Raw genomic sequence first — 115,343 nt, forward strand, 5'->3', positions numbered from 1 at the left:
AACGGGTGGCAGTTCGACTGCTGGACCGCGGTCCCGGTCGACGCCCGGATGTGGGCGAAGAACAACGGGGAGCGGACGTGGTCGGCCATCTCCCGAAGGTTGCGGTTGTTCCAGGCGGGACCGACGTCCCGCAGGAGCGCCGGGGTGTGGTTGTCCTCGGAGTACCAGCCGATGCCGAACCCGTCCCCGTTCGTCGTCTCCACACCCAGCTTGGAGTGCAGGCTCTGGTCGATCAGCGAGTGGGCGGGTTTGTACAGGATGGTGTCGAGCAGCATGGGGGTTCCCGAATAGGCGAGCCATCGGCACATGAGCCATCACCTGTGTTTCAACCGTACGTACGGGCCGGCGGGATCCCGGTGGCCCCGGCTTCCGGAATCTTCGGTGAGTTCGCCCGTCGCCCGGCTGCTGCGCCCCGGCCGGCCTGTCGACTTCGCGTGGAGCGCCTGACTCCACCGCGCGGCGGGCAACGCCGCATGCTCATTCTCACCTCACTCGTCGTGTATCGCCATGCGGGTGACCGCGAAGCCCCCACCCGCGGGAGGACCGACGGGTCGGGCCCGTCACCACCCTCCTCACGGCCCGGTGATCCGGCTCGCGCGGGAATTTCCCGGCTGCGATGGTGGGGGGAGGGACCGTTCGTCGCAGCCCGCGTCCTCGGGAGGTCTCATGTCGCACGCCTTCTCGACCGCCGCGCGGCGACTGCCCGCCACGGCGCTCGCCTGCGGGGCATGCCTGGTCGCGCTGGTGCCCGGTCCGGCGCGGGCGTTCAGCGGCGGTAACCACGAGAAGATCACGCGCGCCGCCCTGAGCTGGGAGCCCGGGTCGCTGTCGGCGATGGCCGATTCCCGCCAGGGGGCGATCGTGGCCGACGACCAGGGCGACTACTTCGGCCTCGGCATCCTGCACTGCGACAACGCCGACTACCTCGCCCCGCGGTACGGGTCCGCGTACCCGCGTACCCGTGACGAGGCGACCACCGAACTGCTCGCCTGCGTCCGCGGCTCCGTCGCCCGCCAGCGGGCCGCCGTCCGCGATGCCGACGGGCTGGTCGACGCCCAGGGCCGGATCGTCCCGGGCCAGAGCGCGCTGGACCCTCCGTGCACGTGGAACGAGAGGCCGGACCGCGCCAAGTGCGACGTCCTGGAACAGCTCGGCCGCGGCTGGCACGCGATCGAGGACTTCTACTCCCACGGCAACTGGTCCGACAAGGCCGACGGCTCGGCCCCGGTCGGCCTCACCCATCCGCCCGGCCTGAACCGGACCACCGTCGCGCCGTTCTTCGACATCCGCCGCTACAGCTCCATGAACGACGCCGACTGGACGCGGGAAGCCGCCCGGCTGATCCCCGAGGACCTGGCCACCGGCTGCTACCCCGACTTCGATTCGACCGGTGTCAAGCCCGTCGACTGCTCCGGACGCATCAAGCACAACGGCACCCTCAACAAGGACACCGAGGCCTCCAGGCGTTCGGGGAACGGCAACTTCCAGCGGGCTTCCGAGCTTGCCTCCCGGGACATAGCCCGCCAGTGGAAGGACTTCACGGCAGAGCTCGTCGAGACCTACCCCGAGCACGGGCGCGGTGAGCAGATGGTCTGCGCGCTCACCCACGACGACCCCGCGTCCAGCTGCCGCTGAACGGCCCCCGGGGCAGGGCCACCGTCGCCGGCCCGGCCGGCCGCCCGCCGGCACCGCCCCTACCCGGTGCCGGCCTCCGTCCGCGACGGCGCGCCCCCGGACGGCGCGCCATCGGGCGGCGCGGTGCGCCACTTGAGTTCGATCTCCAGCTCGATCTCCCCGTCGCCGACCTCGACCTCGATCTCGGTGCGCAGTTCGTCAGGGATCCGCAGGGTCAACGTCCCCGGACCGAGATCCAGTTCGGCGTTGCCGCCGTGCCTCAGTGCCTCCGCGAGCGCGGAGAGCCGATCAGCGGCCTCGAGGCGTGACAGTGAACTCTTCTGCTCGAACGAGAGGTCCTTCACGGATGCCTCCAATCCGCCAGGAACAGCGGGCACGGCGGGAACAGCGGGTGAGGCTCATTGTGACGCCGCGCGGCAGGCCGGGCATCCCCGGGCCGGGTGCGTCCCGCGCCCCATGCGCCGTACCCCGTGAGGTCCTAGAGTGAAGTGGAGGCATGCCCGTGATCAACGCGTGGAGGGCACCGCTTCTTCACCGCTCCACTCACTCCCCGAGCTCGGGCGGGACGACACCCCGGAGGACGTGCGACATGTCCACTGCATCCGAAACCCCGGTCCTGGACACCCTCGTCGCCATGACGGGCGACTCGCTCGAACGGTGCGGGCTGGCACCGGACATGCTGCTGCTCACCCGTATCGCGGCGCTCGCCGCCTCGGACGCCCCGCCGATCTCGTACGCCGCCCACATCGACCCCGCCCTCAAGGCCGGGCTGACCGCCGAGCAGTTGCAGGACGTGCTGGTCGCCATCGCCCCCATCGTGGGCACCGCCCGCGTCATGACGGCAGCCGGCAACATCGCCACGGCCCTGGGCATCGCGATCGCCGTCGCCGAGGCCGAGATCGACTCCCGGGGCTGACGCGACGGACCGCTGGGCCCAGGGCAGGAGTGCACCGATGTCCCAGAACGCGATCACCGCGATGCGCGCGGTGCCCCACAGCACACCGGAGGAACGGGCGGCCCACGGCAAGGCGGCCCGGCGCCGCTCGCCGCGGTCGTCGCACGCCGTGTACGAACCGTCCTCGGACAGGCCGGACCCCCTGGCGATCCTGGAGGCGCAGTCCGCGGCGCGGGTGCCCGAACTGGTCCCGATCCGCTACAGCAGGATGTCCGAGTCTCCCTTCCGGTTCTACCGGGGAGCCGCCGCGATCATGGCGTCCGACCTGGCCGGCAGTCCCGACACGGGGATCACGACCCAGCTGTGCGGCGACGCGCACCTGCTGAACTTCCGGCTGCTGGCCTCGCCGGAGCGGCGGCTGATGTTCGACATCAACGACTTCGACGAGACGCTGCCCGGTCCCTGGGAGTGGGACGTCAAACGGCTGTCCACGAGTCTGGTGATCGCCGCCCGGGCGAACGGCTTCGACGACCGCGAACGCGCACGGATCGTCCAGACGGCCGTCCGCGCCTACCGTGAGGCGATGACCGGCTTCGCCGGCATGGGCGACCTCGAGGTCTGGTACGCGAAGATCGACGCGGACCGCCTGGAGGCCCTCGCCACACAGCAGCTCCACAAACGCGGCCAGAAGAAGCTGTCCAGTGCCATGGCCAGGGCCCGCTCGCACGACAGCCTGCAGGTCTTCGACAAGCTCACGGAGGTGGTGGACGGCCGGCCGAGGATCGCGCCGGACCCCCCGCTGCTGGTGCCGATGGCCGACCTGCTGCCGGACGTCGAGCGCAGCGCGTTCCTGCGCCAGTGCCGCAGCCTGCTCGAGCACTACGGCCATACGCTGAGCAGCGACCGGCGGGTCCTCCTGGAGGACTACCAACTCGCCGACGTGGCGCGCAAGGTGGTCGGCGTCGGCAGCGTCGGCACCCGCTGCTGGATCTTCCTGCTCCTCGGCCGCGACGGCCGGGACCCGCTCTTCCTCCAGGCCAAGGAGGCGGACACCTCCGTACTCGCCGAGCACGTCGGCGCGAGCATGTACCGCAACCAGGGCGAGCGCGTGGTCGCCGGACAGCGGTTGATGCAGGCCGCGAGCGACATCTTCCTCGGCTGGCAGCGGGTGGACGGGATCGACGGCAGGCGGCGCGACTTCTACATCCGCCAGCTACGCGACTGGAAGGGCATCGCCATGCCGGAGACCATGTCACCCCGACAGCTGGCGGCCTTCGGCGACGTGTGCGGCACCACCCTCGCCCGCGCGCACGCGCGTTCCGGGGACCGGATCGCGATCGCCGCGTACCTGGGCCGCGGCGAAGCCTTCGAGCGGGCGCTCACCACGTTCTCCGAGGCCTACGCCGACCAGAACGAACGCGACCACCGGGCCCTGGTCGACGCGGTGCGCGAGGGCCGGCTGCCGGCGCAGGAAGTGCCGGCGGCCTGACCGCACGCCCCGCACCTGACCGCACGCCCCGCCGGGGGCCGCAGGCCCAGGCCTTCCGGCCGCCCTGCGGCGCTCCGCGGACCCTGACCCCCGGCCCGGTCCGGACATGCGAAGCCTCCGGCCGGATGCTGCAATGGCTCTGACGCCGTGCCCCGCGGCGGCACGGCCGTCAAGACGATCAGCCCGAGGTCTTCCGACCGGCGCGCTCTTCACGGACCGGAGGGGACCGGACGCCTCGCCTGGAACGGACATGATGAACCGAGACGGGAAACATCCCATGACGGTGTCGGATCCGCGCCCCGCGGGGCCTGCCGAGGGGACACAGCCCGAAGAGGCTGACCAGCTGCGCGCACTACTGCGCAGTCCCGGTTACCTCAAGGCGCTGGCGTTCTGCGCCCTCGTCGGTGTTCCGGTGTCGCTGGTGGCGTTCTGGTTCCTGGTCTCCCTGCACGAGCTGGAGCAGCTGATGTGGTCCGCTCTGCCGCAGGCACTGGGCTGGGACGCACCGCCGTGGTGGTGGCCGCTGCCGCTGCTGCTGGTGGCCGGCGTGGCCGTCGGGCTCGTGGTCACCCACCTTCCCGGCGCCGGCGGTCACATCCCCGCCGGGGGACTGCACACGGGCGGCAGCTCGGCGAGAGCACTGCCCGGCGTGATCCTCGCCGCCCTGATCAGTCTTCCCCTCGGCGCCACGCTCGGCCCGGAGGCCCCCTTGATCGCCCTCGGTGGCGGCCTCGTCCTGCTCTTCAGGGATCTTGCGCGGGCCCCCGCGACGGCCAAGAGCACGGCGCTCCTCGGCGCGGCGGGAGCCGCGGCCGCAGTCGCGGTGATCTTCGGCAGCCCGCTGGTGGCCGGGGTCCTGCTCATCGAGGTGGCCGGGGTGGGCGGACCGCAGCTGTTCGCGGTCATGCTGCCCGCGCTGCTGTCGAGCGGGGTGGGCTCGCTCGTGTTCACCGGCCTCGGCCGCTGGACCGGTCTCGACGCGCCGAGCCTCTCCGTGAAGCTGGGCGTGCCCGAACCGCACCTCGACGCCGGGGACGTGCTCTGGGCGGTCCCGATGGCCGTGGTCATCGGTGCCCTCCTGCATCTGATCATGCGAGGAGGGCGGCTGACCGCGCGGTTCGTCGCGAAGCGTCCCGTCCCCCGTACGACCCTGTGCGCCCTGGGGGCCGGCGTCTGCTCCGCCGTGTACGCGCTCACCACCGGCCGCTCGCCCGCGAACGTGGCCTCCTCCGGCCAGACGACGCTGAGCCGGATGACCGCCGATCCGCACGCCTGGGGGGTCGGGGCCCTGATCGCCGTGGTGCTCTGCACGGCCGTCGCCTACTCCCTGTGCCTGGGCAGTCTCCGGGGCGGCCCCGTGTTCCCCTCGCTCTTCCTGGGCTGCGCCGTGGGTGTGCTGCTCGCGCCCCTGCCGGGCCTCGGGGTCGTACCGGGAATGGCCGCGGGCATGGCGGCCGCGACGACCAGCGCCCTGCGGCTGCCGGTCAGCAGCATCGTGCTCGTCGTCCTGGTGCTCGGCAGCGTCGCCATGACCCCCGTGGTGATCATCGCAGCCGTCGTGGCCTTCGTGACGACCCAGCTGCTGCCGCCCGGGCCCGCCGTTCCCGCCGTGGGCACCCCCGCGGAGCCGCCGGCCGGACCTCCCCCCTCCGGCGCGCCCGGCTCCGCCTGAGGCCACCGGCGGGCCGTGGTGGAAGCCGCCGCCCAGCAGCCGCCCAGCTCCGCACCGTACCGACAGAGGAGCCGCACATGCCCCCCACGGCATCAGGACAGCAGTGGCGGCTGAGCCACGGCACACAGGCGGCGGTGGTGGTCGAGCTGGGCGGAGCCCTGCGCCACTACGAGGTGGACGGGCGGCCGCTGCTCGACGGATTCGCCGCCGGTGAACGGATCACGGGCGGACGGGGACAGCTCCTCGTGCCCTGGCCGAACCGGGTGGGCGGCGGGCGCTACCGCTTCGGAGGCGAGGACCTGCACCTCCCGCTGACGGAACCGGAGAACGGCAACGCGATCCACGGGCTCCTGCGCTGGGTGCCGTGGCGGCTGCTCGCCCGCGGCGAGGACGCGGTCACGGTGGGCGCCGTCCTCTTCCCCCAGCCGGGATACCCGTACCAGCTGGAGGTCGCCGCCGAGTACCGGCTCGGCCCGGAGGGGCTCGAGACCACCGTCACGGCCACCAACGTGGGGGACGGGGCCGCGCCCTACGGCGTGGGCCAGCACCCCTACCTGACCGTGGGCACCGACCTGGTGGACACCGCGCTGCTGACCGTGCCGGCCCGCCACCGGCTCGGCGGCGACGAACACGGCCTGCCGACCGGTGAGGAGCCGGTCGAGGGCACGGCGTACGACTTCCGCGCTCCCCGGCCCATCGGCGGGGTACGGCTGGACACCGCCTATAGGGGGCTCGACCGGGACCCCGCCGGGCACTGTGCGGTCCGGCTGGCGCACCCGTCGGGGAGCCACGGCGTCGACGTACGGCTCATGGACGGCGTCCGGTACGTGCAGGTCTACACCGGGGACACCCTGGCGGAGCCCGGGCGGCGCCGGCGCGGCGTCGCCGTCGAGCCGATGTCGTGCCCGGCCGACGCCTTCCGCAGCGGCACGGCGCTCACCGTCCTGGAGCCGGGCGCGAGCCATGTCCTGCGATGGGGCCTGGCCCCGTGGGGGTCCTGGTGACCCCCGACACCGGGCCGTCGACGACGCCACCGCCCATGACGGGTGACGCCTTCCGGGCCCTGTACGAGGAACTGCGCGGCGCGAGTCCGCGCGCCCCGGACGACCGGCGCGGCACGCTCGGCCACCTGACGCCCGAGCGCGTGGTGGCCGCCGCCCGCGAGGTCCGCTCCGGTCGGACGGTGTCCCTGGCCGCGCCCATCGAAACCCTGCCCGGACCGGACAATCCCGACCCCGCGCAGCACCGGATGATCGCCCCCGCAGCCGGTGAGACCGCAGCCCGTGAGACCGCCGCCGGTGGGACCGCGGACGCGGGGCTGCGCTTCGCACGCGACCGGTTCGCGATGAACGTGCACGGCGACGCGGACAGTCATCTCGACGCGCTCTGCCACGTCGTGTTCGACGGGGAGCTCTACAACGGCGTGCCGGCGAGCAGCGTGACGTCCCGGGGCGCCCGGGCGCTCTCCGTCGAGGTCGTCCGGGACGGCATCGTCGGCCGTGGTGTGCTCCTGGACGTTCCGAGGCTGCGGGGCGTGCCCTGGCTGGAGCCCGGGGAGCACGTCACCGAGGCCGACCTGACCGCGGCGGAGGCGGCCCAGGGCGTCCGGGTCGGGCCGGGGGACCTGCTGTTCGTACGGGTCGGGCACCGCCCGCGGCGCGAGGAGCGCGGGGCGTGGAACGCCGCGCGGGCCCGGGCCGGCCTCCATCCCACGGCCGTACGGTTCCTGGCCGAGCGGCAGGTGGCCGCCCTGGGCTCGGACGGCAACAACGACACCGCCCCCAGCGCGGTCGCCGGGGTCGGCTTCCCCGTGCACGTGCTGGCGGTGCACGCCATGGGGCTGCCCCTGATGGACTACCTGCAGTTCGAGGAGTTGACCCGGGCGTGCGCCCGGGAGGGCCGTTGGTCCTTCCTGAGCGTGGTGGCCCCGCTCAGACTGCCGTCGGCCACCGGCTCGCCCGTGAACCCGATCGCCGTGCTGTGACGGCCGGGCAGGGGCTCCGCGTCCGGTCGCCGTACCGGGGAACGGGGGCTACGTTCGAAGAGGTGGGGTGGCTTCCGCGCCCCGGCAGCACGCGGCGAGAGGGCCCCGTGACAGGGCGGGACCCGTGAGCGCAAGGACGGTGGTCGCCGTGGGCGACTCCCCGCACTACGACGTCGTCATCATCGGTTCGGGAGCGGGCGGCGGTACGCTCGCCCACCGGCTCGCCCCGACCGGCAAACGGGTACTCATCCTCGAACGCGGTGGCTACCTCCCGCGCGAGCGGGACAACTGGGACTCCACCGCCGTGTTCGTCAAGGGCAAGTACCGCGCCCCGGAGTTCTGGCTGGACAAGCACGGCGACGCGTTCCCGCCCGAGGTCAACTACTACGTCGGGGGGAACACCAAGTTCTACGGCGCCGCCCTCTTCAGGCTGCGGCCCGAGGACTTCGGGGAGATCCGCCACCACGGCGGGCTGTCGCCGGCCTGGCCGATCCGGTACGAGGACCTGGAGCCCTACTACACCGAGGCCGAGCACCTCTACCTGGTCCACGGCCGCCACGGTGAGGACCCGTGGGAAGGCCCGTACAGCGCTCAGTACGCACACCCCCCGGTCGAGCACGAGCCGCGGATCCAGCAGTTGAGCGACGACCTGGAGAAGCGGGGCCTGCACCCCTTCCACCTGCCCATCGGCGTCGACCTGCGGCAGGACGAGAACGGTCGGGCGACCAGCTCCAGCGCCTGCATCCGCTGTGACCGCGTGGACGGCTTCCCCTGCCTGCTGCGCGCCAAGTCGGACGCCCAGGTGATCTGCGTGGAGCCGGCCCTGCGCCACCCGAACGTCGAGATGATCACCCATGCGCGGGTGGTCCGGCTGGAGACCGATCCGGCCGGACGCCGTGTCAGCGGCGTCGTGACCCGGAGCGAGGACGGGGCGGAGACCTCCTACACCGCGGACATCGTGGTCGTCGCCTGCGGGGCGGTGAACTCGGCGGCGCTCCTCCTGGCCTCGGCCGGCGACCACCACCCCCGCGGCCTGGCGAACAGCTCCGGCGTGGTCGGCCGGCACTACATGCGCCACAACAACCTGGCCCTCATGGCCCTTTCGAAGGAGCCCAACGACACGAAGTTCCAGAAGACCCTGGCCCTGCACGACTGGTACCTGGGGGCCGACGACTGGGACTACCCGCTGGGCGGCATCCAGATGCTCGGCAAGTCGGACGCCGACCAGATCCACGGTGAGGCGCCCCGCTGGGCGGGTGCCGTGGCTCCCGACATGCCCTTCGAGGTCATGGCCCACCACGCGGTCGACTTCTGGCTGTGCGGCGAGGACCTCCCCCTCCCCGACAACCGGGTCACCGTCGACGGCGACGGCACCATCCGTCTCGTGCTCGACGAGAAGAACAACATCGAGGGGCTCAAACGCCTGCGGCACAAGCTCCAGGGCATGCTCAGCCATCTGGGGATGCACGAGCACCAGCTCCTGACGCGCAGCATCTACCTCCACAAGGGCATGCCGATCGGTGCCACGGCGCACCAGGCCGGGACCGTGCGGTTCGGCGAGGACCCGGACTCCTCCGCCCTGGACGTGAACTGCAAGGCCCACGACCTGGACAACCTGTACGTGGTCGACACGAGCTTCTTCCCGAGCATCGGCGCGGTCAATCCGTCCCTCACGGCGATCGCGAACGCCCTGCGGGTCGGCGACCACCTGGCGGAACGGCTGGGCTGACCCGCGCCGTCCTCCGACCGGGCGTTGATGCTCGGCCGCGTGGCCCAAGACGGCCTCACCCGCCACCCCGATCACCGAGGGGGGTGCTTTGGTGGTGCGGACCCTGCCGGGCCGCGGTCCGGCGGACCGGACGGACCGGACCGGGCATACGAGGAGGCGGCCGATCGTGAGTTCCACCGAAGGTGTACCGCGGGGAGCGATCTCCGCTGACCTGCTCAAGGGTCAGAAGGCGCTGGTCACCGGCGCCAACAGCGGGATCGGAAAGGCCACGGCCATCGGCCTGGGCCGGGCCGGCGCCGACGTGGTCGTGAACTACGTCGCCGGCGCCGAAGAAGCCGAAAAGGTGGTGGCGGAGATCAGGTCGTTCGGCGTGCGCGCCGCCGCGTACGAGGCGGACGTGTCCCAGGAGGACCAGGTCGTGGCCATGACGGACCGGATGGTCCAGGAGTTCGGCACGATCGACATCCTGGTCGCCAACGCCGGCCTGCAGCGCGACGCCCGGTTCGAGGAGATGACGCTCGCCCAGTGGCAGAAGGTGCTGGACGTCAACCTCACGGGTCAGTTCCTCTGCGCGCGGGAAGCGACGAAGGAGTTCCTGCGGCGCGGCGTGGTCCCGGAGGTGTCCCGCGCGGCCGGGAAGATCATCTGCATGAGCTCGGTGCACCAGATCATTCCCTGGGCGGGGCACGCGAACTACGCCTCCTCCAAGGGGGGCGTGCAGATGCTGATGGCGACCCTGGCCCAGGAGCTCGGGCCCAAGAAGATCCGCGTGAACGCGATCGCTCCCGGAGCCATCAAGACACCGATCAACCGGGACGCGTGGGAGACGCCCGAGGCCCGGAAGGATCTGCTGCGGCTGATCCCGTACGAGCGCATCGGCGAACCGGAGGACATCGCCCACGCGGCGGTGGCCCTCGCCTCCGACCTCATGGACTACGTGGTGGGCACGACGCTCTACGTGGACGGCGGGATGACCCTCTTCCCCGGCTTCGCCACCGGCGGCTGATCCTCCTCCGGCCCGTCCTCCCGAGCGGCAAAGGAACGCATGCACACCACGGTCCACCTGCTGGCGGCAGACGCCCCCGCCCAACTGCTCCCGGCCCGGGAGCTCATGGCGTTCACCCTCGCCTCCCACATCATCCTGGTGCCGATGGGAGTGGCACTGCCGCTCATCACCCTCGTCATGCACTACCGCGGCCTGCGCGGGAACGACGCCACCGCCCTGCTGCTGGCCCGGCGCTGGTCGGCCGTGATGGCCGTGCAGTTCGCGATCGGCGTCGTCACCGGCACCGTACTGTCGTTCGAATTCGGCCTGCTCTGGCCCGGGCTGATGGGCAGGTGGGGCGACGTCTTCGGCATCGGGTTCGGTGTCGAGGCCTGGGCGTTCTTCCTCGAAGCGGTGCTCATCGCCATCTACCTGTACGGCTGGCGCAGGCTGAAGCCGCGCACCCACTTCCTGCTCGGGCTCCCGCTGCCGGCCACCGCGCTGCTGGGCGCCTTCGGCATCTTGGCCGCCAACTCGTGGATGAACACCCCCCAGGGGTTCTCGCTCGACTCCCAGGGCGACCCGGTCGACGTCGACGTCTGGAAGGCCGTCTTCACCCCGATGTTCGGGCCCCAGTACTGGCACTTCGTGGTGGCGATGCTGGTGACGGCGGGCTACGTCGTGGCGGGCGTCTACGCCGTCGGATGGCTGCGCGGCCGCCGGGACCACTACCACCGGCTCGGCTTCGCGGTCCCCTTCACCCTCGCCGCGGTGGCCACCCCGGTGCAGTTCGTCCTGGGGGACTCGATCGCCCGGCAGGTGTTCCAGAAGCAGCCCGTGAAGTTCGCCGCGATGGAGATCGTCTGGGAGACCGACACCCACGTTCCGGAGTACCTCTTCGGCCGGCTCCATCCGGACGGCACCGTCTCCGGCGGCATCAAGGTCCCCCAGCTCGACTCCATCCTGGCCGGGTTCAGCCCGGACACGAAGGTGACCGGCCTGACCTCCGTGCCGGCCGCTGACCGGCCGAACGCCACGCAGGCCACGATCGCCCACTGGGCCTTCGACACCATGGTCGGGCTCGGCAGCGTGCTCCTGCTCCTCGCCCTCGTCTACGGCCTGATCTGGCTGCGCCATCGCCGGCTGCCCCGCTCCAAGTGGTTCTACCGCAGCGCCGCCTGCGCCGGCGTCGGCTCCGTCGTCGCCGTCGAATGCGGCTGGATCACCACCGAGGTGGGGCGCCAGCCCTGGATCGTCTACCAGAACATGCGCGTCGCGGAGGCCGTGACCTCGACCCGCTCCACCACCCTGTGGATCATGTTCGGCCTGGTGGTCGTGATCTACCTGTTCATCTTCGGGGCGTTCCTCGTCGTCCTGCTGAAGATGCGCGACCGCTGGCGCCTGGCCGACGAGCGGGCGGACGGGCGGCCGGTGGAGGACCCGGAGGGGGTCACCCCCTACGGCCCGCGCCCACCCGTCCCGGCCGGCGACGCCCCGTCGCACGGAGACAGCGGCTCCGCCGCACCCGGGGCCGGTGAACGCTGATGGCCGACCTCGTCGCTTTCGTGATGCTGCTCGCCGTGACCGCGTACGCCTGCGCCGGCGGGACCGACTACGGGGCGGGCTTCTGGGACCTGACGGCCGGCGGAGCCGAGCGCGGCAAGCGCCCCAGATGGCTGATCGACCACGCCATGGCGCCCGTGTGGGAGGTCAACAACGTCTGGCTGGTCTTCGTCCTCATCCTCATGTGGACCGGGTTCCCCGTGCTGTTCCAGACGGTGTTCACCGCCATGTGGCTCCCCCTCGCGCTGGCCGCCCTCGGCATGGTGCTGCGCGGCGCCGGATTCGCCCTGCGCAAACCCAGCCGCCGGCTGGCCCGGCGCCGTCTCTACGGCGCCTTGTTCGCCATCGCCTCCCTGCTCACCCCGTTCTTCCTCGGGGCGGCCGTCGGCGCCGTCGCCACCGGCCGGATCGCACCGGGCACCGAAGCCTCGGCGGACGCGTGGGCCAACTCCGCGTCCCTCCTGTTCGGGCTCGTCACGGTCGCCGGGACCGCGCTCCTCGGCGCCGTGTTCCTGACCGCCGACGCCGTGCGCTTCGACGCACCCGACCTCGTCGGCTACTTCCGGCTCCGCGCCCTCGCCAGTCTCGTCGCGGTCGCCCTGACGGCTGTGGGCGTGCTCCTCGTCACCCGCGGCGACGCCCCCCACGTCTGGCACGGACTGACCCACGGTGCGGGGCTCGCCCTCGCGATCGTGTCGGCGGTGTGCTTCGCCGCCACGGGACTCCTCGTGCTGCGGGGACGGACGCACTGGGCCCGCTTCGGCGCCGTCGCCACCGTCGGCGCGGCCGTCCTGGCCTGGGGGCTCGCGCAGCGCCCCTACCTCATCCCCACGTCCCTGACCGTGGCGGACGGGGCGGGCGATTCCCAGACGCTGGTCTGGCTGTCGGTGGTCAGCTTCGTCGCCCTGCTGCTCGTCGCCCCGGCCGTCTTCCTCCTGTACTGGCTGGACACCCATGGCGAGCTGGAGCCCCTCACCGAGGGAGACCTGCGACGGACCGGCCCCGCGACGGGTGACGTGGCCGACCACGAGTGACCTCGCGGCGCCGCACCGACCCCGCGGCCGCGTTCCCGTCCACCGACGGGAACGCGGCCGCCGGAACCTCGTCGAGTCCCCCGTCGCGCCCGTGCGACGAGGAAGGAAACCGCTGTGAGCGAGGAAGACATCCTCCTCGGCATCGCCCTGGTCGTGGCCCTGGCCGCCGCCTGCCAGATCCTCGCCGGCAAACTGCGCGTCCCCGCGCTGATCCTTCTGCTTCCGGCCGGCTTCGCCGCCGGCGCCCTCACCGATGTCATCCATCCGGACCAGCTGATCGGGGAGTCCTTCTCCGCCCTGGTGTCGCTGTCCGTGGCGGTGATCCTCTACGACGCCGGTCTCGGCCTCGACCTGCGCAACCTCACCGGCCACACGCGTGCGGTCGTGGGCAGGCTGCTGCTCTTCGGCGTGGCCTTCACCTTCCTGGCGGTCTGCGCCGTCGCCCCGGCCCTGTTCAGCCGGTCGGCGGGGCTCGACGTGCAGATGTGGGCGGGACTGGGCGAGGAACGCGAACGGATCAAGGACGCCGGAATCACACTGGCCCGAGGAGACCTGCTCGCGACGGCCACCAACCCCCGGGCACGGCTGGAGGGGGTCAACGCCGTCTTCCTGCTCACCGACGACGACGACTTCAACGCCCTCGCCTCGGTGCTGGTCGAGGACAACGTCGAGGGCCCCGTCTACCGGGTGGGACCCCCCCACGAGAGCCACGGTGTCGTCGCGCCCTACACGGGCGGCGCCGTCCTGTTCGGCGGCGCACCCGTCCGGCACGTCCTGGCGGCACGGTACGAACAGGGCGCACGGTTCCGGGTACAGCCCGCCTCCGATCCGCTCCCGCCGGGACACGAAACGCTGTTCGTGATCAGCGCCGACGGCCGGCTGGTTCCGGTCGACGGGACGCAGACCCTCACCCCGCAGGAGGGCGACCGCGTCGTTCTGCTCGGCCCCGTGCCGACGCAGGGGACGTAGGGGACGTCTCGTGCATCAGGGCCGTGACCGGTTCAGGGTGTCGTCCAGCGTGATGGCCGCATCGATGAGCGCGAGGTGGGTGAAGGCCTGCGGGAAGTTGCCGAGCTGGCGGCCCGTCAGGCCGATCTCCTCCGAGAACAGGCCCAGGTGGTTGGCGTACGTCATCATCTTCTCGAGCACGAGCCTGGCCTGATCGGCGCGGCCGGCCCGCGCCAGGGCGTCCACGTACATGAAGGTGCACAGGGAGAAGGTCCCCTCGGATCCCCGGAGACCGTCGGGCGAGGCCTCCGGGTTGTACCGGTAGACCAGACTGTCGGTGACCAGTTCGCGGTCCATCGCGTCCAGTGTGGAGGTCCACATCGGGTCGTCGGGCGTGATGAACCCGACCGTCGGCATCCGCAGCAGCGAGGAGTCGAGCACATCGCTGCCGTAGTGCTGGACGAAGGCCCTGCGGCCCGGGTCCCAGCCCTTCGCCAGGACCTGCTCGTAGATGCTGTCGCGCTCGGCGGTCCAGCGGCCGCTCTCGGCCGGCCTGCCGTGGTCGACCGCCAGCCGCAGCGCGCGGTCGAACGCGACCCAGGACATCACCCGGCCGTAGGTGAAGTGCTGGCGGCCGCCGCGGGTCTCCCACAGCCCCTCACCGGCCTGGTCCCAGTGGTCCACGAGCCAGTCGAGCAGCGTGCGCAGCGATGTCCAGCCCTGGATGTCCAGGTGGATGCCGTGCTGGTGGGCGAAGGAGATGCTGTCGACCGCCTCGCCGTAGATGTCCAGCTGCAACTGGGTCGCCGCGCCGTTGCCTATGCGCACCGGGGCGGATCCCTGGTACCCCTCCCAGTGCTCCAGGGTCTCTTCGTAGAGATCGGAGGAACCGTCCACCCGGTACATGATGTTCAGCGGTCCCGTGTCCGTGTCCCGGCCGGCCTTCTCCTTCACCCGGTCGCCCAGCCAGCCGATGAACGCCTTGGCCTCGTCGGTGAACCCCAGCCCCAGCAGGGCGTACACGGAGAAGGACGCGTCGCGGATCCAGGTGAACCGGTAGTCCCAGTTGCGCTCGCCGCCCAGTTGCTCCGGGAGCCCCGCCGTGGGGGCCGCCACCAGGGCGCCGCTGGGTGCGTACGTCATCAGTTTCAGCGTCACGGCGGAGCGCTCCACCGTCTCGCGCCACCGGCCCGTGTACGTCGACTGGCGGAGCCACGACCGCCAGTACTCCCTGGTGGCGGCGAAGAGCTCCTGGAACTCGGCGACACGGATGTCGCGCGGCGGGCCCTGCGCGGCCGACTCCATGATCATGCCCCGCTGCTGTCCGGCCTCGAGCGAGAGCGAGACGCGCAGGTCGTGATCGCCGGTGATGGTGTGCACCAGCCGGTCGTCCTCGGGTTCCCGCACCACGCTGAGGGTGAGTTCCAGGTCGTCCGAGGTGAACACCGCTCCGCTCTCGGTGAGGTGCAGCGTGTGGGGCCTGCGGCCGTAGTCGAACCGGGGCGCGATGTCGACCTGGAAGGTCATGCTGCCGCGTACGCAGCGGAGCATGCGCACCAGGCGGTGGCGGTCGGTGGCCGTCGTCCCCGTCACCGGCATGAAGTCGACGACCTCGCCGGCGCCGGTCTCGGTCATGAACCGCGTCACGAGGATCGCGGTGTCCGGCAGGTACAACTGCTTCGTGGTGTAGGCGCTGTCCGTCGGCTTGACCGTGAAGTGGCCGCCCTTCTCCCAGTCGAGGAGGGCGCCGAACACACTGGGAGAATCGAACCGGGGGCAGCAGAACCAGTCGATCGTTCCGTCCGTTGTCACCAGCGCCGCGGTTTGCAGATCGCCGATCAGACCGTGATTTTCGATCAGCGGGTAGTCAGCCATGGGAGAACCCCTTCCGCCCCCTTCCGACGTACCCAGTCAGCTTAGGCACGCATGTCCCGGCGAGCCTGCCGAGCGGGCCGCACCTGCGTCCGCGGGGACTCCGCCTTACGCTGGGAAAGCGTGCACTGGACGCCCAGGCCGCATCGCACCGCCGATTCCGGAGGCCGCCCGTGCTGTCGAAACCCGCACCGGCTCCCGGGGCCCCCAGCAGCCTGCGGCCCGGACCGGGTGCGAGCCGGTGATGATGTCCTGGGCGGCGCGCTTCCGGTTGCGGCAGTACGCCAAGGCGAGCCTGTGGATCGTCCCCCTGACCGGACTCCTCCTGGGGGCGGTGCTCGCCGAATGGGCCGCCGGGGTGCACACGGCGGACTGGGTCCCGGACGACTGGCGGTACTCCGCGACGACGGCGAGCAGTGTGCTCAGTTCCGTCGTCGGAGCCATGGTCGCGCTGCTGGGATTCGTCGTGACCATCGGTGTGCTCGTCGTCCAGCAGGCCACGGGAACGCTGTCCCCGCGCTACATGCGCCTGTGGTACCGCGACCGGCTGCAGAAAGCCGTGCTGGCCACGTTCACGGGGACGTTCGCCTATGCCTATTCCCTGTTGCGCAGGATCGAGGCGGACGACGTCCCCGATGTGGGAGTGACCCTGGCCGGCGTGGCCGTCTCGGTCAGCCTCATGCTCCTGCTGATCTACCTCAACCGGTTCACCCACAACCTCCGGCCCGTGGCCATCGCCGATCTGGTGGGGCGGCTGGGTGCCAAGGTGCTCCTGCGCGCGACGGAGCACGTCCGGCGCCTCTCATCGCGCGACGAGGCCGCCGTGACGCCTGCCGGTCCGGTGACCCACATCCGGTCCGAACGGGGCGGAGTCGTCCAGGCGTTCGATGCGGCGGGCCTGATCGCCACCGCCGTCCGCCACGACTGCGTCCTCGTCCTGGCCCACCAGGTCGGCGACTTCGTGCCGCCCGGCACCACCCTCGTCGAGGCCCACGGCTCAGCGCCGGCGCCCGACCCGCGGCGGGTCACCGGGCTGGTCGCCCTCGGAACCGAGCGCACCATCGAGCAGGATCCGGCCTTCGCCCTGCGCATCCTCGTCGACATCGCCATCCGCGCCCTCTCTCCCGCCGTCAACGACCCCACGACCGCCGTGCAGGTGCTCAACCACATCGACACGTTCCTGCACGTGGTCGGGCGGGCCCGCCTGCGCGGCCGGTACGTGCTCGCCGACGCCGAGGGCCGGCCCCGGCTGGTGGTGCCGGGCCGCGGCTGGGAGGACTACGTACAGCTCGCCGTCACCGAGATCCGTGAGTACGGGGCCACGTCCTTCCAGGTGTGCAGGCGCCTCCGCGCGCTGCTGGAGGACCTGCTCGAGAACCTGCCGGCCGAGCGTCTGCCCGCGGTGCTCGCGGAGCTCGCCCTCCTCGAGGCATCCGTCCAGCGGGAGTTCACCGACCCCGCCCGCCGCGCCGTCGCGCAGACGGCCGACCGGCAGGGCATCGGCGGTGAGCGGCGTCCCGCGAGCGGGCCCTCCCGGTGACGGCGGCTGACTCCGCGCCGCGGTTCAGACCGGGAGGCCCAGGGGTTCCTTGATGCGCTTCATGATGATCTGGGAGTTGACCTCCGTGACGCCCGAGAGGGCCGTGAGCTTTTCGATCCAGAGGCGCTCGTAGGCGCGGAGGTCGGCCACCGCGATGCGCAGGAGGCAGCCGGGGCTGCCGAAGAGGCGGTAGGCCTCGATGACGTCGGGGATGTCCTGGAGGGCCGCTTCGAAGGCCTCGACGGCCGCGCGGTCGCGTCTGACCTCGACGGACACCAGGACCTCGAAGCCGCGGCCCACGGCTTCGGGGGAGATCACCGCGCGGTAGCCCTGGATGATCCCGTCCTGTTCGAGCTGGCGCACCCGGCGCATGCAGGGGGAGGGGGTCAGCCCCACGCGCTGGGCCAGCTCCTGGTTGCTGAGCCGCCCATCGGCCTGAAGCTCACGCAAGATTTCTCGATCGATGGCGTCCATGGGGCAATTATCAGCTACCGAGTGTTGCGGGAGGGGTTGAATTGGCAATCGCGTTGCGCGTAGATCCGCCTAGCATTGCCCACCTAGGGTGAGAACGTCTGTGCGGGTCGTGTGGGAGAGGGAAGGGTCGTGGGCATGGGACGCATCGTCGTCATCAGTACCGGCGGGACGATAGCCAGCCGCTGGCAGGGTTCCGGGTTCGCGGCCGACGCCGACGGGGCCGAGGTCATGGCGACCGCGCCGCTCCCCGAGGGCGTCACCGTCGACGTCGTCGACCTGTTCAGCGTGAACAGCCCGCGCCTGACCACCGCCCACCAGCTGACCCTGCTGCGGACCGTGCACGAGGTGCTCGCCGACCCCGAGGTGGAAGGCGTCGTGGTCACGCACGGCACGGACACGCTGGAGGAGTCGGCGTTCCTGGTGGACCTGCACCACCACGACGCCCGGTCGGTCGTCTTCACCGGTTCGCAGCGGCCCATGGGGGCGGCGGACGGGGACGGCCCCGGCAATCTCTACGACGCCCTGCTGACCGCCGCGACCACCCGCGGGCTCGGTGTCCTGATCGCGTTCGCGGGGCGGGTGCACGCGGCGCGCGGGACGGTCAAGACGCAGGCGGTGGCGCTGGACGCGTTCGCCGACCCGTCCAAGGAACTGCTGGGCAAGGTCGGCTTCGGCAAGGTCACCGTGCTGCGCAACCCCGTACGGCCGGACCCGCTGCCGCTGCCCGCCATGCCGGAGCTGCCGCCGCGGGTGGACGTGGTCATGCACCACGCCGACGGGGACCCCGTGCTGCTGAACGCCGCCGTCGCGGCGGGAGCGCGGGGAATCGTACTGGTCGGCACGGGCGCGGGCAACGCGACGCCCGAGATCGTGGACGCGGTGAAGGCGGCGATCGCGGGAGGCGTGCTCGTGGCGCTGACCACGCGGGTCGGCGCCGGGCCGGTGACGGAGATCTACACGCACGGCGGTGCGGTCGACCTGGTCGCCGCCGGGGCGGTACCGACCGGAACGCTGCGGGCGCCCCAGGCGAGGATCGCGGTCCTCGCGGCGCTGCTGGCCGGGGGCGGCGCGGCGGAGCAGGCGGGGGTGCTGCGACAGGCGCTGGCGGCCGGAGGGCCGGTGCTCGTCGCCGCCTGACGGCGAAGCCCGCCGCCCTGCCTCCGGCCCCCCCGATGCGCGTGAAGTGATGCGAGGACCCAAGAGGCAGGACGTGCGGCCTCGTTGGCGATCGGGCTCGGCCTCCTTGCGCCAACCCCCGCATGCCGGACGGTCCTTGCGATGGCATACGCTGCCGAGCGATGACACACCGACGAGACGCCGGACCGCCGGGAGCCGCCGGTACGGCCGATCCCCGGGCCGGCCGGCCATGGGACTCGGCACTGTCGTCCGGGGAGTTCGCGGCGGTCAGGGGTGCCGGGTTCGAACCGGTCGGGCAGGTGCTCGGCACGGCCGTCTTCACCATCGGCTACACCGGCGCATGGGGCTGCCCGGGCGCGTGGCCGGTCGAGGGCGATCCGAAGGCGTCCCCCTCGAGGTGGGCGCCGTCCCTGTCCCAGCTGGCGAGGACGATGTACGCGGCGCGCAGGCTGGCGCTGGCCCGGGCCGTGGCCGAGTGCCGCACGCTCGGCGGCGACGGGATCGTCGGGGTGCGGCTGGGCATCGGAGAGTTCCCGGCCGGAGGCGTGGAGTTCACCGTGCGCGGTACCGCGGTGCGGGCCCGTTCGCGCATCCGGCCGCGTCTGCCCTTCACGTCGCATCTCGGCGGGCAGGACTTCGCCAGGCTCCTGCACGCCGGATGGGTTCCCACCGGACTCGCCTTCGGAATCGGCCTCGCGACCCGGCACGACGACTGGCGCACCTCCCGCCGGGTCCGCTGGACCGCCGGGAACCAGGAGGTCGACGGCTACACCCGGCTGGTCGGCCGCGTCCGCCACGAGGCCCGCGAACAGCTGGCCCTCGACGCGGCGAAGAACGGCGGCGACGGGGTGGTGGTGGACGACGTGGAGCTGACGGTGGGTGAGCACGAGTGCCCCCTGTTCGGCTACGCCCGCGACCTCACCGCCGAGGCGGTCTTCGTCGGCACCTCCCTCGCCCGGTTCGGCCGGTCCGAGCGGGCCGCCGGGCCCGGGCCACTGACCATCATGAGACTGGAGCGCGAGCACTGACATGACCGAGCCGACGGGGCAAGAACCAGCCGGGAGGGCCGCGCGGCCGGCGCCGGAGGGCGTTTCCGAGGACGCGATGCGGCGGCTCGCGCAGCTCCAGCCGGGCGAGAAGGGCTCGCTCTTCACCTCCGACCTGACCGTGAACGAGTTCCTGCTGGTACGCGAGGCCGGCTTCCGCCCGCTCGGCCTGGTCCTCGGTTCCTCGGTCTACCACGTCGGCATCCAGCTCGCCCGGTGGTCGAAGAACCAGGAGCTCACCAAGCTGTCACAGGCCATGTACCACGCCCGCGACCTGGCGATGAGCCGGATGGAGGCGGAGGCGAGCGCCCTGGGGGCGGACGGGATCGTCGGGGTCCGGCTCGACATCCAGTTCAAGGAGTTCGGCTCGGACATCGCCGAGTTCATCGCGGTCGGCACGGCCGTGAAGGCGGACGGGGCGGACCCGGGGCCGGCCGGGACCTGGCTCAACAACAAGGGCAAGCCCTTCACCTCGGACCTGTCCGGCCAGGACTTCTGGACCCTGATCCGCGCCGGGTACGCGCCGCTGGACCTGGTCATGGGGTCGTGCGTCTACCACGTGGCGCACCAGCGCTTCGCGCAGGTGCTGAGCAACACGGGCCGCAACGTCGAGATCGAGCCGTTCACGCAGGCGCTCTACGATGCGCGCGAACTGGCGATGAGCCGCATGCAGGCGGAGGCCAAGGCCCTGGAGGCCGAGGGGATCGTGGCCGTCCAGCTGCGGCAGCACTCGCATTCCTGGGGGACGCACACCACCGAGTTCTTCGCGATAGGGACGGCGGTGCGCCCGCTGCGCGACGACCACGTCATCGACCGGCCGACCATGGTGCTGAGCCTCGATGTCTGACGGGGAAGTGGAACTGCTCGCCGCGGCGCTGCGCCGGGACGGCGCGGACCTGGACCTCTACGTCACCGTGCTGTCGGTGCACCTGGCGGACGCGCTGCCGCCGGGGGCCGTCCGCATCGAGCGGAGGCGTTCCGTCGCGCAGCGGCTGGCCGGGCGGGAGGGTTCGGTCGCCGCGCTGGACGTCGCGCTCGGGGAGCAGCGGCTCTCGCTGCGCAGGGACCGCGGCCGGCTGGCCGGGGAGATCTGCCACGAGGTGCGGGGCATCGTGCTCTCGCGGCGCCCCGTGGAACTGGACGAGTGGATCGATGTCCTGGCCCGGTCCCTGGCGGCCGCCGCGGCCTCCCGTGCCCGTGCCCGCGAGGCCGTCGAGCGCTTCCTGGCCTGACGGCCGCCGCACGGGCGGGGACCGTACGGGCGGGACGGCTAGGAGGCCGTGAACGCCGCCAGGAGCCGGTCCGCCGCCAGGGTGGGCGTCAGGGAGCCGGCGCGGACCGCCGCTTCCAGGGCCGGGGCCAGGTCGCGTACCGCCGGGTTGGAGCGGAGGCGTTCGAGGAGTTCGTCGCGGACCATCGACCAGGTCCACTCCACCTGCTGGGCCGCGCGCTTGGCCGTGAGGCGGCCGTCCGCCTCCAGCAGCGTGCGGTGCTGCTCCAGACGGTTCCACACCTCGTCCAGACCCTTCGACTCCCGGGCGCTGCACGTCAGGACCGGCGGGGTCCACGCCGCGTCGACCGGGTGCATCAGGCGCAGGGCGCCAGAGAGTTCGCGCGCCGCCGACTTCGCGTCGCGCTCGTGCGGGCCGTCCGCCTTGTTCACCGCCAGGACGTCGGCGAGTTCCAGGACGCCCTTCTTGATGCCCTGGAGCTGGTCGCCGGTGCGGGCCAGCGAGAGGAGCAGGAAGGAGTCGACCATGCCGGCGACCGTGGTCTCCGACTGGCCCACTCCCACCGTTTCCACCAGGACCACGTCGTAGCCCGCCGCCTCCATCACGATCATCGACTCGCGGGTGGCCTTCGCGACCCCGCCCAGCGTGCCCGCCGAGGGGGAGGGGCGGACGAAGGCGGCCGGGTCGACGGCGAGGCGTTCCATGCGGGTCTTGTCACCCAGGATGGAGCCGCCCGTACGGGTGGACGAAGGGTCGACGGCCAGGACCGCGACCTTGTGGCCCAAGCCCGTCAGCAGGGTGCCGAAGGCGTCGATGAACGTGGACTTGCCCACGCCCGGCACCCCGCTGATCCCGATCCGGCGCGCCCTCCCCGAGTGGGGGAGGAGCTCCGTCAGCAGCTGTTGTGCCAGCAGCCGGTGGGCGGGCAGGGTGGACTCGACGAGGGTCACGGCGCGCGCGATGAACGCGCGCTTCCCGTCGAGGACGCCCTTGGTGTAGGCCTCGATGTCGATCTTCGGCACCCGCGTCCGCCTACAGCTCGTGGCCCAGTTCCGCGGCCAGCCGCGTCACCAGGTCGTGCGCCGCGTCCGGGATGACCGTGCCCGGCGGGAACACCGCCGTCGCGCCCATCTCCAGGAGCGTGGGAACGTCCGCCGGCGGGATCACCCCGCCCACCACGATCATGATGTCCTCGCGGCCCTCCTCCGCCAGCTGCTCGCGCAGCGCCGGCACGAGGGTCAGGTGGCCGGCGGCCAGCGAGGAGACGCCCACGACGTGGACGTCCGCCTCGACGGCCTGGCGGGCCACCTCCGCCGGGGTCTGGAACAGCGGGCCGACGTCCACGTCGAAGCCCAGGTCGGCGAAGGCGGTCGCGATCACCTTCTGGCCGCGGTCGTGCCCGTCCTGGCCCATCTTGCAGACCAGGATGCGGGGGCGGCGGCCCTCCGCCTCCTCGAACCGGTCGATGAGCGCGCGGGTGCGCTCCAGGGACGGGGACTCGCCTGCCTCGGTGCGGTACACACCGGAGATCGTACGGATCTGGCTCGCGTGGCGCCCGTACACCTTCTCGAGGGCGTCCGAGATCTCGCCCACCGTGGCCTTGGCGCGCGCGGCGTTCACCGCCAGCTCCAGCAGGTTGCCCTCGCCGCTGCCGGCCGCGTTCGTCAGCGCCCGCAGGGTGTCCTGGGTGAGCGCCTCGTCGCGCTCCTCGCGCAGCCGCCGCAGCTTGGCGATCTGCTGGGCGCGCACCGAGGAGTTGTCGACCTTCAGGACGTCGATCTGCTCGTCCGTCGCCACCCGGTACTTGTTGACGCCGATCACCGGCTGGCGGCCCGAGTCGATACGGGCCTGCGTGCGCGCGGCGGCCTCCTCCACCCGGAGCTTGGGGATGCCCGCGTCGATGGCCTGCGCCATGCCGCCGGCCGCCTCGACCTCCTGGATGTGCTGCCAGGCCCGGCGCGCGAGGTCGTAGGTCAGCTTCTCCACGTACGCGCTGCCGCCCCACGGGTCGATGGACCGGCAGGTGCCCGACTCCTGCTGGAGCAGGAGCTGGGTGTTGCGGGCGATGCGCGCCGAGAAGTCCGTCGGCAGCGCGAGCGCCTCGTCGAGGGCGTTGGTGTGCAGCGACTGGGTGTGGCCCTGGGTCGCGGCCATCGCCTCGACGCAGGTGCGGGTGACGTTGTTGAAGACGTCCTGCGCGGTGAGCGACCAGCCCGAGGTCTGCGAATGGGTGCGCAGCGAGAGGGACTTGGCGTTCTGCGGGTCGAACTGCTTGACCAGGCGCGCCCACAGCAGGCGGGCGGCGCGCAGCTTCGCGACCTCCATGAAGAAGTTCATGCCGATCGCCCAGAAGAACGACAGGCGCGGCGCGAACGCGTCCACGTCCAGTCCGACGGCCTGGCCGGCCCGCAGGTACTCCACGCCGTCCGCGAGGGTGTACGCGAGCTCCAGGTCGGCCGTGGCCCCGGCTTCCTGGATGTGGTAGCCGGAGATGGAGATGGAGTTGTAGCGCGGCATCTTCTGCGAGGTGAAGGAGAAGATGTCGGAGATGATCCGCATCGAGGGCTTCGGCGGATAGATGTAGGTGTTGCGGACCATGAACTCTTTGAGGATGTCGTTCTGGATGGTCCCGGCGAGCTTGTCGGGGGAGACGCCCTGTTCCTCCGCCGCCACGATGTAGAGGGCGAGGACCGGCAGGACCGCGCCGTTCATCGTCATCGACACCGACATCTTGTCCAGCGGGATCCCGTCGAACAGCTGGCGCATGTCGTAGATCGAGTCGATCGCCACGCCCGCCATGCCGACGTCGCCGGTCACGCGCGGGTGGTCGCTGTCGTAGCCGCGGTGCGTCGGCAGGTCGAAGGCCACCGACAGGCCCTTCTGGCCGGACGCGAGGTTGCGCCGGTAGAAGGCGTTGGACTCCTCGGCCGTGGAGAACCCGGCGTACTGACGGATCGTCCAGGGCTGGTTGACGTACATCGTCGGGTACGGGCCGCGCAGGTACGGGGCCACGCCCGGGTACGTGCGCAGGAAGTCCAGGCCCTCCAGGTCGCGTCCCGTGTACAGCGGCTGGACGCCGATGCCCTCGGGCGTCTCCCACAGCAGGTCGCCGGCGTCGGAGCCGGTCGACTCCTTCAGGGCGGCCCGCCACTGGTCCTCGGAACCGGACGCCGCGGCTCCGCCGGTCAGCGGGAGCTCGGAGAAATCGGGGATTCCGGTGCTGCTCAAGACGGCACTCCCATCCGGTCGAGTACGGAGGACAGCACGGCGACGGCGTCGCAGCCGGCGAAGACGTACTCGTCCACGGCGGCCGCCGCCGTGCCCGGCTTGCCCGCGAGGAACACGGTCGTCGCGCCCGCCGAACGCAGGGCCGCGGCCACCGCCTCGGCCTGCTCCTCGTACAGCGCGTCGCTGGAGCACAGCACGGCCATGCCGTCCGCGCCGCTCGCGGCGTACGCCGCCGCGGCCGACTCCGGGGTCACCGACACCGGGTCGTGGACGGGGGTGACGCCGCCGGCCTGGAACAGGTTGGAGGCGAAGGTGGCGCGCCCGGTGTGGGCGGCCGCCGGACCCAGTGCGGCCAGGAAGACCGTGGGCCGGGCACCCGTCGCCGCCAGGTGCGCGTCGCTGCGGGCGCGCAGGGCCTCGAAGGCCTCGTCGCGCCGGACGCGGGGGAGTCCGCCGGTGAGGGGGGCCGGTGCGGGCTCGCGTACCACCGGCTTCTCGGAGAGCAGCGGGAACTCGCTGACTCCGGTGATCGGCTCGCGGCGCCGGGCCAGCTTCTTCGAGCGCTCGGCCCAGGTGGCGGCGAGACGTTCGGCGACCAGGCCGGAGCGCAGGGCGGCGGCCTGGCCGCCGGCCTTCTCCACCGTCTGGAAGAACTCCCAGGCGGCGTGTGCCAGTTCGTCGGTGAGGCGCTCGACGTAGTAGGAGCCGCCGGCCGGGTCGATCACGCGGGCCAGGTGGGACTCCTCCAGCAGGATGGTGGAGGTGTTGCGCGAGACGCGGCGCGCGAACGCGTCGGGCAGGCCCAGTTCCTGGTCGAACGGGAGCACGGTGACCGAGTCGGCGCCGCCCACGCCCGCCGCCATGCAGGCGACGGTGGTGCGCAGCATGTTCACCCACGGGTCGCGTCGGGTCATCATCACGGGCGAGGTCACGGCGTGCTGGCGCTGGGCGCCGGCCCGCGGGGCTCCGCAGGCTTCGGCGATCCGGGCCCACAGGCGGCGGGCGGCACGCAGCTTGGCGATGGTGAGGAACTGGTCGGCGGTGGCGGAGTAGCGGAACTCCAGCTGCCCGAAGGCGGCCTCCGCGTCGAGGCCCGCCCCGGTGAGGGCGCGCAGGTACGCGACCCCGGTGGCCAGGGAGAGCCCCAGCTCCTCGGCGGCACTGCCGCCGGCCTCGTGGTAGGGCAGGGCGTCGACCGCCAGGGCCCGTACGTGCGGCCAGGCGGCCGCCGTCTCCCGGGCGAGGGCGGCGGCTCCGGCGAGGTCCAGGGCCTCTCCGGTGCGGGCCTCGTGGCCCAGCGGGTCGGCGCCCAGGCAGGCGCGGGCGTCCTGGGGGGACACCCCGCGCTCGGTGTACAGCGCGAGCAGGGCCCGCGCCGCCTCGGCGTATTGGGCGCCGGGATCGAGGGAGACGGGGGCCAGGTCGAGGTAGACCCCGTCCAGGGCGCGGGAGAGGCCGTCCGCCGGGAGGCCGGCGTCGCCGACGGCCAGCCACAGCGAGGTGGTGCCGTTCTCCAGGTCGGCCAGGGCGGCGTCGTTCACCCGTACGGGGTCGGTGCCGGCGATCCGCTGGCGGACGTCCCAGCCCGAGGCGGCATTGCCCTCGGCCCGGCCACCCCGTACGAAGGGTGCGAAACCGGGGAAGCCGGTGTCCGGCACGGTTTCGGGCGCGGTGTACAGCGGGCGGGTGGTGAGCCCGTCCTCGAGTTTCGTGGACAACGCGTCTTCCGCTGCCTCGCCGGATACTTCCTTGCCCGACTTGCGTAGAACGCCCTCTACCAGGCGCTGCCACTGCTCATGCGTCGCGTCAGGGAACTCGGCGGCCAAGGAGAGCCCGTCATCAGGCAGGACCGTCATGGCTCGAATGGTAGGGGGGGTCATCAGGGAGCGCCTATAACCACCGGATGTGATCTCCCCCTCTCATGTGAGACGGGAGGGATCACGAAAGAGCGGACTGAGGAGTGCGGTCGCGGCGGCTACCGGGAGTAAGGCCGGTCGCGGGAGCCGGTCGCGGGAGCCGGTCGGCACGGGAGCCGACGGCGCGGGCGCGGTGGTCGACGCGGACGGGCCGGCGGGGCCGGCCGGAGGCCGGGGCCCGGCCCCCGGCCCCCGGCCCCGCGCGCAGCCCGGGCTCCGCCCCGGCCCTGTGGCTTCCGGGCGGGGCTACCAGCGGACGGGAAGCCGGGTGACGCCGCGGATGAGGGTGCCCTCGATCCATTGCGGCGGGCCGGCGGCCGGGTCGGCGGTGAGGTTCGGGAAGCGCTCGAACAGGGACCGGATGACGATCCGGGCCTCCATCCGGGCCAGCGGCGCGCCCAGGCAGAAGTGGATCCCGTGGCCGAAGGCCAGGTGCCCCTGGGCCGCGCGCCGGATGTCGAAGGTGTCGGGTTCCGGGAACCGGTGCCCGTCGCGGTCGCCGGAAGCCAGCGAGACCACGACGGGGGCGCCCGCCTCGATGGCGACGCCTCCCAGCACCAGGTCCCCGGCCGCGAAGCGGATGGTCGCGTTCTCCACCGGACCGTCGTAGCGGAGCATCTCCTCGACGGCACCGTCGAGCAGGCCGTCGAAGTCGGCCCGCAGATCGGCGAGTTGCCGGGGGTGGGCGAGCAGGGCCCGTACGCCGTTGGAGATCAGGTTGACGGTGGTTTCGTGGCCCGCCAGCAGCAGGAGGTAGGCCATGCCGATCAGCTCGTCGGAGGACAGGGAGTCGCCGTCCTCGTCCCGGGTCCGGATCAGGGCGCTGAGCAGGTCGTCGCCGGGCTTCTCGGTCTTGTCGGCCAGGAGCCCGACCAGATAGGCGGTCATCGCCTGGAACACCGGGCCGAGCAGCTCCGCGCTCCCGATGGGTGCGGAGACGATCTGGTTCGACCACGCGTGGAACTGGTCGCGGTCGAGTCCGGGGACCCCGAGCAGCTCGCAGATGACCGTCATCGGGACCGGGAGGGCCAGCGCCGCGATCAGGTCGCCGGACCGGCCGGGATCGGCCTCCATCGCGTCGAGGAGCCGGTCGGTGACCTCCTGGACGCGGGGGCGCAGTGCCTCGACGCGGCGCGGTGTGAACTCGCGCGATACCAGTTTGCGCAGCCGGGTGTGGTGGGGCGGGTCCGCTTCCAGCATGTTGGTGCTGGTCGCCCCGAGCAGGGCCTTGTCGAAGTCGCCGTAGACGTTCGGGTCCTTGCACAGCAGCGGATGTCCGAGTGCCAGCCGCGCCTCCTCGTAGCCGACGACCAGCCAGAGCGGTTGCCCGCCGGCGCCCGTGATCTTGTGTACGGGGCCGGCGGCGCGCAGTGCGGCGTACGTGGGATAGGGGTTCGCGCTGAACTCCCCCGCGGGGGCGCTGAAGTCGACGAGTGCCATGCGGGCAGCCTACGGCCGGGCTTGATCCTCGGGCCCTTCACTTCCGGCCACTCGTCGCTGCCGTGCGGCCGGGGGCGGGGTCCGTGGCGGGTGCGTTTCGGGCACATGAATTCAGGCCACGGTTTCCGGCCGTTCCAGGGGTGGCCGGTTCCGGCGAAAGCCCAGGTCATAGGCGGTGTTGCCGGGGCCCCGGAGGCGTCCGGGCGGGTGGCGGGCCGGGGTTGACCGGGGGTGGGGGCGCTGGCAGTCTCCGGGACATGTCCGCGATCGAGTTCCTCGCCCCGCGGCTCCACACCCCCGGCGCCTGTACCGCGCCGGGCGAGTGTCAGGGCCGCTGTCCGGCCCCGCGTCGTTTCTGAGCGCACTCCGGTCCTGAGCGCGCCCCTGGGGGCGTCCTCGCACCGAGGGGGCGTCACCGGCCACCGCGCCGCCGCGCTCCCCGTGCCCGCCGCCCGTGCCCGCATCCGTGCCCGCATCCGTGCCGGCGCCGGGCACCGTCCAGCCGCTGCTCGCCGCCGTTGCGCCGTACGCCCGTCGCCGTCGGGCTCGGGCTGCTGAGGGGGGCGGGAGGCGGCCGCCCGGCGGCCGTCCCCTGGTCGTCCTCCGCCCGCCCGCTCCTGCGTCCGCCACAGGCCGCTCGCCCTCTCCTGGTCCCACCGGCACGATCCGTCGCCGGCCCCCGGTCCCCGTCCCGGCTCTCGCCGGGTCCCGTCGCCCCGCCCGCACATTCTTCCGCTGCGGAAATGAACAAGGAGCCACGCCATCATGACCACCGCAACCACCGCAACCCGCACCCCCGACGCCGACACCGACGTCGTCACCGTCACCAAGATCGGCGGCCGCATAGGCGCCGAGATCGGCGGAGTCCGCCTCGGCGGCGAACTCGCCCGCGAGACCGTCGCCGGGATCCGGGCCGCGCTCCTCGCCCACAAGGTCGTCCTCTTCCGCGGGCAGGACCACCTCGACGAGGCCGGACACGAGGCCTTCGCCCGGCTGCTCGGGACACCCGTCGCGCACCCCACCGTGCCGTCCGCCGACGGGCGTTACGCGCTGGGCATCGACTCCCACCACGGAGCCCGCGCCAACCAGTGGCACACGGACGTCACCTTCGTCCCCGCCTACCCCACCTTCTCCATCCTTCGCGCCCTCACCGTCCCGCCCTACGGCGGCAACACCCTGTGGGCCAACACGGCCACCGCGTACTCCCGGCTTCCCGAGCCCCTGCGGGTCCTGGCCGACAGCCTGCGCGCCGTGCACTCCAACGAGTACGACTACGCGGCCCTGAAGCCCGACGCGCTTCCCGAGGCGCTCGCCCAGTACCGCGAGGTGTTCACCTCCACGAAGTTCCTCACGGAACACCCGGTGGTCCGCGTCCACCCCGAGACCGGCGAACGCACCCTGCTGCTCGGCAACTTCGTCCAGCGCATCAACGGCCTCACCGGCCGCGACTCGCGCATCCTCCTGGACCTCTTCCAGGCCCACATCGAGAGCCCCGAGAACACCGTCCGCTGGCAGTGGCGGGCCGGCGACGTCGCCATCTGGGACAACCGCGCCACCCAGCACTACGGCGTGGACGACTCCGACGACCACGAGCGCACCCTGCGCCGCGTGACGGTCGACGGCGATGTCCCGGTCGGCCCGGACGGGGTCCCGTCCCGGCTGATCAGCCCGGAGACGGTGCCCGACCCGTCCTTCGGCATCGCGTCCGGCGCGTCCGGTGCCTCCGGGGTGTCCATCGCCTCCGGCGCCGGCGCCTCCGACGCGGCCTGACCCCCGCTCGGCGACCGCCACCGCCACCGTCACCGCCCCAGCCGTCACCGCTCCAGCCGTCACCGCCACCGCCCCGCCCTCGAAGGAGCGCTCCGTGCCCAAGCTGCTCGCCCTCACCGGCAGCCCGTCCGTCAACTCCCGCACCGCCGTCGTCGCCGACCACGTGCTGCGCCGCCTGGACCACGCCGGCTTCGACACCGCCCACCTCGCCGTCCGTGAGCTCCCCGCCGCCGACCTGCTCTCCGCACGCCGAGGCGAACCGGAGATCCGGCGGGCGCTGGAAGCCGTCGCCGAAGCCGACGGCATCATCATCGCGACCCCGGTCTACAAGGCCGCGTACACCGGCCTGCTCAAGGCCTTCCTCGATCTGCTCCCGCAGGACGGACTGGCCGGCAAAACGGTTCTGCCGGTGGCCACCGGCGGCAGCCTCGCCCACGTCCTGACCATCGACTACGCGCTGCGCCCGGTCCTTGCCGCGCTCGGCGCCCGGCACGTCACCGCCGGCCGCTTCGTCCTCGACTCCTCGGTCGAGCGCGGCGCCGGTCCCGACCGGCTGCGGCCCGAAGCGGAGCTGGACCTCTTCCAGGCCGTCGACGAGTTCGCCGAGGCCCTGCGCGCAGCCGAGGCCGCGGTGCTCGCCACCGCGCACTGACCTGCGTACACACTGATCCGCTCATCGACAAGGAATCGTCATGCCCGCAGCCTTCACCTCGACCCCCACCTCCCGGCGCCAGTTCCTCACCCTGCTCGGCATCTCGGCGGCCGCGGTGAGCTGCGGCACGGCAACCGCCACGGGTGCCCGGGGCAGCCAGATCACCGCCCTGAAGTACCAGGGCGCCGTAGGCTCGGTGACCCTCCCCGAGCTCGCGGCCGATCTCGGCTACCTGGGGAACGTCACCCTGGACTGGGTCGGCAACACCATCAGCGGCCCGCAGGACATCCAGTCCGCCGCCACCGGCCAGACCCACTTCGGGGGCGCCTTCAACGGCGCGATCGTCAAGCTCGCGGCGAGCAAGGCGCAGATCACGGCCGTCGCCTCGTACTACGGCTCCGACAAGGACACCTACCTCGGCTACTACGTGCTGGAGGACAGCCCGATCCGCTCCGCCCGCGACCTGATCGGCAAGAAGGTCGGCATGAACACCCTGGGCGCCCACGCCCAGGCCCTGCTGGACATCTACCTGGAGCGCAACGGCGTCCCCAAGGCCGAGGCGGACAAGGTCGAGTCCCTCGTCGTGCCGCCCGTCAACACCGAACAGGCGCTGCGGCAGAAGCAGATCGAGGTCGGCGTCCTCAGCGGGGTCCTGCGGGACAAGGCCCTCGCCGCCGGCGGTATCCGCCCGCTGTTCAAGGACTTCGAACTGCTCGGAGCGTTCAGCGCCGGCTCGTACGTGATGACGCGCAAGTTCATCAAGGAGAACCCCGACACCGTGCGGACCTTCACCACCGGCGTGGCCAAGGCCATCGAGTGGTCCCGCGCCACCCCGCGCGAGGAGGTCATCGCCCGGATGACCGAGATCATCAAGAAGCGCGGCCGCACCGAGGACACCTCCACCCTGCAGTACTGGCGCTCGTACGGGGTCGCCGAGCCCGGCGGGCGGATCGCCGACAAGGAGTTCCAGCTGTGGATCGACTGGCTGGGCGGGCGCGGTGAGATCAAGAAGGGTCAGCTGAAGCCGGCCGACCTCTACACCAACGCGTTCAACGACCAGGGCAAGGGCTGAGGCGCGGCGATGGCGAAAATCGTGTTCGAGTCGGTGACGAAGACCTTCCCGACCAAGGACAAGAAGAACAAGAACGGCAACGGGGAGTTCACCGCCCTCGACGGCGTCGACCTCGAGATCGAGGCCGGGGAGTTCGTGGTCGTCGTGGGCCCCAGCGGCTGCGGCAAGTCCACCCTCCTCGACCTGCTCGGCGGCCTGACCCGCCCCACCTCCGGCCGGATCCTGCTCGACGGCGCCCCCGTCACCGGTCCGGGCCTGGACCGGGGCATCGTCTTCCAGCAGTACGCGCTGCTGCCGTGGCGCACGGCACTCGGCAACATCGAATTCGGCCTGGAGGCGACGGGCGTCCCCCGCCGTCAACGCGCGGCGAAGGCCAAGGAGTTCCTGAACCTCGTCGGCCTCACGGGCTTCGAGGACCGGCATCCGCACGAGCTGTCCGGAGGCATGCGCCAGCGGGTCGCCATCGCGCGCTCGCTCGCCTACGACCCGGACGTGCTGCTGATGGACGAACCGTTCGCCGCGCTCGACGCCCAGACCCGCGAGTCGCTCCAGGACGAACTGCGCCGCATCTGGCAGAGCACCGGCAAAACCGTCGTGTTCATCACGCACGGCATCGAGGAAGCCGTCTACCTCGGGCAGCGGGTCGCCGTGATCACCTCCCGTCCCGGCCGGGTCAAGGAGGTCGTCCCGGTGTCGTTCGGCGACCGGTCCGCCGGAGCGACCGGCGAAGACCTGCGCTCCAGCCCGGAATTCGCCCGCTACCGCCACGAGATCTGGACCCTGCTCCACGACGAGGTGGCCCGCGCCCAGCAACTGGAGAAGGAGGAGGCCACCGTATGAGCACCGTGGTGAAATCAGCAGAAGCAGAAGCAGAAGCAGGTACGCGGCCGGACGCAGCGCCGGCGCCGGCACCCGCACCCTCACCGGGTCGACCAGGAACGGCCGTACGGGGCCCTGCGCCCTCCGCGTCACCGCAGCCGGTCCGCGCCGCCGCGCCGGCGCCGACTTCGCCCCCGTCCCCGTCCCCGGCCCTGCGCGCCCTGCGGGTGCTGCGGGCCCTGGCGCTGCGCTCGGCGGCGATCGTCGCCCTGCTCGCGCTGTGGGAGACGGCGCCCCGGCTGGGCCTGGTCGACGCGACGTTCCTGCCGCCGGTCAGCGAGGTCGCCGTGGCGTGGTGGGAGCTGCTGAATGACGGCCAACTCGCCGAGCACACCCAGGCCAGCCTGGTCCGCTCCTTCGGCGGCTTCGGCATCGCGGTGCTGATCTCGGTCCCGCTCGGGCTGCTGATCGGCTGGTACCGGCCGGTGGCCGTCCTGCTCGGGCCGCTGCTGGAGGTGTTCCGCAACACGGCGGCGCTGGCGCTGCTGCCGGTGTTCGTCCTGCTGCTGGGCATAGGGGAGACCTCGAAGGTCTCGATCGTCGTGTACGCCTGCGTCTGGCCGATCCTGCTGAACACCATCAGCGCGGTGGGCAACGCCGATCCGACGCTCGTGAAACTGGCGCGCTCCATGGACCTGTCCACGCCCCGGCTGTTCCAGAAGGTGATCCTGCCGGCGTCGGTGCCCGCCATCTTCACGGGAATCCGGCTGGCCGGAGCCGTCTCCATCCTGGTCCTGGTGGCCGCGGAGATGATCGGCGCGAAGGCGGGCCTCGGCTACCTGATCAACGCCTCGCAGTTCAACTTCGCGATTCCGCAGATGTACGCGGGGATCGTCACGATCTCCGCGATCGGCCTGGCCTTCAACCAGATCCTGGTCGCGGTCGAACGCCGCCTGAGCGTCTGGCGCGTTCCCTCCTGACCCCTCCCGCGGGGCCGCGGCTCCCCGCCGCCGCGGCCCCGCGGCCGTAGCCCCGTAGCCCGACCTTTGACCGAGGACACGACATGACCAGCACCGCACCACGGACCCTCCACCTCAACGCCTTCCTCATGAACGCCGGGCACCACGACGCCGCCTGGCGGCACCCGGACAGCAGCCCCGAGCGGATCACCGACCTGGGCTACTTCCAGGAACTGGCCCGCACCGCCGAGCGCGGGCGGCTCGACTCGATCTTCTTCGCCGACGGCCTCGCCCTCTGGGGCAAGGCCCGCTACAACGCCCTCGGCGGCTTCGAGCCGCTCACGCTGCTCTCGGCCATCGCCGCCGTCACCGAGCACATCGGGCTGATCGCGACCGTTTCCACCACCTTCAACGAGCCCTACAACCTGGCCCGGAAGTTCGCGTCCCTCGACCACATCAGCAACGGCCGGGCCGGCTGGAACATCGTCACTTCCGGCACCCTCGACGAGGCCCGCAACTTCAACCGCGAAGAGCACCTGGAACACGGGTTGCGCTACGAACGCGCCCGCGAGTTCCTGGACGTGGCCACCAAGCTCTGGGACAGCTGGGAGGACGACGCGGTCGTCCTCGACAAGGACCGCGGCATCTACGCCGACACCGACAAGCTCCACCCCGCCGCCCACCGCGGCGAGTACTTCGGCGTCGCCGGACCGCTCAACGTCCCCCGCTCCCCCCAGGGACACCCGCTCCTCGTGCAGGCCGGGTCCTCCGAGGACGGCAAGGAGTTCGCCGCCCGCAACGCCGAGGCCGTGTTCACCGCCCAGCAGACCCTCGCCGACGGCCAGACCTTCTACAAGGACCTCAAGTCCCGCCTCGCCAGGTACGGCCGCGCCGAGAGCGACCTGCTCGTCCTGCCCGGCATCGCTCCCGTCATCGGTTCCACCGAGGCCGAGGCGAAGGCCCTGGAACAGCAGCTCACCGACCTGCAGGTGCCGGAGTACGGGCTCGCCCAGCTCTCCGGGATGCTCGGTACCGACCTCACCGGCCTCCCCCTCGACGGCCCGCTGCCCGAGCTCCCCGAGGAGCGGGACATCAACGGCAACAAGAGCCGTTTCACGCTCGTCGCCGAGCTCGCCCGCCGCGACGGCCTCACGCTGCGCGAACTGATCGCCCGCCTCGGCGCCGGCCGGGGCCACCGGGTCTTCGCCGGGACGCCCGAACAGATCGCCGACCAGCTTCAGGAGTGGTTCACGCAAGGCGCCGCCGACGGCTTCAACATCATGGCGCCCGTCCTGCCCACCGGACTCACCGACTTCGTCGACCAGGTCGTACCGATCCTCCAGCGGCGCGGTCTCTTCCGCACCGAGTACACCGGCCGGACCCTGCGGGAGAACTACGGGCTGGCGCGCCCCGTCAACCGCTACGCCGCCTCGCCCGCTCAGGCGTAGCCGGGGAGCAGGGGAGCCGGGGCGGTGATCCACGGGGGTCCGAGCGGCCAGGCGACCGGGCGGCCAGGCGGCCGGGCGGCCGGTACAGCTCCGACCGGCCGGACCATCTCGGCGCTCAGGGCCTCACGCGGGGAGGGTGTTGCGGTGCGAGCGGCGGCGGGCCGCGCTGAACAGGGCCTGGATCTGAGCGCCGGACTGCTCCACGTCGTCGAGCGGGGAGGGGAAGGGGAGCCGGACGTCGCGGTGGCCGCGCCGTTCCTCCAGGCGCAGGGTGATCCCGTAGCGGTCCATGGCCAGGGGCAGGGCGCGGACCACGGCCGCCTGCGGGACCTGGGGAGGGACCAGGCGCAGGAGGAGGGTGACGAGCTCGGCGTGGTCGTCGACGAGGTGGGTGAGCATGCCGGCCTCGTAGGGGGAGAGCGGGTCGGGACGTGCCGCGTCCAGTTCTTCGAGGCCGACGTGGGAACGGGTGCCGTCGGAGGCTTCGAGGACGGCCCGGCCGAACTCCATCCCTCTGATCTTCGCTGGGAATCCCGGCCTTCAGGCCGGGCGGGAATGCGGTCCTTGGCTGGGAGGCGCGATGCGCCGGAGTGTTCTGCGCCTGCGTGGTGACGGTCAGGTCGGCCGCTTCTGGTTCTCGATGTACTCCCTCACGGTGGCGAGGGGTGCGCCGCCGCAGGACCCTGCGAAGTAGGAGGGTGCCCAGAAAACTGACCCCGTTCCGATGCGGTTGATTCGGTCGGTGTATTCCGCGCGCAGGTAGCGGGAGCTGACGCCCTTCAAGCTGTTGACCAGCTTGGAGACAGCGATCTTCGGCGGGTAGTGCACCAGAAGGTGGACGTGGTCGCCTTCCCCGTTGAACTCCCGTAGCTCTGCTCCGAAGCTGACGCACACGTCCCGCATGATCTCTTCGCAGCGTGTCAGCATGGCGTCATCGAAGATGCCGCGTCGAAGCCTGGTGACGAATACCAAGTGGACGTGCAGGTTGTGGACGACGTGGTTTCCCCTGCGGATGTCGGGATCTGGTGCCCAGCGTGGTGACATACGCCAAGCGTAGTATGATCGCGTTGACTCGCCGAAGGGGGGTGGGCCGGATGATCCGTGCGTACAAGTTCCTCATGCGACCCACCACGGGTCAGGCGATCGCGCTCGGCGAGATGCTGCGCGATCACTGCTCGCTCTACAACGGCGCATTGCAAGAACGCCGCGACGCCTACCGTCACGCCTCGGCGACGAGCATCAAGTACGGGACGCAGTCCGCGCAGCTCAAGGACATCCGGGCCTTCGACCTTGAGCGTCACGGCCGGTGGTCGTTCTCCAGCCAGCAGGCCACCTTGCGCCGTCTCGACAAGGCGTTCGCCGCGTTCTTCCGCCGCGTCAAGTCCGGCGACACGCCGGGATACCCGCGCTTCCGTGGGGTGAACTGGTTCGACACCGTCGACTTCCCCAAGGACGGCGACGGCTGCCGGTGGGGCTCCCTCCCCAACCGCGCGACCCGCGTCCGCTTCCAGGGCGTGGGACACGTCAAGGTCCACCAGCACCGGCCGGTGGCCGGCAAGGTCAAGACCGTGTCGCTCAAGCGCGAGGGCAAGCGCTGGTACGTGGTTTTGACCACCGACCAGCCCCAGCCCGAGCCACTGCCCGCGACGGGCTCCGCCGTCGGGATCGACGTCGGGATCGCCAACTTCCTGGCCGACTCCAACGGCGAGTTCGTCCCCAACCCGCGCCACGGCCAGGTCAACGCCCAAGCTCTGGCGAAGGCCCAGCGGGCACTCGCCGTCTTCCCCCGCGTCCGCCGCGACAAGCGGACCAAGAAGCACCGCGCCGCCGTCGGGAAAGTCGCCGAGCTGCACGCAAAGGTACGGCGCCAGCGGCTCGACCACGCGCACAAGACCGCACTCCAGCTCGTCCGCGTCCACGACGCGATAGCGCAGGAGAGCCAACATGGTGCGGGCCCCCAAGCCGAAGCCCGACCCCGACAACACGGACAGCTTCCTGCCCAACGGGGCCACCGCCAAAGCCGCACTGAACAAGTCGATCCACGATGCGGGTTGGGGGGTGTTCCTCGCGATCCTCACCAGCAAGGCTGAAAGCACCGGCCGGAAAATCGTCGCGGTAGACCCCCGCAACACCTCCCGCGCATGTCCCCCATGCGGGCACACCACGAAGGCAAACCGTCCCACGCAGGAGAAGTTTCACTGCGTCTCGTGCGGCCACACCGCGCACGCAGACACCGTGGGCGCGATCAACGTCTTGAACCGGGCCGGGCTGGCCCGCTGCAACGCCAACACGGCGTAACAGGAAGCCCCGTCATTTATGGCGGGGAGGAGTCACGCAGGTGGAGTCCTGGCGCTCGTCGTCGTAGGGGGTCAGCAGGTGGCCGAGCAGCGTGACGCGGGCGCGCACCCGGTCCCGTACCGGGGTGGGGGCCACGTCGGTGAACTCCATCCGGATCGGCGGCCGGTGCTGGGCGGGGCCGCCCGGTTCGGCGGGGTGCAGGTGCAGCCGGCCCAGGGGATCGGTGCCGTCGAAATGACGGATCTCCGTGCGCAGCCCGTCGGTCACGACGGTCATGGAGTGGGCGGCGGTCGGGATGGACCGGACTCGCTCGGCGTCGGTGGGCAGGGACAGGGGCAGGGGCATGTGGATCTCCGGCGTCCGAAGGGCGATGCCGCTCAAGTGACTTAGGTTTGCCTAACCTAACTTATCCGTGGAGTCGGGGACAGACGGCCAGGGCCGGCAGCTGTCTCGTGTCGGTGTTGGGCTGAACGGGTGAAGCGCGAGAGGATGGGGGGATGCACATGAAGCGCAGGGCCGGGGCGGCCCGGTGAGCAGGTACGACGTCACCGACGAGCAGTGGGAAGGGCTCGCGCAAGTGGTTCCGCTGCGCAGTCGCAACGAGTGGCCCTCCCGGGTGGACCACCGCACGATCCCCGCGGTGCCGGGGGCGTCCGCGGCGGAACAGCGGCGTTTCGTGGTGATCCGGGTCCAGGTCTTCGCGGACGCGCGGGAGGTGGCCGAGTATCTGATCGCACAGATCCCGGTGCTGCTGGACCTCACGGGCGCGGACGGCGAAGTGGCGAAGCGGATCCTGGACTTCAGCAGTGGTGTGGTCTTCGGACTGGGCAGCGGGATGCACCGGGTCGACCGGAACGTCTTCCTGTTGGCGCCCGTGGGCACCGAGGTCGAGGGGATCGCGGCCGCGGTCGTCCCCCGATCGTAGGAAGGTCCCCCGGGCGGAACGGTTCGCCGGACCCGCGGGGGGTCCGGCGGCCCGTACCGTCCCGCGCATGACCCCGCCTGCCTCCTCGCCGACCTCCGCGGCCCCGGCCTTCGTCCCGGACCCGCGCATCGCCCTGTCGCTGCCCATCGCCGCGTCTGCCGTGCCCGCGTCTGCCGTGCCCGCGTCTGCCGTGCCCGCGTCTGCCGTGCCCGCGCCCGCCGCGTCCGTACGCGTGCTCGCGCCCGCCGCACTCCCCGCCCCCGCCGCTGTGCCTCCGTCCGGCGCGGGCCCTGGTGCCGGACCCGGTGCCGGTGCCGGTGTCGTCGCACGGGGCGGGGGGCCGGGGTTAGCCGTGGCCGCCGGACGGCGGGCCGCCGCGCCGCAGGCGCAGGTTCCGCATCTGAGGCCGGCGGTGACCGAGTTGCGGCTGTCCGCCTACGGGGTGCACCGCGCGGCGCGGTTCGTGCTGGAGCCCGTCACCCTCTTCGCCGGGCCGAGCGGGAGCGGCAAGTCGCAGGCGCTCGAGGCGTACGAGGCCCTGGCCACCCTGGCGGCCGGGGCGACGCTGGAAGAGGCGTTCCCCGAGCCGGCCGCCCGGATCCCGGACCTGGCGGTGCCCGACGCGGTGCGGCGACGGGGATTCCGGCTCGGCTGCACGGCCGAGGGGCCCGCGGGGCCGGTCCGGCTCGACCTCGCCGTCCAGGCGGAGCCCGCGCTGCGGATCGTCGGCGAACGGCTCTCGGTGGACGGGGAGATCCTGCTCAGCACCGCCCTGCGCGACCCCGGACGGCGCTCCGTCCAGGCGGCCTGGCTGACGGGCGGAGCCACCGGGGTCACCAAGGCCCCGCTGCCCGACGACCGGCTCGGGACCGCCCTGCTCCCGCTGCGGGTGGCCGGCGCCACCGACGGGCAGCGCCGGGTGCTGGCCGCCGCCGAGCAGATGGTGGTCGCGCTGCGCTCGGTGTTCCCCTGCGACCCCCGCCCGGAGCGGATGCGGGAGCCTGTCGCGCCGGGGGAGGGGCGGCTGCTGGGCGACTGCGCCAACCTGGCCGACGTACTGCGCCGGACCCGCCTGGAGTGCGGCACCCGCTACGGGCTGCTGACCGAGGCGGCCCGCAGGGGCTGTGCGGGAGGGGTGGCCGGGCTGGACGTACGGGCCCCCGAGGGCGGCCCGGTCACCGGCCTGCTGGACCGCGGCCCCGAGCGGCCCGCGACCGAGCTGGCCCGGCTCGGCGCGGGCGAACTCCGCTTCCTCGCCCTCGCGTTGGTCCTGCTGACCGGTCCCGGGGTGCTGGCCATGGACCCGGCCGCCGAACTGCTGTCCGCGCGGCAGGTGCTGACCGTCCTCGCGGACGGCTTCGACCGGGACCTGGACCGCGGGCAGGCCGCCGAGCTGCTGCGGCTGGCCGTACTGGCGTGCGGGCGCGGACAGGTCCGGCTGGCGGCCTCGGTGGGCGAGGCGTGCGCGGCGGCCGCCCGGGAGGTCGAGGGCGTATCGGTGGTAGACCTGATGCCGTGAACGAGGAGCGCGACACGCACGAGGACGACCGGATGCGGCCCGCCGGACGGTTCGACGGGCCGGTGGACGCCGGGCCCGGCGAACGGCCCGGCGAGGGGCCCGACGAACGGCCCGACGAGCGGCTGGGCCGGCTGCAACGGAGGCTCGCCGCGTTCGCGGCGGCCCGCGGGTGGGAGCCGTACCACACGCCCAAGAACCTGGCGGTGGCGCTGAGCGTGGAGGCCTCCGAACTGGTGGAGATCTTCCAGTGGCTGACACCGGAACAGTCGGCCAGGATCATGGGAGAGCCGGAGAGCGCACACAGAGTGGCCGATGAGGTGGCCGACGTGCTCGCCTACCTGCTGCAGTTCTGTGAGGTCCTGGGGGTGGATGTGCTGGATGCGCTCGCCGCGAAGATCGAGCGGAACGAACTGAGATTCCCGGTTCCGGGCCCCTCGGCACCGGGCCGTCACTCTTCGGAGTGATGGCGTTATCCACAACCCATATCTGTGTCCACAATTTCCGAATACCCCTGGCTTTACGCGCCCGTTGCCCTCACTCTGGGTAGTGATGGGAACGGCGGATGTCGTGCGGACGGGGGACGGCAGATGGATGCGGTACGGCTCATCGCAGCCGGCCGGCACGCGCTGGCACAGAGCGGGGCTGCGTGGGACATCGTGGGCGAGGCCTGGCAGGCACAGGCCCTCGCGCAGGGCATTGGAGGCTGGCTGGCGGTCACGGGACCGCCGGAGCTCAGATCGGAGGCACGGGGGCTGGGTGAAGCGGGAGGCAGAGGCTGCGGGGTGCTCGACCGCGCGGCCTTGCGGGGAGAGGGCTACGCGCCCGACCTTCCGCCACGGGCGGCGCAGTTGACCGTGGTGACGGATGCGAGACAGGCGCTGCTCGGTCTCCAGGCACTGCTCGGAGAAGTGGGCATAGCGCTGGTCGGGGTGGCCTGCGGGACGGACGACGAGGGTCTGTACTGGCAGTGCATAGAGTCCATAGACGCGGCCGACGAATCGAGCGACCGGGTCCGGGCGATCCTGCGCCGGCTGACCGTGCGTGAGCGGGGTTCGGCTTCCGGGGTGGCCTGAGGTTCGGGTGTGCCCCGGACCTGGACCCAGGGCTCGGGGTCCGGGCCGGGTGGCGTGGGAGCCGCGCGGGCCGGAGCCGGGTGCCGCCGGAGGCGGGTGGGGTTCCGCCGCGCGCGGCGGGACCGTGGGGGCAGTACGACCAGGAGGACGGACGCGGCTCCCTCTCCGGGGCGCCCGGTCTCACAGTCCTGTCGGCAGGTCTCCGGCGCGGGCTCCGGGGACATGGCCGCCTCCTCGGCCCTGCCCCTTTCCGCGGCGGAAGGGGGCGGTGGACGCACCGGCGCAGGGGCCCCGGCGCGCGGGCCGGGCGTTCCGGCTCCGTCCGGGCAGCGAGCCCCGTCCCGGGCCGGTCACTGCCGGGGGCGACGGCGGACCGCCGGCTCGGCGCGGATTCACCCGGCCGGGGTCGAAGGGGCAGGATGGAGACATGGATCTCCGTATCTTCACCGAGCCCCAGCAGGGCGCGAGCTACGACACCCTCCTGAGCGTCGCCAAGGCCACCGAGGACCTCGGCTTCGACGCGTTCTTCCGTTCCGACCACTATCTGCGCATGGGATCGGCCGACGGCCTGCCCGGCCCCACCGATGCCTGGATCACCCTCGCGGGCCTGGCCCGCGAGACGAAGCGGATCCGGCTGGGCACGCTGATGACGGCCGGCACCTTCCGGCTGCCCGGCGTCCTCGCCATCCAGGTCGCCCAGGTCGACCAGATGTCCGGGGGCCGCATCGAACTGGGCCTGGGCGCCGGCTGGTTCGAGGAGGAACACAAGGCGTACGGCATCCCCTTCCCGGCGGAGCGCCTCGCCCGGCTGGAGGAGCAGCTGGCGATCGTCACCGGTCTCTGGGCCACCGGGGCCGGCGCCACCTTCGACTACGCGGGCACGTACTACCAGGTGGAGAACTCCCCGGCGCTGCCCAAGCCGGTCCAGGCCAAGATCCCCGTCCTGATCGGCGGCCACGGCGCGAAGCGCACCCCGCGCCTCGCCGCGCTGTACGCGGACGAGTTCAACATGCCCTTCGCCTCCGTCGCGGACAGCGAGCGGCAGTTCGGCCGGGTCCGCGCGGCCGCCGAGGAGGCCGGGCGCAAGGCCGACGACCTCGTCTACTCCAACGCCCTCGTCGTGTGCGTGGGCAAGGACGACGCCGAGGTGGCCCGGCGGGCCGCCGCCATCGGCCGGGACGTGGACGAGCTGAAGGCCAACGGACTGGCGGGTTCCCCGGCCGAGGTGGTGGAGCGGATCGGCGCGTACGGGGCGGTCGGCGCCTCCCGCGTCTACCTCCAGCTGCTCGACCTCGACGACCTGGACCACCTGGAGCTGATCTCGGCCCAGGTCATGTCCCAGCTCGGCTGACGAGGGCGGACGGAGCCGTGCCCCGCGCGTCCGGTCCGCTCGCCGACGCCCTGACCGGCCCCGGCGGCAAGGCCGTGCTCCTGGACGGCGGGCTGAGCAATCAGCTCGCCGCCCAGGGCTGCGACCTGTCCGGCGGCCTCTGGACGGGCCGGGTGCTCGCCGAGCGGCCGGACCAGGTGGCGGCCGCGCACGCCGCGTACGCGCGGGCGGGCGCCGAGGTGCTGATCACCGCGAGCTACCAGGTGGGGTACGCGGCCTTCGCCCGGCACGGCTACGGCCCGGCGCGCACGACGGAGCTGCTGCGGCGCAGCGTGCGCCTCGCGTCCCGGGCGGCCCGGGACGCGGACCACGCGGTGTGGGTCGCCGCGTCCGTGGGCCCGTACGGGGCGGTGCTGGCGGACGGCTCCGAGTACCGGGGCCGGTACGGCCTGGGCGTGCGGGAGCTGGCCGGCTTCCACCGCCCGCGCGTCGGGGCGCTGCTCGCGCAGGGCCCCGACGTCCTGGCCCTGGAGACGGTCCCGGACACCACCGAGGCCGAGGCCCTGCTCACCGTCCTCGCGGAGACCGGAGCCCGGGCCTGGCTGAGTTACACGGTGGCGGGCGGCCGCACCAGGGCGGGGCAGCCCCTGGCCGAGGCCTTCGCCCTGGCCGCCGCATCCCCGCAGGTCATCGCGGTCGGGGTGAACTGCTGCGACCCCGACGACGTGCTGCCGGCCCTCGAGGCGGCGGCGGGGGTCACCGGCAAGCCGCTGCTGGCGTACCCCAACGACGGCTCGGTCTGGGAGGCCGCGACGGGGACCTGGAGGGCCCCGGCCGAGCCGGTCCTCTGGCCCACGGCCGCCTGGCACCGGGCCGGTGCCCGCCTCATCGGCGGCTGCTGCCGCATCGGCCCCGACCGCATCGCGGACCTGGCCGCGGGCCGGGGAGCCCGCTGACCCGCGCGGGCCGGCGAGCCTGGTGACACCCCGGACCGGGGAGCCCGCTGACACGCGCGGGAGCCCGGCCCTCGGTCCTCGCCGCCCTCAGTCCTCGCCCACCACCGCGGCGCAGCCCGGGCACTGCAGGTTCGCGTGCTCCGGCGGGCACCAGGAAGATCCCGGGTTCCCGGAGGGCTGCCGGGCCGCCGGCTCCATGGCGAAGGTGTCCCTCCCGCACATGGTGCGCGGGCCCCGGCCGGAATCTGCTCCCGGGGCGTGGGGCGCCGCGTGCACCCCGGTGACGGATCCCCCCGGGTCGAGCTCGTACACCACGACGAAACCACTCATCCTTCGACGGTAGGCGCCCCGGGGCCCGACGGAAAATGGGGCGCGTGCGGAACCCCTGACCAGGAACAATCGCTCATGTGTTCCTGACGATCTCCACCACCGGCTCCCCCGAACGACCCGCCACCGACCTGGGCTTCCTGCTGCACAAGCATCCCGCCAAGGTGCAGGCGTTCTCCACCTCCTACGGCACCGCCCACGTCTTCTACCCCGAGGCCACGGCCGAACGGTGCACGGCGGGCCTGCTCCTGGAGGTGGATCCCGTCGCCCTCGTGCGGCGCGGCCAGGGCAAGGGCCGGGGCGGGACGCCCGACGCGGCGCTGGCCCAGTACGTCAACGACCGGCCGTACGCCGCGTCCTCCCTGCTGGCCGTGGCACTCGGCGGAGTGTTCCGCACGGCGCTCAAGGGCGAGTGCGCCACGTACCCCGAGCTGCCGGACCGGGCCCGGCCGCTGCGCGTCGAGATCCCCGTGCTGCCCGCACGCGGCGGCGCGGACCTCGTGCGCCGGCTGTTCGGCCCGCTGGGCTGGGACACCGTGGACGTGACCCCCGTACCGCTCGACGAGACGTTCCCCGAGTGGGGCGACTCCCGGTACGTGCGGCTTGTCCTGGAGGGTGAGCTGCGCCTCGCCGACGCGCTGCGCGGGCTGTACGTCCTGCTGCCCGTCCTGGACGACGCCAAGCACTACTGGATCGCCTCCGACGAGGTGGACAAGCTGATGCGCGCCGGAGCGGGCTGGCTCGCCGAGCACCCGGAGAGCGAACTGATCACCTCCCGGTACCTGGCCCGCCACAAGCGGCTGACCCAGGACGCCCTGGAACGCCTGGAGCTCGTCCGCCTCGCCGAGGCCGACGGCAGCGAGGTCGAGGAGCTCGACAACGCCGTCGACGGGACCCGCGACACCGAGGAGCGCCCCGTGCCGCTCGCGGTGCGCCGCCGCGAGGCGATCCTCGGCGCGCTGCGCGCCGCCGGAGCCGCCCGCGTCCTCGACCTGGGCTGCGGCCAGGGCCAGCTGGTCCAGGCGCTGCTCAAGGACCCGGCGTACACCGAGATCGTCGGCGTGGACGTGTCCGTCCGGGCGCTGAACCTCGCCGCCAAGCGGCTGCGCCTCGAGCGGATGGGGGAGCGCCAGAGCTCCCGCGTCCGCCTGACGCAGGGCTCGCTCGCGTACACCGACAAGCGGCTCGCCGGCTACGACGCGGCCGTGCTCAGCGAGGTCATCGAGCACCTGGACCTCGAGCGGCTGCCCGCCCTGGAGTACGCGGTGTTCGGCGCGGCCCGCCCCCGCACGGTCCTCGTGACCACCCCGAACGTCGAGTACAACGTCCGCTGGGAGACGCTGCCCGCCGGGCACGTCCGGCACGGGGACCACCGCTTCGAGTGGACCCGCGAGGAGTTCCGGGCCTGGGCCGGCCGGGTCGCCGGCCGCCACGGGTACGAGGTCGCGTACGTGGCCGTGGGGGACGACGACCCCGAGGTGGGGCCCCCGACCCAGATGGCCGTCTTCACCCAGGGCACCGGCACCCAGGGCACCGGCACCCGGATCACCGACACCACCGACACTCCGAAGGAGGGTGAGGCAGCATGACCGTCACGACCGCCGGCGCCGCGACCGGCCGCGCGCGCGTCCTTCCCGTCACCGACCTGTCCCTCGTCGTCCTGATCGGGGCCACCGGATCGGGCAAGTCCACCTTCGCGCGCAAGCACTTCAAGGCCACCGAGGTCCTCTCCTCGGACTACTGCCGGGGCCTGGTCGCAGACGACGAGAACGACCAGAGCGCCAGCAAGGACGCCTTCGACGTCCTGCACCACATCGCCGGCAAGCGGCTCGCCGCCGGCCGCCTCACCGTGGTCGACGCCACCAGCGTCCAGGCCGAGTCCCGGCGGCAGCTGGTCCGGCTCGCCCGCGAGTACGACGTCCTGCCCATCGCGATCGTCCTCGACATGCCCGAGGACGTCTGCGCCGAGCGCAACGCGGCCCGCCCCGACCGGGCCGGGCTGCCCCGCGCCGTCATCCAGCGCCACCGCCGCGAGCTGCGCCGCTCGCTGCGCGGGCTGGAGCGCGAGGGCTTCCGCAAGGTGCACGTGCTGCGCACCCCCGAGGAGGCCGAATCGGCCGAAGTGGTGCTGGAGAAGCGGTTCAACGACCTCACCCACCTCACCGGCCCCTTCGACATCATCGGCGACGTCCACGGCTGTGCCTCGGAGCTGGAGACCCTGCTCGGAAAGCTCGGCTACGAGGACGGTGCCCACCCCGACGGCCGCACCGCCGTGTTCGTCGGCGACCTCGTCGACCGGGGTCCGGACAGCCCCGGCGTGCTGCGCCGGGTGATGGGCATGGTCGGCTCCGGCAACGCCCTGTGCGTGCCCGGGAACCACGAGAACAAGCTCGCCCGTTACCTCAAGGGGTCCAAGGTCCAGCAGACCCACGGCCTCGCCGAGACCGTCGAGCAGCTCGCCGCGGAGCCCGAGGAGTTCGTCCAGGAGGTCCGGGCCTTCATCCAGGGCCTGGTCAGCCACTACGTCCTCGACGGCGGCAAGCTGGTGGTCTGTCATGCCGGTCTGCCGGAGAAGTACCACGGCCGCACCTCCGGCCGGGTGCGCTCGCACGCCCTGTACGGGGAGACCACGGGCGAGACCGACGAGTTCGGCCTGCCCGTGCGCTACCCGTGGGCCGAGGACTACCGCGGCAAGGCCGTCGTGGTCTACGGCCACACGCCGGTCCCGGACACCGCCTGGGTGAACAACACCATCTGCCTGGACACCGGGGCCGTCTTCGGCGGCAGGATGACGGCCCTGCGCTGGCCCGAGCGCGAACTGGTCGACGTACCGGCCGAGAAGGTCTGGTACGAACCGGTCAAGCCGCTCGTCGCAGAGGTGCCGGGCGGGCACGAGGGCCGTCCGCTCGACCTCGCCGACGTCCAGGGCCGCCGGATCGTCGAGACCCGGCACCTGGGCAACGTCAACGTCCGCGAGGAGAACGCGGCGGCGGCCCTGGAGGTCATGAGCCGCTTCGCCGTGGACCCGCGCCTGGTGCCCTACCTCCCGCCGACCATGGCGCCGACCGCCACGGCGGCGGAGGGCGCCCGCGGCGCAGCCGACGGCGAGGGCTTCCTGGAGCACCCGGCCGAGGCCTTCGCGCAGTACCGCGGGGACGGCATCGCCCAGGTGGTCTGCGAGGAGAAGCACATGGGCTCCCGCGCCACCGTGCTGATCTGCAAGGACGCCGGGGCGGCCCGCGAGCGGTTCGGGGTCGACGGCCCGACCGGCTCCGTCTACACCCGCACCGGACGTCCCTTCTTCAAGGAGCCCGAGGTCACCGAGGAGGTTCTCGCCCGGCTCCGCGCGGCGGTCACCGACGCCGGGCTGTGGGAGGAGCTGGACACGGACTGGCTGCTCGTCGACGGCGAACTGCTGCCCTGGTCGCTGAAGTCGGGCGGCCTGCTGCGCAACCAGTACGCCGCCGTGGGTGCGGCCTCCGGCGCCGTCTTCCCGGACGCCCTGGCCGCGCTGGAGGCCGCCGCCGGACGGGGCATCGACACCACCGGGCTCCTGGAGCGCCAGCGCGGACGGGCCGCGGACGCGGCGAAGTTCACCGAGGCCTACCGGCGCTACTGCTGGACCACCGACGGGCTGGAGGGCGTACGGTTCGCGCCGTTCCAGCTGCTGGCGGCCGCCGGACGGTCGCTGGCAGCCGTACCCCACGACGAGCAGCTGTTCTGGCTGGACCGGCTCGTCGCCGCCGACGAGGCCGCCGGCACCGGACTGCTGCGCCGCACCGCCCGGATCCTGGTGGACCCCGCGGACGAGGCCTCCGTACGGGCCGGCACCGACTGGTGGCTGGAGCTGACGGCCGCCGGCGGCGAGGGCATGGTCGTCAAACCGCTCCAGGCGTACGCCAAGGACGGCAAGGGCCGGCTCGTGCAGCCGGGGGTGAAGGTGCGCGGGCGCGAGTACCTGCGGATCATCTACGGTCCCGAGTACACGCGTCCGGACCATCTGGAGCGGCTGCGCGGGCGCCACCTCGGGCACAAGCGCTCGCTCGCGCTGCGCGAGTACGCGCTCGGCCTGGAGGCCCTGGACCGGCTCGCGGCCGGAGAGCCGCTGTGGCGGGTCCACGAAGCGGTCTTCGCGGTCCTCGCGCTGGAGTCGGAGCCGGTGGACCCGAGGCTCTGAAGGCGTCAAGCAAGGGCCCCCGTACGGCCTGTCGTTAGGTCGTATGGGGGAACTTCGCCGAAGAACTCCGGGAAAAGCACCGGCGGGATCGTTCATCCAGGGCAGCGGAATGTCCGCGACCCTGGAAGGACGGAACGTCACCTATGAAGATGACCGCGCGCGGAAGCATTGCGGCACTCATGACCTGTATGGCAGCGGCCGGCGCGGCCACCCCGGCCCTGGCCGACTCGGTGCCCGTGGGTGTCCCCCTGGACGCGGTGCGGACCACGCTCGGCGTGGACGTCCCCCACGTGGCCACCGGGGTCCCGGTGCCGGTCGTCGGCGCCCCCCAGGCGCCCGTGCACCACACCGGCGACATGCTGCCGACCCCGCTGCTCCCGGCGGTGCCGATCGGCACCGAGCTCGGGAACACCCTCGTCACCTCCCCGGTGCCGAACCTGGCGGGCAAGCCCGAGACGGACGGCGAGGGTTCGCTGGACGCACCCGCGACCACCCTGCGCACCCGCACCCCGGGACTGCTCGTCGGTTCCCCGCTGAGCATGCCCGACGGGTCCAACTACGGGCTGCCGAACGTGACCCCGCCCGCGCTGGGCGTGATCGCACCGGAGATCACGGGTGCTCCGGGGGCCCTGCTCGGCCTGCGCTGAACCGGCCGCCGCACAGGCAAGGCGCCCGAAACCGGCCGCCGAGGCGGGCGGACCCGGTCCTCCGGGCCGACGCCACGTCAAAAGGCCGCCCGGTCTGCGAACGTGTACGGCATGGGATTCCATGTCGATTCCGAGACCGGGCGGCTTCGCCGCGTCATCCTCCACCGGCCCGACCTGGAGCTGAAGCGGCTCACACCGAGCAACAAGGACGCGCTCCTCTTCGACGACGTGCTGTGGGTGCGCCGGGCCCGCCAGGAGCACGACGGCTTCGCCGACGTACTGCGCGACCGGGGCGTGGCGGTCCACCTCTTCGGTGCACTGCTCACCGAGGCCCTCGACATCCCGGAGGCGAGACACCTCGTACTGGACCGGGTCTTCGACGAGAAGGAGTACGGTCCGCTCGCCACCGACCACCTGCGGTCGGTCTTCGACGGGCTGAACTCGGCCGAACTGGCGGAGGCGCTGGTCGGCGGGATGACCAAGCGGGAGTTCCTGGAGCGCCATGCGGAACCGGTGTCGGTCCGCTTCCACGCCCTGGAACTGGACGACTTCCTGCTGGGCCCGCTGCCCAACCACCTCTTCACCCGCGACACCTCCGCCTGGATCTACGACGGGGTCTCCATCAACGCGATGCGCTGGCCGGCCCGGCAGCGCGAGACCGTGCACTTCGAGGCCATCTACAAGCACCACCCCCTCTTCACCTCCTCCGGAGCCTTCCACTACTGGTCCCAGGGGCAGGCCGACTACCCCTCCACCATCGAGGGCGGCGACGTCCTGGTCATCGGCAACGGAGCCGTGCTGATCGGGATGAGCGAACGGACCACCCCGCAGGCGGTGGAGATGCTGGCGCGCGGGCTGTTCGCCGCCGGATCGGCGACGACGATCGTGGCGCTCGACATGCCGAAGCGACGGGCGTTCATGCACCTGGACACGGTGATGACGATGGTCGACGCGGACACGTTCACCCAGTACGCGGGCCTGGGCATGCTGCGCTCCTACACGATCGAGCCGGGCGGCGGGGCGAGCGAGCTGAAGGTGACCGACCACCCGCCGGAGCACATGCACCGGGCCATCGCCGCCGCCCTCGGGCTGGAGTCGATCAGGGTGCTCACCGCCACCCAGGACGTGCACGCGGCGGAGCGCGAGCAGTGGGACGACGGCTGCAACGTGCTCGCGGTGGAGCCGGGCGTGGTCGTCGCGTACGAGCGCAACGTCACGACCAACACGTATCTGCGCAAGGAGGGCATCGAGGTGATCGAGATCCCGGGCAGCGAGCTGGGCCGGGGGCGGGGCGGTCCGCGCTGCATGAGCTGCCCGGTGGAGCGGGACGCGATCCAGGGACGGTGACCTCCGGCCGCGGGAACGGCCGACGCGGAACCGGCGGACGGGGCCGGGGGCCACGCGGGGGGAGCGGCCGGGGAGGGGCAGGACGCCCGGGGGGTCTGTATATCAATACAGAGTGTCGTATAGACTTCCGGCATCCCCTGTCACCGTGACTCTGGAGTCCGCATGGCCACCGACCTCGTCGGCCGCAGTTTCCTCAAGGAGCTCGACTTCACCGCCGCCGAGTTCCGCGGCCTGATCGAGCTCGCCGCCGAACTGAAGGCGGCCAAGAAGGCCGGGACCGAACAGCGCCGCCTCCAGGGCAAGAGCATCGCCCTGATCTTCGAGAAGACCTCGACGCGCACCCGCTGCGCCTTCGAGGTGGCCGCCGCCGACCAGGGCGCCCACACCACCTACCTCGACCCCTCCGGCTCCCAGATGGGCCACAAGGAATCGGTCAAGGACACGGCGCGGGTGCTGGGCCGGATGTTCGACGGCATCGAATACCGGGGCGACGCGCAGGAGACGGTGGAGCAGCTCGCCGCGCACTCCGGCGTGCCCGTCTTCAACGGCCTCACCGACGACTGGCACCCCACCCAGATGCTGGCCGACGTGCTCACGATGACCGAGCACTGCGCCAAGCCGCTGGAGCGGATCGCCTTCGCCTACCTCGGCGACGCCCGCTTCAACATGGGCAACTCCTACCTGGTGACCGGCGCGCTGCTGGGCATGGACGTACGGATCGTCGCGCCGCGGCGGTACTGGCCGGCCGGCCCGGTGGTCGCCGCGGCGCGCGAGCTGGCGGCCGCGAGCGGCGCCCGCGTCACCCTCACCGAGGACGTCGCGGAGGGCGTCGGACAGGCCGACTTCGTCCTCACCGACATCTGGGTCTCCATGGGCGAACCCAAGGAGGTGTGGGACGAACGCATCGAGTCCCTCTCGCCATACGCCGTCACCATGGACGTCCTGCGCGCCACCGGGAACCCGGACGTGAAGTTCATGCACTGCCTGCCGGCCTTCCACGACCTCGGCACCACGGTGTCCCGGGAGATCCACGAGCGCCACGGCCTGGATTCGCTGGAGGTGACGGACGAAGTGTTCGAATCGGCGCACTCCGTCGTCTTCGACGAGGCCGAGAACCGGCTGCACACCATCAAGGCGGTCCTCGTGGCCACGCTGGCGGACCGCGGCGCATAGTCATGCGCCGCGGGGCGTGCTGCGGACGGGCGGGCGGTGCGGACGAGGGCACGGGCGATCGCCCCCGCCCCGCGCGTGTCGCGTTTCTGTGACGGCAGTCACCTTCCGGTGATACCTTCGGGAAGGTGAGTCCCTTCCTCGGTTCCACATCAGCGACCGAACGGTGGCGCCACCTGCGGGTGGACCGGAAAGACGGCGTCGCCACCGTCACCCTCGACCGCCCCGAGAAGCTGAACGCGCTCACCTTCGGCGCCTACGCCGACCTGCGCGATCTGCTCGCCGAACTGTCCCGGGAGCGGTCCGTACGCGCCCTCGTGCTCGGCGGCGAGGGGCGCGGCTTCTGCTCCGGCGGCGACGTGGACGAGATCATCGGTGCCACCCTCGCGATGGACACCGCCCAGCTCCTGGACTTCAACCGGATGACCGGCCAGGTGGTGCGCGCGCTGCGCGAGTGCCCCTTCCCGGTGATCGCCGCCGTCCACGGGGTCGCGGCCGGAGCCGGGGCCGTCCTCGCGCTCGCGGCCGACTTCCGCATCGCCGACCCCACCGCCCGCTTCGCCTTCCTCTTCACCCGCGTCGGACTCTCCGGCGGGGACATGGGCGCCGCCTACCTGCTGCCCCGGGTCGTCGGGCTCGGCCACGCCACCCGGCTGCTGATGCTCGGGGAACAGGTCAGGGCCCCGGAGGCGGAGCGCATCGGGCTGCTGAGCGAGGTCACCGAGGAGGGCGGGGCCACCGCGCGGGCCGCCGAGCTCGCCGCGCACCTCGCCGCCGGGCCCGCCCTCGCGTACGCGCAGACCAAGGCACTGCTGACCGCCGAGCTGGACATGCCGCTCGCCGCCTCGGTGGAGCTGGACGCGAACACGCAGGCCCTGCTGATGAACGGCGAGGACTACCGGGAGTTCCACGCGGCCTTCACCGGGAAGCGTCCGCCCCAGTGGAAGGGCAGGTGATCCCGTGTCCGCAGGCCGGATGAGGGTGGCCGTGGTGGGCGGCGGACCGGGCGGGCTGTACGCCGCCGCGCTGCTGGCCCGTCAGGGGCACATGGTGGAGGTGTGGGAGCGGAACGCCCCCGACGACACCTTCGGCTTCGGGGTGGTGCTCTCGGACGAGACGCTCGGAGGCATCGAAGCGGCCGACTCCGTCGTCTACGCGGCCCTGAGCGCGGAGTTCGTGCGCTGGGACGAGGTCGAGGTCGTGCACCGGGGCCGGCTGCTGACCTCGGGCGGTCACGGCTTCGCCGCACTGGGCCGGCGCCGGCTGCTGGAGATCCTGCACGAGCGGTGCGCCGGCCTCGGGGTCCGGCTCCGCTTCCGCGCCCAGGCGCCCGACCCCGAGGTGCTCGCGTCCGTGTACGACCTGGTCGTTGCCGCGGACGGGGTCAACAGCCGGACCCGGGAGGACGGCGCCGCGCACTACGGGCCGACGGTGACGGGCGGGCGGTGCCGCTACATCTGGCTGGCCGCCGACTTCGCCCTGGAGGCCTTCCGCTTCGAGATCGCAGAAACCGAGCACGGGCCGGTGCAACTGCACGCGTACCCCTTCGCCGCGGACTCCTCCACCGTCATCGTCGAAATGCGCGAAGAGGTCTGGCGGGCGGCCGGCTTCGACCTCTGCGACGAGGACGAATCGGCGGCCCGCTGCGCCAAGATCTTCAGCGAGGCCCTGCGGGGGCGGCCGCTGCGCGGGAACCGCTCGGCGTGGACACGGTTCCGGACGGTCGCCAACGCCCGCTGGTCGCACGGCAACGTGGTGCTCGTCGGGGACGCCGCGCACACCGCCCACTTCTCGATCGGCTCCGGCACCAAACTGGCCGTGGAGGACGCGCTCGCGCTGGCCGAGGCCGTCGGCGCGCGGACGGACGGCGACGTCCCCGCCGCCCTGGCCGCGTACGAGGCCGCGCGGCGGCCCGCGGTGGCCTCGACGCAGCGGGCGGCGGCCGCCAGCATGCGCTGGTTCGAGGAGCTCGCCGGGTACCTGGACCAGGGGCCCCGGCAGTTCGCCTTCAACCTCCTCACGCGCAGCCGGCGGGTCACCCACGGAAACCTGCGGCTGCGCGACCCGCGCTTCACCCGCGCCGTGGAGGACGAGTTCGGCTGCCCCGACGCCGGCCCGGACGGGGCGCCGACGCCGCCGATGTTCACGCCCTTCACGCTCCGGGGGCTGACCCTGCGCAACCGGGTCGTGGTGTCCCCGATGGACATGTATGCGGCGGGCGGGGCTCCTCCGGTGGCCGGGGGCGCCTCGACGGCCGGACGCGACCCGGTGGCCCGCGGCGACGGCGTGCCGGGCGACTTCCACCTGGTGCACCTGGGCGCGCGGGCGCTCGGCGGGGCCGCCCTGGTGATGACGGAGATGGTCTGCGTCAGCGCCGAGGGCCGGATCACGCCCGGCTGCACGGGCCTGTACACCCAGGAGCAGGCGGCCGCCTGGGCGCGGATCGCCGACTTCGTCCACACCAGCGCGCCCGGGACCGCGCTGGGCGTCCAGCTCGGCCACTCGGGCCGCAAGGGCTCGACCCGGGTCATGTGGGAGGGCATGGACATCCCGCTGCCCGAGGGGAACTGGCCGCTCGTGGCGGCCTCCGCGCTGCCGTACCGGCCCGGGGTCTCGGCCGTCCCGCGCGCCCTGACCACCGCCGACCTGGCCGCCGTCCGCTCCGATTTCGCGGCGGCCGCCGTCCGGGCCGCCGACAGCGGCTTCGACCTGCTGGAACTGCACTGCGCGCACGGCTACCTGCTCTCCGGGTTCCTCTCCCCGCTGACCAACCACCGCACCGACGCCTACGGCGGAGCGCTCGTGAACCGGCTGCGCTTCCCGCTGGAGGTCTTCGACGCGGTCCGCGCCGTCTGGCCCGAGGACCGGCCGATGACGGTCCGCCTCTCGGCCACCGACTGGGCGCCCGGCGGCACCTCGCCCGAGGACGCCCTGGCCATCGCGGAGGCCTTCGCGGCCCACGGGGCCGACGCCATCGACGTCTCGACGGGCCAGGTGGTCGCGGAGGAGGCCCCCGAGTACGGGCGCTCGTACCAGACCCCGTACGCCGACCGGATCCGCAACGCCCTGGGCGTCCCGGTCATCGCGGTCGGCGCGATCTCCTCCTGGGACGACGTCAACTCCCTGCTCCTGGCCGGGCGCGCCGACCTGTGCGCGCTGGGCCGCCCCCACCTCTACGACCCCCACTGGACCCTGCACGCGGCCGCCGAGCAGTCCTACGCGGGCCCGGCCGCCCCCTGGCCCGCGCCGTACCTGGCCGGCAGCCGCCCCCCGCCGACGGGGCGCGACTAGTGCCGCGTCAGGCCGCCAGGAGCTCGGTGCGGTCCTCGACCGGTACGTAGCCCAGACGCCGGTAGACGCCGTTGCTGGTGGGATGGGCCAGGTCCGTGAAGAGCAGGACCTCCGTCGCGCCGGCCGCGTACGCCGCTTCGCTCACCGCGTGCGTGACGCCGGCGGCGTAGCCGCGGCCGCGGTGCGCGGGCGGGGTGTAGACCGGGCCGACGCGGGCCGCGCGGGCGACCGGCCGGTGGAACCCGGCCATCGAGACCGGCCCGCCTCCGTCCTCCCAGAGCAGGGTGCCCCCGTACGAGAGCCGGTCCCGCAGCAGCGCCTCGGGGACGGTGCCCCGCAGGCCGGCCTCCCGCTGGAAGGCGGCGGCCCAGTCCCGCAGCAGCGGCAGATCGGACGCGTCGGCCGTGCGGACCCGCCCGGCCGGGGCGGGATCCGGGGCGCGGAGGCCGCCGAGCCGGTAGAGGCGGTTCTCCTCGGAGACCGTGGTCGGCCGGCCCCAGGCGGACGCGAGGAACCGCGCGTCGGCGCGGCGGGCGTTGAGGGCATCGACCCCGGCGAACAGCGGGTCGGCGGCGAGCGCGGTCCCCAGCGCGGTGAGCGCCTCCGGCGGCAGCGCGCCCACCAGCAGCGGATGGGGCGGCGTGCGCAGCACGGCCCCCGCCACCCGGCCGTCGGGTCCGGTCCACGAGCCGAAGAGGGGAGTGCCCGGCCCGTAGGCGTCCGGGCCGCTCCGCTCCAGACCCTCCATGACCGTGAGCAGGAGGGTGTTCACCACGGGCCGCGCGGCCACGGCGGGCCGCGCGGCGGGCAGCCAGGCCGCCAGGTCTGAGCCGAAGGTCCACGTCATGGCCCATGGTGGCCCGTACCCGGGCCGGGCCGCAGCAGGTTTTCCGGCGGCCGGGCGGCCGGGCGGCCGGGCCGGTCGCCCCGTGGCGAGGCGGGCGTCGGGAGGCCGGCCACCGGCCGTTGGTTTCCGGCTACGGCTCCACGAAGGTTCCGGCTACGGCTCCACGAACCGCGCGCCGATGTCCCGCAGCCGGTCGTGGAGTTCGGTGAAGACCGCCGCCGCGCGGTCGCCCGGCCAGTCCGCCGGGAGGAGCTCACGCGGCAGGCCCGGGTCGGCGTACGGGAGGCGGCGCCAGCTGTCCAGGGCGAGGAGGTAGCCGCGGTAGGCGGCCTCCGGGGCGGGGACCGGCTCCGTCCGCAGGGCGCGCAGGGCGGGCTCGTGGAGGTCGAGGAACTCCTCGTGCTGCTTGGCCAGCGCCGCCAGGTCCCACCACCGGGACACCGCCTCCGCTGTCGGGGCGAAGCCGAGGTGGGCGCCGCCGAAGAGCTCCACGTACGCCGTCAGGTGCAGCCGGTCCAGGGTGCGCCGGGTCTCGCCCCGCAGGTGCGCCGGGGCGATCCAGACGCCCGGCGCCACCGTGCCGAAGCCGAGCCGGGCGAGGCGCGAACGCAGCAGGTGCCTTTTGGCGCGCTCCTGTTCCGGGACGGAGAAGACGGCCAGCAGCCACTCCTGCGACCGGCGCCGAGCCCCGTAGATCCGCCGGTCCCCGTCCTCCAGCAGCTGCCGCGCCTCCTCGGAGAGCTCGTACGCCGCCGAGCCGTCCCCGGCCCGTGCGGGCAGCAGGAAGCCGCGCCGCTTCAGCCGGGACACCGACGAGCGGACGGACGGGGCGTCCACTCCGGCCGCGCCCAGCAGGCGGACCAGTGCGGAGACCGGGACCGGGCCCGGGAAGGCCCGGCCGTAGGCCCCGTAGAACGTGACGATCAGGGATCGCGGGGTGTGCTGCTCGACCACGGATTCACTTTAGACGGGTTCTCCGGGGGGCGTCAGGGGAAGTCCGGCCGGTCAGGGCCCTCCTCGCGGAGCCGGAAGCGCTGCAGCTTGCCGGTCGCGGTGCGGGGCAGGGCGGGCAGGAAGACGAAGGTGCGCGGGCACTTGTGCGGGGCGAGTTCGGCCCGCATGAAGGTGCGCAGGGCGTCCTCGGTGAGGACCACCCCCTCCCGCACCACCGTGTACGCCACCACGACCTGTCCGCGCCGCTCGTCGGGACGCCCGACCACCGCCGCCTCCAGTACGTCGGGGTGGCGCAGGAGCGCCTCCTCGACCTCCGGGCCCGCGATGTTGTACCCGGCCGAGATGATCATGTCGTCGGCCCGCGCCACGTAGCGGAAATAGCCCTCTACGTCGCGGACGTAGGTGTCACCGGTGACGTTCCAGCCGTCCCGGACGTACTCGCCCTGCCGCGGGTCCGCCAGGTAGCGGCAGCCCACCGGCCCCCGGACGGCCAGCAGACCCGGCTCGCCGTCGGGGACCGGCCGCCCCGCCGCGTCCACCACCCGGGCCTGCCAGCCGGGAACGACCCGGCCCGTCGTGCCGGGCCGGATGTCCTCGTCGGCGGCCGAGATGAAGATGTGCAGCAGCTCGGTCGCGCCGATCCCGTTGATGATCCGCAGGCCGGTGCGCTCGTACCAGGCCTGCCAGGTGGCGGCCGGCAGGTTCTCGCCCGCCGAGACGCAGCGGCGCAGCGCGGAGAGGTCGTAGGCGCCCGTGTCGTACGGGCCCAGGGTGTCCAGCATCGACCGGTACGCGGTGGGAGCGGTGAACAGCACCGACACCCGGTGCTCGGCGAGCGCGGGCAGCAGCCTGCGCGGGGCCGCGTCCGCCATCAGCAGCGCCGAGGCGCCGGCCCGCAGCGGGAAGACCACCAGCCCGCCCAGACCGAACGTGAAACCGAGCGGCGGACTGCCCGCGAAGACGTCGTCGGGCCGGGGGCGCAGCACCTCCCGGGAAAAGGTGTCGGCGACCGCGAGGAGGTCACGGTGGAAGTGCATGCAGCCCTTGGGCCGCCCGGTGGTGCCCGAGGTGAAGGCGATCAGCGCGACGTCGTCGGCGGAGGTGTCCACCGCCGGGAAGGGCTCCGGGTGGCGTCCCGCACCGGCCAGGCGCAGCAGGTCGTCGGGCGCCTCGCCGCCGTACACGGCGATGCGCAGCCCCGGCACCTCCGCCTTGACCAGGTCGTCCACGACCCCCGCGTGGCACAGGGCGTGGCTCACCCGTGCCATCGCGCACACCGTGGCCAGCTCCTGCGCCCGCTGCTGCGCCAGGACGGTGACGGCCACCGCGCCGGCCTTCATCACCGCCAGCCAGCAGGCGGCGAGCCAGGGGCCGGTGGGGCCGCGCAGGAGCACGCGGTTGCCGGGGACGACGCCGAGATCGGCGGTGAGGACGTGCGCGAGCCGGTCGACGCGGGCGCGGAGCTCCCCGTACGACCACACCGTGCCGTCCGCGCCGCGGAAGGCCGGGCGGGCCGGGCCGAGGCGGTCGATGGTGGCGTCGAGCAGCTCCACCCCGCAGTTGAGGCGGTCGGGATAGGCCAGCCCGGGGAGTTCGAAGAGGAGCTCCGGCCAGGCGTCCGCGGGCGGCAGATGATCGCGCGCGAAGGTGTCACGGTGAGCGGAAGGCTTGAGCTCCAAGGCGGGTTCGCCCCCTTGCGACGGTCCGGGCCCGGGTGGGGCCGGACCCTCCGTATGGACCTTGAGGAACCGAGCGGGTGGGGCGGTGGGACTGCCGTGCGGTCGCCGCACGAGCGTATCGTCATGGTGACGGCAGTCAACAGCACGCGATAGAGGCTGGGGCATTCGGATGACAGGAATCGCGGGATTCGCCGGCACCGCCGGGTCTGCGGGCTTCGCGCTCGGGGCGGAGCAGGAGGAGTGGAGCGCGCGGCTGCGCGCCCTGGCGGCCCGGCGGCTGCGGCCGCTGGCGGAGAAGGGCGAGCCGGGCCGGGTCAACCGGCCGCTGCTGGCCGCGCTGGGCGAGGAGGGGCTGCTGGACCGGCTCTTCTCCTCGGGCGCGCTGGAACTGTGCCTGCTGCGCGAATCCCTCGCCTACGGCTGCACGGAGGCCGAGACGGCGCTCGCCCTCCAGGGCCTCGGAGCACATCCGGTCCTGCGCTCCGGCAGCGACGCGCAGCGCGAGCGCTGGCTGCCGGGGGTACGGGCCGGGCGGGTCGTGTCGGCGTTCGCGCTGAGCGAGCCCGGGGCCGGCTCGGACGCGGCGGCGCTGGCGCTGGACGCCGTACGGGAGACGGGCGGCGGGGCGACGGGCGGCGGCTGGCGGCTGCACGGGAGCAAGTGCTGGATCTCCAACGCCCCGGAAGCGGACTTCTACACCGTCTTCGCCCGCACCGGTGAGGGTCCGGGCGCCAAGGGGATCACCGCCTTCCTGGTTCCGGCGGACCGGCCGGGGCTCTCGGGCGAAGCCCTCGACATGCTCTCCCCGCACCCGATCGGCGCGCTGTCCTTCGACGGGGTGCCCGTCGGCCCGGCCGACCTGCTGGGGGAGCCCGGCCGGGGCTTCCGGGTGGCCATGGACACCCTGAACCTGTTCCGGCCCAGCGTGGGCGCCTTCGCCGTGGGGATGGCCAGGGCAGCGCTGGACGCGACGGTCGCGCACACGGCGGCCCGCGCCGCCTTCGGCGGGGTACTGGGCGACCTGCAGGCCGTGGCGCACCGGCTGGCCGAGATGGCGACGCGCACCGAGGCCGCGCGGCTCCTGGTGTACGCGGCGGCGGGCGCGTACGACAGCGGTTCGCCCGAGGTCCCGAGGCGGGCGGCCATGGCGAAGCTGCTGGCCACGGAGACGGCCCAGTACGTGGTCGACCACGCGGTACAGCTGCACGGGGCCGTCGCCTTGCGGCGGGGGCACCTGCTGGAACACCTCTACCGGGAGGTGCGGGCGCCGAGGATCTACGAAGGGGCGAGCGAGGTGCAGCGCACGATCATCGCGAAGGAGCTCTACCGGGACCACCGCCGGACGGGCGGGGCGCAGGCGCGGGAACCGGGGGAGCGGGGGGAGCCGGCGGCGGGGTCGGCGCGGGTGGCGGAGGCGGGAGAGGCGGGAGAGGCATGAGCACGCAGCGGATCAACCCGCAGGAGCTGTCCCCGGCGAAGGGGTTCTCGCACGCGGTCGTCGCGAGCGGGAGCCGGCTGGTGTTCCTGGCCGGGCAGACGGCGCTCGACGGCGAGGGCAAGGTGGTGGGGGACACCCTGCCGCAGCAGTTCGAGCGGGCGCTGGCGAACCTGCTGGCGGCGCTGGCCTCGGCGGGCGGCTCCCCGGCCGATCTGGCGCGGGTCACCGTCTACGCCGTCGACGTGGCGGACTACCGGGCCCGCGCGCATGAACTCGGACTGGTCTGGCGCCGTTTGGCCGGGCGGGACTACCCGGCCATGGCGGTCGTGGGGACGGTGCGACTGTGGGACGAGTCCGCGCTCGTGGAGATGGACGGGTTCGCGGTGCTTCCCTAGCCCTCGCCGGTGTCTCCGCTGGTGTCTCCGCTGGTGGGGACCGGTGCCTTTGACAGCCGAGAGGGGAGGGTGGAGGGTGGAATTGCCCCATTCCGGGGCGATTTAGACCCTTCATCCTCGGAGGTGTATGAACATGCGCCGTGGGTTTGTTGCGGCAGCTGTGGCGGGAGCCGCCGGGATCACACTCGGCCTGATGCCCGTGAGCAGCGCCTTTGCCTCGGGACTGCCGCAGACCTATCGATGTTCCGACTGGCGTGGGGACAACTGGCGCGGCGACGGCTGGTGGCGTGCCTGCTGCGACCACTCGCGCGGGAGCGACCGGCCCAGCTGGTGCTGGGACCACAGCAATTGGAACAACGACAACGACCACTCGAACAACAACTGGCACAACAGCAACTGGAGCAACAACAACTGGAACCATGACCGTTGGGACAACGACAGCTGGAACAACGACAACTGGAACCACGACAACCGGCACGACAACGGCAACTGGCACGACAGCGGCTGGAACAACGACAACCGGCACGACAGCAGCTGGCACAACTGACCGCTGACGACCGGTTTACCGAACCGGCCGGGCCCCGGGCCCCGGCGCATCGGCTCCGGGGCGGCGGCGTACGCGAGGACCGCCCCCAGGGGATCTCCCCCACAGGGGATCTCACGGAACGGCTGCGTCCTCACTCGGGTGACGGGCAGACTTCCGTGGGTTGCAAGGCAACGTCCGTACGCCGTCACCCCTCGGAGCAGCCGGTGTCGTCCCAGGAGATTCCCTTAACGATCACTCCGCAGCAGGCCAGGTACGGGGTGATCACCACCGTGAACCTGTCCACCGGCCCGGCCAGGCTCAGAATTCCGCCCGCCAAGGACGGCGATCTCGTCCGGGCCCGCGTCGGAGCCGCCGAGGTACTGGTGCGCATCCGGGTGGGCCCGGACGCCGGTGCGCCCCCGCCCCCGCGGGCGCCCGCCCGGGCACCCTCCCGTACGCGTGGCCGCCTGGTGGCACTGGGAGTGGTCGCCCTCCTGGTGGTGGGCGCGGTGGTGCTTGTGCACCGGAACGACGGGGACGGTCCCGTAGCGGCTCCGCGCCCCGGCCCGTTGCCCGGCGTCCCGTCGCCCGATCCGAGCCCGTCGCCCGATCCGAGCCCGTCGCCCGATCCGAGCCCGCCGCCCGTGGCGAGCGACCCGGCCCCCTCGCAGGCCCCGGCCGACGACGCGCCCACGCCCTCGGAAGAGTCGGCTCCGACCCCCTTCGACCGGGGCACCTGCCTCAACGGAACCCTGCCGGACTCCACGACCGCGCAGAGCGTCACCGGCGTGGACGAGGTCTCCTGCTCGGCCTCCGACGCGCACTACCGGGTGATCGAGAGCATCCCGCTGACCTCGGACCTGGACCGCTGCAACGACAATCCCAAGACCCAGTACGCGTTCTCCTACCGCCACACGCGCAACGGGATCACCGTCAACGAGTACGTGTACTGCCTCGTCGGCATCGGCTCGTACGGCCGCTGAGCCGCCGCGCCCCTGAGCCGCTGAGCCGCTGAGCCGCTGAGCCCCTGGGCCGCCGCGCCGCCGCGCGGCGGCCCAGGGCCTGGGGGGCCTCAGCCCTCCAGCAGGTTCCCCATCCACTCCTCGATCCCCGCCACCGTGCGCGGCAGGGCGCCCGACATCAGCCGGGCGCCCTCGGCCGTGATCACCAGGTCGTCCTCGATGCGGACGCCGATCCCGCGCAGCTCGGGCGGAAGGGTCTCGTCGTCGCTCTGGAGGTAGAGCCCCGGCTCGACCGTGAGGACCTGGCCCTCCTCCAGCACCCCGTCCAGGTACGCGTCCGCCCGCGCCTGGGCGCAGTCGTGCACGTCCAGCCCCAGCATGTGCCCGCTGCTGCAGAGCGTGTACCGGCGGTGCAGGTCGCCCTCCGCGTGCTTGAGGACGCCCCACTCGGCGAGCCCTTCGGAGATCACCCGCATGCCGGCCCGGTGGAAGTCGCGGAAGCTCGCGCCCGGCCGCAGTGCCGCCATGCCCGCGTCCTGTGCGGCGAGGACCAGCTCGTAGACCTGCCGCTGCACGGGGGAGAACCGCCCCGACAGCGGGAGCGTGCGGGTGACGTCCGCCGTGTAGAGGCTGTCGGTCTCCACGCCGCCGTCCAGCAGGAGGAGCTCGTCCCCGTTCAGCCGGCCGTCGTTGCGGATCCAGTGCAGGACGCACGCGTGCGCGCCCGACGCGGCGATCGTCTCGTACCCGGTGCCGTTGCCCTCGGCGCGGGCGCGGCGGTTGAAGACGCCCTCGATCCAGCGCTCCCCGCGGGGGTGGGAGAGGGCGCGCGGGAGCTCCCGCACGACGTCTTCGAAGGCGGTCGTGGTGTGGTCGACGGCCAGCTGCAGCTGGTCCACCTCCCACGCGTCCTTGACCAGGCGCAGTTCGGACAGGGCCCGGGCGAGCTCGGGGTCCGTGGCCGCGTTGCGGCCGGTGGGGGCGGTGCGTCCGCCGCTCAGGCCGTCGAGGTGGGCGCAGCGGATGCCGGAGAGCTGCTCGGCCTCGGCCAGGTCGGGGCGGCGGCCGACCCAGAACTCCCCGTAGCGGCGGTCGCGGTAGAACTCCTCGTTGCCGTCCACGCGCGGTGAGCGCGGGCGCACGTAGAGGACGGCCTCGTGCGCGTGCGGTCCGGCGGGCTCCAGGACCAGGACGTGGCCGGCCTGCTCCTCGCCGGTGAGCCCGGTCAGCCAGGCGTACGCGCTGTGCGGGCGGAAGCGGTAGTCGGAGTCGTTGCTGCGGGCCTTCAGCTCGCCGGCCGGGATGACGAGCCGCTCGCCGGGGAAGCGGGCGGAGAGGCGGTGGCGGCGGGCCGGGGTAACGGCGCGGACGGGGGCGAGGGCCCCGGCGTCGGGCGAGGGCGAAACCGCCCAGTTCGCTGCCATGAAACGGGACAACTCCGGGGAAACCGGAAGGTCGTGGCTGCTGGTAGTGAGCCCTGCGGTGGGGTGGGAGGGGTTTTCGGTCACGGGAGCTCCCTCGAGGAGACGCGAACTGGTGGGCGCACAGGTCTTGTCAGTGCAATTTCACATTACTATGTTACAGATCACACCGCGGCACGTTAATCCCCGTCGAACGCCGCGTGAAGCAGGGCCAGTTCACGCAACACCACCCCCACCCCCCTCCCAGCCAGGAGTACTTGGTGTCCCAGCACAGAGCCGTGCGTTCGTCCCTCCTCTCCGCCGCCGTCGCGGTCACCCTCCTCGCCGCCGCGGGCCAGGCCGTGACGCAGGCCGCCGAGACCGGAGCCGGTGCGCGCGTCCAGGGTGTCACCGCCCCCGGTACCTTCGCCGCCGACGCCCGGGGCGCACAGGGCGCGAACCCGTTCGACGAGGTCGACCGCCTCGCCGACGCGCCGAGCACGGACCCCGCCCCGGCCCCGGCGCCCGGCGGCGAGGCCGTCGCCGACGGCAAGGTCCCCGGCCCGGTCACCCCGGCCGCCGCCGCGACCGCCGCGAAGAGCGGCGCGCTCGCCCCCGCCGCCCTGAGCACCGCCGCGGCCGTCCCCTGCACCCTGGACGGGATCACGAACCTCACCCCGGAGCAGTTCGCCGACTTCCTCGGCGACCAGGCCGTCACCGCCGACGGCTGCCTGCGGGGCCTCATCTGGACGTGGGACGCCCGCCTGGCGCCCGTCATGTCCGACGCCCACGTCCAGGCCGTATCCCGGCGGATATCCTCGCTGGCCGCCGCGCACGACGGCCGCAACTCCTCGCACCTGGAGGAGATGTTCACCTACCTGCACGCCGTGGCCTACCACGACCACGCGCGCACGGAGATCGACGTCACCGACGCCCCGACCGTCGACGCGATGCGCCGGGCCATCGCCGACTTCGGCGCCGCCGCCCGCACCTTCGACGCCACTCCCACCAACGCCCGCACCCTGCGCGAGGCCCTCTACGCGGGCAGCGCCCCGGGCCTGCGCCAGCACCAGATCGGCCTCATCAAGAAGGTCCTGGCCACCATGGACCCGTCGCACCCCGCGACGAACCTGGACACCTCCTGGGCGGGCGCGGCGCTCTCCGCCCTCTCCGTCAACTACCTCGGCGTCTACCCGGGCAACCGGGACGCCGCGTTCCAGGAGGCGGCGGCCGGCGACGCCGCGTACCGCGCGCTCTTCAAGGACTTCGCGACCTACACCCACCTCAAGGGCACCCCCAACGCCTGGGTGGCGCGCGACGCCCTCGGCGAGTACGGCCGCTTCGGCCAGATCGACAGCCTGAGGGCCGGCGTCGTCGCCGACCTCGGCGCACTGCTGGGTCCCGTCAAGGCCGCCTTCGGCGACGGCAGCCAGCCCTGGGCGAAGGTCGTCTCCTGGCTCAACTTCTACGAGGCCTGCACGCAGTACGGGGTGTGCAAGGAGGACATCGAGAGGCAGATCTTCCCGAACACCTTCACCTACGACAACGGCGCCATCAAGGTCCGCACCGCCCTCGACCGGGCCACCGTCGACCAGCTCTACTACGCGAGCAAGCAGGTCAAGACCCAGTTCCACCGCGTGCTCGGCACCGAGGAGCCGCTCGCCGGAGACGTGAACACCACGCTGAACATCGTGCTCTACGCCTCCCGCGCGGACTACGAGAACTACCACCCGATCCTGACCGGCTACGGGACGAACAACGGCGGCATCTACATCGAGAACGGCGCCACCTTCTACACCTACCAGCGCCGCGTCCCCCAGGACTCCTCCCTCACCCTCGAGGAGCTCTTCCGCCACGAGTACACGCACTACCTCAACGGCCGCTTCGCCGTCCCCGGCTCCTTCGGCCAGGGCCCCTGGTACGAGGGCGACCGGACGACCGCCATGGACGAGGGCACCGCCGAGTTCTTCGACGGCGGCACCCGCGACAACGGCATCGCCGTCCGCAAGTCCCTGGTCAAGGGCATCATCAACGACACGGCGGGCGGCGGCCCGCGCATGACGGTGGACCAGCTGCTGCACGCCACCTACGACGGCGACGGCTTCCGCTTCTACAACTACGCGGGCACCTTCTTCGAGTTCCTGTGGACCGAGCACCCCACGCTGCTCAAGGAGATGTACGGCTACCTGCGCGCGAACGACCCGGCGGGCTTCGACGCCTGGCGCCACCGCATGGGCGGGGACTCCTACCTCCAGCGCGACTACAACCGCTTCCTGGACGCCCAGATCGCCAAGGTGGACCAGCTGTACGTGCCGAACACCTCCTTCACCCCGAACGCGCAGCTGCGCGACGCGGCGCTGGAGAACGTGAAGTCCACCTTCGCGGCGGCCACGTACAACAACCCGGACTGCGTGGAGAACGGCGACCCCGGCAAGCGGCGCTTCACCTGTACCGGCCGGATCACCGCGAACCTGACGAAGTGGCGCAACGACGACCAGAACTTCAAGGACATGTCCGAGACGGTGGACTACTTCCTCCTCGACCGGGCGGGCGCCGCCTCGAACAACCTGGCCGACATGAACTGCTCCTTCGGCCCGGTGGACATCTGGGCGAACCACGTGGCCGGGACCTCGAGCTACACCTGTGAGGGTCCGCTGCGCAGCTGACCGTCCGGGGCCGGTCCCGTGCGAGCGGGACCGGCCTGTCCCCTCCCTAAAGAATGTGACATATTACTGTCGTGCCCAAGAGACACCTCCAGGCCTCCCAGGCCTCCCCGGACGTCGTGATCATCGGCGCGGGCGTCGTCGGAGCCGCGTGCGCGTACTACGCGTCCCGCGTCGGACTCTCCGTGGCCGTCGTCGACCGGGGCCCGGTCGCGGGCGGCACGACCGGCGCCGGCGAAGGCAACCTGCTCGTCTCCGACAAGGAGGCCGGACCCGAGCTGGACCTCGCCCTGCTGTCGGCCCGCATGTGGCGCGACCTCGCGCGCGATCTCCCCCGGGAGATCGAGTACGAGGCCAAGGGCGGCCTGGTCGTCGCCGCCGACGAGGCCACCGTGAAGGCGCTACGGGGCTTCGCGGACGGCCAGCGCGCCGCCGGGGTCGAAGCCGTCGAGGTCGGACCGGGCGCCCTGCGCGAACTTGAACCCCACGCGGCGCCGGACCTGGCGGGCGGCTTCCTCTACCCGCAGGACGCCCAGGTCCAGCCCGCCCAGGCCGCGGCCCGGCTGCTGGCGGCCTCGGGGGCCCGGGTGTACCTCGGCGAAGAGGTGACGGAGGTCCTGCGCACCCCGGCGGGGGCGATCCGCGGGATCCGCACGGGCCGCCGCGACCTCCTCGCCCCGGCGGTCGTCAACGCGGCCGGGACCTGGGGCGGGGCGGTGGCCGAACTGGCCGGCGTCACCCTGCCGGTACTGCCCCGGCGGGGGTTCGTCCTCGTGACGGAGCCGCTGCCGAGGATGGTGCGGCACAAGGTCTACGCCGCGGACTACATCGCCGACGTGGCGAGCGGCTCGGCGGCGCTGCAGTCCTCGGCGGTCGTCGAGGGCACCCCGGCCGGGCCGGTCCTCATCGGGGCGACCCGGGAACGGGTCGGCTTCGACCGCTCGTTGTCCACGGAAGCCCTGCGCCGGCTGGCGGCGCAGGCTGCGGCCCTGTTCCCGGTCCTCGCGGGCGTCCGGGTGCTGCGCACCTACCACGGCTTCCGCCCGTACCTGCCGGACCACCTCCCGGCGATCGGCGCGGACCCCCGGGTCCCGGGCCTGCTCCACGCGTGCGGCCACGAGGGGGCGGGCATCGGCCTGGCCCCGGCGACGGGCCTCCTGATCGCCGCGGCCCTGACCGCCGCCGCGCCGCCCCTGGACCCGGCCCCCTTCCGCCCGTCCCGCTTCGCACCCCCGCTCGCATGACCCGGCGGGCCGGCACCCGGCGGCCGGCGCTCCGGCACGCCACGGACGGACCCAGTCAGAGGAACGAGGAGAACGGACAACGATGAGCGAAGCGACAAGGGGACGGCGCCACTCGCCCCGCGACCTGGTCGGCGGCGCCCCCGCCGAGACCTGGATCCTGCGCTTCGACGGCCGCGAACTGCCCGCGCAAGCCGGGCAGAGCGTCGCCGCCGTCCTCTGGTCCGCGGGCATCCTGGCCTGGCGCACCACCCGGGAAACCGCCGCCCCCCGCGGCGCGTTCTGCGGGATCGGAAGCTGTTACGACTGCCTCGTGACCGTCAACGGCCTCCCGAACCAGCGCGCGTGCCTCGTCCCCGCCCGCCCCGGCGACCGCGTCACCACCCAGGAAGGCACCGGCCATGACGACCTCGCCGTCTGACCCGTCCACCGCGGGGGACGCCTCGGACCCCGCGCCCCTCGCCGTCGTCGGCGCCGGACCCGCGGGCCTGGCCGCCGCCGTCGCCGCCGCGGATCTCGGGCTGCGCGTCGTCCTCCTCGACGCGGGGGAGCGGCCCGGCGGGCAGTACTACCGCCACCCCGCGCCCGGCCTCGGCGCGGAGCGGCCCGAAGCCCTGCACCACGGGTGGGCCGCCTTCGCCTCGCGCGAAGCCGCCCTGCGGGCGCACGTGGAGGCCGGGAGGATCACGTACCTCCCCCGCCACCACGTCTGGACCGTGGTCCCCGAAGACACCGCCGCCACCCCCGGCGCCCGTCCCGGCCCCGCGTGGACCCTGCACGCCGTCGTCGGCCCCGAGGAGGCCCCCGCGCGGGTCCACGCCTCCGCCGTGCTGCTCGCGACCGGCGCCTACGAGCGCCAGCTGCCCTTCCCCGGCTGGACCCTGCCCGGAGTCGTCGGAGCGGGCGGAGCCCAGGCCATGCTCAAGGGCGGGCTCGTGCTCCCCGGCGAGCGCGTGGTCGTCGCCGGCAGCGGCCCCCTGCTGCTCGCCGTGGCCGGCTCGCTCGCCTCCGCCGGGGCCCGCGTGCCCGCCGTCGTCGAGGCCTCCGCCTACACCGGCTACGCCGGCCACGTGCCGGCCCTGCTGCGCAACCCCGCCAAGCTCGCCGAAGGAGCCGTGTACGGCAGCGCCCTGCTCCGCCACGGCATCCGCCTCCTCGCCCGGCACGCCGTCACCGAGGCCCACGGCACCGACCGCGTCGAGGCCGTCACCGTGGCCCGCCTCGACCGCGACTGGCGGCCGGTCCCCGGCACCGCCCGTCGCATCCCCTGCGACGCCGTCGCCGTGGGCCACGGGCTGGTACCGCAGCTGGAGCTGGCGACCGGCCTGGGCTGTGCCACCCGCCGCGGCCCCGACGCCACCATCGCCCTCGAGCTGGACGGCGGCCAGCGCACCTCCGTCCCCGGTATCTGGTCGGCCGGGGAGACCGGCGGCATCGGCGGCGCCCAACTCGCCCTCTTCGAGGGAGAGATCGCCGCCCACTCCATCGCCGGCCGGCCCGTACCGGCCCGCCTCACCCGCAACCGTACGAGGCTGCGCGCCTTCGCCGCCGCGATGGCCGCCGCTCACCGGCCCGGCCCCGGCTGGACCGGCTGGCTGCGCGAGGACACCGATGTCTGCCGCTGCGAGGAGGTCCCCGCAGGCCGGATCCGGGAGGCCGCCCGGGACCTGGGCGCCCGGGACGTCCGTACGGTCAAACTCCTCACCCGGGCGGGCATGGGCTGGTGCCAGGGCCGGATGTGCGGCCCGGCCGTCGCCGCCCTGGCCGGCGTGGATCCGGCGCCCGACCGCAGGCCGCTGTCCTGTCCGGTCCCGCTCCGCCACCTCGCCGCGCTTCCCGCCGCGGCCTCGCCGCAGGGATCCGCGGGACAGCCGGACGAGTCCGTGCACCCCGCGAACGGCCCCGGCCCCGGACTTCCCGCCGAAGAGCACTGATCAGGCGGCCGCAGCTCTTGTGGCCGCCTCGTACCCACTAGTAAAATGTCACACACCACTCTAGGGAGCTCACTCATGACCCACGCGCACACCCCCGCGCCCCCCGCCGGTACGGACACCCGCAACCGCCCGTGGCACGGCATCATGGTCGCCACCGCGCTCCCCCTGCGGGAGGACCTGAGCGTCGACTACGACGCGTACGCCGAGCACGTGGCCTGGCTCGTCGCGAACGGCTGCGACGGCGTCGTCCCCAACGGCTCCCTCGGCGAGTATCAGACCCTCAGCGACGAGGAGCGCGCCCGCGTCGTCCGTACCGCCGTCGAGGCGGCCGGTGACGGCGCCCGCGTCATGCCCGGTGTCGCCGCATACGGCAGCGCCGAGTCCCGCCGCTGGGCCGAACAGGCGGCCGAGGCCGGCGCCGGGTCGGTCCTGCTGCTGCCGCCCAACGCCTTCCGCGCCGACGAGGGCGCCGTACGCGCCCACTTCGCCGAGGTCGCCCGCGCCGGGCTGCCCGTCGTCGCGTACAACAACCCCATCGACACCAAGGTGGACCTGGTCCCGGCCCTCCTCGCCCGGCTCCACGCCGACGGCTCCATCGTCGCCGTCAAGGAGTTCAGCGGGGACGTCCGCCGCGCCTACGAGATCGCCGAGCTCGCCCCGGGCCTGGACCTGCTGATCGGCGCCGACGACGTCCTGCTCGAACTGGCCCTGGCCGGAGCCGTCGGCTGGATCGCCGGCTACCCCAACGCCCTCCCGCAGTCCTGTGCCACGCTCTACCGGGCCGCCGTCTCCGGTGACGTCGCCACCGCACTGCCGCTCTACAAGTCCCTGCACTCGCTCCTGCGCTGGGACTCCAAGACCGAGTTCGTGCAGGCCATCAAGCTCTCCATGGACCTCGCCGGCCGCCCCGGCGGCGCCACCCGCCCGCCCCGCTTCCCGCTGACCGGCGACATCGAGGCCGCCGTCCGCGCCGCCACCGAGAAGGCCCTCGCCGAGGGCCTCAACTAACACGCCCAGGGGGACTACGCGATGCGCACGCGCCACATCTACCACGCGGTGGACTCGCACACCGAGGGCATGCCCACCCGGGTCATCACCGGGGGAGTCGGGGTGATCCCCGGTGCCACCATGGCCGCCAAACGGCTCCACTTCATCGAGCACCTGGACCACATCCGGACCCTGCTCATGTACGAGCCGCGCGGCCACTCCGCGATGAGCGGCGCGATCCTGCAGCCCCCGACCCGTCCGGACGCCGACTTCGGCGTCGTCTTCATCGAGGTGTCGGGCCTGCTCCCCATGTGCGGGCACGGCACCATCGGTGTCGCCACCGTCCTCGTCGAAACGGGCATGGTTCCCGTGGTCGAGCCCGTCACCACCGTCCGGCTCGACACCCCGGCCGGACTGGTGAGCGTGGACGTCCGCGTCGAGGACGGGGCGGCCACCGCCGTCACCCTGACCAACGTCCCGTCCTTCAGCGTGGGACTCGACCTCAAGGCCGAGGTCCCCGGCTACGGCACGGTCACCTACGACCTGGCCTACGGCGGCAACTTCTACGCCTTCGTCGAGCTCGACTCCCTCGGCCTCCCCTTCGACCGGGAGCGCGGGGACGACCTGCTCGCCGCCGGCCTGGCCGTCATGGAGGCGATCAACGCCTCCGAGGACCGGCCCGTCCACCCCGACAACCCGGCCATCGGCGGGGTCAAGCACGTCTACCTCGCCGCCCCCGGTTCCGACGCGCGGCGCTCCCGGCACGCCATGGCCATCCACCCGGGCTGGTTCGACCGCTCGCCGTGCGGTACGGGGACCAGTGCGCGCATGGCGCAGCTGCACGCCCGGGGGCTGCTGGCGATGGACACCGACTTCGTCAACGAGTCCTTCATCGGCACCGAGTTCACGGGCCGGCTCGTCGGCACGACCACGGTGGGAGGCCTCCCCGCCGTCGTGCCCACCGTCACCGGCCGGGCCTGGATCACCGGCACCGCCCAGTACTTCCTCGACCCGTCCGACCCCTTCCCGGGAGGTTTCCTGTTGTGACCAGCACCGTTCGGACCGAGGACTACCACACCGCCGGGGAGCCCTTCCGGGTCGTCGACACCCTGGCGGAGGGCCTGCCGCCCGTGCCCGGCGACACCGTCGCCGAGCGCTGCGCCACCGCCATCGGACCGGGGGGATCCGGCACGGCCCCCCGCCGGGGCGTCCTGGACGACGTACGGCGGATGCTCGTCCAGGAGCCGCGCGGGCACGCCGGGATGTACGGGGGCTTCGTGGTCCCGGCCGACGACGACGGGGCCCACTTCGGGGTGCTGTTCTGGCACAAGGACGGCTACTCCACCGCCTGCGGCCACGGCACCATGGCGCTCGGCGCCTGGGCCGTGGACAGCGGCCGGGTCGCGGCCCCGGACGACGGGGACGCGCAGGTGCGGATCGACGTGCCCTCGGGCCGGGTCGGCGCGACCGTGCACCGCGCGGGGGGCCGCACCACCGGGGTCACCTTCCGCAACGTCCCGGCCCGCACCAGTGCGCGCAAGGTCCCCGTGGCCACCACCTTCGGCATGGCCGAGGTGGACATCGCGCACGCCGGGGCCTGCTACGCCTCCGTCCGGGCCCGGGACCTCGGACTGGACGTGACCGGGGCCGCGCTGCCCGCGCTCGTCCGGGCCGGCCAGGAGATCCGGGCGGCGCTCGCCACCCACCCCGGGACCTGGCACCCGGGCGGGCCGCTGCTCTCCGGGGTGTACGGGGTGATCCTGTACGAGGAGCTGCCCGACACCCCCTTCGGTCCGCACCAGCGCAACGTCACCGTCTTCGCCGACGGGCAGGTCGACCGCTCGCCCTGCGGCTCCGGCACCTCGACGCGGCTCGCGCTGCTGGCGGAGGACGGGCGGCTGGGGGCGGGTGACGACCTGCTGCACGAATCGGTGATCGGCTCGGTGTTCACCGGCCGCGTCGCCGAGGCCACCCCGGACGGGCTGGTCACGGAGGTCACCGGGGCGGCGTACCGCACCGGCGGACACTCCTTCTCCATGGATCCGTACGACGCGCTCGGCACCGGGTTCCTGCTGTGATCCGCCAGTTCTCGGCAGCCGAGACGGCCGCACTGCTGACCCCGGCCGCGGCGGCGGACGCGCTGGCCGGCGCCCTGAGGGCCGGGCTGGACCCGGAGGCCTGCCCGCCGCGCAGCGCCCTGCCGGTGCCGGGCGGGGGCGAGCTGCTGCTGATGCCGGCCGCGACGGGGGCGTACGCGGGCGTGAAGATCGCCGGCGTGGCCCCGGGGAACCCCGCGCGCGGGCTGCCCCGGATCACCGGGTCCTACCTGCTCCTGGACGGGCCCACCCTGCGGCCGCTGGCCCTGTTCGACGGGGCGGAGCTGACCGCGCTGCGGACCCCGGCGGTCTCCGCGCTCGCACTGCGCCACCTGGTCCCGGCCGGCCGGCCGCTGCGGCTGCTGCTCTTCGGGGCGGGGCCGCAGGCGTACGGGCACCTCGCAGCGGTGCTGGCGATGCGGCAGGTGGCGGAGGTGGTCGTCGTGACCCGGGACCCCCGGGGCGCGCGGGAGCTGGCGGAGCACGCGCGGGGGCTGGGGGTCGAGGCCCGGCCGGGGGTGGCGGCGGAAGTGGCCGACGCCGACCTGGTCGTCTGCTGCACGACGGCCCGCGAGCCGCTCTTCGACGGGCGGCTGATCGCACCGGGCGCGACGGTGGTCGCGGTCGGCTCGCACGAGCCGGACGCCCGCGAGGTCGACACGGCCCTGGTCCGCCGGGCTTCGGTGTACGTGGAATCGCGCGCGGCGGCCCTGCGCGAGGCGGGGGACCTGCTGGTGCCGGAGGCGGAAGGAGCCATCGGCGCCGGACACATCAGCGGAACCCTGGCCGATCTGGTCTCCGGCCGGACGCCGGGCGGCGCCGGGGCGGCGGCAAGTTCTCCACAGCTCTTCAAGAGTGTGGGCATGGCCTGGGAGGATCTGGCTGTGGCGGTCGCGTTGTTCGAGGCCGTTGGAGAGAACGGCGCAACGTGACATTGTACGCTGTTCCTCCGCACGCCGGTGGTGTTGTGCGCGGTCTCGGAGGAAATGCAATGGGTGACCTGAAGCAGCACAGTCTCATCAAGGCCCAGGAACGGCTCCGCGACCAGGTCGGCCACGCCCTCCGCGCGGCCCTGATAGCGGGTGAACTGCGCCCCGGGAGCGTCTACTCCGCCCCCGGCCTCGCGGCCGAACTCGGCGTCTCGGCGACCCCGGTGCGCGAGGCCATGCTCGACCTGGCCCGCGAAGGCCTCGTGGAACCGGTGCGCAACAAGGGCTTCCGGATCACCGAGGTCAGCGAGCGGGACCTGGACCAGTACACCGAGCTGCGGACGATGATCGAGGTGCCGACCATCGGCCGGATCACCAAGATCGCGACTCCGGAGCAGCTGGAGGCCCTGCGGCCGATCGCCGAGGAGATCGTCACCAGCGCCCGCGAGCACAACCTCATCGGGTACCTGGAGGCCGACCGCCGCTTCCACCTGAGCCTGCTGGCCCTCGCGGGCAACGACCGCCTCGTCGAAACCGTCGGCGACCTGCGCAAGCGCTCCCGGCTGTACGGCCTGACCGGCCTGGACGAGGCGGGCAAGCTGGTCTCCTCCGCCGAGGAGCACATCGAGCTCCTCGACCTGATGCTCACGGGCGACGCGGAAGCGGCCGAGGCCTGCATGACCCGCCACCTCGGCCACGTCCGCTCCCTGTGGGCCCAGGGCCGGGACGAACCGGTCGGCCGCACCCCGGGCCGCCTGGGCTCGACCGCCCTGGGGTCGGCGGGCTGAGTCCGGGGGCCCGCCCGAGCCGGCCCCCCGCCCCCCGCTGCCTGACGCCCCCGCTGCCCGATGCCCTCGGCGCCGCCGGATCCCTGCACGTGCACGCCCCCGGGGCGGGCGGCCATGTCGGCAGGGATCCGGCGTGCGCGCGCCCGCTCGCCGTGCGCGCGCCCGCCTCGCCATGCGCTCCACAGGGCGGAGGCCCCCCAACCCCCTTCCGTCCGGCTGGATTTGGACACGGCTGGATAACGGAGGCTCCGAGGTCTTGTCAGTACAATTTCACATTACTATGTTACCGGTCACATCATAGAGCGCGGCCCTTCACTGGAGTGACCCATGACCAAGCGCACCCAACTCGCCCTCGCCACCGCTCTGGTGGCCGCACTCGCACTCGGCGCCTCGGGCTGCTCCGACCCCAAGAAGGGCTCCGCCGCCGGCGCGGGCGCCTCCAACCCCGCCTCCGAGAACGTGGGCAAGATCCTCGGCGGCACCCCGGTCAAGGGCGGCACGCTCACCGTCCTGTCCAACCAGGACTTCGCCCACCTCGACCCGGCCCGCAACTGGGTCATGCCGACGATGGACTTCGGCACCCGCCTCCTCTACCGCACCCTCGTCACCTTCAAGGCCGAGCCCGGAAAGGCCGGCAGCGAGCTCGTCCCCGACCTCGCCACCGACCTCGGCACCCCCTCCAACGGAGGCCGGACGTGGACCTTCACCCTCAAGGAGGGCGTGAAGTACGAGGACGGCTCGGCCATCAAGGCGCAGGACATCAAGTACAACGTCGAGCGCTCCTTCGCCCCCGACCTGACCGGCGGCCCCGACTACGCGGCCCAGTACCTGGCCGGCGGCGAGGGGTACAAGGGCCCGCTCCAGGGCCAGCACCTGGACTCGGTCAAGACCCCCGACGACCGCACCATCGTCTTCGAACTGAAGCGGCCCGTTGCCGAGTTCTCCGCGACGGCCACCCTGCCGACCTTCGCCCCCGTGCCGCAGTCCCAGGAGAAGGGCACCCAGTACGACGCCCGCCCGTTCTCCTCCGGCCCGTACAAGATCGAGTCCTACGACCGCGACAAGAAGCTCGTGCTCGTCCGCAACGAGCACTGGGACCCGAAGACCGACACCGTCCGCAAGGCCTACCCGGACAAGTTCGTCATGGTCATGGGCCTCAAGGGGGGCCAGATCGACGACCGCATCATCGCCGGCGAGGGAGCCGACGCCTCCAGCGTCCAGTACTTCAACATGCGCCCCGAGAGCGCGCCCAAGGTGCTGCCCAAGGCCGACATCAAGGCGCGGCTGCTCGCCGAGTCCCAGGGCTGTACGCAGATGCTCCACCTGAACAACTCCCGCGCGCCCTTCGACGACCCCAAGGTCCGCGAGGCCATGCAGTACGCGCTCGACAAGGAGGCCGTGATCACCGCGGGCGGCGGTCCGGCCCTCAACGAGGTCGCCACCGCCTATCTGCCCCCGGCCCTCTCCGGCGGCAAGCAGGCCGACACCCTGAAGATCGCCCCGTCGGGCGATCCGGGCAAGGCCAAGGAACTGCTCAAGAGCGCGGGCAAGGAGACACTGAAGGTCTCGCTCTCCGTCTCCACCGGTGACAAGGCCAAGGCCGAGGCCATCCAGCAGGGCCTGTCCCGCGCGGGCATCGAAGTCGTCATCGACACCGTCGACCCGGGCGCCTACTACGACGTCATCGGCGACCTCTCCACCACCCCCGACATGACGCTCGCCGGCTGGTGCCCCGACTACCCCTCCGGGTCCACGTGGCTGCCCTTCGTCTTCGACGGCCGCACCATCAAGGACAAGGGCAACCAGGGCAACTACGCCCAGTTCCGCGACGAGGGCGTCTCCAAGCGCATCGACGAGATCAACGCCATGGCCGACGCCAAGCAGGCCAACCAGGCGTGGATCGACCTGGACGCGGAGATCATGAAGAAGTCCCCGTCGATCCCGGTCCTCCTCGAGCGCAAGCCGCTCCTCGTCGGCCCGAACATCGCGGGCGCCTACGGCCACCCGGTGTGGACCGGCACCATCGACTACGCCACGGTCGGCCTCAAGGACCCGGCGAAGAGCCAGGGCTGAAGGCCGGACACGACAGCGCCATGACCACCACCGCACCCGCCGTCGGCGATCCGGTAGCGAAGGAGGTCCCGCCCGGCAGCAGCCCCTGGCAGCTCGCCCGACGGGAACTCCGCCGCCGCCCCGCCGTCCGCGTCAGCCTCTGCGTCGTCCTCCTCTTCGTCGTGATGGCCGTCACCGCCCCCTGGCTGGGCGCGCTCGGCGGCTGGTCCCCGGACGCGTTCGACAAGGCCGCCATCGACCCCTACCTCGGCGGCCAGCCGCTCGGCTCGCTCGGCGGGATCAGCCCCGAGCACTGGCTCGGCGTCGAACCCGTCACCGGCCGCGACCTGTTCGCCCGGGTCGTCCACGGCGCCCAGGTGTCCCTCCTGATCGCCTTCGCCGCCACCGCCATCGTCGTCATCGCCGGCACCGCCGCCGGAATCGCCGCCGGCTACTTCGGCGGCCGCACCGACGCCGTCCTGTCCCGCCTGATGGACCTGACGATGTCCTTCCCCAGCCTCATCTTCATGATCGCGATGCTGTCGGTGGCCAAGGACGTCAACCGCATCGTCCTGATGACCGCCGTCATCGGCCTCTTCGGCTGGCCCGGCGTCGCCCGCGTCGTCCGCGGCCAGGCCCTCTCGCTCAAGCACCGCGAGTACGTGGACGCCGCCCGCGTCGCCGGCGCGAGCTCCTGGCGGATCCTGACCCGCGACATCCTCCCGGGCGTCTCGGGCCCCGTCATCGCCTACACCACCCTGCTCATCCCCGGGATGATCAGCACCGAGGCCGCGCTCAGCTACCTCGGCGTCGGCGTCCGCCCGCCCACCCCCTCCTGGGGCCAGATGATCGCCGAGTCCGTGGCCTACTACGAGACCGACCCCATGTACTTCGTCATACCGAGCTTCTTCCTCTTCCTCGCCGTCCTCGCCTTCACCCTGCTCGGCGACGCCCTGCGCGACATCCTCGACCCGAGGGGCGGCCGGACGTGATCCCCTACCTCCTGCGACGGCTGCTCGCCCTGATGGGCGTCCTGCTCGCCATCGCCGCCGTCACCTTCGTCGTCTTCTACGTACTCCCCTCCGACCCGGCCGCCGCCGCCTGCGGAAAGACCTGCAGCGCCGAGCGACTGGCCGACGTACGCGCGTACCTCGGCCTGGACCAGCCCCTGTGGCGGCAGTTCGGCGACTTCCTCACCGGCATCTTCACCGGCCGCACCCTCGGCACCGGGCAGTACGCCGTCCAGTGCGACTTCCCCTGCCTGGGCTACAGCTACGAGAACTCCCTGCCCGTGTGGGACCTGCTGATGGACCGCCTCCCGGTCTCCGCCTCCCTCGCCGTCGGCGCGGCCGTCCTCTGGCTCGTCCTCGGACTCGGCGCGGGAGTCACCGCCGCCCTACGCAAGGACACCGCCACCGACAAGGCCCTCATGGTCGGCGCGGTCGCCGCCGCCTCCCTGCCCGTCTACTTCACCTCCGTGATGCTCATCTACGGGGTCATCCGCGTGGCCGGGCTCCTGCCCTACCCCACCTACCAGGCCTTCACCGACAACCCGTTCGCCTGGGCGAGCAACCTGCTGCTGCCCTGGACCGCGCTCGCCCTGCTCTACGCCGCCATGTACGCCCGCCAGAGCCGCGGGTCGATGATCGAGGCGATGGCCGAGCCGTACATCCGTACCGCCCGCGCCAAGGGCATGCCCGAGCGCACGGTCGTCCTCAAGCACGGGCTGCGCTCCGGCATGACCCCGATCCTCACCATCTTCGGCATCGACCTGGGCGGCCTGCTCGCCGGAGCCGTCATCACCGAGTCCATCTTCGGACTCCCCGGCATCGGGCGGCTGTTCTACGGGGCGCTCGTCAGTGCCGACCAGCCCGTCGTGCTCGGGGTCACCCTGCTGGCCGCCTTCTTCATCGTCGTCGCGAACCTCGCCGTCGACCTCCTGTACGCCGTCATCGACCCGAGGGTGAGGTACTGATGGCTCCTCCCGCACAAGCCCCCCTGCTCCACGTGCGCGACCTGAGCGTCACGTTCACCACCCCGCGAGGCACGGTGCGCGCGGTCGACTCCCTCGGCTTCACCGTCGAGGCCGGCCGCACCCTCGGCATCGTGGGCGAGTCCGGCTCGGGGAAGTCCGTCACCTCGCTGGCCGTCATGGGGCTGCACCGGGGCGCCGAGATCGGCGGCTCCATCGCCCTCGACGGTCAGGAGCTGACCACCAAGTCCGAGAAGGAGCTCGCCAAGCTGCGCGGCCGCAAGATGGCCATGATCTTCCAGGACCCGCTGTCCAGCCTGCACCCCTACTACACGGTCGGTGAGCAGATCGCCGAGCACTTCCGCGTCCACTTCAAGGCGGGCCGGGCCGCCGCCAGGAGGCGCGCCGTCGACATGCTCGGGGAGGTCGGCATCCCGGAGCCGGCCCGCCGGGCCGGGGAGTACCCGCACCAGTTCTCCGGCGGCATGCGCCAGCGGGCCATGATCGCGATGGCGCTGTGCTGCGAACCCGCACTACTCATCGCCGACGAGCCCACCACCGCCCTGGACGTCACCGTCCAGGCGCAGATCCTGGAACTGATCGCCACGCTCCAGCAGGAGCGCGGCCTCGGCGTGGTCATGATCACCCACGACCTGGGCGTGGTGGCCCGGGTCGCACACGAGGTGCTGGTCATGTATGGCGGCCGGGCCGCCGAACAGGCACCGGTGGACGAGCTGTTCACCGATCCGGCCCACCCGTACACCCGGGGGCTGCTCGACTCCCTGCCCCGGCTGGACGACGCCGACGACGAGCCCCTGCGGGCCATCCCCGGCTCCCCGCCGTCCCTGCTCGCCCCGGCCCCGGGGTGCGCGTTCGCCCCGCGCTGCGCGAGCGCGGGCGCCGGCTGCGCGGACGTACGGCCGGAGCTCGCCGCCTACGGTGAGGGGCCGTCGCGCACGGTCGCCTGCCACTACGCCGGCACCCGTGCGGAGGTGGCCCGATGACCGGGACCGACGGCCGCCCGCTGCTCTCCGTACGCGACCTCACCATGGCCTTCCCCGGCAAACGGACCGCGACCGGGCGCCGGGGGGCTCCCGTACGCGCCGTCGACGGCGTCTCCTTCGACGTGGAGGCCGGCCGGACGCTGGGCCTCGTGGGGGAGTCGGGCTGCGGGAAGTCGACGACCGGGCGCATGCTCGTCCGGCTGTTGGAGCCCACGTCCGGCAGCGTGGTGTTCGACGGCGAGGACATCAGCCGGCTCTCCCCGGCCGCCCTGCGGCCCGTGCGCCGGCACGTCCAGATGGTCTTCCAGGACCCGCACTCCTCGCTCAACCCCCGCCAGACGGTGGCCCGGATCATCTCGGACCCGCTGCTGGTACAGGGGTGGAGCGCGGGGGACGCCCGCCGCCGGGCCGCCGAGCTGATGGAGCTCGTCGGCCTGATCCCCGAGCACATGGACCGCTACCCGCACGAGTTCTCCGGCGGTCAGGCGCAGCGCGTCGGCATCGCCCGGTCGCTCGCCACCAGCCCCCGGCTGATCATCGCCGACGAGCCGGTGTCGGCGCTCGACGTCTCCGTCCAGGCACAGATCGTCAACCTGATGGAGCGGCTGCGCGCCGAACTGGGTCTGTCCTACGTGTTCATCGCGCACGACCTCTCGGTCGTCAAACGGGTCAGCGACCGGGTCGCCGTCATGTACCTCGGCCGGATCGTGGAGATCGGCGACAAGAAGTCGATCTACGAGGACCCCCAGCACCCGTACACCCGGGCGCTGCTGTCCGCCGTACCGCTGCCCGACCCGGCGGCGGAGCGGCGGCGCGAGCGGATCGTGCTGCTCGGCGACCCGCCGAGCCCGGCCGCACCGCCTCCGGGCTGCACCTTCCACCCCAGGTGCCCCATGGCGCAGGATGTCTGCCGCACCGAGCGTCCGCTGCTGCGGACGGTCGCCTCGCGCGAGGTGGCCTGCCATCTGGTGTAGGCGCGGGCTCCCGGGGGTCTGACGGGGGACCGCCGGGGAAAGGAGGGCCCCGGAGCCGGTGGACACCGGCTCCGGGGCCCTCGCGCGTCATTGCCCTCCGTCGTGGCCTCCGCCGTGCCCTGCGGTCCGGGGACCCGACGTGGGCCCGCCGGGCCTCAGGCCGGGCCCAGCTCCTTGCGGAAGAACTCCAGCTCCAGTGCCATGACCTTCTCCCGCACCCCGCCGGGGGTCATGTGCGTGACCCCCGGCAGCGCGAGCAGCTGGTGCGGCCGCCCCGCGTCGAAGAGGGCCTGCGAGAGCCGCAGGGTGTGCGAGGGGTGGACGTTGTCGTCGGCCAGGCCCGTGACCAGCATCAGCGGCCGGCTCAGCCCGGCCGCGTCGGGGATCAGGCAGTCGCGTTCGTACACCTCGGGATGGTCCGCGGGCAGGCCCAGGTACCGCTCGGTGTACGCCGTGTCGTAGTGGCGGAAGTCGGTCGGCGCGGCCCCGGCCGCGGCCGCGTGGAAGACGTTCGGGCGGCGCAGCACGGCGAGCGCGGAAAGGTAGCCGCCGTAGGACCAGCCGCGGATGCCGACCCGGGTCAGGTCGAGGTCGGCGTGCCGCTCGCCGAGCGCCGCCAGGGCGGCGACCTGGTCGTCGAGGGTGACGTCGGAGAAGCCGCGGTACATGGCGTGGGTGTGGCGCGGCGAGGCGTACGCGGTGCCGCGGTTGTCGATGGTGATCACGGCGAAGCCCTGGTCGGCCCACCACTGCCGGTGCTGCCAGCGGCGCGGCTCGGCGCTGACGTCCTGCATGCCGGGGCCGCCGTAGCTGTCCAGCAGTACGGGCAGCCGGGTGCCCGGGACGTGGCCGCGCGGCAGCACGAGGGCGGTGGGGACCGCGTGCTCGGTGACCCGCTCCAGCAACGGGACCACCCGGTACGGCAACGGCTGCGACAGGTCGCCGGGGGTGAACTCCCGCCCGTCGGCGGTCCGTAGGACGCGCCGGATCCCGTCGGCGTCGGCGGAGGTCAGCAGCAGGGTTCCGGCGGAGGCCTGGACGGAGTGCACCCCGGGCCCGTCCGCGAGCGGGCTCAGCCCGCCCGTGTCCGGATCCAGCAGGAACACCTGCTGCTCGGAGGGGTCGCGACGGCCGGCCTCGATCAGCAGCCGGTCCTCGTGGGTGCCCGCCACGCGGCGGACTTGGAGCTCGTCCCCGGTGAGGAGGACGCCGTCCAGCGCGAGTGCCCGGGCGGCCCCGCCGGGGGTGTCGGCGCAGGTGAGCATCCGCCCGTCGGCGAGCCGCGCGGGGGTGCCGGGGAGCAGCGGGTCCACCCACTGGGGGTGCGTGGTGCGGGACAGTTCCCGCGTGCGACCGGTGGCCGGGTCGGCGGAGAGCAGCAGGACGTTCCGCTGGAGCCGGTCCTGCACGGTGAGCAGGATCTCGGACGCCGACTCCCAGCCGGCGTCGGAGACGTACGGGTAGGTCGCGGCGTCCCAGTCGAGGCGTACGGCCCGGTCCCCTGCCCCTGCCCCTGCGCCGGTGGTCCCGAGGACCCAGAGCTGCACGTCCGCGTTGGGGCCGCCGGCCTCCGGGTACGCGAAGTCCTCGGCCGGGAGCTCCGGGTGCGCCGGGTCGGCGAACCAGCGCCGCTGGAGGGCGGATTCGTCGACGCGGGCGGCGAGCAGGTTCTGCCCGTCGGGGGACCACCAGTGCCCGCGGGAGCGGCCGAGCTCTTCGGCGGCGGCGAACTCGGCGACGCCCCAGCGGGCTCCGTCGACGGGGCTGATCCGTCCGCCGGGGGCGGTGTACAGCACGTCGTCGGCGACGTAGGCGATGCGCGAGGCGTCCGCGTTCGGGCGGGGATCGAAGGCGGGCCCGGCGGTGGGGACTTCCTTCGGCTGCGCGGGCTGCGCGGACCGGCCGGCCCCGGCGTCGCGGGCCGCCTCGCGGGTGACCTCGTACAGGCGTCCGTAGAGCGCGAAGACGGCGCGCAGGCCGTCGCCGGAGAGCGCGTACGAGCCGATCCCGGCGGCGACGAGGCGGGTCCGTTCGCGCAGCCGGCGCTCGGCCACGGGCAGCGGCGCGGGCTCGGGGGACAGCTCGCGGGGGTCCGCGAGCCGGGTCTCGGCCCCGGTGGCGGTGTCCAGGACCCAGAGGCTGTCGAGGGGGTCGGTGGGGCCCGTGGAGCGGAGGAACCAGAGGAGCCGGCCTTCGTCGCCGAAGGCGAAGGCGCGCGGGGCGCCGTAGGTGAACCGGGCGGTGCTCGCGGAGAGCCTGAGGAAGTCATCCATGCGATCCATCCGGGCAGTCTGCCATGTGAAATACCACATGGCACATGCCACATAGTCTAGGCTGTTCGAGTGGTGGCCCCCGGGGCACGGGCTTAGCGTCGAAAAGTGGACCAGAACGCTACGCCGAGCAGCACCAGCACCGGGACCGACGGCAAGGTCCAAGGCAACGGTGGGGGTCACGGGCTCGCCCTGCTCGTGATCGCCTCGTGCCAGCTCATGGTCGTTCTCGACATCACCATCGTGAACATCGCGCTGCCGCACATCCAGACCGCCCTCGGCTTCTCCACCGAGAGCCTGTCCTGGGTCGTCAACGCCTACACCCTCACCTTCGGCGGCCTGCTGCTCCTCGGCGGCCGCACCGGTGACATCCTCGGCCGGCGGCGCGTCTTCATCTTCGGCGTCCTGCTCTTCGGCCTCGCCTCGTTGCTGGGCGGACTGGCCCAGAACGACGGCCAGTTGCTGGCCGCCCGCGCCCTCCAGGGCGCCGGCGGCGCCATCGCCTCGCCGACCGCTCTCGCCCTGATCACCACCACCTTCCGCGAAGGCCCGGAACGCAACAGGGCGTTCGGCGTCTTCGCCGCCGTCTCCGCCGGCGGCGGCGCCATCGGGCTGCTCGCGGGCGGGATCCTCGTGGAATGGCTCAACTGGCGCTGGGTCTTCTTCGTCAACGTCCCGATCGCCCTGCTGATCGCCTTCGCCGCGCCCAGGGCCGTCCGCGAATCCATCCGCCACCCGGGACACTTCGACCTCGCCGGGGCCCTGCTCTCCACGGTCGGCATGGTCGCGCTCGTCTACGGATTCATCCGCGCCTCCCAGGAAGGCTGGCGCGACCCGATCACGCTGGCCTCCTTCGGCGCGGCCCTGGTCCTGCTGTTCCTGTTCGTCCTGAACGAGCGGCGCTCGCCGCAGCCGATCACCCCCCTGCACATGTTCGCCGACCGCAACCGGGCCGGCACGTACGGGATCATGCTGTTCCTGGCGTGCGCGATGTTCGGCATGTTCTTCTTCCTGACGCTCTTCGTGCAGAACGTCCTCGGCTTCAGCCCCCTCCTCGCCGGCCTCGCCTTCCTGCCGGTCAGCGTGGTGATCGCGATCGGCGCCGGCATCACCTCGCAGCTGCTGCCCCGGTTCGGGCCGAAACCGTTCATGGTGACGGGCGCGCTGTTCTCGGCGTCCGGACTGGCCTGGCTGACGCAGACCGACGTCGACTCCACGTACCTCGGCAGCATCCTCGGACCGATGCTCCTGTTCAGCCTGGGCATGGGCATGCAGTTCGTCTCGCTGACGCTGATGGCGCTCTCCAACGTCCCCGACCGCGAGTCGGGCGCGGCCTCCGGACTGCTCAACACGATGCAGCAGGTGGGCGGTTCGCTGGGCCTGTCCATCCTGGTCACGGTCTTCGGCACGGCCAGCCGCAACGAGGCCAGGGAGCAGGCGGGGTCGTTCCTGCGCACCTCCACCCCCGAGCAGAAGGCGTACTTCGCGCGCACGAAGGAGCTGCCGAAGCCCTGGGCCGACCAGATCCTGTCCTCGGGCGTGACCATGGCCTTCGTGGTGGCGGCCGTCTTCGCCCTGATCGCGGCCCTGATCGCCCTCCTCGTCATCCAGGTGAGGCCCTCGGACCTCGAACGCCTCCGGGGCAACCACGTTCCGACGGCCTAGGACTGCGGCGGCCCCGGAGACTGCGGCGGCCCGGACCCGCTGCCCCGCTCCGCTCGTCCAGGTGCCGCTATGCGTCCACGCGGCGGATCCGGCAGCGCGCCGGACCCGTCGTGGTCAGGGTGATCCCGGCGCTGACCGCGATCTCGGTGTCCACGGCCTCGAACGTGTACTCCCGCAGGATCATCGCGAGGGCGATCACCGACTCCAGCATCGAGAAGTGCTGTCCGATGCAGGCGCGCGGTCCACCGCCGAAGGGGAACCAGGCGTAGCGCGGACGGGCCGCCTCCGCCTCGGGGGTGAACCGGTCGGGGTCGAAGCGCTCCGGGTCCGGCCAGTAGCGGGGGTGGCGGTGGGTCACCCACGGCGCGAGGATCACGTCGGCGCCCGCGGGGACGGCATGGCCGTCGATCTCGGCCGCGTCGACGGAGCGGCGGCCCATGACGGGGGCGGCCGGGTAGAGCCGCATGGCCTCCTTGAGTACCTGGGTGAGGTACGGGAGGCGGTCGAGGTCGGCGGCCCCGGGCGTACGGCCGCCCAGGACGGCGGCGATCTCGGCGCGGGCCCGGTCCTGGAGTTCGGGATGGCGGGCCAGGAGGTGGAGGGAGAAGGAGAGCGAGGTGGCGGTGGTCTCGTGCCCGGCGAGCAGGAAGATCAGCACTTGTTCGCGCAGCTCGGTGTCGTCGAACTCCGCGTCGTCCGCGCTGGTGGCGGCCGCGAGCAGCGACAACAGGTCCTCGCCCGGGGCGGCCCCGGGGGCGGTGACGGCGCCGGGGGCGGTTCCGGCGGCGGCCGCGGTCGTGGCCCCGGTGTCGGTGTCGGTGCCGCTGCCGGTTGCGCCGGTGGCCCCCGTGGCGGCCAGGTCGCGGCGCCGCCGCGCGATGATCTCGTCGCAGACCCCGTACAGCTCGTCCAGCGCCGCCGCGGCCCGCCTGTTGCCCGGAGTGGGCCAGCTGCGGGGGAAGTTCGCGGGGGAGTAGCCGCGGCGCAGCACGTACCGCGTGATGACCGGAAAGCAGCGGTCCACGACGTCGACGGTGGTGTCCACGTCGGTGCCGAAGAGGATCCGGGCGACCGCGCGCAGGGCCAGCTCCATCATCGCGTCGGAGACGTCGACGACACCGTCCGGGGCCCGGTCCCAGCCGGCGAGGGTCGATGCGGTCTCGGCGGCGACGGCGCCCGCGTACCCGTCCACCCGGCGCTTGGTGAACAGCGGCTGGACCAGCCGCCGCTGGCGCAGGTAGTCCTCGTCCTGGCTGGTCAGCAGGCCGTTGCCGAAGGAGTCCCGGACCTCCTGGTACACGGCGTTGTCCTTGCGGAAGTTCGCCGCCTGGGAGGCCAGTACCTGCTGGACCCCCTCCGCCGAGAACACGCAGTGCAGTTCGGTGCGCAGCCCCGGCGGGCCGGCCGTGATCCGCACGACGTCGCCGTGCTCGCCGCGCGCCCGCAGGTAGGTGCCGAGCGAGTCCGACGTCAGGTCGAGGAGGGAGCCGAGCAGCGGGACGCCCGCGAGCCGGGGCGCCTCCGCGCCCGTACCCGTACCCCTGCCCGTGCCGCCGCGCTTGCCCGGCCGTGCTGATTCCGTTGCTGTCATGGCTCCGCCCCGAAGAACTGTGCTGGCGCATGGATTGTCCCGGTGGGCGCGGCCCCCGGCGAGGGGCCACGGCGTCATCCGGCCGAATACCGCCGCCGGGCCCGGAGCCCGGCCAGGCCCGGCCCTCGCGCGCGCTGCGTCCGCGCGCCGCTATTTGTCGCAGGCGATGCCGTCGTCGTCCCGGTCGAGGTGCTTGGCGTAGCCGGGCTGGCCGCGGTGGATGGGAGCGACTCCCGCGGCCTTGGCCTCGGCGCAGTTCTTGTACGTGACGTCCTTGGGTCCGGGGGCCGGAGTCGGGCTGGACTTCGGCTTCGGAGTGACCGGCGCCGAGGAGGGCGCCGGGGCCGGGGCCTTGGAGGGGACCGTAGTCCTGGCGGGGCTCGGTGTCCCGCTGGGACGCAGGGCGGCCCCGGCCTGCGCGGGGCACGGGGTCCCCGGCGCCGTGAGCGAGAGCTCGACGGCGGTGTCGGCTGCCAGGGGACTGGCCGCCGCTGGAGTCTGGAAGCAGACGGCCCACTGGGTGTGGTCGGCGGCGAGCGGCACGTCGCCGTAGGCGCTGCGGGTCTCGACGGGCTTGGTGGTCACCTGCTGGACGAGGGCCTCGGCGTCGGCGGACTTCTTGCCGATGAGCGCGGGCATCGAGGCCCCCGCGGTCGCGGTCGCGGCCGTCACGGGTGCGGCGCCCGGTTTCCCGGAGTCCTTCCCCTTCGACGCGGCCGGATCGCCCTCGCACCCGGCGACGAGCAGCACGGCGGCTGCCACGGCGGCCGCTATGGAAACGCCCCGACGGTTGAACATGAACGGACCCCCCAGATCGCACGCGTGGAACCGCCGCAGCATAGGCGTAGATGTGCCGGTGTGGGGTCCTTTCGCCACGATGCGCGACTTTCCGACCGCGGACCCCCACCCGCGCCCCGGTCCGGTCGCCGGGCCGTGCCCCGGGCCGGTCGCCGCGGACGCCGGATCCGCGGGTGCTCCGGCGCATCCGAGAGAGCCGAGGGCGAAGGATCGTTCCGCCACCAACTGCACGGCGGAGGAGGGGAGTCGGGAGCGGAGGGACGACACGCTCACCTTTGGGTGAGGGTCCCCCGGGGTGCGCCGCGAGGGCGCGAGGGTGGGGCCATGATCACCTCCGCCCTGCGCCGACGCGTCGTCGTCCTCGTGACCGCCCTCGCCGCCGCCCTGCTGCCACCGGTCTCCGCGTCCGCCTCCGCTTCCCCCCTCCGGGCGGCGGCGCCCGCGAACTCGTGCCCCCGGGTGCAGGACCACCTCTTCGCCGCCGCCGACGAGCGCGTCGAGACCGACCGCATCACCCCGTCCCCGTCCTGGCGGATCAACTGCAAGCAGCTCTACCGTTCGGACGGCCGCCCGCCGTCGGTGGTCTTCGAGGAGGGCTTCCTCCCCAAGGACACGGTGAACGGCCAGTACGACATCGAGAGCTACGTCCTGGCCAACCAACCCTCCCCGTACGTCTCCACGACCTACGACCACGACCTGTACAAGTCCTGGAAGAGCGGCTGGAACTACTACATCGACGCCCCGGGCGGAGTGGACGTCAACCAGACCATCGGCGACACGCACAAGTACGCCGCCCAGGTCGAGGTGGCCTTCCCGGGCGGCATCGCCCGCTCGTTCATCGTGGCCGTCTGCCCGGTGGACCAGGTGAAGAAGACCGAGATCATGGACCGCTGCGAGGACAACCCGTACTACGAGCCCTGGCGCGCCAACTACCCGGGCTGACCCACGCGGCGGCGCGCCGGCCCCACGACGCCGCCGCCCCGACCCACGGGAACGGCGGCCCAACGGGAGCGGCGGCCCAACGGGAGCGACGGCCCCGCCACCGCGCGGGCCGCCACTCCGCGGAAACGGCGACGGCCCCGCCACCGGCGCAGCACTGAACCGGCTTCGTCCCGTCCTCACGGACGCTCGTTGAGTTTCCTGGCTTCGCTGAGAATGCGGCCTCGATCCGTGAATCCGAGGCCACGCTCTCTCAGTGTCCTGTCGACGTGGTGCTGCTTGCTTCCCGCCCGGAGTAGGCGTGCGGCCTCGGTCACCAGGCCGTCCTCTCGGACCGTGGAGGCCGTCGTGGCGCGCTCCGGGTTCGTCCCCGGCCGGCGAACGACGGCCGCATGAAAGGGCCGGAGCGGAAACGAGACGCGGTAGCCGAACCGCGTGGCTATCAGGTACCCGCCGAGGGACCAGAACGCCACGAAGATGCCGATGAACTTCAGGATGTCCAGGGCGAGCGGGCCGGTGTAGGTCTTTCCGTCGCCGATCGAGCCCAGCGGTGCCATGACGAGGAAAACACCCGCGACCACACGCCGGTTCCGCTGCCAGAACGTCTGGAGCTGGGGCGTTTCGGGATTCCGAGCCGCTGTGGACGCGGCGGACACGGACGAGCTGTGGATGCGGCGTGCCGTGTCGTTGACCGGCGTCATCGCGCCGTCCAGCCGGTACGTGAAGAGCGCGATGCCCCACTCCCGGGCGTAGGCCGCGGCGGTGGTCGTGTAACCGCTGCCGGTGAAGAAGATCAGCTGGGCGGTCGATCCGTAGGGACGCGCTCCCACGAAACGCTGCAATTCCGGGCGTCCGACCTGAGCGGCTTGGTACTTGACCTGTCCCAGTGCCCGGCCGGCGCGGACATCGATGCCGGAGTCCGGCCCGCCGGGACGCGCGGTGGCATCGGTATAGCCCCAACGGCGCATCCACTGAGCCGCGTTGAGCTCGGCCTGCTGCCATGACGAAATCTGCGTCGGCTGCGGCGGCACCACCCGCGGCGGCATCTTGGCCACGTCTCTCCTCACGTACTCGCTCCCGGCTGGGCAGACCACTGCGCAGGGCGGAGCGGAACGCACACCTGGCGGAGGCATGGCCCGTGGACGCCGAGCCGCACCATGGTAGGGGTGCGTGGGCGACCGCAGTAGGGGGAAACGGAACAGCCGGCGGCGCGACGGCATTCGCGGCGGCCCCCACGTCACCTCCTACGCGCCGTCCAGGTGGATCGCCGTAGCGCCGTGGCCCACGACCTTCGCCGACCGGGCGGTGACCCGTTCGGCTTCGGTGAGCCGAGCCGAGCCGCGGTCGTTGCCTCGGTCGTCCGGTCTGCAGAGCGGGCCGGGAGCTGCTGATCCTCGACACCCGACTTCTGAAATCCGCCGACACGGTCGCCCCGAACCGATGGCCGACGCGCAGGACCAACTCGACGCGGGAGGGTACGTGTCGCGCCCCTCGTCTCCGAGGAGCGCGACACCGCGCCGGTCAGATGTCCCGGAAGATCTCGATCTGGGCGCCCACCGAGTTGAGGCGTTCCGCCAGTTCCTCGTAGCCGCGGTTGATGACGTAGACGTTGCGCAGGACCGACGTGCCCTCGGCCGCCATCATCGCCAGGAGGACGACCACCGCCGGGCGGAGGGCCGGCGGGCACATCATCTCCGCGGCGCGCCAGCGGGTGGGGCCCTCGACCAGGACGCGGTGCGGGTCCAGGAGTTGCAGGCGGCCGCCGAGGCGGTTCAGGTCCGTCAGGTAGATGGCGCGGTTGTCGTACACCCAGTCGTGGATCAGGGTCTGGCCCTGCGCCGCCGCGGCGATGGCCGCGAAGAAGGGGACGTTGTCGATGTTCAGCCCGGGGAAGGGCATCGGGTGGATCTTGTCGATCGGCGCTTCGAGCTTCGAGGGGCGGACGGTGAGGTCCACCAGCCGGGTGCGCCCGTTGTCGGCGGTGTACTCCGCCGAGCGGTCGTGGTCCAGGCCCATCTCCTCCAGGACCGCGAGCTCGATCTCCATGAACTCGATCGGGACCCGGCGGATGGTGAGCTCGGACTCGGTGACGACGGCCGCGGCCAGCAGGCTCATCGCCTCGACCGGGTCCTCGGAGGGGGAGTAGTCGACGTCCACGTCGATGTTCGGGACGCCGTGGACCGTCAGGGTGGTGGTGCCGACGCCGTCCACGCGGACGCCGAGCGCCTCCAGGAAGAAGCACAGGTCCTGGACCATGTAGTTGGAGGAGGCGTTGCGGATGACCGTGGTCCCGTCGTGCCGGGCGGCGGCCAGCAGCGCGTTCTCGGTGACGGTGTCCCCGCGCTCGGTCAGCACGATCGGGCGGTCCGGGGAGACCCCGGCCTCGACCTGGGCGTGGTAGATGCCCTCGGTCGCGGTGATGTCCAGGCCGAAGCGGCGCAGGGCGATCATGTGCGGCTCGATGGTGCGGGTGCCGAGGTCGCAGCCGCCCGCGTAGGGCAGCTTGAAGTGGTCCATCCGGTGGAGCAGGGGGCCCAGGAACATGATGATGCTCCGGGTCCGGCGGGCCGCGTCCGCGTCCATGGCGTCCATGTCGAGGCGGGCCGGCGGGACGAGCTCCAGGTCGATGCCGTCGTTGATCCAGCGGCTGCGGACGCCGATGGAGTTCAGGACCTCCAGGAGGCGGTAGACCTCCTCGATGCGGGCCACCCGGCGCAGCACCGTACGGCCCTTGTTGAGCAGGGAGGCGCACAGCAGGGCCACGCACGCGTTCTTGCTCGTCTTGACGTCGATCGCGCCCGACAGGCGGCGGCCGCCGACCACGCGCAGGTGCATCGGACCGGCGTAGCCCAGAGAGACGATCTCGCTGTCGAGGGCTTCCCCGATGCGCGCGATCATCTCAAGGCTGATGTTCTGGTTGCCGCGCTCGATCCGGTTCACGGCGCTCTGGCTGGTGCCGAGGGCGTCCGCGAGCTGACTCTGCGTCCAGCCGCGATGCTGACGGGCGTCACGGATGAGCTTGCCGATGCGTACGAGGTAGTCGTCTGCCATGACTGCACCGTATCTCAGATATGAGATTCCGCTCGCGCGGGGTACGCCATACGGGTGTTACCGACCGTCAGCTCCCATGGTGGGGCCGGAAGGCGCGTGGTGCGCGACGAGCCGGCCGAGCAGCCGGGTGAGCTGTTCCCGCTCGGGGGTGGACAAAGGGGACAGCAGCTCCTCCTGTGCGGCCGCGAGCAGTTGTTCCAGCCGGCGCAGCCGGCGCCGGCCGAGGGGGGTCAGGGTGACGACGTTGCGCCGTCGGTCGGCGGGGTCCGGGGTCCGCTCGACCAGTTCGCGCTCGGCGAGTTCGTTGATGACGGCGACCAGGTCGCTGCGGTGGATGCCGGTGCGGCCGCTCAGGTCCGCCTGGCTCGCCGGTCCGAACTCGTCCAGCGCGACCAGGGCCGCATAGTGCCATTTACGGGCATCTGCCCCACTCAGTCCCTCGGCCACGAGGCGTTGGGCGTGCGTCGAGGCCTGTGAGAGCAGCCGGCTGGGCAGGTCCCGCAGTCGCGCCGGGAGTGCGGACCGGTCGCCGTCGTCTGTGGTCATGGCGGGATCGTACCCCTTGCGTTGGTGCCACTAACGATCTAAATTCGTTCGTGACGCAAACGTTTGTGTCACGAACGAACTGGAGCGGGTCATGCCCACCATCGACGTACTCGACTCGACGATGTACTACGAGGAGCTCGGCGCCGGCGCGGGCGGCGTCCCCTTCGTCTTCCTGCACGGCAACCCGACCTCCTCCCACCTGTGGCGGGGCGTGCTGCCCCGGATCGGGGGCGGTGTCCGCGTCCTCGCCCCCGACCTCATCGGCATGGGCCGCTCGGGCAAGCCCGGCGGCGACTACCGCTTCGCCGACCACGCCCGCTACCTCGACGCCTGGTTCGACGCCCTGGGCCTCGAGGAGGCCGTCCTCGTCGGCCAGGACTGGGGCGGCGCGCTCGCCTTCGACCGGGCGGCCCGCCACCCCGGGCGGGTCCGGGGCCTGGCCTTCATGGAGACGATCCTGCGGCCGATGAGCTGGGCGCAGTTCCCGCCCGCCGCCCGCTCCCGCTTCGAGGCGCTGCGCACGCCGGCGGTGGGGGAGGAGATGGTCCTCGAACAGAACCTCTTCATCGAGGACGGCCTCGCCAGGACGATCCTGACCGGCTCCCTCGCCGAGGCCGACCACGCCGCCTACGCCGCCCCCTACCCCACCCCCGAGAGCCGGCTGCCGCTGCTCAGGTGGGCCCGCTCCATGCCGCTCGACGGCGAGCCGGCCGACGTCGTCGCCCGGGTGGAGGCGTACGACGCCTGGCTGGCCGACAGCCCCGAGGTGCCCAAGCTGCTGCTCACCTTCGACGGCTCGCCCACCTTGATGGTCGGCCCGCAGGAGGCCGACTGGTGCGCGCGGAACGTCTCGGCGCTGGAGAGCGCGTACTGCGGGGCCGCCGCCCATCTGTGCCCGGAGGACCGGCCCGAGGAGATCGCGGCGGCCGTCACGGCGTGGGCCGCGCGCCACGGCCTCGCGGGCTGAGCCACCGCGCCGGAGCCCGTTGCGGCGGGCCCCGCGAGCCGGGCGCCCCCGGAGCGCCGGCCGTCGCCGTCGCCCTCGCAGCCCTCAGTGACCGCAGGCGTGGTGGCGGCCCTTGCCGCCGTGGACCGCCGCGTACGAGGCCGGGCGCGGGCCCGGCGCCGCGCCGCGGGCCACCCGGGCCGAGGCCGCCCGCCCCGACTCCGCACCGGCGTCGTGCACGACACGGCCGCCGACCAGGGTCATCCGTACGCCCGTCCCGCTGATGTCGGCCACCGGACAGCGCGTCACGTCCCGGTCCAGCACCACCAGGTCCGCCGCCTTGCCCGCCTCCACGGTGCCGGTCAGCTCCTCCTGGCGTAGCTGCCACGCCGTTCCCGACGTGTGCATGCGCAGCACCGAGTCCCGGTTCAGGCCCTCGAGCTCCCGGTAGAGCTCGCCCTCCCCGGAGGCGCCCTGGCGGTCGATCGCCGTCCGCAGCTGGTTCCACACCTGGAGGGAGTCCACGGGCCAGTCGGAGCCGCCGGTCAGCCGCGCGCCCGCCTTCTCCAGGCTGCGCGCCGGATACATCCACCGGTGGCGCCGGGGCCCGATGTACGGGAGCAGCGCCTCCATCGTCCAGGTGTCCCGCGCCGCCCACTGGAGCTGCATGCACGCGGCGACGCCCAGCTGCGCGAAGCGCCGCAGGTCCGCCGGGTCCACGATCTGCAGGTGGGCGACCGCGTTGCGGGCGTCCTGGTGGCCCGTCACCCGCTTGGCGTACGCGTATCCGTCCAGAGCGGTGCGCACCGCCCGGTCGCCGAGCCCGTGGGCGTGCATCTGCCAGCCCGCCCGGTTGAAAGCGGCGCTCAGGCGGCCGTAGTCCGCGGCCGAGGTGTAGAGCTCGCCCCGGTTGGCGGTCGGCCTGCCGTTCCCGTCGAGGTACGGATCCAGCAGGGCGGCCGTCTGGGAGGGGTACTCGATGACCCCGTCCAGGAAGACCTTGATCATCCCGAACCGGAGCCCCTCCACCCCCTCGAACTCCCGCCGCAGGCCCCGCGCGTACGCGAGGGAGCCCGCCGGGTCCTTGGCCTGCTCCGCGTCCAGCCGGATCGCCGGCACGATCCGCTGCGGCAGCTTGCCCGCCGCCGAGAGGGCCTGGTACAGCTCCAGCTCGTGCCGTCCCACCAGGGCGTCCATCATCGTCGTGATCCCGGACGCGGCGGCCAGCTCCAGCACCCCGGCGCACGCCGCGACCAGTTCGGCCTGGGTGCGCTCCGGTATCCGCCGCTTCACCAGCCCCTGCGCGTCGTCCTTGAGCACGCCCGTCGGCTGTCCGTCCGGGCCCTTGACCACCTTGCCGCCGACCGGGTCGGGCGTGGCCGCCGTGATCCCGGCGATGTCCAGGGCCCGCCGGTTGGCCCACAGGTTGTGCCCGTCGCCGCCGACGAGGGCGATCGGCCGCCGGGTGGGGAGCGCGTCCAGCATCGAGTGGTGCGGGTTGGTGCCCGCGGGAAGCAGTCCGACCGGGTTCCAGTCCTCGACCACCAGCCAGCCGTCGGGTTCGGCGCCCGGGGCGCTGTCGGCGAGGAAGCCGGCCAGGATCTCCCGGAGCTGCTCCGGGGTGGTCTCCGCGCCGTCCAGGGAGGGGGACAGCGAGCGCTCGCCGGCGCCGAGCGGGTGGACGTGGCCGTCGTGGATGCCGCTCATCACGGTGTTGCCGCGGGCGTCGACCACCTCGGTGTCCCGGCCCGCGTGCCGGCGCATCGCCGCGTCGGTGCCGGTGTCCAGGATCTTCCCGTCACGGCCGACGGCGACGGCCCGCACGGGCCCCCGGTGCCCGGTCCCGGTGTACACCGAGGCGTTGTGGAGCACCAGGGCGGCCGCACCCCGCCCGCTGGCGCGGGCGGCGGCAGGGGCGGGAGCGGCGGGACCGGCGCCGGGAGCGGGAGCGGCGGCCGCGGCGGGCCCCGCGCCCAGCAGACCCGCCGCGCCCGCGGCTCCGGCCGCCGCGAGGAGCGTGCGACGGGACACGGGGGACGGACGGGACGCGGGGGACGGCGGGGGCGGGGTGGAGGAAGCAGACTGCATGGACACTCCAAAGATTCGGTGTGGCCAGGACGCTGTTTGATTAAGGGCTTAACCAGAAGCCGTCTCCGGCGACGAAATCCGTACGATGGCGCCGTGTTCACCCCCGCCCCCGACCCCGCCCCCGACCCCGCCCCCGGCCCCGGACCGGGCCCCGTACCGGCCGCGATGCCGCTGACCGCGTCCGCGCCCGCGCCTGCGTCCGGTCCGACCCTCGCCGACGTCGCGCGCGCCGCCGAGGTGTCCACCGCGACCGTCTCGCACGCGCTCAACGGCACCGGCCGCCTCGGCGAGTCCACCCGCCGCCGGGTGCGCGAGGTCGCGGGGGTCCTCGGCTACGGGGCACGGCGCGGCCCGAACACCCGCAGCATCGGCATCGCGGTGACCACGTACGCGGGGTTCGCCTGGGACTTCGCGGAGATCGCGTACTACTCCCGGCTGCTCGTCGCCGCCACCTCGGCGGCACACGCCCACGGCTACGCCCTGACCACGCTGCCCGCCGACCGGGGCGCCGATCCGCTGTGGCACACGCTGGCGGTCGACGGGATGCTGCTGCTCGACAGCCCGGCCGACGACCCGGTGCTGCGCGCGCTGCGGGCGCGGGGTCTGCCCGTGGTCTTCGACGGCCCCCCGGTCGATCCCCGTCCCGGGGACGTGTGGGTGGACAACGACCACACCGCCGCCGCCCGCGAGGTACTGGACCACCTCGAGGCCTCCGGCGCCCGGCGGATCGCACTGCACGCCGCCTTCGGCCGCGAGTCCTACACCGAGGCCGTCACCACGGCCTATGAACACTGGTGCGCCGAGCGGGGCCGGGCTCCGCTCGTGATTCCCTTCGACCCGGACGACGCGGCCGGACGCGCCTTCGATTCCGCGTTCGCGGGGCCGGAGCGCCCCGACGCCGTCTACTGCGTGTACGACCCGGGGGGCCGGCAGGTGCTGGCGGCCGCGGCGCGCCACGGCATCCGGATCCCCGGGGTGCGCGGCGGGCCGGGCGAGGACGGGCTGCTGGTGGTCTGTGCCAGCGAGGATCCGTCGTACGCCGAGAACGAACCCTCCGTGACCACCGTCACCTTCCACCCGGAGCGGATCGCCCGAGCGGCGGTCTCGTCCCTGGTCAAGCTGATCGAATCCGGACATGCGGAATCGCCTGGGCGGCTGACGGTACCGACGGCGCTGAGGGTACGTACCTCGTCCCGGCCCCCTCGCATGTACTAGAGTTATCTCGACATCGAGATATCTGCCCCGGACACACCGCAGCCGCCCCGCTGGTAAGGGTTACCTAACTTAGCCTCACCTCAGCGGATTGGCCAGAGTGCCTCGCGGCAGGATTGCGGTAATACGCGCGAATTCATGCATGAAGGAGACTGTCGTGTCGGCGAACAGCTTCGACGCCCGCAGCACGCTGCAGGTGGGCGACGAGTCGTACGAGATCTTCAAGCTGGACAAGGTCGAGGGCTCCGCCCGCCTTCCCTACAGCCTGAAGGTCCTGCTGGAGAACCTGCTCCGTACCGAGGACGGCGCGAACATCACCGCCGACCACATCCGGTCGCTCGGGAACTGGGACTCGCAGGCCCAGCCCAGCGAGGAGATCCAGTTCACGCCGGCCCGCGTGATCATGCAGGACTTCACCGGCGTTCCCTGCGTGGTGGACCTCGCCACCATGCGCGAGGCCGTCAAGGCCCTCGGCGGCGACGCCTCGAAGATCAACCCGCTGGCTCCGGCCGAGCTGGTCATCGACCACTCCGTGATCGCGGACAAGTTCGGCACCCCGGACGCGTTCCTGCAGAACGTGGAGCTGGAGTACGGCCGCAACAAGGAGCGCTACCAGTTCCTGCGCTGGGGCCAGACCGCCTTCGACGAGTTCAAGGTCGTCCCCCCGGGCACCGGCATCGTCCACCAGGTCAACATCGAGCACCTGGCCCGCACGGTCATGGTCCGAAACGGCCAGGCGTACCCCGACACCCTCGTCGGCACCGACTCGCACACCACCATGGTCAACGGCCTGGGCGTGCTGGGCTGGGGCGTCGGCGGCATCGAGGCCGAGGCCGCGATGCTCGGCCAGCCGGTCTCCATGCTGATCCCGCGCGTCGTCGGCTTCAAGCTGACCGGCGAGCTGCCGGCGGGCACCACCGCCACCGACCTGGTGCTGACCATCACCGAGATGCTCCGCAAGCACGGCGTCGTCGGCAAGTTCGTCGAGTTCTACGGTGAGGGCGTCGCCGCCACCTCGCTGGCGAACCGCGCCACCATCGGCAACATGTCGCCGGAGTTCGGCTCCACCGCCGCGATCTTCCCGATCGACGACGAGACCCTGAAGTACCTGCGCCTGACCGGCCGCGACGCCCAGCAGGTCGCGCTCGTCGAGGCGTACGCCAAGGAGCAGGGCCTGTGGCTGGACCCGGCCGCCGAGCCGGACTTCTCCGAGAAGCTGGAGCTCGACCTCTCCACGGTCGTCCCCTCCATCGCCGGCCCGAAGCGCCCGCAGGACCGCATCGTCCTGGCGAACGCCGCCCAGCAGTTCACGGTCGACGTACGCAACTACGTCAGCGACGACGAGGAGGCCGGCAAGGAGTCCTTCCCGGCGTCCGACGCCCCGGCGTCCTCCAACGGTGTGCCCACCAAGCCCACCCTGGTGACCCTGGCCGACGGCAGTTCCTTCGAGATCGACCACGGCGCCGTCACCGTCGCCGCGATCACCTCCTGCACCAACACCTCGAACCCCTACGTCATGGTCGCCGCGGCGCTCGTGGCCAAGAAGGCGGCCGAGAAGGGCCTGAGCCGCAAGCCCTGGGTCAAGACCACCCTGGCCCCCGGCTCGAAGGTCGTCACCGACTACTTCGACAAGGCCGGCCTGACCCCGTACCTGGACAAGATGGGCTTCAACCTCGTCGGGTACGGCTGCACCACCTGCATCGGCAACTCCGGTCCGCTGGACGAGGAGATCTCGAAGGCGATCAACGAGGCCGACCTCGCGGTCACCTCGGTGCTCTCGGGCAACCGCAACTTCGAGGGCCGCATCAACCCCGACGTCAAGATGAACTACCTGGCCTCCCCGCCGCTGGTCGTCGCGTACGCCATCGCGGGCTCCATGAAGGTGGACATCACCAAGGACGCGCTGGGCACCGACACCGACGGCAAGCCGGTCTTCCTCGCGGACATCTGGCCCTCCGAGGCCGAGGTCAACGACGTCGTGGCGAACGCCATCGGCGAGGACATGTTCAACAAGTCCTACCAGGACGTCTTCGCGGGCGACGCCCAGTGGCAGGCGCTGGAGATCCCGACCGGCAACACCTTCGAGTGGGACCCGCAGTCCACCTACGTGCGCAAGCCCCCCTACTTCGAGGGCATGACGATGGAGACCACCCCGGTCTCCGACATCGCCGGCGCCCGCGTGCTGGCGAAGCTGGGCGACTCGGTCACCACCGACCACATCTCCCCGGCCGGTGCGATCAAGGCCGACACCCCGGCCGGCAAGTACCTCACGGAGCACGGCGTCGAGCGCCGCGACTTCAACTCGTACGGTTCCCGCCGCGGCAACCACGAGGTCATGATCCGCGGCACCTTCGCCAACATCCGCCTCCGCAACCAGATCGCGGCCGGCACCGAGGGCGGCTTCACCCGCGACTTCACCGTCGAGGGCGCTCCGGTCGCCTTCATCTACGACGCCTCGCAGAACTACCAGGCCGCCGGCATCCCGCTGGTCATCCTGGCGGGCAAGGAGTACGGCTCGGGCTCGTCCCGCGACTGGGCGGCCAAGGGCACCGCGCTGCTCGGCGTCAAGGCCGTCATCGCGGAGTCCTACGAGCGCATCCACCGCTCGAACCTGATCGGCATGGGCGTCCTGCCCCTGCAGTTCCCCGAGGGCGCCACGGCGGCCTCCCTGGGCCTCACCGGCGAGGAGACCTTCGCCTTCACCGGTGTGGAGGAGCTGAACAACGGCACCACCCCGCGCACCGTCAAGGTGACCACCGACACGGGCGTGGAGTTCGACGCGGTCGTCCGCATCGACACCCCGGGTGAGGCGGACTACTACCGCAACGGCGGCATCATGCAGTACGTGCTCCGCAACCTCATCCGCGGCTAAGCACATATCAGCACCAAAGGGCCGTACCTCCGTTAAGGAGGTACGGCCCTTCCGTTTCTGCGGGCGGCTCCGACGGGTCAGGTCAGGTGACGGTGAGGTCTCAACTCGGAAAAGCCGGGGCTCAGACGTGCACATGATCTTGCTCACAGGAGCGGAAGTGGACTATACCTGTGCCCGTCCGGATCACCGCGAAACGAGCGGCCCCGGACGGGAGGACGGCGGGGACCTGCGGTGATGTCCGCATGCGCGGCAACAGCCGCACTTCCTACCTCCTTCACACTCCTGATGAAGGCGAGGACTTGAGCATGGGATCCACCTCCGCCCACGGCGAGAACAACAACGGTGACGGGCTCGGCCGCCGGGACCTGATCAAGCGCTCCGCGGCACTCGGCCTGATCGCCGTACCGACGATGAGCTTCCTGTCCGCGTGCGCCTCCGGCTCCGACGAGACGACCAAGGGCAACGAGTCCAAGGTGGCCGTCACCAAGGAGAACCCGTTCGGCGTCGCCAAGGGCGGCAAGCTCGACGTGGTGGTCTTCAAGGGCGGCTACGGCGACGACTACGCCAAGGCCTGGGAGGCGGCGTTCGACAAGAAGTGGGGCACCACCACCTCCCACCTCTCCACCCAGGAGATCACCTCCAAGCTGCAGCCGCGCTTCAACGGCGGCAACCCGCCGGACGTCGTCGACGACTCCGGCGCCCAGCAGATCAAGCTGGACGTGCTCGTGAAGGGCGGTCAGATCGCCGACCTCACCGCGGTGCTCGACGCCCCCTCCCTCGACGACCCGTCCAAGAAGGTCCGGGACACGCTGATGCCCGGGGCCGTCGAAGGCGGCATGGTCGGCGGCAAGTTCGTCGCCCTGCAGTACGTGTACACCGTCTGGGGCCTGTGGTACTCCGGCAAGCTCTTCAAGGAGAAGGGCTGGACCCCTCCGAAGACCTGGCCCGAGTTCATCGAGATCTGCAAGAAGGCCAAGGAAGCGGGCATCGGCGGCCTCGCGCACCAGGGCAAGTACCCGTACTACATCAACGTCGCCATCATGGACCTGATCGCCAAGAAGGGCGGCCTGGACGCCCTGAAGGCGATCGACAACCTGGAGCCGAACGCCTTCGCGAACAACCCGGTGGCGCTCGAGGCCGTCGAGGCGATCTACGACGTCGTCGAGAAGGACCTGCTGATGCCGGGCACCAACGGCCTGACGCACACCGAGTCCCAGACCCAGTGGAACGGGTACAAGGCCGCGTTCATCACCTCGGGCTCCTGGCTGGAGAACGAGCAGCTCAAGCAGACCCCGGACGACTTCGACATGCAGTTCCTGCCGATGCCGGTGCTGCCCGACAGCAAGCTTCCCTTCGAGGCCATCCGAGCCGGCGCCGGCGAGCCCTTCATCGTCCCGGAGAAGGCCGCCAACAAGGCCGGTGGCCTGGAGTTCCTCCGCTCGATGCTGTCGCGCGAATGGTCGACCCTCTTCGCCCAGCAGGCCAACTCCCTCACCGTCCTCAAGGACGGCGTGGACCCGGCGGTCAAGCTCCGCCCGGGCACGCAGTCGGCCGTGGCGGCGCTCAAGGCGGCCGGGGATAATACCTTCAACTACCGCTACGCGGACTGGTACAGCGAGATGGGCACGGAGCTCGAGAACGCGTCCAATGAGCTGATGGCGAAGCGCATCCAGCCCAAGGAATGGATCAAGCGGGCCCAGGCTGCGGTAGACAAGGCCACGAAGGACCCGAACGCCGCGAACAACAAGCGCAGCTGACGACCGCGTCCACCGGGCATCCGGAAACACCAGGGACGGACACCATGAGCCACGTAGCACACAGCAAGGGGCGGGGCGGCTTCATCGCCGGCTTCCTCATCCTGCCCCTCGCGCTGTACCTGACCTTCGTCATCTGGCCGTACATTCAGACGTTCGGCTACTCCTTCACCAACTGGACGGGTCAGTCACCGACCTTCGACTTCGTCGGGCTGGACAACTACTCGGCCCTGCTGAAGGACGAGGTCTTCCGCGGCGCGCTGCTGCACAACCTGCTGCTCCTGGTGTTCGTCCCGACGGTCACCATCCTGATCTCCCTGTTCTTCGCCTTCATGCTGAACGCCGGCGGGCGCGGCGGTGCGGGCGGCGTCCAGGGAGTGGCGGGCTCCGCCCTCTACAAGGTGATCTACTTCTTCCCGCAGGTCCTCTCCCTCGCCATCCTCGCGGTGCTCTTCGGAGCCGTGTACCGCAGCGACGAGGGAGGGCTGCTGAACGGTTTCCTCAGCAAACTGGGCCTCGTCGACCCGGCTCACCCCATCGAATGGCTCAACCAGCCCGACCTCGTCCTGTGGTGCCTGCTGCTCGTCGTCGTCTGGCACGGGGTCGGCTTCTACCTCGTCCTGTTTTCGGCGGCCATGCAGTCGGTTCCCAAGGACATCTACGAAGCCGCCCTGCTCGACGGCGCGGGGCGCGCCCAGACCTTCTTCAAGGTCACCCTGCCCCTGCTGTGGGATTCTGTGCAGACGTCCGCGGTCTATCTGGGAATCGCCGCGATGGACATGTTCGTCCTCGTGTCGACCATGACCTCGGGCCAGTTCGGCGGCGGACCGGACCACCACAGCGAGGTCATGGCGACGGTGCTGATGCGTAACTTCCTCTACTTCGGCAAGGCCGGTTACGCCTGCGCCATGGGGGTCGTCATGCTCGTCCTCACCCTGATCCTCTCCGCCATCACGCTGCGGGCCACTCGCCGCGAGCACGTCGAGTTCTAGCGGGAGACCACGATGACCACAGTGATCAAAGCACCGGGCGAGGCGGCAGCCGAGAAGCGCTCCGCCCGTTCCGGGGAGCCCCGCGGCCGCAAGGGGAGCGGCTCCGACGGAATGGTCCTCAACGTCTTCTCGCACGGCTTCCTGGCCGTGTGGGGGATATTGATCGTCCTTCCGCTGATCTGGCTGGTGCTCGGCTCGTTCAAGACCGATGTACAGATCGGCGAATCCGCCCTGAGCTGGCCGGCCAACTGGCACTTCGACGCCTTCCCCCGCGCCTGGAACAAGGGCATCGGGAGCTACTTCGCCAACACGCTGATCGTGATGGTGTTCTCGGTTCCGCTGACGATGCTGCTCGGCTCGATGGCCGCGTACGTCCTGGCCCGGTACCCCTTCAAGGGCAACCGGCCGATCTACTACTTCTTCGTCAGCGGGGCCATGTTCCCGGTCTTCCTGGCGCTCGTCCCGCTGTTCTTCATGGTGAAGCGGCTGGACATGCTGAACACGTACCAAGGTCTGATCCTGGTGTACGTGGCGTACTCGATGCCGTTCACCGTCTTCTTCATGCACTCGTTCTTCAGGACGCTGCCGACGGCCGTGCACGAGGCGGCCGTCATCGACGGGGCCTCCCACACCCGGATCTTCTTCCAGGTGATGATGCCGATGGCCAAGCCCGGCCTGATCAGCGTCGGGATATTCAATGTCCTGGGGCAGTGGAACCAGTACATCCTGCCGTCCGTGCTGATGCAGCCGCAGACGGGATCGGACCCCGAGCGCTACATGCTCACCCAGGGCCTGATCCAGCTGCAGTACCAGATGGGCTACGAGACGGACCTGCCGGTGCTGTTCGCCGGTGTGACCATCGCGATGATCCCGATGCTGGTGGTCTACCTGTCCTTCCAGCGGCAGATCCAGGCCGGCCTGACCTCCGCCACCCTCAAGTAGCGGCGAGGGCGGGGTCGGGCACCACCGACCAGCTGACCGCCGAGACGGAGGGGTCGAGAGAGAGGTTGCTGACGGCTTCCTCGAGCATCCGGCCCCCTTCGCCCTCGGCGGTCAGCAGCGCGGACACCGTCACCAGGCCGGCCTCCGGGCCGTCCTGGCTGCGGATCGAGCGCAGCTGGTAGCCCGGCCGGCCGAGCGCGTCGACCAGCCGGTGGCGGATGTGGGCCTCCTCCGCCTCCAGGCACACGGCCTCGAAGTGGAAGTCGGTGGCCACCTCCGCCCCGCCGCCCGGCTCGCGGTCCATGCGCCGGCCCAGCGGGCGCAGCAGGAGGTTGGCTCCCACCACGCCCGCCGTGCCGAAGGCCGCCAGGACGAACATCCCGGTGCCGGCCAGACACCCCACGGCCGCCGAGCACCACAGGGTGGCGGCGGTGTTCAGGCCCCGCACGCTCATCCCGTCGCGCATGATCACGCCCGCGCCGAGGAAGCCGATCCCCGAGACGATCTGGGCGGCGACCCGCGAGCCGTCGTACTGGACCTGCGAGACCTCGCTCATGAACCCGTACTGCGAGAGCAGCACGAAGAGCGCGGCGCCGCCCGCCACCAGGGCGTTGGTCCGCAGGCCCGCCATGCGGGCCCGCCACTGCCGTTCCAGGCCGATGGCCGCCCCGAACCCCAGCGCCGCGGCCAGGTGCCCGGCCATCTCCCATTCGGTGAGACGCATCGGCCCCTCCGTTCCTCTCGTGCCGCGCGCTTCCCGCGCGGCTGCCTACAGCCAGCTGTCGAACTTGCGGATGTACACGGTCTTCAGCAGCTGCGTGAGGGCGCAGTACGCGAGCAGTACGCCGATCAGCCACGGGAAGTAGCTCGCCGGCAGGGCCACGAAGCCCAGCGACTCGGCCAGCGGCGAGAAGGGCAGGTAGAGCCCGGTCAGGACCGCGAGGACGGTCATCACCATGACCGGCCAGGACGCCCGCGACTGGATGAAGGGGATCTTGCGGGTGCGGATCATGTGGACGATCAGGGTCTGCGAGAGCAGGCCCTCGACGAACCAGCCGGACTGGAAGAGCGCCTGGCTCGCCTCGCTGTCGGCGGCGAACACGTTCCACATGATCACGAACATCGCGATGTCGAAGATCGAGCTGATGGGGCCGATGCAGACCATGAACCGGCCGATGCCCTTGGCGTCCCAGTTGCGGGGCTTGCGCAGGTACTCCTCGTCCATCCGGTCCCACGGCGTGGCCAGCTGCGCGATGTCGTAGACCAGGTTCTGCACCAGCAGCATGATCGCCAGCATGGGCTGGAACGGGATGAAGGCGCTCGCCACCAGCACGGAGAAGACGTTGCCGAAGTTCGAGCTGGCCGTCATCTTGATGTACTTGATGGTGTTGCCGAAGGTGGTCCGGCCCTGGATCACGCCCTGCTCCAGGACGGTCAGGTCCTTCTCCAGCAGGATGATGTCCGCCGACTCCTTGGCGATGTCGACGGCGGTGTCGACCGAGATGCCGACGTCCGCGTCGCGCAGCGCGGCGGCGTCGTTGATGCCGTCCCCGAGGAAGCCGACCGTGTGGCCGCCGGCCTGAAGCGCCCGGACGATACGGGCCTTCTGGACCGGGTTGACCTTGGCGAAGACCGTCGTACGGGCTGCCAGCGCGCGCAGCTCCGTGTCGTCCAGTGCGTCGAGCTCGCCGCCCAGGACCACCTGGCCCACGTCGATGCCGACGTCCGAGCAGACCCGGGCCGCCACCAGTTCGTTGTCGCCGGTGACGACCTTGACCGCGATGCCCTTGTCGGCGAGGCCCCGCAGGGCGGCGGCGGCGTCGGCCTTCGGCGGGTCGAGGAAGGCGAGGAAGCCGACCAGGGTCAGCTGGTCCTCGTCCGCGACGCCGTAGGTGTCGCGGGGAGCGGCGACCGTGCGCGTGGCCACGGCGAGGACGCGCAGGCCCTGGCGGTTGTTCTCCTCGGCGATGCGGGTGGCGTGCCACCGCAGCTGCTCGGTCAGCTCGACCTTCCGGCCGCGGTCCCTCATGTGGGTGCAGAGGTCGAGGACCTCCTCGACCGCACCCTTGGTGATCATGATGTGTTCGGGGCGGCCGACGCCGCCCACGATGCTGTTGCGGTTGAGGACCACGGACATCCGGCGCCGGGCGAAGTCGAAGGGGATCTCGTCGACCATCGAGAACCGGGCATCGACGACAACCTCCTCGGCCTCGCCCACGCGGTCGATGACCGCCTGGTCCATCAGGTTCTTCAGGCCCGTCTGGAAGTGCGCGTTGAGGTAGCCGTACTCCAGGACCTCGTCGTCCTCGTGGCCGTGCACGTCCAGGTAGCGGTCCAGGACGATCCGGTCCTCGGTGAGGGTGCCGGTCTTGTCCGTGCAGAGCACGTCCATCGCGCCCAGGTTCTGGATCGCGTTGAGCCGCTTGACGACGACCTTGCGCTTGGCCATGGCGACGGCGCCGCGCGCCAGGTTGGCGGAGACCACCATCGGCAGCATCTCGGGCGTCAGGCCGACCGCCACGGCGATGCCGAGGAGGAAGGCCGCGTTCCAGTCGCCCTTGGTGAACCCGTTGATCATGAAGACGACGGGGACCATCACCAGCATGAAGCGGATCAGCAGGAAGCTGACCTTGCGCACGCCGGTGTCGAAGTTGGTCTGCGGACGCTCGCCGACCAGCGAGCCGGCCATGGAGCCGAAGTAGGTGTCGGCGCCGGTGGCGACGACGACTCCGGTGGCGGTGCCCGAGGTCACCGACGTCCCCATCAGGCAGAGGTTGTCGGCCTCGACCGGGTCGGTGGTCTCGAACTGCCCGAGGTCCTCCGTCCGGGTGTCGGCCTTGGCGACCGGCAGGGACTCGCCCGACAGGGCGGCCTGGCCGACCATCAGGTCCTTGGACGTGATGAGCCGCAGGTCCGCCGGGATCAGGTCGCCGGCGGCCAGCTTGACCACGTCGCCGGGGACCACCTGGTCCATCGGGATCTCGAAGGTGGTCGGGCCGGAGCCGCTGCCGGCCCGGCGCTGCACCGCGCACGTGGTGGTGACGAGCTTCTTCAGCGCGTCGGCGGCCCGGCCCGAGCGGTACTCCTGCCAGAAGCGCAGCAGTCCGCTGATCCCGACCATCACCGAGAGGATGATGACGCCGGGGTCGGACGGGTCCTGCCAGTACATGACGGCGGCCAGGAAGACCAGGACCCCGATGAAGGGGTTCGCGTAGGCCTTGGCGAGCTGGGCCCACCAGCGGGGGGCGCGCTCCTGGGCGATGACGTTCGCACCGCCGCGCTCCAGGCGCAGCGAGGCCTCGGTGTGCGTGAGGCCGTTGCGGGTGGCGGACAGGTCCTGGAGGGCCTGGGGGCCGGGGCGGGCGCTGAGCTCGACGAGCCGTTCGCCGGCGATCCGGGTGCGCGCCTGGAGTTCGGCGGCCCTGCGCTCGCGGCGGGCCCGGCCCGGGGGTGCGAGCTTCGAGGGGGAACGGGGGGTGAGCATGGTCATGACGATGTCCTCCCTCCACGGGATCCGGGCAGCGCGGAGCCGAGCGGTCACGTGGAGTGGTCATGGGTCGGCGCGGGGCGGCGCGTCAGGCCGCGGGGTGCGCCGGCGGGCATGGGTGTCGCGCGCCGGACCGGGGTGCCGGGTGGCGCGGAAGGGGGGAGAAGGAGCTATGCGGGAGCGTACGGGGGCAGTGCGGAGCCGCGGCCGTACGCACGCGGAGGAAGACCGGCCCGTCGGTGACGGTCAGCCGCAGAGAGCGCCGCAAGGACTTCGATCGGGACTCATCCCGAACACCTCCTTGCGTAGCGCTGTCATGACGGAGGCGCCCGATCCGGCCGTGAAGACCGTGGAAGATCGACGCCTCAGCGACCGTAGCACGACACGGATGGATGTTTCTCTCATACTTATGGCCGGTAGTGACCGATTCGTGCTGCGTCGGCCTCTTGACGTCTTGAGGCGCAAAGGCTCGACTTAAGGTTCACAAGTTGGAGAGACGCCGGGGTCTCGGAGTACGCAGTCACCGACGGTCCCGGCCGGGGGGCGACGGCTTGCCGTTGCTTATGGGCAGGAGTGGATGAGTCGTGCAGACTCCCGGATCGCAGTCTTCACTGCATCGCGCGAATCTGGAGCGCGTCGTACGGGCGGTGCGGCTCGCGGGTTCGCTGACCCAGGCGGAGATCGCCCGGACCACCGGACTCTCGGCGGCCACGGTCTCGAACATCGTCCGGGAGCTCAAGGAGGCCGGGACGGTCGAGGTCACGGACACCTCGGCCGGCGGCCGCCGGGCGCGCAGCGTCTCGCTCAGCGGTGACGCGGGCATCGTGATCGGCGTGGACTTCGGTCATACGCACCTGCGGGTCGCCGTCGGCAACCTCGCCCACCAGGTGCTGGCCGAGGAGTCGGAGCCGCTGGACGTGGACGCCTCCTGGGTGGAGGGGTTCGACCGGGCCGAGGCCCTGGTCGGGCGGCTCATCGAGGGCATCGGGGTGGGCCTGGACAAGGTGATCGGCGTCGGGCTCGGCGTCCCGGGCCCCATCGACGTGGAATCCGGCACCCTGGGCTCCACGGCGATCCTGCCGGGCTGGGCCGGGATCAACCCGCGCCAGGAGCTCTCCCGGCGCCTGGGCGTGCCCGTGTACGTGGACAACGACGCGAACCTCGGAGCGCTGGGTGAACTCGTCTGGGGGAGCGGGCGCGGAGTGAAGGACCTGGCGTACATCAAGGTCGCCAGCGGCGTCGGTGCGGGGCTGGTGATCAACGGCCAGATCTACCGCGGACCCGGCGGCACCGCCGGCGAGATCGGACACATCACCCTGGACGAGTCGGGCCCCGTCTGCCGCTGCGGCAACCGCGGCTGCCTGGAGACCTTCGCCGCCGCCCGGTACGTGCTGCCGCTCCTCCAGAGCAGCCACGGACCGGAGTTGACGATGGAGCGGGTGGTCGAGCTGGCCCGGGGCGGGGACCCCGGCTGCCGCCGGGTCATCACGGACGTGGGCCGTCACATCGGCAGCGGCGTGGCCAGTCTGTGCAACCTCCTGAACCCCAGCCGGGTGGTCCTGGGAGGCTCGCTCGCCGACGCCGGTGAACTGGTCCTGGCGCCCATCCGTGAATCGGTGGGGAGGTACGCGATCCCCAGCGCGGCCCGCCAACTGTCGGTGCTGACCGGGTCCCTGGGCGGGCGCGCGGAGGTGCTGGGGGCCCTGGCCCTCGTACTGAGCGAGATGGGCGATTCGACGCTTTTGGCAGAAAATAGCAGTGGGGTGCGAGCTCCAGCCCTCTTGTCTTCAGTTAGATAACGGATGGCACCGTTGTCATCTCGTTAAGGATTCACTCCTTGACGGCAAACTTGCGGCCGGGGTTGACTCACATCCACCTCGGCCGCAGTGTTGCGGCCTCGTCAGGGAGGTTCAAGTAATGAACACGCGTATGCGCAGAGCCGCCGTAGCCGTCGCCGCCAGCGCCATGGCCGTCTCGCTCGCCGCTTGTGGCAGTGCGAAGGAGTCCGGCGACAAGAAGGACTCCTCCGCCGCCGTCAACGGCAGCGCGATCAAGGTCGGTCTGCTCCTGCCGGAGAACCAGACCGCGCGTTACGAGAAGTTCGACAAGCCGCTCATCGAGAAGGCCGTCGCCGATCTGACCGCCGGCAAGGGCGAGGTCGTCTACGCCAACGCCAAGCAGGACGCGACCACGCAGAACTCGCAGGTCGACACGATGATCACCAACAAGGTGAACGTCCTGATCATCGACGCGGTGGACTCCAAGGCCATCGCGGGCTCGGTCAAGAAGGCCAAGGAGGCCGGCATCCCGGTCGTGGCCTACGACCGACTGGCCGAGGGCCCGATCGACGCCTACACCTCCTTCGACAACGAAGAGGTCGGCAAGGTCCAGGGCAAGGCGCTCCTCGAGGCGCTGGGCGACAAGGCCAAGGACGGCCAGATCGTCATGATGAACGGCTCGGTCACCGACCCGAACGCCAAGCTGTTCAAGCAGGGCGCGCACTCCGTCCTCGACGGCAAGGTGAACGTCGCCAAGGAGTACGACACCGTCGAGTGGAAGCCGGAGAACGCCAACACCAACATGGCGGCCGCGCTCTCCGCCGTCGGCAAGGACAAGATCGTCGGCGTCTACTCCGCCAATGACGGCATGGCGGGCGGCATCATCACCGCCCTCAAGGCGGCCAACCTGTCCCCCCTGCCCCCGGTCACGGGCCAGGACGCCGAACTCGCCGGTGTGCAGCGGATCGTCGCGGGCGAGCAGTTCATGAGCGTCTACAAGCCGTACGCCCCCGAGGCCGAGGCCGCCGCGAAGATGGCCGTCGCCCTCGCCAAGGGTGACCCCATCGCGACCACGGCCACCGCCAAGGTCGACAGCCCCACCACCAAGGGCGTTCCCTCCCTGCTGATCCCGGTGATCTCGCTGACCAAGGCGAACATCAAGGACACCGTCATCCGGGACAACGTCTACACGGCCGACGAGATCTGCTCCGACAAGTACGCGGCCGCCTGCGCCACCCTCGGCCTGAAGTAAGGCCCCCCGCCGCACTCGGCCCCGCCGAGCCGGCCCCCCTTTCCTGTCCGGCGTTCCCGCCTCCATCCCGCCACCGGCGGGGCGCCGGACAGAAACGTTTCTCTTCCCAACCCCCGTGGTCCTGCTCTTTTGCACGACATCCCCGCCGGTCAGGCGGCAAGGAGATGGTTCATGTGTCCGCTGCGCCCGTACTGGCGTTGCGAGGGGTCTCGAAGCGGTTCGGCGCCGTTCAGGCCCTCACCGACGTAGAACTCGAGATCCACGCCGGCGAGGTGGTCGCCCTCGTCGGCGACAACGGCGCCGGTAAGTCCACGCTGGTCAAGACGATCGCCGGCGTGCACCCCATCGATGACGGAGTCATCGAGTGGGAGGGGCGCCCGGTGTCGATCACCAAGCCCCACGATGCCCAGAACCTGGGCATCGCGACGGTCTACCAGGACCTCGCGCTGTGCGACAACATCGATGTCGTCGGCAACCTCTTCCTCGGCCGCGAACTCAAGCGGCGCGGCATCCTCGACGAGGTGGAGATGGAGCGGCGCGCCCGCGAGCTCCTGACCACCCTGTCGATCCGCATCCCCAGCGTCCGCATCCCCATCGCCTCGCTCTCCGGCGGCCAGCGCCAGACCGTGGCGATCGCCCGCTCCATGCTGGGCGAGCCCCAGCTCGTCATCCTCGACGAGCCCACGGCCGCCCTCGGCGTCGAGCAGACCGCGCAGGTCCTGGACCTGGTGGAGCGGCTGCGCGAGCGCGGCCACGCGGTCATCCTCATCAGCCACAACATGGCCGATGTGAAGGCCGTCGCCGACAAGGTGGCGGTACTGCGGCTGGGCCGCAACAACGGCGTCTTCTCCGTGAAGGACACCTCGCAGGAAGAGATCATCTCCGCCATCACCGGGGCCACGGACAACGCCGTGACCCGCCGGGCGGCCCGTACCGGGGAGGCCCGCAAGTGAGCACCAACAAGCATGCAGCCGGTCCGCTGGGCAAGCGCCCGGCAGGTCACGCGCAGCACGTCGACCCGGTCAACCCGGCCGCCGCGCACGACGCCATCCCGGCCGTCGACCCCCGGCTGCTCGTCCGCGAGCAGGGCCTCGCCGGATACGTGAGCGAGTTCGGCCGCAAGCTCAAGTCCGGCGACCTGGGCTCCGTGCCCGTCGTCCTCGGCCTGATCATCATCTGGAGCATCTTCCAGGGCCTGAACTCGAACTTCCTCGGCGCCGAGAACCTCACCAACATCGCGATCACGATGACGGCCACCGGCATGATCGCGGTCGGCATCATCTTCGTCCTGCTGCTCGGCGAGATCGACCTCTCGGTCGGTTCGGTCAGTGGTGTCTCGGGTGCGATCGTGGCCGTTCTCGCCGTCACCCACGGCGTCAACGAATGGCTGGCCATACTGGCGGCGGTCGCGGGAGGCGCCCTGATCGGCTCCATCCACGGCTTCTTCTTCGCCAAGATCGGCGCCCCGGCCTTCGCCGTCACCCTCTCGGGCCTGCTCTTCTGGTCCGGCGCGATGCTGCAGATCCTCGGCAGCAACGGCACGATCAACCTCGACTCCGAGGGCGTGGTCGGCCAGCTGACCACCTACTTCTTCTCGGACGTGGCCGTCGGCTACGGGCTCGCCGCCCTCGCCGTGGTCGGGTACTTCTTCGCGACGTTCTTCGACGCGCGCCGCCGCGCGGCCGCCGGGGTCCCCTCCCGCCCGGTCGGCGAGATCGTGCTGCGCACCGCGCTGCTCGCGGTGTTCACCTTCGGCCCCGCGGTCGTGTTCAACCAGTACAAGGGCCTGCCGCTCGCGGTGGTGCTCTTCCTGCTGGCCCTGGTCGCCACGGACTTCCTCCTGCGGCGCACCTCCTTCGGCCGCCAGGTCTTCGCCCTCGGCGGCAGCGTCGAGGCCTCCCGGCGTGCCGGCATCAACGTCAACCGGGTCCGGATCACGGTCTTCTCGATCGCCGGTACCTTCGCGGCGATCGGCGGCCTCTTCTGGGCCTCCAAGATCGCGGCGGCCAACCAGAGCGCCGGCGCCGGCGACCTGCTGATGAACGTCATCGCGGCGGCCGTCATCGGCGGCACCAGCCTCTTCGGCGGACGCGGCCGGACCTGGAACGCCCTCCTGGGCGTCATGGTCATCACGTCCATCCAGTACGGTCTGGCCCTGGAGGGAATCGCGACGCCGATCCAGTACATGATCACGGGCGCCGTGCTGCTCGCCACCGTGGTGATCGACTCGGTCACCCGCAAGACGCAGAAGACGGCCGGACGCGCCTGATCCGGTGATCGGCGGATGAACCGGCGGTAAGAACCGTCACAGTGCCCGGTGCCACTTCGTGTGGTGCCGGGCACCTGTGCGTAGATACATACGTACGTCTGTGCGGGTATGAGCCCGTTTGGTGGGTGTGGCTGCGTGCATACGTGTACAGGTATGACAAAGGCGTGACCGGACCGGGACCGCCCGATGATGCCCGCCGCGAGCGGAACATTAGACTCGACAGACCAGCAAGCAACTGCAAGGAGGCACGGGTGCTGCTGCCCCGCATCAAGGGACCGCGCGATCTGGACCGGCTCAGCCAGGAGGAGCTCGACCAGCTCGCCGCCGAGATCAGGTCCTTCCTCGTCGACGCCGTCTCCAAGACCGGCGGGCACCTCGGCCCCAACCTCGGTGTCGTCGAGCTGACGATCGCCCTGCACCGGGTCTTCGACTCGCCGAAGGACAAGGTCCTCTTCGACACCGGCCACCAGGCCTACGTCCACAAGCTGCTCACCGGCCGTCAGGACTTCGGCGGGCTGCGCACCAAGGGCGGCCTCTCCGGCTACCCCTCGCGCGCCGAGTCCGAGCACGACGTGATCGAGAACTCGCACGCCTCCACCGTGCTGGGCTGGGCCGACGGCATCGCCAAGGCCAACGAGGTGCTCGGCAAGGAGGACCACCACGTCGCCGCGGTCATCGGCGACGGCGCCCTCACCGGCGGCATGGCCTGGGAGGCGCTGAACAACATCGCCGCCGCCAAGGACCGCCCGCTGGTGATCGTCGTCAACGACAACGAGCGCTCGTACGGCCCCACCATCGGCGGCCTCGCCAACCACCTCGCCACCCTGCGCACCACGGACGGCTACGAACGCTTCCTGGCCCGCGGCAAGGACCTCCTGGAGCGCACCCCGGTCGTCGGGAAGCCGCTCTACGAGACCCTGCACGGCGCCAAGAAGGGCCTCAAGGACTTCATCGCCCCGCAGGGCATGTTCGAGGACCTGGGCCTGAAGTACATCGGGCCCATCGACGGCCACGACATCGAGGCCCTGGAATCGGCCCTGCAGCGCGCCAAGCGCTTCAGCGGACCGGTCATCGTCCACTGCCTCACCCAGAAGGGCCGCGGCTACGAGCCGGCCGTCCAGGACGAGGCGGACCGCTTCCACGCGGTCGGCGTCATCCACCCGGACACCGGTCTGCCCGTCAGCACCGACGCAGCCAGCTGGACTTCCGTCTTCGCCGACGAGATGGTCAAGCTCGGCAGGGAGCGCAAGGACATCGTCGCGATCACCGCGGCCATGCTCCAGCCGGTCGGCCTGAAGAAGTTCGCCGACGCCTACCCGGACCGGATCTTCGACGTCGGCATCGCCGAGCAGCACGGCGCCACCTCGGCGGCGGGCCTGGCCACCGGCGGCGCCCATCCGGTCTTCGCGGTGTACGCCACCTTCCTCAACCGCGCCTTCGACCAGGTCCTGATGGACGTGGCCCTGCACAAGTGCGGAGTCACCTTCGTCCTGGACCGCGCCGGCGTCACCGGCACCGACGGCGCCTCCCACAACGGCATGTGGGACATGTCCATCCTCCAGGTCGTCCCGGGCCTGCGCCTGGCCGCCCCGCGCGACGCGGAGCAGCTGCGCGCCCAGCTGAACGAGGCCGTCCTGGTGAAGGACGCGCCGACCGTGGTGCGCTTCTCCAAGGGTGTCGTCGGCCCGGCCGTTCCGGCCGTCGGCAAGATCGGCGGCATGGACGTGCTGCGCGCCCCGGGAGCCGAGGTCACCCGTCCGGACGTACTGCTCGTCTCGGTCGGCGCACTCGCCCCGATGTGCCTGGACATCGCCGATCTCCTCGACAGGCAGGGCATCTCCACCACCGTGGTCGACCCCCGCTGGGTCAAGCCGGTGGACGAGGCCCTGGCCCCGCTCGCCGACCGCCACCGCGTGGTCGTCACCGTCGAGGACAACAGCCGTGCGGGCGGCGTGGGATCCGCCGTCGCGCAGGCACTGCGGGACGCGGGGGTCGACGTACCGCTGCGGGACTTCGGCATTCCGCAGCGCTTCCTGGACCACGCGACCCGTAAGGAGGTCATGGCCGAGATCGGTCTGACCGCCCCGGACATCGCGCGGCAGGTCACCGGCCTGGTGGCCAAGCTCGACGGGCGCTACGACAGCGAGCCGGCCGCCGCCGTCGACTGACCGGCGCCTGATCATCTGCGGTTGCACACGACGGGCCGGGAGGGTCACCCTTGGGGGGTGGGCCTTCCGGCCCGTTTCGTTTCGACGAGCTGGTTCCCTGTGGTTCGATGCGGTCTCTCCTGTGAGGTGCGTCGGTGAGTACGAATCCGAATCTCAAAAGCCCCTTCCGTACCAAATCGGTCGAGCAGTCCATCCTCGACACCGAGGAGCCGGAACACGGGCTCAAGAAGTCGCTCTCCGCCTGGGACCTGATGGTCTTCGGCGTCGGTGTCATCATCGGCACCGGCATCTTCGTCCTCACCGGCAAGGTCGCCAAGGAGAATGCCGGGCCCGCCACCGCCCTCGCGTTCGTCGCGGCCGGTGTGGTGTGCGCGCTCGCGGCCCTCTGCTACGCCGAGTTCGCCTCGACCGTGCCGGTGGCCGGATCCGCGTACACCTTCTCGTACGCCTCGATCGGAGAGCTCCCCGCCTGGATCATCGGCTGGGACCTGGTGCTGGAGTTCGCGCTCGGCACCGCCGTCGTCGCCGTCGGCTGGTCGGGCTACGTCCGCTCGCTGCTGGACAACGCGGGGCTCCATCTGCCCGCCTCGCTCGAAGGGCCCGACGTGCCGGGCGGCCACTTCGACCTGCTGGCCTTCATCCTGGTCCTGGTCCTCACGGCGATCCTCGTCATCGGCGTGAAGCTCTCCGCCCGGATCACGGCGGTCGTCGTCGCGATCAAGGTCACGGTGGTGCTCATCGTGATCATCGCCGGAATGTTCTTCATCAACACGGACAACTACAAGCCGTTCGTCCCGCCGGCCCAGCCCCAGACCGGCGGCTCCGGGCTGGACGCCCCCCTGGTCCAGCTCATCTTCGGCTACGAGCCCACCAACTTCGGCGTCATGGGCATCTTCACCGCCGCCTCCGTCGTCTTCTTCGCCTTCATCGGCTTCGACGTGGTGGCCACCGCCGCCGAGGAGACCAAGCTGCCGCAGCGGGACATGCCGCGCGGCATCCTCGGGTCGCTGATCATCTGCACCGTGCTCTACGTGGCGGTCTCGATCGTGGTGACCGGCATGCAGCACTACACGGAGCTCTCCGTCAGCGCGCCCCTGGCCGACGCCTTCAAATCCGCGGGGCATCCGGTCTACGGAGGCATCATCAGCTTCGGCGCGGCGGTGGGCCTGATCACGGTCTGCATGATCCTGCTGCTCGGCCAGACCAGGGTGTTCTTCGCGATGAGCCGCGACGGACTGCTGCCGCGCTTCTTCTCGCGGACCCACCCGAAGTTCCGTACGCCCTACCGGCCGACGATCCTGCTCGGCGTGATCATCGCGATCGTCTCCGGGTTCACCAGCATCAACGAACTGGCGACCCTGGTGAACATCGGCACGCTCTTCGCCTTCGTCGTCGTGGCGTTCGGCGTGATGATCCTGCGCCGCACCCGGCCCGACCTGCACCGGTCCTTCCGCACCCCGTGGGTGCCGGTGGTGCCCATCCTGTCGATCGCCGCGTCGGTCTGGCTGATGCTCAACCTGCCGGCCGAGACCTGGCTGCGCTTCGTGATCTGGATGGCCGTCGGCATCGTCGTCTACTTCCTCTACGGCAGGAAGCACAGCCGGCTGGGGCGGGGCGAGGGCATGACGGCCAACCCGGCGCGCGAGGGCCGCTGAGCGCCCCCCCGAGGGCCTTCCCGCGCGCGTGGGAGAACGCGGTGGTCCCGGAGCCTGGACCGGCTCCGGGACTGCGCTCCGCGACCCGTCAGCCGCCGGTGGCGGGGGACTTCTTGGCCGCGGGCGGGATCGGCCGGTCGTTGCGCAGGGCCTCCCACAGCTGGCCGGCCTGCGGCTCCGCGACGATGACGCGGTTCGGGTCCACCTTGTCGTAGGCGACCGGCATCATGATCGTCTCCATGGTGTCCGGATCCACGCCCTTCATGCTCTGGGCGAAGTCCGAGAGGCCCCCCAGCGAGCCGAGTTGCGCGTCGGTGGTCAGTGACTTGGTCCCGGCGTCGGCGAGCTTGTAGAGCCGGGCCGGGTTCCCGAGGGCGTCCTGCTTCTTGATCTCCGCCAGCATCGCCATCATGAACTGCTGCTGCAGGCCTATGCGCCCGAGGTCGCTGCCGTCGCCGTAGCCGTACCGGGTGCGGACGAACTTGAGCGCTTCCGTGCCGTTGAGGCGGTGGGTGCCGGCGTCCAGCCGCAGACCGCCCTTCCCGCCGCTGATCGGCTTGTCGAGGGTGACGGTCACCCCGCCGAGCGCGTCCACCAGGCCCTTGAACCCGGCGAAGTCCACCTCGACGAAGTGGTCGACGCGGATGCCCGACATCTGTTCGACGGTCTTGACCACGCAGGCGGGGCCGGCGAGGGAGTAGACGGAGTTGAACATGACCCGGTTCGCGCCCCCCACCGCCTTGCCGTCGGCGTCCTTGCACTCGGGCCGGGTCACGAGGGTGTCGCGCGGGATGCTCACGGCGGTGGCCTTCTGGCGGCCCTCGGGGACGTGCACGAGCATCGCCGTGTCCGAGCGGGCGCCGCTGACGTCGCCGTGGTCGAGCTCGGCGTTGGCGCCCGCGCGCGAGTCGGAACCGATGACGAGGATGTTCTGCGCGTTCGGGGCGACCTTCGCGGGCCGGTTGTCCACACCGATCGCCTGATCCAGGTCGACGCTGTCGATGTTGCCGTTGAGGTGGCTGTACGCCCACCAGCCGGCGCCGCCGGCCATGAGCAGCAGGGCGAGCAGCGTCAGGGAGACGATGAGGAACACCCGCTTCCTACGGCTGCCTCTGCGCGGGGCCTTACGGGAACGCGGCGTTTCGTCGGTTGCCTGAGTCATGCCGTTGGTGTCCTCTGATCCCGGGTGGCGGCGGTCGTGAGATGGTGCCCGCCGTCGAGTGGGAGGCGCGGGCGGCCGGTCTGTACGTGCGGCGGACCCGGAGCCGGGTGGTGAGATCGCCCGCGCGGCGTGCTGCCGGGGCCACTATAGGCAAACGTGTACGTCGAACGGGAGTGCCCGAAAACAGCTGCCCGTCCGTGAAGGGTCCACGGACGGGCAGCCGGATGCGCCGGGGTGCGGCGCTGGAGCGTTACGCGGGAACGCTGGCCACGCCCGGGGCCAGGAACTTCTTGCCGTTCACGCGCTCCGAGACGCCTTCGCGGTCCAGGTACGGCGTGACGCCGCCCAGGTGGAAGGGCCAGCCGGCGCCCGTGATGAGGCAGAGGTCGATGTCCTGGGCCTCGGCCACGACACCCTCCTCGAGCATCAGGCCGATCTCCTGCGCGACCGCGTCCAGGACGCGGTCGCGGACCTGCTCCTCGGTCAGGACGGTGTCGCCCTGGACGAGGAGCGCGGCGACCTCGGGGTCGAGCTCCGGCTTGAAACCGTTCTCCGCCTTGTAGACGTAGAAGCCGCGCTTGCCGGCCTTGACCACGGCGGCCAGGTTCGGCGAGACGGTGAAGCGCTCCGGGAAGGCGCGGTTCAGGGTCTCGGAGACGTGCAGACCGATCGCCGGGCCCACGAGCTCGAGGAGCACCAGCGGGGACATCGGCAGACCGAGCGGCTCGATGGCCTTCTCGGCGGTGACCACCGGGGTGCCCTCGTCGATGACGTTCTGGATCTCGCCCATGAAGCGGGTCAGGATGCGGTTCACGACGAACGCCGGGGCGTCCTTGGTGAGGACCGCGGTCTTCTTCAGCTTCCGTGCGACGCCGAAGGCCGTGGCCAGCGAGGCGTCGTCGGTCTGCTCGCCGCGGACGATCTCCAGCAGCGGGAGGATCGCGACCGGGTTGAAGAAGTGGAAGCCGACCACGCGCTCCGGGTGCTGGAGCTTGGAGGCCATCTCCGAGACCGACAGCGAGGAGGTGTTGGTGGCGAGGATCGCGTGCGCCGGGGCGACCGCCTCGACCTCCGCGAACACCTTCTGCTTGACGGACATCTCCTCGAACACGGCTTCGATGATGAAGTCCGCGTCCGCGAAGCCCTCGGCCTTGTCCAGGACGCCGGTCACCAGGGCGGTCAGGCGGTTGGCCTTGTCCTGGTTGATGCGGCCCTTGCCCAGCAGCTTCTCGATCTCGGCGTGGACGTAGCCCACACCCTTGTCCACGCGCTCCTGGTCGATGTCGGTAAGGACCACCGGCACCTCCAGGCGGCGCAGGAAGAGCAGCGCCAGCTGCGAGGCCATCAGGCCCGCACCGACGACGCCGACCTTCGTGACCGGGCGCGCCAGCGCCTTGTCCGGGGCGCCGGCCGGGCGCTTGGCGCGCTTCTGGACCAGGTTGAAGGCGTAGATGCCGGAGCGCAGT

93 protein-coding genes and 2 pseudogenes (1 of these 95 running past the window's edge) are annotated in these 115,343 nt (G+C 72.0%); 68 read left to right on the forward strand and 27 right to left on the reverse strand.

Translation table 11 applies throughout. The annotated features are described in order from the left end of the window. The coding region (locus ABZY44_RS01960) for a class II glutamine amidotransferase (RefSeq protein WP_356649596.1) at window positions 1-308 on the reverse strand (308 nt) is incomplete at its 3' end. A 358-nt stretch (window positions 309-666) separates the two neighbouring features. Between ABZY44_RS01960 and ABZY44_RS01965 the strand changes: the two genes are divergently transcribed. Further along, entirely contained in the window at window positions 667-1,635 is a 969-nt protein-coding gene (locus tag ABZY44_RS01965; RefSeq protein ID WP_356649597.1) for a hypothetical protein, read from the forward strand. Between the two features lie 59 nt (window positions 1,636-1,694). Here ABZY44_RS01965 and ABZY44_RS01970 read toward each other — a convergent pair whose 3' ends face one another. Next, complete coding sequence (locus ABZY44_RS01970; protein WP_356649598.1) at window positions 1,695-1,979, reverse strand: amphi-Trp domain-containing protein; 285 nt, start codon at window positions 1,977-1,979, stop codon at window positions 1,695-1,697. A gap of 245 nt (window positions 1,980-2,224) precedes the next feature. Between ABZY44_RS01970 and ABZY44_RS01975 the strand changes: the two genes are divergently transcribed. The 10 genes from ABZY44_RS01975 to ABZY44_RS02020 all read left to right on the forward strand — a co-directional run bounded on the left by ABZY44_RS01975 (window position 2,225) and on the right by ABZY44_RS02020 (window position 13,955). Further along, a complete protein-coding gene (locus tag ABZY44_RS01975) occupies window positions 2,225-2,551 on the forward strand; it encodes a carboxymuconolactone decarboxylase family protein (RefSeq protein ID WP_356649599.1) in 327 nt (108 codons plus the stop codon). A gap of 37 nt (window positions 2,552-2,588) precedes the next feature. Continuing rightward, window positions 2,589-4,019: a DUF2252 domain-containing protein gene (locus ABZY44_RS01980; RefSeq protein ID WP_356649600.1), complete on the forward strand. Its 1,431-nt coding sequence runs from the start codon at window positions 2,589-2,591 to the stop codon at window positions 4,017-4,019. A gap of 277 nt (window positions 4,020-4,296) precedes the next feature. Beyond that, window positions 4,297-5,691 (forward strand): chloride channel protein, encoded by a 1,395-nt coding sequence (locus tag ABZY44_RS01985; protein ID WP_356649601.1) that lies wholly within the window; start codon window positions 4,297-4,299, stop codon window positions 5,689-5,691. 77 nt (window positions 5,692-5,768) lie between these two features. Continuing rightward, window positions 5,769-6,695, forward strand: coding sequence for an aldose 1-epimerase family protein (locus tag ABZY44_RS01990; protein WP_356649602.1), 927 nt, complete (start codon window positions 5,769-5,771; stop codon window positions 6,693-6,695). A gap of 35 nt (window positions 6,696-6,730) precedes the next feature. After that, window positions 6,731-7,675 carry a cyclase family protein gene (locus ABZY44_RS01995; RefSeq protein WP_356649603.1) on the forward strand — a complete coding sequence of 315 codons (945 nt, stop codon included), beginning with the start codon at window positions 6,731-6,733 and terminating at the stop codon, window positions 7,673-7,675. Window positions 7,676-7,823: 148 nt separating this feature from the next. Beyond that, window positions 7,824-9,404 (forward strand): GMC family oxidoreductase, encoded by a 1,581-nt coding sequence (locus ABZY44_RS02000; protein ID WP_356649736.1) that lies wholly within the window; start codon window positions 7,824-7,826, stop codon window positions 9,402-9,404. Window positions 9,405-9,570: 166 nt separating this feature from the next. Next, complete coding sequence (locus ABZY44_RS02005; protein WP_356649604.1) at window positions 9,571-10,410, forward strand: SDR family oxidoreductase; 840 nt, start codon at window positions 9,571-9,573, stop codon at window positions 10,408-10,410. Between the two features lie 39 nt (window positions 10,411-10,449). Beyond that, window positions 10,450-11,934, forward strand: a complete 1,485-nt coding sequence (locus ABZY44_RS02010; RefSeq protein WP_356649605.1) for a cytochrome ubiquinol oxidase subunit I — start codon at window positions 10,450-10,452, stop codon at window positions 11,932-11,934. Further along, a complete protein-coding gene (locus tag ABZY44_RS02015) occupies window positions 11,934-12,986 on the forward strand; it encodes a cytochrome d ubiquinol oxidase subunit II (RefSeq protein ID WP_356649606.1) in 1,053 nt (350 codons plus the stop codon). Before ABZY44_RS02010 ends, ABZY44_RS02015 begins: the two co-directional genes overlap by 1 nt. A 114-nt stretch (window positions 12,987-13,100) precedes the next feature. Then, window positions 13,101-13,955, forward strand: a complete 855-nt coding sequence (locus ABZY44_RS02020; RefSeq protein ID WP_356649607.1) for a cation:proton antiporter — start codon at window positions 13,101-13,103, stop codon at window positions 13,953-13,955. Between the two features lie 15 nt (window positions 13,956-13,970). Here the strand turns inward: ABZY44_RS02020 and ABZY44_RS02025 are convergent, their stop codons facing one another. After that, window positions 13,971-15,809 carry a glycoside hydrolase family 15 protein gene (locus tag ABZY44_RS02025; RefSeq protein WP_356649608.1) on the reverse strand — a complete coding sequence of 613 codons (1,839 nt, stop codon included), beginning with the start codon at window positions 15,807-15,809 and terminating at the stop codon, window positions 13,971-13,973. 241 nt (window positions 15,810-16,050) lie between these two features. Between ABZY44_RS02025 and ABZY44_RS02030 the strand changes: the two genes are divergently transcribed. Further along, a complete protein-coding gene (locus ABZY44_RS02030; RefSeq protein WP_356649737.1) occupies window positions 16,051-17,346 on the forward strand; it encodes a DUF2254 domain-containing protein in 1,296 nt (431 codons plus the stop codon). Window positions 17,347-17,370: 24 nt separating this feature from the next. Here the strand turns inward: ABZY44_RS02030 and ABZY44_RS02035 are convergent, their stop codons facing one another. Further along, complete coding sequence (locus ABZY44_RS02035; RefSeq protein ID WP_356649609.1) at window positions 17,371-17,820, reverse strand: Lrp/AsnC family transcriptional regulator; 450 nt, start codon at window positions 17,818-17,820, stop codon at window positions 17,371-17,373. Between the two features lie 135 nt (window positions 17,821-17,955). Here ABZY44_RS02035 and ABZY44_RS02040 point away from each other — a divergent pair, with 135 nt between their 5' ends. The 4 genes from ABZY44_RS02040 (at window position 17,956) to ABZY44_RS02055 (ending at window position 21,235) form a co-directional block, all read left to right on the forward strand. Next, window positions 17,956-18,957: an asparaginase gene (locus ABZY44_RS02040; RefSeq protein WP_356649610.1), complete on the forward strand. Its 1,002-nt coding sequence runs from the start codon at window positions 17,956-17,958 to the stop codon at window positions 18,955-18,957. A gap of 161 nt (window positions 18,958-19,118) precedes the next feature. Beyond that, window positions 19,119-19,985 carry a heavy metal-binding domain-containing protein gene (locus tag ABZY44_RS02045; protein ID WP_356649611.1) on the forward strand — a complete coding sequence of 289 codons (867 nt, stop codon included), beginning with the start codon at window positions 19,119-19,121 and terminating at the stop codon, window positions 19,983-19,985. A gap of 1 nt (window position 19,986) precedes the next feature. Next, on the forward strand, window positions 19,987-20,850 hold the full coding sequence (locus ABZY44_RS02050; RefSeq protein ID WP_356649612.1) for a heavy metal-binding domain-containing protein: 864 nt from the start codon (window positions 19,987-19,989) through the stop codon (window positions 20,848-20,850). Beyond that, window positions 20,843-21,235 (forward strand): hypothetical protein, encoded by a 393-nt coding sequence (locus ABZY44_RS02055; protein ID WP_356649613.1) that lies wholly within the window; start codon window positions 20,843-20,845, stop codon window positions 21,233-21,235. The genes ABZY44_RS02050 and ABZY44_RS02055 overlap by 8 nt, the downstream gene beginning before the upstream one ends. Before the next feature lie 38 nt (window positions 21,236-21,273). On the opposite strand, the gene meaB is transcribed toward ABZY44_RS02055, so the two are convergent. The 4 genes from meaB to ABZY44_RS02075 all read right to left on the reverse strand — a co-directional run bounded on the left by meaB (window position 21,274) and on the right by ABZY44_RS02075 (window position 27,819). Beyond that, window positions 21,274-22,257, reverse strand: a complete 984-nt coding sequence (gene meaB, locus ABZY44_RS02060; protein WP_356649614.1) for a methylmalonyl Co-A mutase-associated GTPase MeaB — start codon at window positions 22,255-22,257, stop codon at window positions 21,274-21,276. Between the two features lie 10 nt (window positions 22,258-22,267). Further along, on the reverse strand, window positions 22,268-24,463 hold the full coding sequence (scpA, locus tag ABZY44_RS02065; RefSeq protein ID WP_356649615.1) for a methylmalonyl-CoA mutase: 2,196 nt from the start codon (window positions 24,461-24,463) through the stop codon (window positions 22,268-22,270). After that, a complete protein-coding gene (locus ABZY44_RS02070; protein ID WP_356649616.1) occupies window positions 24,460-26,319 on the reverse strand; it encodes a methylmalonyl-CoA mutase family protein in 1,860 nt (619 codons plus the stop codon). The genes scpA and ABZY44_RS02070 overlap by 4 nt, the downstream gene beginning before the upstream one ends. A 306-nt stretch (window positions 26,320-26,625) precedes the next feature. Next, entirely contained in the window at window positions 26,626-27,819 is a 1,194-nt protein-coding gene (locus ABZY44_RS02075) for a cytochrome P450 (protein ID WP_356649617.1), read from the reverse strand. Between the two features lie 765 nt (window positions 27,820-28,584). Between ABZY44_RS02075 and ABZY44_RS02080 the strand changes: the two genes are divergently transcribed. The 6 genes from ABZY44_RS02080 to ABZY44_RS02105 all read left to right on the forward strand — a co-directional run bounded on the left by ABZY44_RS02080 (window position 28,585) and on the right by ABZY44_RS02105 (window position 34,539). Next, window positions 28,585-29,589: a TauD/TfdA family dioxygenase gene (locus tag ABZY44_RS02080; RefSeq protein WP_356649618.1), complete on the forward strand. Its 1,005-nt coding sequence runs from the start codon at window positions 28,585-28,587 to the stop codon at window positions 29,587-29,589. A 94-nt stretch (window positions 29,590-29,683) separates the two neighbouring features. Further along, window positions 29,684-30,241: an NADPH-dependent FMN reductase gene (ssuE, locus tag ABZY44_RS02085; protein WP_356649619.1), complete on the forward strand. Its 558-nt coding sequence runs from the start codon at window positions 29,684-29,686 to the stop codon at window positions 30,239-30,241. A gap of 40 nt (window positions 30,242-30,281) precedes the next feature. After that, window positions 30,282-31,313: an ABC transporter substrate-binding protein gene (locus ABZY44_RS02090; protein WP_356649620.1), complete on the forward strand. Its 1,032-nt coding sequence runs from the start codon at window positions 30,282-30,284 to the stop codon at window positions 31,311-31,313. A gap of 9 nt (window positions 31,314-31,322) precedes the next feature. Next, window positions 31,323-32,153: an ABC transporter ATP-binding protein gene (locus ABZY44_RS02095; RefSeq protein ID WP_356649621.1), complete on the forward strand. Its 831-nt coding sequence runs from the start codon at window positions 31,323-31,325 to the stop codon at window positions 32,151-32,153. A gap of 191 nt (window positions 32,154-32,344) precedes the next feature. After that, window positions 32,345-33,112 carry an ABC transporter permease gene (locus tag ABZY44_RS02100; RefSeq protein WP_356649738.1) on the forward strand — a complete coding sequence of 256 codons (768 nt, stop codon included), beginning with the start codon at window positions 32,345-32,347 and terminating at the stop codon, window positions 33,110-33,112. Between the two features lie 83 nt (window positions 33,113-33,195). Continuing rightward, window positions 33,196-34,539 (forward strand): LLM class flavin-dependent oxidoreductase, encoded by a 1,344-nt coding sequence (locus tag ABZY44_RS02105; protein WP_356649622.1) that lies wholly within the window; start codon window positions 33,196-33,198, stop codon window positions 34,537-34,539. 123 nt (window positions 34,540-34,662) lie between these two features. Here the strand turns inward: ABZY44_RS02105 and ABZY44_RS02110 are convergent. Both ABZY44_RS02110 and tnpA read right to left on the reverse strand, forming a co-directional pair. After that, window positions 34,663-35,049, reverse strand: a pseudogene (locus ABZY44_RS02110) (DUF2470 domain-containing protein); the annotation flags it as partial. 105 nt (window positions 35,050-35,154) lie between these two features. Beyond that, entirely contained in the window at window positions 35,155-35,583 is a 429-nt protein-coding gene (gene tnpA, locus ABZY44_RS02115; protein ID WP_356649623.1) for an IS200/IS605 family transposase, read from the reverse strand. Window positions 35,584-35,633: 50 nt separating this feature from the next. On the opposite strand from tnpA, the pseudogene ABZY44_RS02120 reads away from it, so the two are divergent. Then, window positions 35,634-36,837 (forward strand): annotated as a pseudogene (locus ABZY44_RS02120) (transposase). Window positions 36,838-36,849: 12 nt separating this feature from the next. Here the strand turns inward: ABZY44_RS02120 and ABZY44_RS02125 are convergent. Continuing rightward, window positions 36,850-37,182, reverse strand: a complete 333-nt coding sequence (locus ABZY44_RS02125) for a hypothetical protein (RefSeq protein ID WP_356649624.1) — start codon at window positions 37,180-37,182, stop codon at window positions 36,850-36,852. A gap of 184 nt (window positions 37,183-37,366) precedes the next feature. Here ABZY44_RS02125 and ABZY44_RS02130 point away from each other — a divergent pair, with 184 nt between their 5' ends. From ABZY44_RS02130 to mmuM, 6 genes are all read left to right on the forward strand, one after another. Continuing rightward, complete coding sequence (locus ABZY44_RS02130) at window positions 37,367-37,762, forward strand: cell division protein SepF (RefSeq protein WP_356649625.1); 396 nt, start codon at window positions 37,367-37,369, stop codon at window positions 37,760-37,762. Between the two features lie 67 nt (window positions 37,763-37,829). Then, window positions 37,830-39,281 carry an ATP-binding protein gene (locus ABZY44_RS02135; RefSeq protein WP_356649626.1) on the forward strand — a complete coding sequence of 484 codons (1,452 nt, stop codon included), beginning with the start codon at window positions 37,830-37,832 and terminating at the stop codon, window positions 39,279-39,281. A gap of 122 nt (window positions 39,282-39,403) precedes the next feature. Beyond that, on the forward strand, window positions 39,404-39,745 hold the full coding sequence (locus ABZY44_RS02140; RefSeq protein WP_356649739.1) for a nucleotide pyrophosphohydrolase: 342 nt from the start codon (window positions 39,404-39,406) through the stop codon (window positions 39,743-39,745). A 123-nt stretch (window positions 39,746-39,868) separates the two neighbouring features. Further along, window positions 39,869-40,354 (forward strand): DUF6099 family protein, encoded by a 486-nt coding sequence (locus ABZY44_RS02145; protein ID WP_356649627.1) that lies wholly within the window; start codon window positions 39,869-39,871, stop codon window positions 40,352-40,354. 427 nt (window positions 40,355-40,781) lie between these two features. Further along, window positions 40,782-41,705 carry an LLM class F420-dependent oxidoreductase gene (locus tag ABZY44_RS02150; RefSeq protein WP_356649628.1) on the forward strand — a complete coding sequence of 308 codons (924 nt, stop codon included), beginning with the start codon at window positions 40,782-40,784 and terminating at the stop codon, window positions 41,703-41,705. Between the two features lie 17 nt (window positions 41,706-41,722). Then, on the forward strand, window positions 41,723-42,640 hold the full coding sequence (gene mmuM / locus ABZY44_RS02155; protein ID WP_356649629.1) for a homocysteine S-methyltransferase: 918 nt from the start codon (window positions 41,723-41,725) through the stop codon (window positions 42,638-42,640). 87 nt (window positions 42,641-42,727) lie between these two features. Here the strand turns inward: mmuM and ABZY44_RS02160 are convergent, their stop codons facing one another. Next, window positions 42,728-42,970 carry a hypothetical protein gene (locus tag ABZY44_RS02160; RefSeq protein WP_356649630.1) on the reverse strand — a complete coding sequence of 81 codons (243 nt, stop codon included), beginning with the start codon at window positions 42,968-42,970 and terminating at the stop codon, window positions 42,728-42,730. Window positions 42,971-43,047: 77 nt separating this feature from the next. Here ABZY44_RS02160 and ABZY44_RS02165 point away from each other — a divergent pair, with 77 nt between their 5' ends. The 7 genes from ABZY44_RS02165 (at window position 43,048) to ABZY44_RS02195 (ending at window position 53,599) form a co-directional block, all read left to right on the forward strand. Further along, window positions 43,048-44,556 carry a 3' terminal RNA ribose 2'-O-methyltransferase Hen1 gene (locus tag ABZY44_RS02165; protein WP_356649631.1) on the forward strand — a complete coding sequence of 503 codons (1,509 nt, stop codon included), beginning with the start codon at window positions 43,048-43,050 and terminating at the stop codon, window positions 44,554-44,556. Continuing rightward, entirely contained in the window at window positions 44,553-47,144 is a 2,592-nt protein-coding gene (locus tag ABZY44_RS02170; RefSeq protein WP_356649632.1) for a polynucleotide kinase-phosphatase, read from the forward strand. The genes ABZY44_RS02165 and ABZY44_RS02170 overlap by 4 nt, the downstream gene beginning before the upstream one ends. Window positions 47,145-47,323: 179 nt before the next feature. After that, window positions 47,324-47,791 carry a hypothetical protein gene (locus ABZY44_RS02175; RefSeq protein ID WP_356649633.1) on the forward strand — a complete coding sequence of 156 codons (468 nt, stop codon included), beginning with the start codon at window positions 47,324-47,326 and terminating at the stop codon, window positions 47,789-47,791. Between the two features lie 111 nt (window positions 47,792-47,902). Beyond that, on the forward strand, window positions 47,903-49,138 hold the full coding sequence (locus ABZY44_RS02180; RefSeq protein ID WP_356649634.1) for an arginine deiminase: 1,236 nt from the start codon (window positions 47,903-47,905) through the stop codon (window positions 49,136-49,138). A 162-nt stretch (window positions 49,139-49,300) separates the two neighbouring features. Then, complete coding sequence (gene argF / locus ABZY44_RS02185; RefSeq protein ID WP_356649635.1) at window positions 49,301-50,311, forward strand: ornithine carbamoyltransferase; 1,011 nt, start codon at window positions 49,301-49,303, stop codon at window positions 50,309-50,311. Between the two features lie 125 nt (window positions 50,312-50,436). Then, window positions 50,437-51,264 carry an enoyl-CoA hydratase family protein gene (locus ABZY44_RS02190; RefSeq protein WP_356649636.1) on the forward strand — a complete coding sequence of 276 codons (828 nt, stop codon included), beginning with the start codon at window positions 50,437-50,439 and terminating at the stop codon, window positions 51,262-51,264. A gap of 19 nt (window positions 51,265-51,283) precedes the next feature. After that, on the forward strand, window positions 51,284-53,599 hold the full coding sequence (locus ABZY44_RS02195; protein WP_356649740.1) for a bifunctional salicylyl-CoA 5-hydroxylase/oxidoreductase: 2,316 nt from the start codon (window positions 51,284-51,286) through the stop codon (window positions 53,597-53,599). 7 nt (window positions 53,600-53,606) lie between these two features. Here ABZY44_RS02195 and ABZY44_RS02200 read toward each other — a convergent pair whose 3' ends face one another. The 3 genes from ABZY44_RS02200 to ABZY44_RS02210 form a co-directional block, all read right to left on the reverse strand. Then, complete coding sequence (locus ABZY44_RS02200; RefSeq protein ID WP_356649637.1) at window positions 53,607-54,446, reverse strand: GNAT family N-acetyltransferase; 840 nt, start codon at window positions 54,444-54,446, stop codon at window positions 53,607-53,609. A 153-nt stretch (window positions 54,447-54,599) separates the two neighbouring features. Beyond that, window positions 54,600-55,400 carry a PaaX family transcriptional regulator C-terminal domain-containing protein gene (locus tag ABZY44_RS02205; protein WP_356649638.1) on the reverse strand — a complete coding sequence of 267 codons (801 nt, stop codon included), beginning with the start codon at window positions 55,398-55,400 and terminating at the stop codon, window positions 54,600-54,602. 32 nt (window positions 55,401-55,432) lie between these two features. Next, complete coding sequence (locus ABZY44_RS02210) at window positions 55,433-57,079, reverse strand: AMP-binding protein (protein ID WP_356649639.1); 1,647 nt, start codon at window positions 57,077-57,079, stop codon at window positions 55,433-55,435. 169 nt (window positions 57,080-57,248) lie between these two features. Here ABZY44_RS02210 and ABZY44_RS02215 point away from each other — a divergent pair, with 169 nt between their 5' ends. The 4 genes from ABZY44_RS02215 (at window position 57,249) to ABZY44_RS02230 (ending at window position 60,421) form a co-directional block, all read left to right on the forward strand. After that, window positions 57,249-58,517: an acyl-CoA dehydrogenase family protein gene (locus ABZY44_RS02215; protein ID WP_356649640.1), complete on the forward strand. Its 1,269-nt coding sequence runs from the start codon at window positions 57,249-57,251 to the stop codon at window positions 58,515-58,517. Beyond that, the gene (locus ABZY44_RS02220) at window positions 58,514-58,912 is read left to right on the forward strand and encodes a RidA family protein (RefSeq protein WP_356649641.1); all 399 of its coding nucleotides are present in this window, start codon (window positions 58,514-58,516) and stop codon (window positions 58,910-58,912) included. Before ABZY44_RS02215 ends, ABZY44_RS02220 begins: the two co-directional genes overlap by 4 nt. 193 nt (window positions 58,913-59,105) lie before the next feature. Further along, complete coding sequence (locus ABZY44_RS02225; RefSeq protein WP_356649642.1) at window positions 59,106-59,459, forward strand: hypothetical protein; 354 nt, start codon at window positions 59,106-59,108, stop codon at window positions 59,457-59,459. Between the two features lie 257 nt (window positions 59,460-59,716). Further along, on the forward strand, window positions 59,717-60,421 hold the full coding sequence (locus ABZY44_RS02230) for a hypothetical protein (RefSeq protein WP_356649643.1): 705 nt from the start codon (window positions 59,717-59,719) through the stop codon (window positions 60,419-60,421). Window positions 60,422-60,510: 89 nt separating this feature from the next. Here ABZY44_RS02230 and ABZY44_RS02235 read toward each other — a convergent pair whose 3' ends face one another. Then, complete coding sequence (locus ABZY44_RS02235; RefSeq protein WP_356649644.1) at window positions 60,511-61,908, reverse strand: aminopeptidase P family protein; 1,398 nt, start codon at window positions 61,906-61,908, stop codon at window positions 60,511-60,513. A gap of 173 nt (window positions 61,909-62,081) precedes the next feature. Between ABZY44_RS02235 and ABZY44_RS02240 the strand changes: the two genes are divergently transcribed. The 14 genes from ABZY44_RS02240 (at window position 62,082) to ABZY44_RS02305 (ending at window position 78,440) form a co-directional block, all read left to right on the forward strand. Beyond that, window positions 62,082-64,466, forward strand: a complete 2,385-nt coding sequence (locus ABZY44_RS02240) for a collagenase (protein ID WP_356649645.1) — start codon at window positions 62,082-62,084, stop codon at window positions 64,464-64,466. A 71-nt stretch (window positions 64,467-64,537) separates the two neighbouring features. Then, window positions 64,538-65,707 carry an FAD-dependent oxidoreductase gene (locus ABZY44_RS02245; RefSeq protein WP_356649646.1) on the forward strand — a complete coding sequence of 390 codons (1,170 nt, stop codon included), beginning with the start codon at window positions 64,538-64,540 and terminating at the stop codon, window positions 65,705-65,707. An 82-nt stretch (window positions 65,708-65,789) separates the two neighbouring features. After that, the gene (locus tag ABZY44_RS02250) at window positions 65,790-66,125 is read left to right on the forward strand and encodes a (2Fe-2S)-binding protein (protein WP_356649647.1); all 336 of its coding nucleotides are present in this window, start codon (window positions 65,790-65,792) and stop codon (window positions 66,123-66,125) included. Continuing rightward, the gene (locus ABZY44_RS02255) at window positions 66,106-67,638 is read left to right on the forward strand and encodes an NAD(P)/FAD-dependent oxidoreductase (RefSeq protein WP_356649648.1); all 1,533 of its coding nucleotides are present in this window, start codon (window positions 66,106-66,108) and stop codon (window positions 67,636-67,638) included. Before ABZY44_RS02250 ends, ABZY44_RS02255 begins: the two co-directional genes overlap by 20 nt. Window positions 67,639-67,713: 75 nt before the next feature. Then, window positions 67,714-68,646 (forward strand): dihydrodipicolinate synthase family protein, encoded by a 933-nt coding sequence (locus ABZY44_RS02260; protein ID WP_356649649.1) that lies wholly within the window; start codon window positions 67,714-67,716, stop codon window positions 68,644-68,646. A gap of 21 nt (window positions 68,647-68,667) precedes the next feature. After that, complete coding sequence (locus tag ABZY44_RS02265) at window positions 68,668-69,672, forward strand: proline racemase family protein (protein ID WP_356649650.1); 1,005 nt, start codon at window positions 68,668-68,670, stop codon at window positions 69,670-69,672. Continuing rightward, on the forward strand, window positions 69,669-70,703 hold the full coding sequence (locus ABZY44_RS02270) for a proline racemase family protein (RefSeq protein WP_356649651.1): 1,035 nt from the start codon (window positions 69,669-69,671) through the stop codon (window positions 70,701-70,703). The genes ABZY44_RS02265 and ABZY44_RS02270 overlap by 4 nt, the downstream gene beginning before the upstream one ends. Then, complete coding sequence (locus ABZY44_RS02275; protein WP_356649652.1) at window positions 70,700-71,653, forward strand: ornithine cyclodeaminase family protein; 954 nt, start codon at window positions 70,700-70,702, stop codon at window positions 71,651-71,653. Before ABZY44_RS02270 ends, ABZY44_RS02275 begins: the two co-directional genes overlap by 4 nt. A gap of 59 nt (window positions 71,654-71,712) precedes the next feature. After that, window positions 71,713-72,438 carry a GntR family transcriptional regulator gene (locus tag ABZY44_RS02280; protein WP_356649653.1) on the forward strand — a complete coding sequence of 242 codons (726 nt, stop codon included), beginning with the start codon at window positions 71,713-71,715 and terminating at the stop codon, window positions 72,436-72,438. Between the two features lie 327 nt (window positions 72,439-72,765). Continuing rightward, on the forward strand, window positions 72,766-74,511 hold the full coding sequence (locus tag ABZY44_RS02285) for an ABC transporter substrate-binding protein (RefSeq protein WP_356649654.1): 1,746 nt from the start codon (window positions 72,766-72,768) through the stop codon (window positions 74,509-74,511). Window positions 74,512-74,531: 20 nt separating this feature from the next. Continuing rightward, window positions 74,532-75,482 carry an ABC transporter permease gene (locus ABZY44_RS02290; protein WP_356649655.1) on the forward strand — a complete coding sequence of 317 codons (951 nt, stop codon included), beginning with the start codon at window positions 74,532-74,534 and terminating at the stop codon, window positions 75,480-75,482. Further along, window positions 75,479-76,465, forward strand: a complete 987-nt coding sequence (locus ABZY44_RS02295) for an ABC transporter permease (protein WP_356649656.1) — start codon at window positions 75,479-75,481, stop codon at window positions 76,463-76,465. The genes ABZY44_RS02290 and ABZY44_RS02295 overlap by 4 nt, the downstream gene beginning before the upstream one ends. After that, window positions 76,465-77,466 (forward strand): ABC transporter ATP-binding protein, encoded by a 1,002-nt coding sequence (locus tag ABZY44_RS02300; RefSeq protein ID WP_356649657.1) that lies wholly within the window; start codon window positions 76,465-76,467, stop codon window positions 77,464-77,466. Before ABZY44_RS02295 ends, ABZY44_RS02300 begins: the two co-directional genes overlap by 1 nt. Further along, a complete protein-coding gene (locus ABZY44_RS02305) occupies window positions 77,463-78,440 on the forward strand; it encodes a dipeptide ABC transporter ATP-binding protein (protein ID WP_356649658.1) in 978 nt (325 codons plus the stop codon). The genes ABZY44_RS02300 and ABZY44_RS02305 overlap by 4 nt, the downstream gene beginning before the upstream one ends. Window positions 78,441-78,595: 155 nt before the next feature. Here the strand turns inward: ABZY44_RS02305 and ABZY44_RS02310 are convergent, their stop codons facing one another. Beyond that, the gene (locus ABZY44_RS02310; RefSeq protein WP_356649659.1) at window positions 78,596-80,722 is read right to left on the reverse strand and encodes an alpha/beta fold hydrolase; all 2,127 of its coding nucleotides are present in this window, start codon (window positions 80,720-80,722) and stop codon (window positions 78,596-78,598) included. Between the two features lie 96 nt (window positions 80,723-80,818). Between ABZY44_RS02310 and ABZY44_RS02315 the strand changes: the two genes are divergently transcribed. After that, window positions 80,819-82,375, forward strand: a complete 1,557-nt coding sequence (locus ABZY44_RS02315) for an MFS transporter (RefSeq protein WP_356649660.1) — start codon at window positions 80,819-80,821, stop codon at window positions 82,373-82,375. Window positions 82,376-82,442: 67 nt separating this feature from the next. Here the strand turns inward: ABZY44_RS02315 and ABZY44_RS02320 are convergent, their stop codons facing one another. Then, on the reverse strand, window positions 82,443-83,966 hold the full coding sequence (locus ABZY44_RS02320; protein ID WP_356649661.1) for a cytochrome P450: 1,524 nt from the start codon (window positions 83,964-83,966) through the stop codon (window positions 82,443-82,445). A 150-nt stretch (window positions 83,967-84,116) separates the two neighbouring features. Next, window positions 84,117-84,728: an excalibur calcium-binding domain-containing protein gene (locus ABZY44_RS02325; RefSeq protein WP_356649662.1), complete on the reverse strand. Its 612-nt coding sequence runs from the start codon at window positions 84,726-84,728 to the stop codon at window positions 84,117-84,119. A 360-nt stretch (window positions 84,729-85,088) separates the two neighbouring features. On the opposite strand from ABZY44_RS02325, the gene ABZY44_RS02330 reads away from it, so the two are divergent. Next, window positions 85,089-85,706: an ADP-ribosyltransferase gene (locus tag ABZY44_RS02330; protein WP_356649663.1), complete on the forward strand. Its 618-nt coding sequence runs from the start codon at window positions 85,089-85,091 to the stop codon at window positions 85,704-85,706. Window positions 85,707-85,882: 176 nt separating this feature from the next. On the opposite strand, the gene ABZY44_RS02335 is transcribed toward ABZY44_RS02330, so the two are convergent. The 3 genes from ABZY44_RS02335 to ABZY44_RS02345 all read right to left on the reverse strand — a co-directional run bounded on the left by ABZY44_RS02335 (window position 85,883) and on the right by ABZY44_RS02345 (window position 89,300). After that, complete coding sequence (locus tag ABZY44_RS02335; protein WP_356649741.1) at window positions 85,883-86,749, reverse strand: restriction endonuclease; 867 nt, start codon at window positions 86,747-86,749, stop codon at window positions 85,883-85,885. 475 nt (window positions 86,750-87,224) lie between these two features. Beyond that, complete coding sequence (locus ABZY44_RS02340; protein WP_356649664.1) at window positions 87,225-88,754, reverse strand: UDP-N-acetylglucosamine 1-carboxyvinyltransferase; 1,530 nt, start codon at window positions 88,752-88,754, stop codon at window positions 87,225-87,227. A 57-nt stretch (window positions 88,755-88,811) separates the two neighbouring features. Continuing rightward, window positions 88,812-89,300 carry a MarR family winged helix-turn-helix transcriptional regulator gene (locus ABZY44_RS02345; protein ID WP_356649665.1) on the reverse strand — a complete coding sequence of 163 codons (489 nt, stop codon included), beginning with the start codon at window positions 89,298-89,300 and terminating at the stop codon, window positions 88,812-88,814. A 79-nt stretch (window positions 89,301-89,379) separates the two neighbouring features. Here ABZY44_RS02345 and ABZY44_RS02350 point away from each other — a divergent pair, with 79 nt between their 5' ends. Beyond that, on the forward strand, window positions 89,380-90,267 hold the full coding sequence (locus ABZY44_RS02350; RefSeq protein ID WP_356649742.1) for a haloalkane dehalogenase: 888 nt from the start codon (window positions 89,380-89,382) through the stop codon (window positions 90,265-90,267). An 84-nt stretch (window positions 90,268-90,351) separates the two neighbouring features. On the opposite strand, the gene ABZY44_RS02355 is transcribed toward ABZY44_RS02350, so the two are convergent. Further along, on the reverse strand, window positions 90,352-92,334 hold the full coding sequence (locus ABZY44_RS02355) for an amidohydrolase (RefSeq protein WP_356649666.1): 1,983 nt from the start codon (window positions 92,332-92,334) through the stop codon (window positions 90,352-90,354). Between the two features lie 93 nt (window positions 92,335-92,427). Between ABZY44_RS02355 and ABZY44_RS02360 the strand changes: the two genes are divergently transcribed. The 5 genes from ABZY44_RS02360 to ABZY44_RS02380 all read left to right on the forward strand — a co-directional run bounded on the left by ABZY44_RS02360 (window position 92,428) and on the right by ABZY44_RS02380 (window position 100,106). After that, a complete protein-coding gene (locus tag ABZY44_RS02360; protein ID WP_356649667.1) occupies window positions 92,428-93,549 on the forward strand; it encodes a LacI family DNA-binding transcriptional regulator in 1,122 nt (373 codons plus the stop codon). Window positions 93,550-93,703: 154 nt separating this feature from the next. Beyond that, window positions 93,704-96,418 carry an aconitate hydratase AcnA gene (acnA, locus tag ABZY44_RS02365; RefSeq protein WP_356649668.1) on the forward strand — a complete coding sequence of 905 codons (2,715 nt, stop codon included), beginning with the start codon at window positions 93,704-93,706 and terminating at the stop codon, window positions 96,416-96,418. A gap of 305 nt (window positions 96,419-96,723) precedes the next feature. Then, entirely contained in the window at window positions 96,724-98,175 is a 1,452-nt protein-coding gene (gene ngcE, locus ABZY44_RS02370; protein ID WP_356649669.1) for an N-acetylglucosamine/diacetylchitobiose ABC transporter substrate-binding protein, read from the forward strand. A 44-nt stretch (window positions 98,176-98,219) separates the two neighbouring features. Beyond that, window positions 98,220-99,164, forward strand: a complete 945-nt coding sequence (locus ABZY44_RS02375) for a sugar ABC transporter permease (protein ID WP_356649670.1) — start codon at window positions 98,220-98,222, stop codon at window positions 99,162-99,164. 12 nt (window positions 99,165-99,176) lie between these two features. Then, on the forward strand, window positions 99,177-100,106 hold the full coding sequence (locus ABZY44_RS02380) for a carbohydrate ABC transporter permease (RefSeq protein ID WP_356649671.1): 930 nt from the start codon (window positions 99,177-99,179) through the stop codon (window positions 100,104-100,106). Here ABZY44_RS02380 and ABZY44_RS02385 read toward each other — a convergent pair. Both ABZY44_RS02385 and mgtA read right to left on the reverse strand, forming a co-directional pair. Beyond that, a complete protein-coding gene (locus tag ABZY44_RS02385; protein ID WP_356649672.1) occupies window positions 100,099-100,830 on the reverse strand; it encodes an MgtC/SapB family protein in 732 nt (243 codons plus the stop codon). The two genes, ABZY44_RS02380 and ABZY44_RS02385, sit on opposite strands and share 8 nt — an antisense overlap. Window positions 100,831-100,875: 45 nt before the next feature. Further along, window positions 100,876-103,596, reverse strand: a complete 2,721-nt coding sequence (gene mgtA, locus ABZY44_RS02390) for a magnesium-translocating P-type ATPase (protein WP_356649673.1) — start codon at window positions 103,594-103,596, stop codon at window positions 100,876-100,878. 581 nt (window positions 103,597-104,177) lie between these two features. On the opposite strand from mgtA, the gene ABZY44_RS02395 reads away from it, so the two are divergent. The 6 genes from ABZY44_RS02395 to ABZY44_RS02420 all read left to right on the forward strand — a co-directional run bounded on the left by ABZY44_RS02395 (window position 104,178) and on the right by ABZY44_RS02420 (window position 112,715). Beyond that, window positions 104,178-105,392: an ROK family transcriptional regulator gene (locus tag ABZY44_RS02395; protein ID WP_356649674.1), complete on the forward strand. Its 1,215-nt coding sequence runs from the start codon at window positions 104,178-104,180 to the stop codon at window positions 105,390-105,392. A gap of 118 nt (window positions 105,393-105,510) precedes the next feature. Continuing rightward, entirely contained in the window at window positions 105,511-106,623 is a 1,113-nt protein-coding gene (locus ABZY44_RS02400; RefSeq protein ID WP_356649675.1) for a substrate-binding domain-containing protein, read from the forward strand. A 164-nt stretch (window positions 106,624-106,787) separates the two neighbouring features. After that, the gene (locus tag ABZY44_RS02405; RefSeq protein WP_356649676.1) at window positions 106,788-107,576 is read left to right on the forward strand and encodes an ATP-binding cassette domain-containing protein; all 789 of its coding nucleotides are present in this window, start codon (window positions 106,788-106,790) and stop codon (window positions 107,574-107,576) included. A 95-nt stretch (window positions 107,577-107,671) separates the two neighbouring features. Then, the gene (locus ABZY44_RS02410; RefSeq protein ID WP_356649743.1) at window positions 107,672-108,892 is read left to right on the forward strand and encodes a sugar ABC transporter permease; all 1,221 of its coding nucleotides are present in this window, start codon (window positions 107,672-107,674) and stop codon (window positions 108,890-108,892) included. Between the two features lie 251 nt (window positions 108,893-109,143). Further along, the gene (dxs, locus tag ABZY44_RS02415; protein ID WP_356649677.1) at window positions 109,144-111,060 is read left to right on the forward strand and encodes a 1-deoxy-D-xylulose-5-phosphate synthase; all 1,917 of its coding nucleotides are present in this window, start codon (window positions 109,144-109,146) and stop codon (window positions 111,058-111,060) included. A gap of 134 nt (window positions 111,061-111,194) precedes the next feature. Then, window positions 111,195-112,715, forward strand: coding sequence for an amino acid permease (locus ABZY44_RS02420; protein ID WP_356649678.1), 1,521 nt, complete (start codon window positions 111,195-111,197; stop codon window positions 112,713-112,715). An 88-nt stretch (window positions 112,716-112,803) separates the two neighbouring features. On the opposite strand, the gene ABZY44_RS02425 is transcribed toward ABZY44_RS02420, so the two are convergent. Continuing rightward, entirely contained in the window at window positions 112,804-113,877 is a 1,074-nt protein-coding gene (locus tag ABZY44_RS02425) for an LCP family protein (protein WP_356649679.1), read from the reverse strand. Between the two features lie 250 nt (window positions 113,878-114,127). Beyond that, window positions 114,128-115,343, reverse strand: the 3' portion of a protein-coding gene (locus ABZY44_RS02430; protein WP_356649680.1) for a 3-hydroxyacyl-CoA dehydrogenase NAD-binding domain-containing protein. Its footprint extends 923 nt past the window's final position; 1,216 of the gene's 2,139 nt are visible here — the last part of the coding sequence; the start codon falls outside the window, past its right edge; it ends in the stop codon at window positions 114,128-114,130.

This window comes from Streptomyces sp. NPDC006544, assembly GCF_040611715.1.
GTDB lineage: Bacteria > Actinomycetota > Actinomycetes > Streptomycetales > Streptomycetaceae > Streptomyces.

What these genes read in the sequence shown, in the direction of transcription:
- ABZY44_RS01965 (WP_356649597.1), top strand. Translation starts at nt 667, where the DNA reads ATGTCGCACGCCTTCTCGACCGCCGCGCGGCGACTGCCCGCCACGGCG.
- ABZY44_RS01975 (WP_356649599.1), top strand. Translation starts at nt 2,225, where the DNA reads ATGTCCACTGCATCCGAAACCCCGGTCCTGGACACCCTCGTCGCCATG.
- ABZY44_RS01980 (WP_356649600.1), top strand. Translation starts at nt 2,589, where the DNA reads ATGTCCCAGAACGCGATCACCGCGATGCGCGCGGTGCCCCACAGCACA.
- ABZY44_RS01985 (WP_356649601.1), top strand. Translation starts at nt 4,297, where the DNA reads ATGACGGTGTCGGATCCGCGCCCCGCGGGGCCTGCCGAGGGGACACAG.
- ABZY44_RS01990 (WP_356649602.1), top strand. Translation starts at nt 5,769, where the DNA reads ATGCCCCCCACGGCATCAGGACAGCAGTGGCGGCTGAGCCACGGCACA.
- ABZY44_RS01995 (WP_356649603.1), top strand. Translation starts at nt 6,731, where the DNA reads ATGACGGGTGACGCCTTCCGGGCCCTGTACGAGGAACTGCGCGGCGCG.
- ABZY44_RS02010 (WP_356649605.1), top strand. Translation starts at nt 10,450, where the DNA reads ATGCACACCACGGTCCACCTGCTGGCGGCAGACGCCCCCGCCCAACTG.
- ABZY44_RS02015 (WP_356649606.1), top strand. Translation starts at nt 11,934, where the DNA reads ATGGCCGACCTCGTCGCTTTCGTGATGCTGCTCGCCGTGACCGCGTAC.
- ABZY44_RS02025 (WP_356649608.1), bottom strand. Translation starts at nt 15,809, where the DNA reads ATGGCTGACTACCCGCTGATCGAAAATCACGGTCTGATCGGCGATCTG.
- ABZY44_RS02030 (WP_356649737.1), top strand. Translation starts at nt 16,051, where the DNA reads ATGATGTCCTGGGCGGCGCGCTTCCGGTTGCGGCAGTACGCCAAGGCG.
- ABZY44_RS02035 (WP_356649609.1), bottom strand. Translation starts at nt 17,820, where the DNA reads ATGGACGCCATCGATCGAGAAATCTTGCGTGAGCTTCAGGCCGATGGG.
- ABZY44_RS02040 (WP_356649610.1), top strand. Translation starts at nt 17,956, where the DNA reads ATGGGACGCATCGTCGTCATCAGTACCGGCGGGACGATAGCCAGCCGC.
- ABZY44_RS02045 (WP_356649611.1), top strand. Translation starts at nt 19,119, where the DNA reads ATGACACACCGACGAGACGCCGGACCGCCGGGAGCCGCCGGTACGGCC.
- ABZY44_RS02050 (WP_356649612.1), top strand. Translation starts at nt 19,987, where the DNA reads ATGACCGAGCCGACGGGGCAAGAACCAGCCGGGAGGGCCGCGCGGCCG.
- ABZY44_RS02055 (WP_356649613.1), top strand. Translation starts at nt 20,843, where the DNA reads ATGTCTGACGGGGAAGTGGAACTGCTCGCCGCGGCGCTGCGCCGGGAC.
- ABZY44_RS02070 (WP_356649616.1), bottom strand. Translation starts at nt 26,319, where the DNA reads ATGACGGTCCTGCCTGATGACGGGCTCTCCTTGGCCGCCGAGTTCCCT.
- ABZY44_RS02075 (WP_356649617.1), bottom strand. Translation starts at nt 27,819, where the DNA reads ATGGCACTCGTCGACTTCAGCGCCCCCGCGGGGGAGTTCAGCGCGAAC.
- ABZY44_RS02080 (WP_356649618.1), top strand. Translation starts at nt 28,585, where the DNA reads ATGACCACCGCAACCACCGCAACCCGCACCCCCGACGCCGACACCGAC.
- ABZY44_RS02090 (WP_356649620.1), top strand. Translation starts at nt 30,282, where the DNA reads ATGCCCGCAGCCTTCACCTCGACCCCCACCTCCCGGCGCCAGTTCCTC.
- ABZY44_RS02095 (WP_356649621.1), top strand. Translation starts at nt 31,323, where the DNA reads ATGGCGAAAATCGTGTTCGAGTCGGTGACGAAGACCTTCCCGACCAAG.
- ABZY44_RS02105 (WP_356649622.1), top strand. Translation starts at nt 33,196, where the DNA reads ATGACCAGCACCGCACCACGGACCCTCCACCTCAACGCCTTCCTCATG.
- tnpA (WP_356649623.1), bottom strand. Translation starts at nt 35,583, where the DNA reads ATGTCACCACGCTGGGCACCAGATCCCGACATCCGCAGGGGAAACCAC.
- ABZY44_RS02125 (WP_356649624.1), bottom strand. Translation starts at nt 37,182, where the DNA reads ATGCCCCTGCCCCTGTCCCTGCCCACCGACGCCGAGCGAGTCCGGTCC.
- ABZY44_RS02135 (WP_356649626.1), top strand. Translation starts at nt 37,830, where the DNA reads ATGACCCCGCCTGCCTCCTCGCCGACCTCCGCGGCCCCGGCCTTCGTC.
- ABZY44_RS02145 (WP_356649627.1), top strand. Translation starts at nt 39,869, where the DNA reads ATGGATGCGGTACGGCTCATCGCAGCCGGCCGGCACGCGCTGGCACAG.
- ABZY44_RS02150 (WP_356649628.1), top strand. Translation starts at nt 40,782, where the DNA reads ATGGATCTCCGTATCTTCACCGAGCCCCAGCAGGGCGCGAGCTACGAC.
- ABZY44_RS02160 (WP_356649630.1), bottom strand. Translation starts at nt 42,970, where the DNA reads ATGAGTGGTTTCGTCGTGGTGTACGAGCTCGACCCGGGGGGATCCGTC.
- ABZY44_RS02170 (WP_356649632.1), top strand. Translation starts at nt 44,553, where the DNA reads ATGACCGTCACGACCGCCGGCGCCGCGACCGGCCGCGCGCGCGTCCTT.
- ABZY44_RS02175 (WP_356649633.1), top strand. Translation starts at nt 47,324, where the DNA reads ATGACCTGTATGGCAGCGGCCGGCGCGGCCACCCCGGCCCTGGCCGAC.
- ABZY44_RS02180 (WP_356649634.1), top strand. Translation starts at nt 47,903, where the DNA reads ATGGGATTCCATGTCGATTCCGAGACCGGGCGGCTTCGCCGCGTCATC.
- argF (WP_356649635.1), top strand. Translation starts at nt 49,301, where the DNA reads ATGGCCACCGACCTCGTCGGCCGCAGTTTCCTCAAGGAGCTCGACTTC.
- ABZY44_RS02195 (WP_356649740.1), top strand. Translation starts at nt 51,284, where the DNA reads ATGAGGGTGGCCGTGGTGGGCGGCGGACCGGGCGGGCTGTACGCCGCC.
- ABZY44_RS02200 (WP_356649637.1), bottom strand. Translation starts at nt 54,446, where the DNA reads ATGACGTGGACCTTCGGCTCAGACCTGGCGGCCTGGCTGCCCGCCGCG.
- ABZY44_RS02215 (WP_356649640.1), top strand. Translation starts at nt 57,249, where the DNA reads ATGACAGGAATCGCGGGATTCGCCGGCACCGCCGGGTCTGCGGGCTTC.
- ABZY44_RS02220 (WP_356649641.1), top strand. Translation starts at nt 58,514, where the DNA reads ATGAGCACGCAGCGGATCAACCCGCAGGAGCTGTCCCCGGCGAAGGGG.
- ABZY44_RS02225 (WP_356649642.1), top strand. Translation starts at nt 59,106, where the DNA reads ATGCCCGTGAGCAGCGCCTTTGCCTCGGGACTGCCGCAGACCTATCGA.
- ABZY44_RS02250 (WP_356649647.1), top strand. Translation starts at nt 65,790, where the DNA reads ATGAGCGAAGCGACAAGGGGACGGCGCCACTCGCCCCGCGACCTGGTC.
- ABZY44_RS02255 (WP_356649648.1), top strand. Translation starts at nt 66,106, where the DNA reads ATGACGACCTCGCCGTCTGACCCGTCCACCGCGGGGGACGCCTCGGAC.
- ABZY44_RS02260 (WP_356649649.1), top strand. Translation starts at nt 67,714, where the DNA reads ATGACCCACGCGCACACCCCCGCGCCCCCCGCCGGTACGGACACCCGC.
- ABZY44_RS02265 (WP_356649650.1), top strand. Translation starts at nt 68,668, where the DNA reads ATGCGCACGCGCCACATCTACCACGCGGTGGACTCGCACACCGAGGGC.
- ABZY44_RS02280 (WP_356649653.1), top strand. Translation starts at nt 71,713, where the DNA reads ATGGGTGACCTGAAGCAGCACAGTCTCATCAAGGCCCAGGAACGGCTC.
- ABZY44_RS02285 (WP_356649654.1), top strand. Translation starts at nt 72,766, where the DNA reads ATGACCAAGCGCACCCAACTCGCCCTCGCCACCGCTCTGGTGGCCGCA.
- ABZY44_RS02290 (WP_356649655.1), top strand. Translation starts at nt 74,532, where the DNA reads ATGACCACCACCGCACCCGCCGTCGGCGATCCGGTAGCGAAGGAGGTC.
- ABZY44_RS02300 (WP_356649657.1), top strand. Translation starts at nt 76,465, where the DNA reads ATGGCTCCTCCCGCACAAGCCCCCCTGCTCCACGTGCGCGACCTGAGC.
- ABZY44_RS02305 (WP_356649658.1), top strand. Translation starts at nt 77,463, where the DNA reads ATGACCGGGACCGACGGCCGCCCGCTGCTCTCCGTACGCGACCTCACC.
- ABZY44_RS02310 (WP_356649659.1), bottom strand. Translation starts at nt 80,722, where the DNA reads ATGGATCGCATGGATGACTTCCTCAGGCTCTCCGCGAGCACCGCCCGG.
- ABZY44_RS02320 (WP_356649661.1), bottom strand. Translation starts at nt 83,966, where the DNA reads ATGACAGCAACGGAATCAGCACGGCCGGGCAAGCGCGGCGGCACGGGC.
- ABZY44_RS02330 (WP_356649663.1), top strand. Translation starts at nt 85,089, where the DNA reads ATGATCACCTCCGCCCTGCGCCGACGCGTCGTCGTCCTCGTGACCGCC.
- ABZY44_RS02335 (WP_356649741.1), bottom strand. Translation starts at nt 86,749, where the DNA reads ATGCCGCCGCGGGTGGTGCCGCCGCAGCCGACGCAGATTTCGTCATGG.
- ABZY44_RS02340 (WP_356649664.1), bottom strand. Translation starts at nt 88,754, where the DNA reads ATGGCAGACGACTACCTCGTACGCATCGGCAAGCTCATCCGTGACGCC.
- ABZY44_RS02345 (WP_356649665.1), bottom strand. Translation starts at nt 89,300, where the DNA reads ATGACCACAGACGACGGCGACCGGTCCGCACTCCCGGCGCGACTGCGG.
- ABZY44_RS02355 (WP_356649666.1), bottom strand. Translation starts at nt 92,334, where the DNA reads ATGCAGTCTGCTTCCTCCACCCCGCCCCCGCCGTCCCCCGCGTCCCGT.
- ngcE (WP_356649669.1), top strand. Translation starts at nt 96,724, where the DNA reads ATGGGATCCACCTCCGCCCACGGCGAGAACAACAACGGTGACGGGCTC.
- ABZY44_RS02375 (WP_356649670.1), top strand. Translation starts at nt 98,220, where the DNA reads ATGAGCCACGTAGCACACAGCAAGGGGCGGGGCGGCTTCATCGCCGGC.
- ABZY44_RS02380 (WP_356649671.1), top strand. Translation starts at nt 99,177, where the DNA reads ATGACCACAGTGATCAAAGCACCGGGCGAGGCGGCAGCCGAGAAGCGC.
- ABZY44_RS02385 (WP_356649672.1), bottom strand. Translation starts at nt 100,830, where the DNA reads ATGCGTCTCACCGAATGGGAGATGGCCGGGCACCTGGCCGCGGCGCTG.
- mgtA (WP_356649673.1), bottom strand. Translation starts at nt 103,596, where the DNA reads ATGACCATGCTCACCCCCCGTTCCCCCTCGAAGCTCGCACCCCCGGGC.
- ABZY44_RS02400 (WP_356649675.1), top strand. Translation starts at nt 105,511, where the DNA reads ATGAACACGCGTATGCGCAGAGCCGCCGTAGCCGTCGCCGCCAGCGCC.
- ABZY44_RS02405 (WP_356649676.1), top strand. Translation starts at nt 106,788, where the DNA reads ATGGTTCATGTGTCCGCTGCGCCCGTACTGGCGTTGCGAGGGGTCTCG.
- ABZY44_RS02425 (WP_356649679.1), bottom strand. Translation starts at nt 113,877, where the DNA reads ATGACTCAGGCAACCGACGAAACGCCGCGTTCCCGTAAGGCCCCGCGC.